Genomic DNA, 115,343 nt, shown 5'->3' with positions numbered 1-115,343 from the left:
TTTTTAGTGGGAACTTTTTGGTAAATGATATCTTCAAGTTGTCGCACATTAAGTTTTTCCTGAATGACTTTATGAGCTAAGGAAACTTGTTTTTCTTTATTTTCTTCAGCAAGAAGTGTCCGGGCGTGAGCCAAACTAATTTTTTTCTCTTCTAATAGATGAAGTATTTCTTGAGGAAGTTTTAAAATTCTCAAGAGATTTGAAATATATGAGCGAGATTTTCCGAGATGTTGAGCAACTTCATCATGAGTCAATGAGCTTTTTTCTAAAATTTTTTTGATGCTTTCAGCTTCGTCTAATGGACTCATGTCATCACGCTGCAAATTTTCCAAAATAGAGAGCACCATCATATCCTTATCAGAATAAGAACGAATAATTGCTGGTATCTTATCAAGCTTCGCCAGTTTCGATGCACGCAAACGCCGTTCTCCTGCTAGAAGTTCATAGCCAAAAAGATTACTCTTACGAACAATAATGGGTTGAAGAACACCATTAACTTCTATAGAATGTGATAACTCTTTTAACTTATCGTGATCAAAATGTTTGCGTGGTTGATAAGGATTTTTACTAATATCTTCTATATTTAGTAGATAAATTTTTTCTTCCATGAGCTAATAATACCACAAAATGCCAAAAACGAGAATAAAACACAAAAAAAATAAGTGATTAAACGTGACAACGGCGGGGTTTTCCGAACGAGTGTAAAAAAAAGGGAGAAAAAGCACAGTTTATTCTTGACAGAACAAATTGAGTTTGATAGAATATAATAGTTGTCGCGAGAGAGCGTATCTCTTACGAGAGCGATAGACCTTTGAAAACTGAATAAAGTAGAATGACTATATGCGAGAAGTTAACTTCTTGTATACCAACTGTCAATTCAATAATGAAAGACAAAACAACAGCCAGTTCATTTGATGAACTAAATTTAAATGAGAGTTTGATCCTGGCTCAGGACGAACGCTGGCGGCGTGCCTAATACATGCAAGTCGAGCGATGATTAAAGATAGCTTGCTATTTTTATGAAGAGCGGCGAACGGGTGAGTAACGCGTGGGAAATCTGCCGAGTAGCGGGGGACAACGTTTGGAAACGAACGCTAATACCGCATAACAATGAGAATCGCATGATTCTTATTTGAAAGAAGCAATTGCTTCACTACTTGATGATCCCGCGTTGTATTAGCTAGTTGGTAGTGTAAAGGACTACCAAGGCGATGATACATAGCCGACCTGAGAGGGTGATCGGCCACACTGGGACTGAGACACGGCCCAGACTCCTACGGGAGGCAGCAGTAGGGAATCTTCGGCAATGGGGGCAACCCTGACCGAGCAACGCCGCGTGAGTGAAGAAGGTTTTCGGATCGTAAAACTCTGTTGTTAGAGAAGAACGTTAAGTAGAGTGGAAAATTACTTAAGTGACGGTATCTAACCAGAAAGGGACGGCTAACTACGTGCCAGCAGCCGCGGTAATACGTAGGTCCCAAGCGTTGTCCGGATTTATTGGGCGTAAAGCGAGCGCAGGTGGTTTCTTAAGTCTGATGTAAAAGGCAGTGGCTCAACCATTGTGTGCATTGGAAACTGGGAGACTTGAGTGCAGGAGAGGAGAGTGGAATTCCATGTGTAGCGGTGAAATGCGTAGATATATGGAGGAACACCGGAGGCGAAAGCGGCTCTCTGGCCTGTAACTGACACTGAGGCTCGAAAGCGTGGGGAGCAAACAGGATTAGATACCCTGGTAGTCCACGCCGTAAACGATGAGTGCTAGCTGTAGGGAGCTATAAGTTCTCTGTAGCGCAGCTAACGCATTAAGCACTCCGCCTGGGGAGTACGACCGCAAGGTTGAAACTCAAAGGAATTGACGGGGGCCCGCACAAGCGGTGGAGCATGTGGTTTAATTCGAAGCAACGCGAAGAACCTTACCAGGTCTTGACATACTCGTGCTATCCTTAGAGATAAGGAGTTCCTTCGGGACACGGGATACAGGTGGTGCATGGTTGTCGTCAGCTCGTGTCGTGAGATGTTGGGTTAAGTCCCGCAACGAGCGCAACCCTTATTACTAGTTGCCATCATTAAGTTGGGCACTCTAGTGAGACTGCCGGTGATAAACCGGAGGAAGGTGGGGATGACGTCAAATCATCATGCCCCTTATGACCTGGGCTACACACGTGCTACAATGGATGGTACAACGAGTCGCCAACCCGCGAGGGTGCGCTAATCTCTTAAAACCATTCTCAGTTCGGATTGCAGGCTGCAACTCGCCTGCATGAAGTCGGAATCGCTAGTAATCGCGGATCAGCACGCCGCGGTGAATACGTTCCCGGGCCTTGTACACACCGCCCGTCACACCACGGAAGTTGGGAGTACCCAAAGTAGGTTGCCTAACCGCAAGGAGGGCGCTTCCTAAGGTAAGACCGATGACTGGGGTGAAGTCGTAACAAGGTAGCCGTATCGGAAGGTGCGGCTGGATCACCTCCTTTCTAAGGAATATAAAAAAAGATGTTGTTCTACTTTATTCAGTTTTGAGGGGTCTATAAAGACCAAACAAGCAGTCTTTTGATGCAAGATAGAGAAGATTGCGTTGAGAGAAGGGGCCTTAGCTCAGCTGGGAGAGCGCCTGCTTTGCACGCAGGAGGTCAGCGGTTCGATCCCGCTAGGCTCCATAAGATACGAAAGTGTCTTGTCAACGAAGACGTTAAAATAGGAATTGATCATTGAAAACTAAATAACAATATCTTATAACGATAAATAAACCGAGAAATGGTAAAACATTTCTGTAAAGCTGCGAATTATTTTAAATAGTTCGAAAAAACTTATACTTGTTTTAATGGCAAAGTTAATAAGGGCGCACGGTGGATGCCTTGGCATTAAGAGCCGAAGAAGGACGTGACTAACGACGATATTCTAGGGGGAGCAGTAAGTACGCATTGATCCCTAGGTCTCCGAATGGGGAAACCCACTATGTTATGCATAGTATCCGTAAGTGAATACATAGCTTACGAGAAGGTAACGCAGAGAACTGAAACATCTAAGTACCTGCAGGAAGAGAAAGTAAAAACGATTTCCTAAGTAGCGGCGAGCGAACGGGAAACAGGCCAAACCAAGAAGCTTGCTTCTTGGGGTTGTAGGACTGCAACGTGGACTTAAAGTCTATAGAAGAATTACCTGGGAAGGTAAGCCAAAGAGAGTAATAGCCTCGTATTTTAAATAGACTTTATACCTAGCAGTATCCTGAGTAGGGCTGGACACGCGAAATCCAGTTTGAATCCGGGAGGACCATCTCCCAAGCCTAAATACTCCTTAATGACCGATAGTGAACCAGTACCGTGAGGGAAAGGTGAAAAGAACCCCGGGAGGGGAGTGAAATAGCACCTGAAACCGTGTGCCTACAAGAAGTTCGAGCCCGTCAATGGGTGAGAGCGTGCCTTTTGTAGAATGAACCGGCGAGTTACGTTATGATGCGAGGTTAAGCTGAAGAGGCGGAGCCGTAGCGAAAGCGAGTCTGAATAGGGCGCTTTAGTATCATGATGTAGACCCGAAACCTAGTGACCTATCCATGAGCAGGTTGAAGGTGCGGTAAGACGCACTGGAGGACCGAACCAGGACACGTTGAAAAGTGTTTGGATGACTTGTGGATAGCGGAGAAATTCCAAACGAACTGGGAGATAGCTGGTTCTCTCCGAAATAGCTTTAGGGCTAGCGTCGCAATTTAAGTGTATTGGAGGTAGAGCACTGTTTGGATGAGGGGCCCATCTCGGGTTACCAATTTCAGATAAACTCCGAATGCTAATACACATGTGCGGCAGTCAGACTGCGAGTGCTAAGATCCGTAGTCGAAAGGGAAACAGCCCAGACCACCAGCTAAGGTCCCAAAATATATGTTAAGTGGAAAAGGATGTGGGGTTGCACAGACAACTAGGATGTTAGCTCAGAAGCAGCTATCATTCAAAGAGTGCGTAATAGCTCACTAGTCGAGTGACCCTGCGCCGAAAATGTACCGGGGCTAAACATATTACCGAAGCTGTGGATTTAATATTAATTAAATGGTAGGAGAGCGTTGTAATCAGCGATGAAGGTATACCGTGAGGGGTGCTGGAGCGATTACAAGTGAGAATGCCGGTATGAGTAGCGCAAGATAAGTGAGAATCTTATCCACCGTAAGACTAAGGTTTCCAGGGGAAGGCTCGTCCGCCCTGGGTTAGTCGGGACCTAAGGCGAGGCCGAAAGGCGTAGTCGATGGACAACAGGTTGATATTCCTGTACTAGTATTGTTAGTGATGGAGGGACGCAGTAGGCTAAAGGGAGCCAGTTAATGGATTCTGGTCTAAGCAGTGAGGTGTGGAATGTGTCAAATGCATTTTCCTTTAACATTGAGCTGTGATGGGGAAGCAACTACGGTTGCGAAGCCCTTGATGTCACACTGCCAAGAAAATCTTCTAGCGTTTAATTCAATACTACCCGTACCGCAAACCGACACAGGTAGTCGAGGCGAGTAGCCTCAGGTGATCGAGAGAACTCTCGTTAAGGAACTCGGCAAAATGACCCCGTAACTTCGGGAGAAGGGGTGCTGTAGAAATACAGCCGCAGTGAAAAGATCCAAGCAACTGTTTATCAAAAACACAGCTCTCTGCTAAACCGCAAGGTGATGTATAGGGGGTGACGCCTGCCCGGTGCTGGAAGGTTAAGAGGAGGGGTTAGCTTAGGCGAAGCTCTGAATTGAAGCCCCAGTAAACGGCGGCCGTAACTATAACGGTCCTAAGGTAGCGAAATTCCTTGTCGGGTAAGTTCCGACCCGCACGAAAGGCGTAATGATTTGGATACTGTCTCAACGAGAGACTCGGTGAAATTTTAGTACCTGTGAAGATGCAGGTTACCCGCGACAGGACGGAAAGACCCCATGGAGCTTTACTGCAGATTGATATTGAGTACCTGTGAAGCATGTACAGGATAGGTAGGAGACTTTGACCTTGGGACGCTAGTTTCAAGTGAGTCGCTGTTGGGATACTACCCTTGCTTCATGGTTGCTCTAACCCACACGCATAATCGGCGTGGGAGACAGTGTCTGTCGGGCAGTTTGACTGGGGCGGTCGCCTCCTAAAGAGTAACGGAGGCGCCCAAAGGTTCCCTCAACATGGTTGGAAATCATGTGTAGAGTGTAAAGGTATAAGGGAGCTTGACTGCGAGAGCTACAACTCGAGCAGGTAGGAAACTAGGGCTTAGTGATCCGGTGGTACCGCATGGAAGGGCCATCGCTCAACGGATAAAAGCTACCCTGGGGATAACAGGCTTATCTCCCCCAAGAGTTCACATCGACGGGGAGGTTTGGCACCTCGATGTCGGCTCGTCGCATCCTGGGGCTGTAGTCGGTCCCAAGGGTTGGGCTGTTCGCCCATTAAAGCGGCACGCGAGCTGGGTTCAGAACGTCGTGAGACAGTTCGGTCCCTATCCGTCGCGGGCGTAGGAAATTTGAGAGGATCTGCCCTTAGTACGAGAGGACCGGGGTGGACTTACCGCTGGTGTACCAGTTGTTCCGCCAGGAGCACCGCTGGGTAGCTATGTAGGGAAGGGATAAGCGCTGAAAGCATCTAAGTGCGAAGCCCACCTCAAGATGAGATTTCCCATTCTTTATGAATTAAGAGCCCTGAGAGATGATCAGGTTGATAGGCTGGAAGTGGAAGTCCTGCGAGGGATGGAGCGGACCAGTACTAATAGCTCGAGGACTTTACCAAGTAATAGAACATATGAGTTCAGCTTTACTTATTTATCAAGAGATTGTTATTTAGTTTTGAGTGTTCAATACATTCAACTTTAGGCTTTTAGAGCCTGACCTTATGAAAATAGATAAGTTGAGAACCTGCGTGTGACGCAGAACCACAACTTCCTAATTTTCTACAGGTCAAAACGTCTCTAAAAGCACTAGACCATGATTTGGTATTCATTGCATAGGAGATACACCTGTTCCCATGTCGAACACAGAAGTTAAGTCCTATTACGCCGGAAGTAGTTGGGGGTTGCCCCCTGCGAGATAGGGTAAATGCCAAGTTTATATGGTCCGTTGGTCAAGGGGTTAAGACACCGCCTTTTCACGGCGGTAACACGGGTTCGAATCCCGTACGGACTATATTCTCAAATCCCGATTTATGATCGGGTTTTGTTTTATGCGGATTAGCTCAGTTGGTAGAGCGCACGACTGTTAATCGTGTTGTCGTCGGTTCGAGCCCGACATCCGCAGTCAAGTAAATCAGCCTGTGGCTGTTTTTTTTTGTTGTGTTATAATAGTAGATATTGAAGGAAGTAAAATATTATGCAAAAACGCTATACCACATGGAACGAATATTTAAGAGGGACTTTTGGAGAAAAAATTTTTAAGGTTCCCATTGATGCTGGTTTTGATTGTCCCAATCGGGATGGGACTGTTGCACATGGCGGCTGTACATTTTGTACCGTATCTGGTTCTGGTGATTTGATATTAGAGCCTGATGCACCAATTGCTGAGCAATTTCGTGTGGAAGTTGAAGCTTTTCATAAAAAATGGCCTGGTGTAAAAAAATATATCGCCTACTTTCAAAACTTTACCAATACTCACGCTCCAGTTGAGGTTTTACGTGAACGTTTCGAAGAGGCTGTGAATCAGCCCGATGTTGTGGGTATATCTATCGGAACACGACCTGATTGTCTTCCGCCAGATGTGGTTGATTATCTGGCGGAACTTAATACGCGTATGGAAGTTTGGATTGACTTAGGTCTTCAAACAACATTTGAAAAGACAAGTGATTTAATTAACAGAGCACATGATTACCAAACTTATACGGATGCCGTAGCTCGTTTACGTGAGCATAATATTAATGTTTGTGTCCATTTGATCAATGGATTACCTGGTGAAAGCCATGAAATGATGTTAGAGAATGTACGCCGCATGATTTTAGATTCGGATATTCAGGGTGTCAAGCTTCATTTACTGCATTTAATGAAAAATACGCGAATGCAACGTGATTATCATGATGGACGTCTGCAACTTTTGTCTCAGGATGAATATGTAAAGATTATCTGTGATCAGTTAGAGATGATACCTAAAGAAATTGTTATTCATCGGCTCACTGGGGATGCACCCCGTGAGGCTTTGATTGGTCCGATGTGGTCTTTAAATAAGTGGGAAGTCTTGAATGCGATTGATCGTGAAATGGAGCGACGTGGCTCTGTTCAAGGCTGTAAAAATATTAGAAAAGTGGAGTCAATTACCTATGCTTAGACCAATTGAGATGGCACATCAGATGTTATCTAAAACAATTAAGTCTGGTGATGTGGTCGTTGATGCGACCATGGGGAATGGTTGGGATACAGCTTTTCTTGCAGGTTTGACGGATAAGGTATATGCCTTTGATGTGCAAAAGGAAGCCTTAGTTTCAACCCAAGCTTTATTGCAAGAAAAAAAACTAGAAGCCAAGTTAATCTTAGATGGCCATGAGAGTATTGATAAATATGTCAAGGATTCTGTAAAAGCTGCTATTTTTAACTTAGGTTATTTGCCTCGGGCAGATAAATCGGTTATTACACAGCCCAGTACGACTTTAAGAGCTTTAGACATCCTAAAAGAAAAACTTCTACCTCATGGGCAGATTATGCTTGTTGTTTATTACGGACACGAAGGTGGTCAAAGTGAAAAAAATGCTGTTCTTGCTTGGGCAAGTGAGCTTCCCCAAGCACAATGGCATGTGATGAAATATGAGCCTCTGAACCAGATCCATACACCACCTTTTTTGATTTGTATTGAAAAGCGATAAAACACGTATTTGCGTGTTTTATTTTTTTTCGATTCTTTATTTTGTTAGAATGAAAGTGTGATAAAAATGAGTCAAAAATAAACTTTTAAAAGAATGGAAGAGTAGTTAGAACTTTCCATCAATACTTTAAGGCTTAAAAGACTAGCTATTAATACTCATTTAAAATAGTAGGTTAAAAAGTGCATCAAATTAAAAAATAGATAAGAAGAATGCATTGATATTTATGTATAATAATGTTAAAATAAGAAGATTTTTAGTTAATATTTATTTTGGAGGCTGAAATGGAAGGAATTTTACTCGCTCTCGTCCCAATGTTCGCATGGGGATCCATTGGTTTTGTATCAAATAAAATCGGTGGAACAGCAAAACAACAAACTTTGGGGATGACTTTTGGAGCCTTTGTCTTTGCTCTGATAGTATTTCTTATCCGTCAACCTCAATTAAGTTTTCCTATTTTTCTTATTGGTTTTATTGGTGGCTTTATTTGGGCAATTGGTCAAAGTGGACAGTTTCACTCTATGAAATATCTCGGTGTATCCGTAGCTGGTCCTTTATCTGCGGGGTCCCAACTCGTTTTGGCAGCACTAATCGGTGTCTTCATTTTCCATGAGTGGACCCAAAATATTCAATATACATTAGGGTTTATTGCCATTTTAGCTTTAATCGTTGGTTTCTATTTTTCTGCAAAAAGAGATCCTGAAAATACCATTGCTGTAGAAAAACATCACTATGTTAGAGGTTTGATTTGTTTAGCTTACTCGACTTTAGCTTATGTATCTTATGTGATTTTGTTTAATAATTTATCCGCTCTGTGGTTCAATATTCATTTTGATACATTAACAATTATTTTTCCAATGTCAATCGGAATGGTTGTAGGTGCTTTTGTTCTTTCTGGTGGTGATATAAAAATGGAAGCAGTTGTTTTTAAAAATATTTCTGTTGGACTAATGTGGGGCGTGGGTAATGTTTTTATGTTACTCGCAGCTTCACTGGCAGGGAATGCTATTGCTTTTTCCTTCTCCCAATTAGGAGTAATCATTTCAACAATTGGAGGTATTCTCTTTTTAGGCGAGAAAAAAACAAAAAAGGAGTTAGCCTACATTACTATAGGTACAGTATTGTTTATTATTGGAGCAATCTTACTTGCTATTGTCAAAGCAAAAGGTATCAATAATTGATGTGCTGAAGAAATGTAAAAATATGATGATAGAGGAGTGATATGAACATTTTTCGTAAAAGAGTAGTTCAAGAAAAAAGTGAAATGAAACGTACTCTTAATTCGATGGACTTAACTTTATTAGGTCTAGGATCAATGGTGGGAGCAGGTATTTTTACTTTTACTGGTGTTGGTGTAGCCCTGATTGCTGGGCCTTCGCTTATTATATCCATTATTATTGCAGGGATTGCTGTAGGGTTGTCAGCTCTAATCTTTGCTGAGTTTGCTTCACGTGTACCAAGCCGAGGTGGGCCTTATGGCTACATTTATGCTGTTTTTGGAGAATTTCCTGCTTGGATCGTAGGCTGGCTTTTGGCAATTGAATTTTTTACAACAATTGCAATCGTTGCAAAGTCATGGAGTGGTTATTTCAAAGGCTTGCTGCATTTGCAACTTCCTTCCAGATTTGAAGGCTCATTTGGCCATACTTCAGGTTTTTCTATTGATTTAATTCCAATGTTGGTAGTGGCTGCCATAACGGTGATGATTTTCTTAAACACCCGAACAGTGTCACATTTGAATAATACTCTCGTTGTTTTAAAATTTTCAGCATTAATTGTTTTTGCTATTGTTGGTCTTTTTTATCTGGAACCTGCAAATTGGTCTAACTTTGCACCTTTTGGCTTGGGTTCCTTAATCGGTGGTCAATCGGGTATCTTACCAGGTGCTTCGATGCTCTTTATTGCCTTTATTGGTTACGAAACAGTGTCGACAGCGGTAGATGAGGCTGAAAATCCCCGTCGAAATATTCCTTATGGCGTAATTAGTTCACTTTTTGTTGCTGTAGTCTTTTATATTATTGTGACATTGGTGCTTACAGGAACAGTGCCTTATTATAAGCTAAATGTCACAAACTCTATTGCATTTGCTCTTGCTTATCTTGGAGTTGAGTGGGCAGCGACTTATATTTCTATTATAGCGGTGATTACTTTGCTCAGTGTTGCTCTCACCATGTCCTATGCCTTATCACGCTTACTTTACTCTATGAGTCGTGATGGGCTTTTACCTCCAAAGCTCAGTAAAATTTCAGCTAAGCACCAAACACCAATTAATGCTACACTCGTTATTGGAGGTACTTCAATGTTGATAGCTGGCTTTGTTCCTATGTCTTATCTCAGTCAGTTTTTGAGCTTATCTACATTGTTATATCTGATTGTATTAGCTCTTGGTTTGTTAAAGCTTCGTAAGGAACAAGGGTTGCCACAACCTCATGAGTTTAAAACTCCACTAGTACCTTTGATTCCTATCTTATCAATTATTGTCAATGGCTTTTTAATCGTCCACTATCATACCCAAATATGGCTTTTTCTTCTAATTTTACTTATGTTTGCAGCTGGTTTCTACTTTGTTTACAGTTATCGTCATTCTAAACTAGAAAATTCTATAAAATAAAAAACTTTCTTGTACAAGAAAGTTTTTTATTAGAGTTTTTCGTTTACAAAACGGACGAATTTATTCCACATCACGACAAAGACATTTGCACGTTCCACATCTGTCTTAGCTGTAAGAGGAAAATGATAACCTGAAAAACCTGGGAGATAGCCGAGCTTATCTTTTTGTGTAGCTGTAGCCTGAACTAACTCTTCTCCTTTTTTGATGGGAGCCTCGATATTTGTTTTAGGATCGCGATCAAAGGTAATTTCAATTGCATTTATGTCGGCTGTACCATTTTTTAAGGGGACTACAGCGGAGAAGTTATCTTTAGCTATAAGATCAATACTGTTTTTCTTTCCGTCTCGTACAGGAAGTCTAGCGAAATCGCTGAGTTGCTCATCCTTACTAATAATATCTGCATTTGTCCAAGAAGCATAAACTTGGTTCATAAGATCATTAGTGAGTGTAAAAGGTGTTGAATTATCTACAGAAGGGTCTTTAGCTTCTAAAATAACCGTAATAATACGGAACCCATTTTGAACTGTTGTAGCAGCAAAACAGTCGACATAAAATGAAGTTGAACCAGTTTTAAGGCCATCTACACCGGCACGTGTTGTTGTAAACCCAGGCAACATTTGATTAGTATTTGCTAAAGTAGTTTCAGATTGCCCCCCCTTATCAAATGGAAGTTCTGTTTTTTCGGTGATTTTCAATATTTCGGGATAATCTTTGAGGAGATGTGTACACATGATGGCAACATCTTGAGCACTCATTGTATTGGCATCATTTTCAGTAGATCCTGGATAAATATTTTCACCGAGCTCGCTGTTTGGGAGGCCAGAAGAAGTATAAAGCTTAGCATCTGTAATGCCCCACTCTTTCAATTGAGCCATCATCATATCAACAAATTTCGGTTCCGAACCAGCAATTTTTTCTGCCAAGGCTATAGCAGCGGAGTTAGCTGAGGGTAAAAGCAAGGCATTAAGTAAATCTTTAACCGTGACTTCAGTTCCCTCAGCAAGTGGGATATTACTTGCGTTGCTGTTCATTGTTAAATTATAAGCATAGTCAGAAATAGGTACTTTTGTATCCCAAGCAATTTTTTTCTCATCGACACTCTTATAAACCAAGTAGGCCGTTAAAAGTTTAGTGATTGAGGCGATGCGCGTGCTTGAATCCGTTGCATTTTGGCTATAAAGGATTTTACCACTGCTTGCATCTACGGCGATAGAAGATTTTGCTGCCACAGAAAAATCCTCAGCTTGAGCATTTATAGTAGCCAAAGGAGAGAATAAAAGCAGTAAGGAGAGGAAAGTGATTACGATTTTTTTCATGTTTCTATTTTATCATACCAGCGAAATAAGGTCTAATGTATTTCAAAAATAATATGTGTTAAACTCACACTAATAGATGCTTTAACAGCAAATCAATGGTTTCACGTAAAACATTTCTTCTCTTTTAGGAAAATCTATGCAAATATTTATTATTTTACAGAAGTAAATGAAGTTTACAGTATCGGTAAACTTCATTTACAATAGCTCTTTTTACCCTCTTAGATAGGCATGCAAGAAATATTTGCTAGACATTCTATTCTTTTTAATATATCATGATGGGGCATGAAAGGAGTAAAGATGAATTTAGCCACTATTTTAGTAGAGGAACGGAAGAAAAAAGGAGAAACGCAACAAAAAGTTGCTGATACACTCTATATCTCAAGACAATCCCTTTCCAACTGGGAGAACGGGAAAAACTTTCCAGATGTTCCGATGCTGATAGAACTAAGTAATTATTATGTTTTTTCACTTGATATTATTAAAGGAGACCCGCAGTTTATGAAGAAAGTTAAGAAGGATTATGAGTTAATCAATACGAAGAAAGCGAACAAGAAGTACTCAATACTATTGATTATATTGACCAGCCTTATCCTCCTCTTATCATTATTACTCATTCCTTTATCTCAGAACAACGTAACTTTACTAAATGGTATTACAATAATTATCTTCCTCTTCTGCATTCTCCTTTTACATGTGACTGTAAGCTTTAATAAACTTGCTTATCAGCATTATAAAGGAATAATGGATTCTCCCCTTTGGGTGCCAAAAGCATTCGGTTATGGCCTCAGTATTAATCCTTATAATAAGATAGGGCGCATACTGACTATTGTTCTCGTAATTTTTTTAGATTTTTTATTTGTTGCCCTAATTATCGCTATTTTATTTTTCGGTTATCCTGCTACATCATTTATTCATTAACCCAGATATGAGGCAATTAAGCGCGCGTGTCAGTATAGAAAATGCAAAAAAATTTGTAAAGAAATACTTTTCTCTAATAATATGCAAAATAAAGTTGACAGAGTGTTGAAATTTTGATAAGATATTAAACGGTACTTTTTATATTTGGTCCTAATAAGGAGAACTTGTATAAGTTGCCAAACTTCTTGTCAGAACTTGGATTAAGCGACCATATACTGACATTCCAACTTTATAAAAAAACAGAAAGGATTGTTTATTCGTTTTATTTCGCTTTGCGGTTCTCCGTAAATAAAAGGGATAAGCAGACAGAAAAATGCCTACTATTAACCAATTGGTGCGTAAAGGTCGTCACTCTAAAGTGGAAAAATCTAACTCACCTGCATTGAACATCGGCTATAACAGTCGTAAAAAACTCCAAACTAAAGTAGCAAGCCCACAAAAACGTGGTGTTGCAACTCGTGTTGGAACAATGACTCCGAAAAAACCTAACTCAGCGCTCCGTAAATTCGCTCGTGTACGTTTGTCTAACCTTATCGAGGTTACAGCATACATCCCAGGTATCGGTCACAACTTGCAAGAACACAGCGTTGTACTTCTTCGTGGTGGTCGTGTAAAAGACTTGCCAGGGGTACGTTACCACATCGTTCGTGGTGCACTCGATACAGCTGGTGTAACAGATCGTAAACAAAGCCGTTCTAAATACGGTACTAAAAAACCAAAAGCGTAATTGAAAGGAGATAAGAAGAATGCGTAAAAATCGTGCCCCAAAACGTGAAGTTTTGGCAGATCCAATGTACAACTCAGTAGTAGTAACACGTCTTATCAACCGCGTTATGCTTGATGGTAAACGTGGCGTTTCTACAAATATCGTTTACGGAGCTTTCAAACAAATTGAAGAAGCTACTGGAAACAACCCACTTGAAGTTTTCGAAACAGCTATGGAAAATATCATGCCTGTTCTTGAAGTTCGCGCTCGTCGTGTTGGTGGTTCTAACTATCAAGTCCCAGTTGAAGTTCGTCCAGAACGTCGTACAACTCTCGGACTCCGTTGGTTGGTAACAATCGCTCGTAACCGTGGTGAACACACTATGCAAGACCGTCTTGCAAAAGAAATTCTTGATGCTGCAAACAACACAGGTGCTGCAGTTAAGAAACGTGAAGACACACACAAAATGGCAGAAGCAAACCGTGCGTTCGCTCACTTCCGTTGGTAAGAAGATGACCCTTGGTCATTATTCTAGAAAAAGCTTGACTTTATGGTCAAGTTTTTTTATTTTCAAAGATAAGAAAATAAAAAAATATACACATTTACATAACAAAAATATGAGAAAAAAGCTACAAAAAACACTTAAACACCTTGCAGATTTGATGAATTTGTAGTAAAATAAGGCGAAAACACTTTCAAACTTAAGGAGTATATTACACAATATGAAAAAATTGTCTAAAACCGCCTATGGCGGTGTCGCAGGGAAAGATTACCTCCCTTATGAAGATGGACGCAAAAAGAGTGCTGGCAACCCAGTTGTAATTGTTATTGGTATTATTTTGGCCATTCTTTTTGCAGCATCTACTGCCTATTCAGGAATGCGTGCTGGTTTAACAGTAGCTGCAGGTATCCCAGGGGCTATTCTTGGTTCAGGACTCTTGTCAATTTTTATCCGTAAAAATAACTTCCTGATGAAGAATATCCTCCAGTCAATGGCAACTGGTGGTGAGTCAATTGCCTCAGGTCTTATCTTTGTCTTACCAGCAGTTATCCTTATCGGACAACAAGTCTCTTTCTTTGAAGGTGTAATTGTTGGTGTTTCTGCGGTTCTTGTATCTCTTGGTATTTTGTCATTTGTTCAAGACTATCTCTTAGTTGAAGAACATGGCACACTTGTTTATCCCGAAGCAATGGCAATTTCGGAAACGCTTGTTGCTTCTTCAACAGGTGGTAACTCACTTAAATACATGGGTATCGGTTTCGGTGTTGGTGGTCTTATTACTGCATTCACTTCAGCAGTTTTTGGTGTTGTGAACAACGTTGTAAGCTATACAAACGAAACATTCTATAAATGGAAACTTGAAATTGAAGTAAATCCAATGCTTGCTGCCATCGGCTTTATTGTTGGGCTTGAGGTTGCAGTAATGATGTTTGCTGGTTCAATCCTTGCTAACTTTGGTATCGCTCCATTGATTGGTTACTTCTCAGAAATGGCTGGAAACGGTCATCATGTTTGGAATGACCCATCTACTCCAATCCAAGCTATGAATTTTGCCGCAATCTCTGGATCATATGTTAAATACATTGGTGCGGGGATGATGATTTCAGGTGGTATGATTGGGGCAATTCGTCTTATCCCAACAATCATTAACTCTGTTAAAGCAACACTCGATGGACGTAAAAATGCCGAAGCTGGAGAACGTGATTCACTTGGTATCTTTGCTATCCTTATTGGTATTGTTGCAACATTTGTTGTTGGCTTCATTATCTCTGGTGGGAACATAGCCATGACTTTCCTTGCTGGTATTCTTTCAATCGTTCTTTCAATGTTATTCATCATCGTTGCAGGACGCTTGACAGGTACAATCGGTACATCTAACTTGCCAGTATCTGGTATGACAATTGCCTCACTTGTTATCCTGACTCTTGTTTTCTTGACAATGGGTTGGACATCAAGTGCAGACCTTAAATCACTCTTGCTCTTCGGTACCTTCATCGTTGTAGCGATTTCAGTAGCTGGTGGTTATACACAAGCTCAAAAAGTTACTTTCATCACTGGTGGTAATAAATATGAAGTACGTCGTTTCTTCCTTGTTGCTGCTGTTCTTGGTGTTGTAGTGGTAACAGGTGTTATCGTATTACTTCGTGATCAATTAGCTTTAACGGGTGATGCAGCTCAGTTCGCCTTACCACAAGCAAACTTGATGGCAACTTTGACTGATGGTATCATCGGTGGAGAACTTCCATGGCATATGATTATTGCTGGTATCGTGTTTGGTATTATCCTTTACATGATTAAAGTTCCAGTTATGACATTTGCGATTGGTTTCTACCTTCCAATTTCAACAACGTCAATTATTCTTATTGGTGCTTTAGTTCGTATTTTGGTGGAAGTTCTTGGTAAAAAAGATACAGAAGCTGTTCAAGAAGAACGTATGTCATCAGGTGTCTCTTTATCGTCAGGTTTAGTTGCCGGTGCATCAATTATTGGTTTGTTGGGTATTATCCTTCAAGTTTCAGGAGTCGTAACTCCAGGAACACCTACGGGATTTGTAGGTTCTAACGCCATGGCTTGGGTACTCATGGTTATCTTAATCATTGCGATTGTAGCACCATTGATGTCAATCAAGAAAGCTCCGGCTGCCGAGAAGTCAGATGAGTAATAAAAAGAAAAAAGATGATATTTCAGATGAAAATCTGAATATGATTTTCCGGAAAAAAGATAAAGTGTTATTTGAATGGCACGAAGGTCGGATTCGGATTTATAAAGATCAAAAACATTGGACACAAAATCTTATGCGTAAGATGGGGGCGAAAATACCTCAACGTACGTACATGTCTTTGGATGAATATGGTACACTTGTTTTTAGCATGATCGATGGTAAAACAACTGTAAAGGAAATAGGAGAAGCACTAAGTGCACAGCACGAGGAAGCCTCTCAACAACTCTATGAGCGTCTTTTCCTGTACCTTAATCATTTAGAATCTGTCGAAAGATGGATTGAGATTGTTGAAAAAGGGGAATAGTCTCCTTTTTCTTTTTTTGATAAAAATTTTTCATGAAGAAGAAGTAAGTCTTTTTGAAAAAAGCTTAAATTTTATTTAAAAATAGTTGAAAGATAAAAATAGAACTATAAAAACCTTTATTATTATGATATAATGGGGTGTAAAACTAAAAATTAATTAGGAGAAAACTATGGCTCGCGAATTTTCACTTGAAAATACTCGTAATATCGGTATCATGGCTCACGTCGATGCCGGTAAAACAACTACCACTGAACGTGTCCTTTACTATACTGGTAAAATTCACAAAATCGGTGAAACTCACGAAGGTGCATCACAAATGGACTGGATGGAGCAAGAACAAGAACGTGGTATCACTATCACTTCTGCTGCGACAACTGCCCAATGGAAAGGCAACCGTGTAAACATTATTGATACACCAGGTCACGTGGACTTCACAATCGAAGTACAACGTTCACTCCGTGTTCTTGACGGTGCAGTAACTGTACTTGATGCTCAATCAGGTGTTGAACCACAAACTGAAACAGTTTGGCGTCAAGCAACTGACTATGGAGTTCCACGTATCGTTTTTGCTAATAAAATGGATAAAATCGGTGCTGACTTCTTCTATTCACTTTCTACATTGCACGATCGTTTGGGCGCTAACGCTCATCCAATTCAAATCCCAATCGGAGCTGAAGAAGACTTCGTGGGTATCATTGACTTGGTAACTATGCGTGCTGAAATCTATACTAACGACCTTGGTACAGATATCCGTGACGAAGAAATCCCAGCAGAATACATGGAACAAGCTGAAGAATGGCGTACAAAACTCATCGAAGCTATCGCTGAAACAGACGAAGACTTGATGGAAAAATACTTTGCAGGTGAAGAAATCACTGAAGCAGAGTTGAAAGCTGCTATTCGTAAAGCAACAATCAACGTTGAATTCTACCCAATGCTTGCAGGTTCTGCCTTCAAGAACAAAGGTGTTCAAATGATGCTTGATGCGGTTATTGATTACCTCCCAAGCCCATTGGACATTCCTGCAATCAAAGGTGTTAACCCAGATACAGACGAAGAAGACGAACGCCCAGCATCTGATGATGCTCCATTTGCGGCTCTTGCCTTCAAGATCATGACTGACCCATTCGTTGGACGTCTTTCATTCTTCCGTGTTTACTCAGGTACATTGGATGCTGGTTCATACGTCTTGAATACTTCTAAAGGTAAACGTGAACGTATCGGACGTATCCTCCAAATGCACGCGAATACTCGTCAAGAAATCCAAACAGTTTATGCTGGTGATATCGCCGCTGCTGTTGGTTTGAAAAACACTACAACTGGTGACTCATTGACTGACGAAAAAGCACGTATCATCCTTGAGTCTATCGAAGTTCCAGAACCAGTTATTCAACTTTCTGTTGAACCTAAATCAAAAGCTGACCAAGATAAAATGGGTGTTGCCCTTACTAAATTGGCTGAAGAAGATCCAACATTCCGCGTTGAAACAAACGTTGAAACTGGTGAAACAGTTATCTCTGGTATGGGTGAGCTTCACCTTGATGTCCTTGTTGACCGTATGAAACGTGAATTCAAAGTTGAAGCTAACGTTGGTGCGCCTCAAGTATCATACCGTGAAACATTCCGTGCACCTACTCAAGCACGTGGATTCTTCAAACGTCAATCAGGTGGTAAAGGTCAATACGGTGACGTATGGATCGAATTCACACCGAACGAAGAAGGTGCTGGTTTCGAGTTTGAAAATGCTATCGTCGGTGGTGTGGTTCCACGTGAATTCGTACCAGCCGTTGAAAAAGGTTTGGTAGAAACTATGGCTAACGGTGTCCTTGCTGGATACCCAATGGTTGATATTAAAGCTAAGCTTTATGATGGTTCATATCACGATGTCGATTCATCAGAAACTGCCTTCAAGGTTGCGGCTTCACTCGCTATGAAAGAAGCTGCTAAGACTGCACAACCTGCAATCCTTGAACCAATGATGAAAGTTGTCATCACAGTTCCTGAAGAAAACCTCGGAGATGTTATGGGTCACGTAACAGCTCGTCGTGGACGTGTAAACAGCATGGAAGCACATGGTAAATCACAAATCGTTAATGCATTTGTACCACTTGCTGAAATGTTTGGTTATGCAACTACTCTTCGTTCATCTTCACAAGGTCGTGGTACATTCATGATGACATTTGACCACTACGAAGATGTACCTAAATCAGTACAAGAAGAAATTATCAAGAAAAACGGTCGCGGTGGCGATGCTGAATAATCTTTGATTATTTCAACTAATAAAAAGCAATATCTTTAAGGTGTTGCTTTTTTTTATTTTTAATTATTCGAGAATATATCCCAGATGCTGTAATTTTTATGATTAAATTTGAATGCTTTGCTTGATTGTTCGGTTTTTCTACGTTATAATTAAACCAACAAAAAGAAAAGGGTGATTAATATGAAAAGAAACGAACGTTTAGTGGACTTTACTAATTTTTTATTGAACAGACCCAATAGAATGTTGAATCTGAATGAAATTAGTAAACGCTATGAAGTAGCCAAATCCTCGATTTCTGAAGATCTTGTTTTTATTAAGCGTGTCTTTGAAGATCAAAATATTGGAATTGTCGAAACTTTTCCTGGAAGTTTAGGAGGCGTACGTTTCACACCCTATATATCTGATGAAGTTTCTCGGGATCGTGCGTTGGAACTTGCGGACCTTTTGCGTGAAGAAAACCGTATTTTACCTGGAGGTTATATATATCTTTCTGATATTTTAGGTCACCCTGCTAATCTAAAAAAAATTGGTCAAATTATTGCTCATGAGTATTGTGATAAACAAATTGATGTCGTGATGACAATTGCGACAAAAGGAATTCCGATTGCACAGTCTGTAGCGGAAATTTTAGATGTTCCTTTTGTTATTGTTCGACGTGATCCTAAAGTTACAGAAGGGGCAACTTTGAACGTGAATTATATGTCAGGTTCAAGCAGCCGTGTTGAAAATATGACACTTTCTAAGCGGAGTTTATCGATTGGCCAAAGTGTATTGATTGTAGACGACTTTATGAAAGGAGCTGGAACAATTAATGGCATGAAGAGTCTTGTTCACGAATTTGATTGTTTCTTATCTGGTGTGGCTGTCTTTCTGGAAGGGCCTTTCAAGGGAGAGCGGTTGGTAGATGATTATAAATCAATCCTCAAGGTAGATCAGATAGATGTTGCCCAGCGGACGATTGAAGTAGAGCTAGGTAATATATTTGAAGAGAAATAAAGCAAACAAGCAAGGTGTTATTGATTTAAGCTTTGATATCGTATTGTTACTAAAGTCACTATTTGCCTTAGGCGAAGTTCTTGGTGGTATTTTTCTTTTCTTTATTACACCTGAGCGCATGTCTGGTATTGTGGGCTGGTTTACTCGAGGAGAATTAAAAGAAGATCCAAGCGACTTTATAGCTCATCTCTTATTAAATTTGGGGCAGCATTTTACTGTTAGTACACAATACCTTGCTGCTGTTTATCTTCTAGTACATGGTTTAATCAAGCTTGTAACTTTGGTGCTTTTATGGAAAAAGATTCTTTGGGCGTATCCATTATCGATTTTGGTTTTTTTAGGCTTTATTGTTTACCAACTGGCGGAGTATTTGCAACATCATTCTAATTTTATGCTTTTTGTCTCAGTTTTTGATGTTTTGCTGATTCTCCTTACCTACCTAGAATATAAAAATATGAAAAAAACTTTGTCTATCTAGACAAAGTTTTTTTATTAGTTAAGGGTAGAAATTTTATTAATTGGCCACACACGGAACATGGTTCGCCCAACAATATCAGAACGTTTAAAGGTTCCTACTGCTCGACTGTCTCTCGACACAATACGGTTATCCCCTAAGAGAAGATACTCTCCCTCAGGTACTTTAATCGTAAAGGTTGGATTGCCTGTTGCATCTGTGGTAAAGGCTTGAGCTTGTTGCGCAAGTTGAACAAAGTAAGCGCGGTTGGCTTCAGAGAGTTCAGAAGTCAAAGCGTAATTTTGATAAGTCTTTTCGAGTTCATTATTAGAAAGCTGTTTTTTAAAGTCTGCCAAATAGGGCTCATCAGTTTTCTTTCCATTGATGTAAAGTTGATCTTTATCAAATTTAATCTCATCACCCGGCATACCAACCACACGCTTTACAACGTCTTTTGTTTCGGTTTGCCCATTTACTGTTTCTGTTTCTTTAGCAACTACGATATCAAAGCGGTTAATGCTTGCAGTTTTAATAAGAACCAGGCGTTGTTTATCAGCTAAGTTTGGATCCATTGAATGACCATCAACAACGACAAGTGACCAGATAAAGATACGTGAGAGGATTGCGATAGTGATAATTGCGAGAAAGATGCCCCATTCTTTGATGAATCGTGTGAAGGCATTGGGTTGTTTGTTTTGTGTGGTATTTTCCATATTTAACTTTCTATATTTGAGCTATGTTTATTGCTTTCTTAGTGTTAGCAAAATGTAATTTTGCATATCTTTTCAAGGATTCAGGACCGTTTTGACGTATTAGCTTTGCAGCTACTTGGTCAGAAGCTGCTCCGGCGCCGCTTGGTAACTTATACCCTGCTTCTAGAGAAAGAGCTTTGAGATTTTCTAGAAAGAGGTAGCGGGCAATAATAGAGCTGCAAGCAACGGCTAAGAATTGGTCTTCAGCCTTAGGTAAAAGGGTAACTTTACCGTTCACTTTATTTTGCTCGGTTAATAAATATTTTTGGTAATTTTTTTCAGTCGTAAAGGCATCAACAATTATATATTCAATACTTTCTGAAACACGTTTTTCGAGGAGATAAATAGCTTGGTTATGCAAGGCTACTTTGATACTTACAGCATTGTAACCTGAATCAATGACTTGGTTATATTTTGTGGGTTCAACAATCAAAGGCACATGTGTGATATTCTCCATTAATTGAGGAGCAATTTGATAGATTTTTTCATCGGTAACTTTTTTTGAATCGGCGACACCGAGCTTCTTTAATAAAAGTACATCTTCAGTATTGACAAAACTTGCCACAACGACTAAGGGACCAAAATATGAACCATTGCCGACTTCATCGGTACCGATTATGTTCTCTTGTTGCTGTGGACGTGATGAAGCAGTATGCCCAAATTGTTGAGCAATACGTTCAGCATCCTCTCCTTGAAAGACAACTTTTCCTGACGTATATACAGAAATAGTAGCTTTAGGTAGCTTTGCATAAAAAACAATATATTGGTTTTTTGATGCCGTCTTATATTTGTCGAACTTAAGAATAAGTCTATCTAACATTTTGGAGTCTAAAGTAAGAACTACATTCATGGTAATAGTTTAACATAAAAGCAAAAAAATTAAAAATGAATCTTGACAAGACTTGACATATGTGGTATTATGATAAACGGTATTGTTTACCCCATTTTTGTGGCCCCGGAAACCCAAAAATATTTGCAGGACTCTTACACCTGCCGTAAACAAATTCTAAGTAAAGGAAACTTAACCCAAATGATGAAAACAACATTCATGGCTAACGCTTCAAACGTTGACCGTAAATGGTACGTGGTTGACGCAACTGATGTACCTCTTGGTCGTTTGTCAGCTGTAGTTGCTAGCGTGCTTCGCGGTAAAAACAAACCAACTTTCACTCCTCACACAGATACAGGTGATTTCGTTATCGTTATCAATGCTGATAAAGTAAAACTTACTGGTAAAAAAGCAACTGATAAAGTTTACTACCGTCACAGCCTTCACCCAGGTGGATTGAAATCAATCACTGCTGGTGAACTCCGTGAGAAAAACGCTGTACGTTTGATTGAAAAATCAGTTAAAGGTATGCTTCCACACAACACTCTTGGACGTGCTCAAGGCATGAAACTTAAAGTGTTTGTTGGTGGTGAACACACACACGCAGCACAAAAACCTGAAGTTCTTGATATTTCAGGTCTTATCTAAGGAGGGAACGCACTAAATGGCACAAGTACAATACGCTGGCACAGGACGCCGTAAAAATTCAGTTGCTCGTGTACGTCTCGTACCCGGCACAGGTAAAATCGTAATTAACAAACGTGATGTAGAAGACTACATCCCACAAGCAGCACTTCGCCTTGTTATCAACCAACCATTTGCAGCTACACAAACTGAAGGTAGCTACGACACACTCGTAAACGTAAACGGTGGTGGTGTATCAGGTCAATCAGGAGCTATCCGTCACGGTATCGCTCGTGCATTGCTTGAAGTGGATCCAGACTTCCGTGGTGCTTTGAAACGCGCTGGCTTGCTTACACGTGATGCTCGTATGGTTGAACGTAAAAAAGCTGGTCTTAAGAAAGCCCGTAAAGCTTCACAATTCTCAAAACGTTAATCTGTTTCAGATATATCAACGTTTCGAACAATTATTTGGTGGAGATTGGTGTAACATTCAATCTCCCTCATATAAATATCAAAAAGACACCAGAAGAATTCTGGTGTCTTTTTGATATTTATTGTAGCAGCTCCATTTAAGAAATATTTATCATAAAGACCGTCTTAAATACGAATACTAAGAGCGGAGTAAGATTGTGAAAAGTAAAAATACCCCTAGGAAGGGGCTCTATCTTTAATATTAGTATTCAATTGATTTAATCTTTTCGTTTGACTCTAAAAGAGTTACCAGTGATGCAAGTTCATAAGTTTTGGGTAAGCTCAGATATAGATCAGTTTTCAAACAATTATTTGATTTTTTTTCAACTTTTATACTCAGAATTTTAATATGTTCATTTTTCATTTGTTTTTGCAACAGGCCAAGACCTTCAATATCTTCTAATTGAACGATAAGATGATTGCTTGTTGCTGTTTTTATCCACCGATAATTTTGATGTAAAATGATTTGAAAAAGTAAAATGAGTAAAGTAGCTACAATACCTATAAAATATAATCCAGAACCAATAGCCATCCCAATACCAGAAGTTGCCCAAATGCCAGCAGCGGTGGTTAAGCCTCGAACGGATTGATTGTGAACAAAAATCAGTCCTGCTCCTAAAAAACCAATTCCGCTTACAATTTGAGCAGCAATTCTGGAAGGATCAAGGTTGATCCCATGAGTGCTAATGATGTCCATAAAGCCGTATTTTGAGACGATAATCATCAAGGCAGCGCTCAAAGAAACAATTAAATGAGTACGTGTTCCAGCATTTTTATAACGGCTATTTCTTTCATAACCAATAGCATAGCCACAAATTCCTGCTAATATTAAACGAATCAACCAATCAATTTGTGTTAAGAAAGTAATTTGCATAAAAATTCCTCCTTGTCATTTAAAACCTACCTTACATTATATCGCTATTTTAATAAGAAAAACAGTAACTTTTATAAAAAAAGAATAAATTATATTGGACTAAATAATATATAATAGTATATTCTCTGTAGAGGCGGAAAGTTCAATCGTTTTTTACACAATAGTACATTAATGTCTAGCACACGTTCAATATTCAATCAATTTTGGTATAATTGGATGAACAATATTATTTTATAGAGGATTATTTTAGGGAGAAATATTTTATGTCACTTGCGACAATTTATAGCTTTATTGGAACACTGATAACGATTAACACGGTGCTTGCCCTTGTGACGATTTTTCGTAAACCGAGGTCTATTGCCAGTATTTTGGCCTGGTTTATGTTCTTAGTTTTTTTACCAGGTATTGGATTTCTTGGCTATCTTTTCCTAGGACGAGGGCTTGATCGAACAACAACACGTCGTTTTGAAGAAGAAAACAAATACAACCTGTCCATTCTTGGCCAAAGAGTTCATGAAAACAATGAAAAATTTGGTCCCAAAGATATGACACCCCACGAAAAATTACTTAAAAGGTATTTTAATAATATGGAACGAACACCGCTTTGTCGTGGGAATAATGTACAATTTTATCTAAATGGTGAAGATAAATTTTCAGCTTTGTTTGAAGATATAAAAAATGCCAAAGACAATATTCATGTAGAATACTATGCATTTTTTAATGACAAAATTGGAACTGCTTTTCGTGATCATTTGATTACGAAAGCTAAAGAAGGTGTTGAAGTAAGGGTGGTTTACGACCCATGGGGAGGAAAAACGAAAAAAGATTTCTTTAAACCATTAGAGGAAGTCGGTGGGAAAGTTACAGCCTTTATCACTTCGCGTAATGCACTAATGAAAACGCGGCTTAACTATCATTTACACCGTAAAATCGTAGTGATAGATGGTCAAATTGGCTGGACCGGTGGTTTTAATGTTGGTGATCAATATATTTACAATAGTAAAAAGTTTGGTTTCTGGCGTGATACACATGGCAGAATTGTTGGTACAGCAGCTTTCGGTCTTCAAGAAACGTTTATTCGAGATTGGAATGTTTCCGTTAAAGACCCTCGAGAGAAACTTGAACGAAAAGATACATATTTTGTGGTACCAGAAGAAGAGGGGAACATTGATATCCAGATTGTGGCTAACGGTCCAGAAAATGATAATAAAACCTTAAGAACAGGTTTTATTAAAATGATTATGGATGCAGAAGACTATATTTGGCTTCAATCACCTTATTTGATACCTGACGACTCTATGATAACGGCACTTATTGCAGCGGCGAATTCTGGTGTTGATGTAAGGATAATGATTCCCGATATGCCTGATCATCCGTTTATTTTTCGAGCAACGCAGTATTACGCAAATTATCTGCATAAACAAGGCGTAAAAATATACAATTATACAAATGGCTTTATACATTCTAAAACTCTTGTAATGGATGGAAAATTAGGTGTTTTTGGTACAACTAATCAAGATATACGCAGTTATGAATTAAATTTTGAGATAAGTGCTTTTTGCTATGATGAAGGAGTAGCAGAGGAGATGAGAAAGACTTTTGAGGCAGATTTGAGAGATTCAAGTCTACTTACAGATGAAGAAATTGCGCAACAATCCCTCTGGCTTAAAATCAAGCAAAACTTTTCACGATTATTGAGTCCAATATTATAGAATAAAAAAAACAGACACAATGGTGTCTGTTTTTTTATAGTCTTTAAACGTGACAACGGCGGGGTTTTCCGAACGAGTGTAAAAAAAAGGGAGAAAAAGCACAGTTTATTCTTGACAGAACAAATTGAGTTTGATAGAATATAATAGTTGTCGCGAGAGAGCGTATCTCTTACGAGAGCGATAGACCTTTGAAAACTGAATAAAGTAGAATGACTATATGCGAGAAGTTAACTTCTTGTATACCAACTGTCAATTCAATAATGAAAGACAAAACAACAGCCAGTTCATTTGATGAACTAAATTTAAATGAGAGTTTGATCCTGGCTCAGGACGAACGCTGGCGGCGTGCCTAATACATGCAAGTCGAGCGATGATTAAAGATAGCTTGCTATTTTTATGAAGAGCGGCGAACGGGTGAGTAACGCGTGGGAAATCTGCCGAGTAGCGGGGGACAACGTTTGGAAACGAACGCTAATACCGCATAACAATGAGAATCGCATGATTCTTATTTGAAAGAAGCAATTGCTTCACTACTTGATGATCCCGCGTTGTATTAGCTAGTTGGTAGTGTAAAGGACTACCAAGGCGATGATACATAGCCGACCTGAGAGGGTGATCGGCCACACTGGGACTGAGACACGGCCCAGACTCCTACGGGAGGCAGCAGTAGGGAATCTTCGGCAATGGGGGCAACCCTGACCGAGCAACGCCGCGTGAGTGAAGAAGGTTTTCGGATCGTAAAACTCTGTTGTTAGAGAAGAACGTTAAGTAGAGTGGAAAATTACTTAAGTGACGGTATCTAACCAGAAAGGGACGGCTAACTACGTGCCAGCAGCCGCGGTAATACGTAGGTCCCAAGCGTTGTCCGGATTTATTGGGCGTAAAGCGAGCGCAGGTGGTTTCTTAAGTCTGATGTAAAAGGCAGTGGCTCAACCATTGTGTGCATTGGAAACTGGGAGACTTGAGTGCAGGAGAGGAGAGTGGAATTCCATGTGTAGCGGTGAAATGCGTAGATATATGGAGGAACACCGGAGGCGAAAGCGGCTCTCTGGCCTGTAACTGACACTGAGGCTCGAAAGCGTGGGGAGCAAACAGGATTAGATACCCTGGTAGTCCACGCCGTAAACGATGAGTGCTAGCTGTAGGGAGCTATAAGTTCTCTGTAGCGCAGCTAACGCATTAAGCACTCCGCCTGGGGAGTACGACCGCAAGGTTGAAACTCAAAGGAATTGACGGGGGCCCGCACAAGCGGTGGAGCATGTGGTTTAATTCGAAGCAACGCGAAGAACCTTACCAGGTCTTGACATACTCGTGCTATCCTTAGAGATAAGGAGTTCCTTCGGGACACGGGATACAGGTGGTGCATGGTTGTCGTCAGCTCGTGTCGTGAGATGTTGGGTTAAGTCCCGCAACGAGCGCAACCCTTATTACTAGTTGCCATCATTAAGTTGGGCACTCTAGTGAGACTGCCGGTGATAAACCGGAGGAAGGTGGGGATGACGTCAAATCATCATGCCCCTTATGACCTGGGCTACACACGTGCTACAATGGATGGTACAACGAGTCGCCAACCCGCGAGGGTGCGCTAATCTCTTAAAACCATTCTCAGTTCGGATTGCAGGCTGCAACTCGCCTGCATGAAGTCGGAATCGCTAGTAATCGCGGATCAGCACGCCGCGGTGAATACGTTCCCGGGCCTTGTACACACCGCCCGTCACACCACGGAAGTTGGGAGTACCCAAAGTAGGTTGCCTAACCGCAAGGAGGGCGCTTCCTAAGGTAAGACCGATGACTGGGGTGAAGTCGTAACAAGGTAGCCGTATCGGAAGGTGCGGCTGGATCACCTCCTTTCTAAGGAATATAAAAAAAGATGTTGTTCTACTTTATTCAGTTTTGAGGGGTCTATAAAGACCAAACAAGCAGTCTTTTGATGCAAGATAGAGAAGATTGCGTTGAGAGAAGGGGCCTTAGCTCAGCTGGGAGAGCGCCTGCTTTGCACGCAGGAGGTCAGCGGTTCGATCCCGCTAGGCTCCATAAGATACGAAAGTGTCTTGTCAACGAAGACGTTAAAATAGGAATTGATCATTGAAAACTAAATAACAATATCTTATAACGATAAATAAACCGAGAAATGGTAAAACATTTCTGTAAAGCTGCGAATTATTTTAAATAGTTCGAAAAAACTTATACTTGTTTTAATGGCAAAGTTAATAAGGGCGCACGGTGGATGCCTTGGCATTAAGAGCCGAAGAAGGACGTGACTAACGACGATATTCTAGGGGGAGCAGTAAGTACGCATTGATCCCTAGGTCTCCGAATGGGGAAACCCACTATGTTATGCATAGTATCCGTAAGTGAATACATAGCTTACGAGAAGGTAACGCAGAGAACTGAAACATCTAAGTACCTGCAGGAAGAGAAAGTAAAAACGATTTCCTAAGTAGCGGCGAGCGAACGGGAAACAGGCCAAACCAAGAAGCTTGCTTCTTGGGGTTGTAGGACTGCAACGTGGACTTAAAGTCTATAGAAGAATTACCTGGGAAGGTAAGCCAAAGAGAGTAATAGCCTCGTATTTTAAATAGACTTTATACCTAGCAGTATCCTGAGTAGGGCTGGACACGCGAAATCCAGTTTGAATCCGGGAGGACCATCTCCCAAGCCTAAATACTCCTTAATGACCGATAGTGAACCAGTACCGTGAGGGAAAGGTGAAAAGAACCCCGGGAGGGGAGTGAAATAGCACCTGAAACCGTGTGCCTACAAGAAGTTCGAGCCCGTCAATGGGTGAGAGCGTGCCTTTTGTAGAATGAACCGGCGAGTTACGTTATGATGCGAGGTTAAGCTGAAGAGGCGGAGCCGTAGCGAAAGCGAGTCTGAATAGGGCGCTTTAGTATCATGATGTAGACCCGAAACCTAGTGACCTATCCATGAGCAGGTTGAAGGTGCGGTAAGACGCACTGGAGGACCGAACCAGGACACGTTGAAAAGTGTTTGGATGACTTGTGGATAGCGGAGAAATTCCAAACGAACTGGGAGATAGCTGGTTCTCTCCGAAATAGCTTTAGGGCTAGCGTCGCAATTTAAGTGTATTGGAGGTAGAGCACTGTTTGGATGAGGGGCCCATCTCGGGTTACCAATTTCAGATAAACTCCGAATGCTAATACACATGTGCGGCAGTCAGACTGCGAGTGCTAAGATCCGTAGTCGAAAGGGAAACAGCCCAGACCACCAGCTAAGGTCCCAAAATATATGTTAAGTGGAAAAGGATGTGGGGTTGCACAGACAACTAGGATGTTAGCTCAGAAGCAGCTATCATTCAAAGAGTGCGTAATAGCTCACTAGTCGAGTGACCCTGCGCCGAAAATGTACCGGGGCTAAACATATTACCGAAGCTGTGGATTTAATATTAATTAAATGGTAGGAGAGCGTTGTAATCAGCGATGAAGGTATACCGTGAGGGGTGCTGGAGCGATTACAAGTGAGAATGCCGGTATGAGTAGCGCAAGATAAGTGAGAATCTTATCCACCGTAAGACTAAGGTTTCCAGGGGAAGGCTCGTCCGCCCTGGGTTAGTCGGGACCTAAGGCGAGGCCGAAAGGCGTAGTCGATGGACAACAGGTTGATATTCCTGTACTAGTATTGTTAGTGATGGAGGGACGCAGTAGGCTAAAGGGAGCCAGTTAATGGATTCTGGTCTAAGCAGTGAGGTGTGGAATGTGTCAAATGCATTTTCCTTTAACATTGAGCTGTGATGGGGAAGCAACTACGGTTGCGAAGCCCTTGATGTCACACTGCCAAGAAAATCTTCTAGCGTTTAATTCAATACTACCCGTACCGCAAACCGACACAGGTAGTCGAGGCGAGTAGCCTCAGGTGATCGAGAGAACTCTCGTTAAGGAACTCGGCAAAATGACCCCGTAACTTCGGGAGAAGGGGTGCTGTAGAAATACAGCCGCAGTGAAAAGATCCAAGCAACTGTTTATCAAAAACACAGCTCTCTGCTAAACCGCAAGGTGATGTATAGGGGGTGACGCCTGCCCGGTGCTGGAAGGTTAAGAGGAGGGGTTAGCTTAGGCGAAGCTCTGAATTGAAGCCCCAGTAAACGGCGGCCGTAACTATAACGGTCCTAAGGTAGCGAAATTCCTTGTCGGGTAAGTTCCGACCCGCACGAAAGGCGTAATGATTTGGATACTGTCTCAACGAGAGACTCGGTGAAATTTTAGTACCTGTGAAGATGCAGGTTACCCGCGACAGGACGGAAAGACCCCATGGAGCTTTACTGCAGATTGATATTGAGTACCTGTGAAGCATGTACAGGATAGGTAGGAGACTTTGACCTTGGGACGCTAGTTTCAAGTGAGTCGCTGTTGGGATACTACCCTTGCTTCATGGTTGCTCTAACCCACACGCATAATCGGCGTGGGAGACAGTGTCTGTCGGGCAGTTTGACTGGGGCGGTCGCCTCCTAAAGAGTAACGGAGGCGCCCAAAGGTTCCCTCAACATGGTTGGAAATCATGTGTAGAGTGTAAAGGTATAAGGGAGCTTGACTGCGAGAGCTACAACTCGAGCAGGTAGGAAACTAGGGCTTAGTGATCCGGTGGTACCGCATGGAAGGGCCATCGCTCAACGGATAAAAGCTACCCTGGGGATAACAGGCTTATCTCCCCCAAGAGTTCACATCGACGGGGAGGTTTGGCACCTCGATGTCGGCTCGTCGCATCCTGGGGCTGTAGTCGGTCCCAAGGGTTGGGCTGTTCGCCCATTAAAGCGGCACGCGAGCTGGGTTCAGAACGTCGTGAGACAGTTCGGTCCCTATCCGTCGCGGGCGTAGGAAATTTGAGAGGATCTGCCCTTAGTACGAGAGGACCGGGGTGGACTTACCGCTGGTGTACCAGTTGTTCCGCCAGGAGCACCGCTGGGTAGCTATGTAGGGAAGGGATAAGCGCTGAAAGCATCTAAGTGCGAAGCCCACCTCAAGATGAGATTTCCCATTCTTTATGAATTAAGAGCCCTGAGAGATGATCAGGTTGATAGGCTGGAAGTGGAAGTCCTGCGAGGGATGGAGCGGACCAGTACTAATAGCTCGAGGACTTTACCAAGTAATAGAACATATGAGTTCAGCTTTACTTATTTATCAAGAGATTGTTATTTAGTTTTGAGTGTTCAATACATTCAACTTTAGGCTTTTAGAGCCTGACCTTATGAAAATAGATAAGTTGAGAACCTGCGTGTGACGCAGAACCACAACTTCCTAATTTTCTACAGGTCAAAACGTCTCTAAAAGCACTAGACCATGATTTGGTATTCATTGCATAGGAGATACACCTGTTCCCATGTCGAACACAGAAGTTAAGTCCTATTACGCCGGAAGTAGTTGGGGGTTGCCCCCTGCGAGATAGGGTAAATGCCAAGTGATTGGGAGTTTAGCTCAGCTGGGAGAGCATCTGCCTTACAAGCAGAGGGTCAGCGGTTCGATCCCGTTAACTCCCATTGAATATGTTATAATATATTCAATGACAATTAAATATCGGAAGGGTAGCGAAGAGGCTAAACGCGGCGGACTGTAAATCCGCTCCTTCGGGTTCGGGGGTTCGAATCCCTCCCCTTCCATAGTTTTACGGGCATAGTATAAAGGTAGTACAAAGGTCTCCAAAACCTTTGGTGTGGGTTCAATTCCTGCTGCCCGTGTTTGTATTATGGCGGATGTGGTGAAGTGGTTAACACACCAGCTTGTGGCGCTGGCACTCGCGGGTTCGATTCCCGTCATCCGCCCTTTTAATGGGGTATAGCCAAGCGGTAAGGCAAGGGACTTTGACTCCCTCATGCGTTGGTTCGAATCCAGCTACCCCAGTTCAAATATTTTATTTGAGAAAAGTCTGTTGCCGAAGTGGCGGAATAGGCAGACGCGCCAGACTCAAAATCTGGTTCCTTCACGGGAGTGCCGGTTCGACCCCGGCCTTCGGCATAACAAAAGTAACTAGTTCCTTATAGGTAGTTGCTTTTTTTTTGCTTTGTTTCCAATTTGTATCCATCAATCAGAATCTGAATAAATTTTCTTTGTAAAAAATACTTTCTTTATAAGTTGATAATTGAGGAGCAGTGATGTAAAATTAGTACAAGATAGGGGTCTTAATAAGTGATAAAGAAAAAAGAATGGGAAAAATCTTTTAAAAATGTAAATGGCCGAATGCCAACTATTGATGAATACAATGAAGCAGTTTCTGAGGGGATGGTTCAGAATGAGTCTTTAATTTTGAAAGACAGTAAGAAAGTTTTTTTTATCACAAGTGGAATTGTAGCTTCATTATTAATTATTGCAATTGCTATCTTGCTTTTTATATTCTTTTATCCAAAACCAGTTAATCAACAGTCAAGTTTTAATGATACGCATAGTCAAGATAGCTCATCAAGTATTGATAATTCGGATGAGGCTACGGAAGAAAGTACTAAAAATAATTTCTCAAGAAATATCGAAGAATCAGAAACCAAGGAAAATATTACTGAGTCGTCTGTCCAAGAAAACTATGGTATGATGGTGAAGGGTTACTATGTGGTTAAATATAGTGATATGCTTACTTTTTTAGAGGAGACAACGGGGAAAACATCAGAAGGACTTGTACCTAGGTATGTAGCAGATTTTTGGAACTCACATCATGCTCCTGATAAAAAAGTTGAAAGTCCAATTGATTTACGTTTAGATAAAGATAAATACATGTGGTCAAATGGTTTCATTATTTGTCCATTGACTATGACGGCAGGAGAACTAGTAAACCAAGTATCTAGTACACACTCTGATATTAAAGAATACGATTTGAATCAAACTAATATTGATAAAGCAATACAATATTGGAATAGTGAACATGAGAGTTATAACGCGGTAGCAATGGTACCAGGATCAAATGTTTACACTCCTAATTATGTTTCTTCATTTCCAGAGGTAACTGATGAAAAAGATTATCGTTACTTTAAACGTGGAATTAATGCTCCCGATATATATGGAATAAGTGGTACAGAAATACCGGAGAAATGAAAGGTTAGAGTGTATTAATATAATATGAATAAAAATGATTATAATAAAATAAAAAATTTTACATTTAAATCTGAATTTTATCCAAGAGAAGTAGCTTTATCTGAAGTCGCAACTTGGGCTATATGGGATGAGAATGATAAATATAATACAAAGATCATTGGGCAATCCCTAGAAAAATTAAAAACAAATACTGTTTTTGTGGCATTAAACTTTGCTGGAGATGATTCTAAACTTTATTTAGATGAACCATTCTGGAAGGAATGGCAGAATTTTCATGGAGATAGGACTCAAACGGATAAGAAACTGTTTGGAATGCTTCAAAATACTAAGTATGAAGGTTCTTATATTACAGACTTATTGAAATTAGTGCCAACTAAAAGTTCTCTAGAGCTTAGAGATAAAATTAAAAATAGTGAAATTGATTTAGAAGCTCAGGTTAATCTTTTCATACAAGAACTTGAACTTTTACAAACTGATGATATTGAATTATATTTGATGGGATATGAAACTGAAAGGATTTTTAAAAAATATTTTTATAAATCAGTAGAACAAAAGATAAAAAGCTATAAGCGAATTTTACATACATCTAACTATCATGGGTCTAATGAGGATTTTTATAAAAAAGTAAGAGAGCAGTTAGAGCTATAAGATATTTATATTATCTTAAGATATATGAGTATAGCTGCATTAGAATATTAAAAAAACAGCTAGTTTTTATAGGAAGCTGTTTTTTTATTTTGTATCCATGAGTTAGAAATCTTGAAGTACTTTTCTTATTTGTTCATTTTCTTCTTCGTGTAATTCTTTAAGAACATGGCCATAAGTATCTATAATACGTTGTATATTTTTATGCCCCATGTTTTTTGCAACAACCGCAATATCTACTTTTTTTGCCAGTAGCACACACGCATAAGTATGACGACATCCAGTAGCTACGATTGAGGGGCTTATATTTAATTCACTGAGGTATTTCTTTAGTGCCTTGTTAATACCATTATTTGTTGGTAAACCGTGCCTCCTATCAAAGAATATGAGACCTTGTGAGAGTTGAAGTATATGATAGTTCTTTTGCTGTTGTAAAAGCTCTTTAAGAATATCAATTACATCTCGACTTACTGGAATTTCACGAACAGAATAAGGAGTTTTAGGTTTACCTGTGTCCGTATGCCTAGCGCTATCAATTCTCTTATGGGTTTTAATTAAGTTTTGTGTAAAATCTATGTCTTCCCAAGTTAGAGCTAATGCTTCACCAACACGTAGACCAGTTTTGAACAAGATAAATATTAAATAGGGCATTATACTTTCTGGATAGTCTAGTATACTTTTCAGATATTTTATAATTTGTTGATAGTCTTCTAAACTACTGATATACTTTTCTTCTATTTTTTTAGGTTCTATTTTTGCATGTAGTTTAATTCCTTTTGTAAAGTCGTTTATATTTAAGTCATCTCGTTTTGCAAGTTGAATAGTCTCTCTAATACAAGAATTTAATCTTGATAAGTAATCTTGACCTACGCTTAATCCTATCTCATTCATTATTTTTTGATATTGACTATGTTTTATTTTACTAGCAATCATATCGTTAAAGAATGTTTCAATTTTTCTGGAGAATTGTAGATATTTCTTTTTTGTCTGATCAGATTTATTTGATGGTAAAATTTCTAAATTATACCATACCATGTATAAATCATAGAGGGTAGAAGAATTATCAAATTTTCTTCCTTTAAGGAAATCAAGTTCTGCTTTTTTTCCAGCTATTTCTGCCTCTTGTTTAGTAACAAAACCACCTTTTCCAGTTATATATTTTCCTTTATCTTTAAGGTTGTAATACCATTTTGGATGTATACTATAAAAGTAGACAGAACTTTATGTGTTATAATCTGTTTTAAAAGACATGAAAACGAAAGGACATCCTATGTCAAAATCTAAACGCTACGATGAAGAATTCAAACAATCCCTTGTCAATCTTTATCAAACTGGAAAAACTCAGTCTGAACTCTGTAAAGACTATGGTGTATCTCAAACAGCACTTTCTAAATGGATCAAACAGTATTCTCAAGTTAAACTCGAAGATAATTCTGTACTTACTGCCAAACAAATACAAGACCTACAAAAACGTAATGCACAGCTTGAAGAGGAGAACCTCATCTTAAAAAAAGCAAGTGCCATATTCATGCAAAACTTAAAGTAAGACTCCTCGCTGTCTATCGGTTACGCTTTGAACACGCCACAACAACCTTGTGTCGTGTTTTACATGTCAATCGTTCTACTTACTATAAATTTTTAAAACATAAGCCCTCAAAAAGAGAACTGGATAATCAAATTTATAGAAAACAAATACTTCAAATTTATACCAAAGCAAACAAAAGACTTGGTGTGAAGTCTATCAAGGTCATTCTTCAAAGAGACTATGATACAAAAATCTCTGAAGGAAGAATTTACCGTCTCATGAAGAATATGGCGCTCCCTAAAATGGCAACCGTTAAGCCAAAACGCTCACTTAAAGAAGTTCAAAAAACGTACCCTCAGAACTTACTCAAGCAAGAATTTAATCCTGACCAACCAAATCAAGTATGGACAACAGACTTCACCTATATTTCTATCGGATATAAGAAACATGTCTATCTCTGCGCTATACTTGATCTCTACTCTAGAAAATGTATTGCTTGGAAACTCAGTCATCGTATCGATGCAAAGTTAGCATGTGACACTCTAGAATTAGCACTTAATAAAAGAAAGATTGAAGGAACACTTCTCTTCCATTCTGACCAAGGTTCACAATTTAAGGCCATTGAATTTAGAAAAATAATTGATGACAATAATATCATGCATTCTTTTTCTAAGCCTGGATATCCTTATGATAATGCCGTTACTGAAGCATTTTTCAAGTATTTGAAGCATAGACAAATCAACCGAAAAAATTATCAAAATATGAAACAGGTTCAATTAGATTGCTTTGAATATATTGAGAATTTTTATAACAATTACAACCCACATTCGGCTAATCTTGGACTCACTCCTAATCAGAAAGAAGAAAATTACTTTAATTCAATCAATTAACACTTTTTTCTGTCTACAAATTTGACATTAGTCCATTTTCTACCTCTAGGATACACTCTTAAGGGCATTATAATCACTTCCTTTTAAATCTAAACCAAGCATCTCATTTACTACTGTTACAGGACAAAAGTTTAACCTTTTGTTGTCATAAAAAGGATATCCTTTTTTTACCATGATTTGTTTACCCTCTCTAATAATACGAGAAGCAACTGATTTTGTTATTCCTGTTTGTTCTATAATCTCATCTTTTGTAATAATATTCATGTGTTTTCCCTTTCCACTTTACTATAATATGGCTTTTATATCGCCGTTTTTACTCTTAACGACTTGATTTTCACATTTCCCCCAAGTTTTCTCTTTAGAAAATTTAGCCATTTTTTCTAAAAAGTCAAAAGCGTCAATAACTTGAATTTGTCCAGCATTTCCACCGCATGTATCATCTACCCAGTTTCCGAAAACTTCTTTATTTAATTCTAAATGTTGCCAGACATGAATATACCCTTTATTTACAGCCTCATCCGATATATTCTCTGCTATTTCTAAAGGCATAGATACCCACCCATTCTTAATAAATAAACAATCCGCAAGGGTTAAGACTTTGTTTTTATCAAATTTTTCTTGATTCATTTTTGTCCTCGATTTCTTTTTTATTCAATCCAAATTTTTGTAAAATTTCTAATGCAGCTTTTTTCATTGTGTCATCATCATCTATTTTTTCACAAATCACAGAACCTATAGAAAACATCTCTTGATTTTTGCTATCGTATATCCCTAAATAAAACTGAGTTCTCATATATCCTAGGGAAACGCAACGTATTTCATAAGGGACACGTCGTGCTATCTCATGTCTTTTTATCTGCCTATTCTCAAAGCTCTCTGCTTGTTCAAATTTTGGCATTAGATTATTAATAAATGTTTCTCTACTATCCGTACTCGTTAAGAATAGATACCTTGCCAGCCAATGCTTATCCTTACCACGTGAGTTAATCGGACTATAATTTTTAGGGTCAGCAAGTCCTAGAAATTCTTTATTATTGAACTCTTTACCAGAAATTTCATTAAATATAGAAACTTCCTCTCCTTGATATAAGCCTGAGGGGTCGAAGGTTTTATTTTTACCAGAAGCAGGTATCAAGTGCAATCTATCCGTGAGTAACAATCCCATTCTTTTAGCCAAGTGGCTCTTTCCACCTTCACTTATACCCCAAATATATACCGTTGATAAATCTCTCCCGTTAACCTTATATTCTTCGCCTTTATGCTGTAAGTACTCTTGGAAGTCTTTTTCAAATTCTCTACGGTATCTTTTATAAAGCTTATCAGCTAAAGCTCGATCAAATTCTTTAAAAAATAAGTCTCGAATTTTAGGTAAATATAACTCCCCATTCATAATTTGTTCGGAAATATCGGCTACAAACTCCTCTATTTCTTTTTGAGCATTTGATTTTTCTTTTCCTTTTATTAATTTAAGGTAATCACAATTAACTGTATGAACACTGGCTACTTCATACTGGTATTTTCCATCTATCATAGCCTGTTCTGTCCTATGGGTTAAATATCTTGCAGAATTAGCTATTTTCTTCGTGTTTTGGCAGTTTTCAGGTCTTGATATATTAAACATTTTCATAACTGCTGTCTGAGGTTTTGCATTTTCAAAGCTGACTAAGATATGAACATGCAAAGGTTTTGGTAATCCATCTGATAGTACGTCTTTATCATGGAAAGCATAAGCACACCAAGATTTATCTGAAATATTGAAATTTATCAACTTAACTATTTTTTCTTTCCATTGCTCTTGTGTGATATCTGACTTTATATTTCCTTGCTCATCATGAATTTCATAATCATAATTCAAAGTTATGTTGTAGCTTCTAAATCTTTTCGCTTGTGCCACATAATTTTCCTCCTTTCGTGAATTGTCAGAATATTCATTTTCACAAATTTTCATTTTGCACAAATCTATACCCTGTGCAATATTACATTAATTTTTCTTTTTAGCTTCGCAATCCCTTCGGGTACTCTATGACGGAGTTTTCGAGTACCCGTAATATTACAAAGTACATTTTATTATTGCACTTGCACAGTATACTTTTTGTAAAACATACTTTCTTTTTCTCATTTTTCTAGTCAAATCCTCGTCGGTCGTGGTCGCCTTATCTCTTAACGACAAAAGGGAGCTTAATGCCTTTAGGGCAACGCTCCCTTTTGTCTAAGATGTCGCCCACTGACAAGAATTAGCCTAGCTTTCTAAGTGTTCCATTGTACCAAAGCATAATACCTTTACGGTCTGTAATTGCCCCGTGGTTTGTAATCTCAACAGAAACTTTGTCATTCATGGCAACTTTTGGCTTTTCAGTTGAATTAATAAAGAAAGTTTGACGTAAGAAGTCGGAACCTGGTTCCATAATTTGAACTTCAGTTCTCCAGCCATTTGGTTCATTTACTTTTTTATCTGGATTCCATTTTGTACGTTCTACTGGGTCTGCATTTACATATAGTTCTTGAGCTTTTTGAATTTGTTTGACGATGTCGTCTGCGATTTTATTTACATTGATTGTGATTTGTGCCATTTTAGCACCTCCATTATTGTTTTTTGAATATATTTTTTAAGCCTTTATTTTCGAGTGCTTCAACTCGTTCTGTTAGAGCCATTACTTGATTATGCAGAGTAGTAATATTTCTCTGTAAGATTTGGTTTTTATCTTCCAAATTCTTAATTTTTCCTTTTGCAATGTTGAAATTACGTGTTAATCTTGATAATCTATCGTCTTGTTCGGCACGTTTTTCTTCAGCAAGATTACCCCATATTTCAGAAATAGCATATTCTTTGCTTTTACCGTCTGACAATAATTTTTCAAGTTCTAAGAAGTCCTGTAAGTCGTCTTTTGAAAAATCATAGGTTGTCCGATTTTTTCTCGCCCTGCCATTCTTAATTTTAATGCGCTTAAAATTATGACCAGAGAGTTTTTCAATTTCTCCTCTCCATTTACGAATGGTATTATAAGGCCGATTAAGCTTAACAGCTAATTCTCTATAGTTCATCCTACTTTACTTATAGACTGAATTTTTCTATATTGTTGTGCATCAACATTGTCTGCTCGCCAGTTAACTTCAATTTCATCTGTATCTTCAATAAGCTTTTGAGTATAAGTTTCAGTCATTTCACATAGGTCTTTGTAATTCACGACCATTTGTTCACTTGTTACTTCCTCACAATCTATTGGTAAAAGTCTACCGAGTAACATTACATTTGCGATAATACCAAGACCTTTTCTTAGGTCATCTAATTCAACTTTAGTTTCTTGCATGACTTTAAGTCCTTTCTAGAATTTGTTATAATTGTGTTAGATATTTTAATAAGTCTCTTTCTTCTTGGTTGTGGAAAGAGATTTTTTTATTTTATAAGCGCACCTCCCAAATAAAAATTTATAAACGTTATTTAAAGTTTATATTTACATTATATATTATTTATAATGTAAAATCAATAATTAAAATTGATAAAGCTTAAAAATATGATAGAATAGTCTTATAAATATAGATAGGAGCTAAAAATGATTGAGAACTTCGCTTCAAATTTAATGAATTTAAGAATTAAATCCAACCTTTCTCAGAAAGAGCTAGCAGAAAAGTTAGATATTAGTACACAAACTATTTCAAATATAGAAAAAGGAAAATCATATCCGACATTTACTAATTTAGAAAAGATAGCTAACTATTTTAATGCAACTCCCAACCAGTTATTTGGAACTTCAAAAGAAATTGAATTAGAAAATGCTGTATTACAAACGGATGAGTACAGTAAAGTGCTAAAAGATATTTTACAAAAATCAGATGAAATAAGTAGTGCCATTGAAACGTACTTTTATAAACCGGTAAAAATTACATATAGCCCACAGTATGGTGAAGTTTATACGTATAAATTGAGTAACGGAAAGACTTTAAACACATCTGCAGAGTATGGTGTGGGCGAAGCTATTGATTTTGACAATAACATCTATGTTGTTGAACAAGTAAAAGAGTTATCTATGTATGAAAAAATAATGAATATGTATAATGCTATTAAGGAAATTGATAAAAATAAAAACTGACAGCAAAAATCGTGCTATCAGTTAGAATCCGTCTCCGATTTCAGAACAAGTTCTTCATCTACACGGATTGATATCACGACTTAATTTAAAGTTACTTTTATATTATTTAATTAAGGAGAAAAATATGAAACCAATAAGTATATCAGAACAGATGATGTTTAATACTGTTAGATTGGAAACACAAGATGGCTCATCTGGTACAGGATTCTTTTTCCATTTCAAGTATAATGAACAGACGATTCCAATTTTAATCACAAATAAACATGTTGTGAATTTTAAAAACAGTGAAACCGTGAATTTTTTCTTACATCTAAAAGAAGAAGATGGGTCAACTAAAGAAAATTTTAATATAAGTCTTACAGCTGATTGGTATTTTCATCCAGATAAAGATTTATGTTTTACATTCATGGCTCCTATATTTGAACAAGTGGAACAAATAAAAGGTAAGCCAGTATTTTATATGGCCAATGATGAAGAAATTGTACCTAGTAATAAAGATTTGATGGAATTAAGTGCACTTGAGGAAATTGTAATGATTGGTTACCCAATAGGGTTATGGGATATGAATAATAATTTCCCGATTTTTAGAAAAGGATACACGGCTTCTCATCCTGCATATGATTTCAATACCAAAGGAATAGCTTTAGCAGATATTTCTGCATTTCCAGGATCTTCAGGCTCTCCAATTTATATTTTGAATGAAACAGGATACTCTGATAAGAAAGGAAATACTTATCTTGGACGAGGGAGACTTATATTTTTAGGGGTTTTATTTTCAGGGCCTGTTCAAAATATAAATGGTAATATTTCAGTTGTTAATACTCAAGTTCAACCACAATTTATTAGCGAGATGTCTGTGATGACAAATTTAGGTTATTACATTAAAGCAGAAGAGATATTAGAATTTAAAGCAATTATTCAAGAAAAGATAGATTCACAAAGTGAATAATGTATAATTTTTGTATCCATAGTTGTATCCGAAAAATAGTAATTTAAATAGACTTTAAAAAATATAAAAAGTGAAGTTGCTTTATCTAACGCTCTAATAAGAAATATGAGATAATAATTTTCTTTAAGAACGTAGGCCTTCGGCATAAAATAAAAGATCTAAGTATTCTTAGGTCTTTTTTGTTTTTATCTAAATGTAAAAACCACTTTCATAACAAGTAAAAGTGGTGTAATATGTTTAGGCAAGAAAAGTTTTGTTGAGTTTTTTGATAATGAACTTTTCAATTTCTATCACGATGAAAATCACAAGAGAGAGGAGTATAGCGATAAGCCAGTGTGTTGTTGTGAGAGGCACTACATCAATGAATGTTCGTAAGGGTGTAAGTGTGAAGACAAAGGTTATGATTAAGGATATAATGGTTGTCCAGAAAATTGTTTTATTTGAATATAAACCATCTTTAAATATAGAATCGTTACTCCGAGCATTAAAGATATGGTAGGTTGAAGCGAGGGCAAGAACGAGAAATGTCATCGATTGTCCGACTTGCATACTTGGAGTAGTTCCCGCTATCTCTACAAATCTACCAATATAGAATCCGATAAGTGAAATAATGATAAAGGTTGTGGAGGATGTGAGAATACGTTGTGAAACACCTCTAGAGAAGAGACTTTCGTTTACATCGATTGGTGGTTTTTTCATAATATACTTATCAGAGGTTTCTCGACTTAAGCCAAATCCAGGAATACCATCTGCGAGAACATTAATATAGAGAAGCTGCATACCTGTAAGTGGCAGACCCCAACCAATAATAGCTCCAAATAGCATAATAAGGATTTCGGCAACATTGGCAGAAAGAAGATAATAAATTGTTCTTTTAATATTAATGTAAACACGGCGGCCTTCAGCAATTGCACTAACAATAGTTGCAAAGTTATCGTCGGCTAAGATGATGTCAGAGGCATTTTTGGCCACTTCTGTTCCGGCGATTCCCATTGCGGTTCCGACATCTGCTGCTCGTAGAGAGGGAGCATCATTGACACCGTCACCGGTCATGGCAACTATATGTTTTTTATCTTGCCATGCTTTCACAATCCGGAGCTTGTCTTCAGGCGAGACACGTGCATAGACTGAAATTTTTTCAATCTTTTCCTTGAGCTCCTCATCCGTCATGTTTGCCAAGGTAATTCCGTCTACGACCAAGTCTCCTTCACGATAAATATCAAGTTCCTGTGCGATTGCTTTAGCAGTTAAGGCATGATCCCCTGTAATCATTACAGGAATAATTCCAGCAGTACGGGCTTCGGCTACAGCATGTTTACTTTCGGGTCTTGGAGGATCAATCATTCCAATTATTCCTAAGAATGTTTGGTCTTCTTCCAAACTTTGATGGTTTTCTGGAATCTCTTCAATTACTTTGTAGGAAAGAGCGAGGACACGCAAGGCATTTTCTGCAAAGGTGTCGTGAATATTATGTGCTTTGCTAAAGTGATTAGGGACAAGCCGATCAAAGGCTCCTTTTGTAATAACCAGGTAGCCCCCGCTTTCGTTAGATACAACAACCGTCATTTTTTTTCTGGTCGAATCAAAAGGAAGTTCTAAGAGACGCGGGGGATTTTTATCAGGATGATAAGAGTTATGTGCGATAAGGAAGTTGATGATGGCTGTTTCTGTTGGATCGCCGTGTGTGACCCATTTCCCCTCATCTTTTACGGCTGTTGCATTAGATACTAAACCAAACTTGTAAATTAAATCTTTTTCCTTATCAGAGAGTTGGTCCTTATGCCAAATCTCTTCTCCTTGTACCCAGAGTCTTTGAATAGTCATCTGGTTTTGAGTAAGTGTTCCTGTTTTATCGGAAGCAATGACCGAAGCATTTCCCAGGGTTTCAACTGCAGGAATGTTACGAATAATGGCTTTTTTATAAGCCATATTTTCTACACCATAAACGAGTGATAAGGTCACGATGACAGGAAGAGTTTCCGGCACGGCAGCAATACCAAGAATAACAGCCGTCATCATATTTTCACTGAAGGGAATGCCACCGTGCAATAAGTTGACAATAAAGATGATTGCCCCTGCACCAAAAGCAATTGCAGCAAGGCGTTTTGCCAGAGAATCAATACGTTTTTGTAAAGGTGTTTTCCCTTTAACCTGGTCTTCTAAAAGTTGGGCAATTTGTCCCATCTGACTTTTCATTCCTGTAGCTACAACAATGCCCTTAGCTGTACCATTAAGCACATTTGTTCCCGAGAAAACCATGTTCACTTGGTCTCCCAAAGGCACATCTTCGAGGATCTCACGTGAAGCATCTTTTTCTATTGGTTCAGACTCCCCTGTTAGGGAGGATTCATCGACTTGTAAGCTATTTGCTGAAAGGAGACGAACATCAGCACCAACCTGTTCTCCAGCGCTTAATTGAAGCAAATCACCGACAACCAATTGCTCAGAAGGAATTGTGCTGAGCTTCCCTTCACGTATAACCGTAGAATTTGGAGCCGATAATTTCTTGAGGGCGGATAAGGCGGTTTCGGCACGTTCCTCTTGCATGTGGGCAACGATGACATTGATGACCACGATTAACAGAATAACGATTGGTTTGGTGAAGTTTCCAGTATCCATCGATAGGTAAAAAGCAGGAACTGAGACAATGATTAAAACAAGATTCATTACCTCAAGTAGGTGTTTCAAAAGCTTTTGAAAAATACTTTTTTCTTTGGCTTCTTGAAAAACATTGCTCCCGTATTTGGCTCGGTGAGCAGTAACTTGTTTTTTATTTAAACCCTCTGAAGTGCTTGTTTTATAGTACTCTTTAATCTTTTTTATATTACTTTTCTTATAATTCATAAATCCTCTATTCTACTTTTGTCATATTTATAAAATGTTTTATAATAGAATTATAATATTTTTATCATTTATTACAAAACGATTTAGCATTCAGAAAAAGCTGTATAAATAGCTAAAAATGTGGTATTATGGTAGATATGGAAACGAAAACAGTAAGTGAACTTGCAGAACTTTTTGGTGTGACTCGCCAAGCGATGAATAAACGCATCAAGCAGCTAGACGAGCAATATGTAGAGAAAAATGAAAAAAATGTTACTGTAATTAACGAAGGCGGTATTCATGAACTTGAACGCCTTTATGGCAAAGTTGTGACAGCGCAGGCGGAAGTTGTTGATGGTAAAGATGAAACACAAGAACTTTCAACATCGCCAACGGACGCAGCTGTTTTTGAGTTGGTTTCAAACCTTATGAAAGACAAGAATGCAGAAATTGACCGTCTAAATCAGCAATTGATGGCCAAAGATGCACAAATTGCAGAAAAAGATAAGCAAATCAACCGTCAACAAGAACTGATGGAAAAATCTTTGAGTGATAATAATCAGTTTTTACTTGAAATGAAGGCTGAATCAGAAAAAGGCTTCTTTGCCAAACTTTTCGGAAAATAATAACAGTGGCAAAACTGTTATTTTTTTATTAGAAATATAAGGAAGTAGACAAATGTAAACGTTTTCCTCTTCGTTCCCACGGTTGTGCCTATTTTCCGGCTTTTATGTTTGCAAAATCTCAAAAAAGTGTTAAAATGTAAGAGTAAGTTAAATGATTAACTTAGTGATAGAGAATTTCTCTATAAACAAAATTTTAAACCTATAAGGAGACTTACTCATGGTAGTTAAAGTTGGTATTAACGGTTTCGGACGTATCGGTCGTCTTGCTTTCCGTCGTATTCAAAACGTTGAAGGTGTTGAAGTAGTAGCAATCAACGACCTTACAGATCCAGCAATGCTTGCTCACTTGTTGAAATATGACACAACTCAAGGTCGTTTCGACGGTGAAGTTGAAGTTAAAGATGGTGGTTTCGAAGTTAACGGTAAATTTGTAAAAGTTACTGCAGAAGCTAACCCAGCTAACATCAACTGGGCTGAAGATGGTGCAGAAATCGTTCTTGAAGCAACTGGTTTCTTCGCAACTAAAGAAAAAGCTGAACAACACTTGCACGCTAACGGTGCTAAAAAAGTTGTTATCACAGCACCTGGTGGAAACGATGTTAAAACTATCGTTTTCAACACTAACCACGAAATCTTGACTGGTGAAGAAACAGTTATCTCTGGTGCATCATGTACTACTAACTGTCTCGCACCAATGGCTGATGCTTTGAACAAAAACTTCGGTCTTAAAGTTGGTACAATGACAACTATCCACGGTTACACTGGTGACCAAATGACTCTTGATGGCCCACACCGTGGTGGTGACTTCCGTCGTGCACGTGCTGCAGCTGAAAACATCGTACCTAACTCAACAGGTGCTGCTAAAGCTATCGGTCTTGTATTGCCAGAATTGAATGGTAAACTTCAAGGTCACGCACAACGTGTACCAGTTCCAACTGGTTCATTGACAGAACTTGTATCAGTTCTTGATAAAGAAGTTACTGTTGAAGAAGTAAATGCAGCTATGAAAGCAGCATCTAACGAATCTTACGGTTACAACGAAGATGAAATCGTTTCATCTGATATCGTAGGTATCTCTAACTCTTCACTCTTTGACGCTACTCAAACTGAAGTTACTACAGCTGACGGCGTTCAATTGGTTAAAACAGTTGCTTGGTACGATAACGAAATGTCTTACACATCTAACCTCGTTCGTACACTTGAATACTTCGCTAAAATCGCTAAATAATTCTGTTATTTAACGTTAGAAACAGAGAAGCTTAGCTCCTCTGTTTTTTTTGTTGTCTTTATTTTTTAGAGCGTCTTTGAGATTTTTTTCATAATATAGTACACTATAGGGAGTAGTGGTTGAGAAAGCAGGAATTGGATTATGGATAAAAATTCGAAAAAGCGAAGAGTTATTTTAGGAAGTATTCTTACGGGTCTCTTACTTGTTGGAATAGTTATATTCCTGATTGTTGTTGTCTATTCAACACCTAAAAAAGATACCTCGCGGGCTTCAAATCATCATAAAACTTCAGAAAGTTCAATGATGAGGATGAGTTCAACTCAAGGGAGTAAATCAGATCCGATACAGACAGCTTTAACGGAATGGAAGGGTTTAGCTCTTAACCAACAAATTGCTTTATTGGCCCAATCCTATGCTAAATTGAACCCCCAAACCACGATTTTGTCATCGGACCATATGGCAATGACAGGGGATATTGATGATGGTACAATAGAGTGGTATGATTCAAACAAAATTATCCATAAGGTTAATGTGAAAATTAACCAAACGGTGATTAAATATAACTATATCAATGCTGAAACATGGGAAACAGAAGAACAAGTAACAAAGATAGATACAGTTCTTTCAGATTATTTTGAAACCCCCACAGCTAAACAAGCTACTGAAGAAATAGCTTCCAGGCTAATCGATTCTGCCAGATTGACAAGCTTAAATACTGAGATGAATTTAGAACAAATTGCTCAAGGAGATTATTCAAGTGTGCAAGGCAATTGGAAAACTTTGGCAGGCAGCACACTAACTTTTGAAAATAATCAGTGTTACATAGTGGAGGGTGAACAGAAAACCAGACTTATTCTGACTACTCTATCATCAGATAATCCGCAAAATCAAGGCTTCCTTATGGTAAATAGCAATCCTGAAGGCTCTCCTGCTGGAGCGGGACTCTCCTTTATTCCAACAGGTTATGATTGGGCAGATACAGACAAAGCGAAACCTCGTATTTGGTTGTCCAACACTTTTGGTCCTAGTGCACAAAGCCTACCAGAGAGACAAAAATTAGCAGTACAAAAAGCAATTTACTATAAAGTAGATTAAACACATAATAAACAATAAAAAAAACAGAAAATGGAGAAAAAATGGAAACACCTAAATGCCCAACTTGTTCAAGTGAATATACCTATGAACTCTCAGATACGACATTTGGATGCTCAGAATGTGGCAATGAGTTTACCCAAACAGATCTAGAAGCAGACAAATTTGTGGTGCTTGACAGTGTCGGACAACCTTTAACTGATGGGGATGCTGTAATTATCATACAAGATCTTCCAGTAAAAGGAATGCCAAAGCCCATTAAAAAAGGTACAAAAGTTAAAAACATACGTATCAATGAATTTGGGAAAAATGAGCACTATATTGATTCAAAAATTGATGGTTTTGGGGCCATTGGATTGAAGGGATCCGTTGTCAAGAAAGCATAAGCAATAGAAAAATGACCTTCTGGTCGTTTTTTTATTTGAGTATAAAGGAGAAGGTAGTAAAACAGCTTTTCTGCTATAATGAACTTATGAAACTAACAGACAGTATACAATACCTGAAAGGTGTTGGACCTAAATCTTTTGAAAATTATCAAAAGCTTGGCATTTCCACAATACAGGATTTATTGCTTTATTTTCCTTTCCGTTATGAAGATTTTGCTGGACGCTCCATTTTTGAATTAGTAGATGGAGAAAAAGCAACGGTGATTGGTGAAGTGGTAACACCCGCTAATGTCCAGTATTATGGATTTAAACGCAACAGACTTACTTTTAAACTCAAACAAGGGGAAGCTGTAGTTGCTGTGAGCTTTTTTAATCAGCCCTATTTAGCGGATAAGATTGAGGTTGGAAAAGAGGTTGCGGTTTATGGCAAATGGGAACAAAAAAAGCAGCAACTGCTGGGCATGAAAATATTAACACAAGCAGAAGATGGCTTTTCCCCCGTGTATCATCTTACCGCAGGGATGAAGCAATCCAGCTTGGTGAAAACAATTCAAATGGCTTTTGAGAGTGGGCTTTTATCGGAATTAAACGAGAATCTGCCAGACTATTTATTGAAAAAGTACCGATTGATGCCCCGGCAGGAAGCGGTACGTGCCATGCATTTTCCAGATGATATGGAGATGCACAAGCAAGCTTTAAGGCGCGTGAAGTTTGAAGAACTCTTTTACTTTCAACTGAAGTTGCAGGCTTTGAAACATAAAGAGAAAGCACAACGCTTTGGACGAAGGGTTATTTTTGACCAGCGGTTGATGGAAGAAAAAATTAAAAATCTTCCTTTTGAACTGACAGGAGCCCAACAAAAATCCTTAGACGAAATTTTAGCAGATATGTCTTCAGCTTACCATATGAACCGTCTTTTACAAGGTGATGTCGGTTCAGGTAAAACAGTTGTTGCTAGTTTAGCAATGTATGCAGCAGTTTTATCTGGACTTCAAGCTGCTATAATGGTTCCGACTGAAATTTTAGCGCGACAACATTTTGCTAACTTACAAAATCTTTTTCCTGAACTAAAAATTAGTCTTCTTGTTTCGGGATTAAAAGTTGCGGAGCGAAGAGCGATACTAGAAAGTTTAGCAAATGGTCAGACGCAAATGGTTGTGGGAACGCACGCTTTAATTCAGGAAGGGGTTGATTTTTATGATTTGGGGCTGGTCATTACCGATGAACAACATCGCTTTGGGGTTAACCAACGGAAAGTCTTACGCGAAAAGGGTCAAAATCCTGATGTACTTATGATGACTGCGACACCAATTCCTCGGACCTTGGCGATCACAACTTTTGGTGATATGGATGTCTCCATTATCGACGAATTACCTAAAGGGCGGCAACCGATTACGACCAGATGGGTAAAACACGAGCAACTTCCAGAGGTCTTGAAATGGATAAAAGAAGAACTGGAGCAGCAGGCACAAGTCTATTTTATTTCACCACTTATTGAAGAATCAGAAGCTTTAGATTTAAAGAATGCTGTAGCTCTTTATGAAGAACTAAACCAATACTTTGGCGAAGAAACAGGCATAGGTTTACTGCACGGGAAAATGAAAAATGAAGAAAAAGACCAGATCATGCAGACCTTTAAAGCAGGGGATTTGTCGGTTCTGGTTTCCACAACGGTTATTGAAGTTGGTGTGGATGTGCCAAATGCAACGATTATGGTGATTATGGATGCGGATCGTTTTGGTCTCTCTCAGTTGCATCAGTTAAGGGGCCGTGTAGGACGGGGGAGTAAGAAGTCCTATACGATTCTCGTTGCCAATCCCAAGACAGAATCAGGTAAAAACCGGATGAAGATAATGTGTCAAACGCAGAATGGTTTCCGTTTAGCTGAAGAAGACCTGAAGATGCGCGGCTCCGGAGAAATATTTGGCGTACGTCAATCAGGGTTACCAGAATTTCTAGCAGCTGATATAGTGAATGACTACAATATTTTAGAAGTGGCACGTCAAGAAGCGCAGGAAATTTTTAAAACACCTGACCGTCCAGAATATCAGATGATGCTTGCAGACTTGGATGTTGACGGTGGTTTTGATTAACGTTTCAATTATGAATTCAAGAAAGGATGATAAAATGGGACTTCTCTTAGCATTTCTAGGTGGTGGACTCTCTTTGCTAAACTTTTCTGCCGAATGGCGGTTTCTTTCCTTGCAGCTTATTTTCACTCTCCTTTCCTTAAGCAGTATGTTTGCCTATAAAGGAAAGCGCACAAGAAGATCCTATGAAGGAGATGGCACAAGTATCTTCACCTTTGGCTTTGCCTTGTGTTTCCTTTCATTTATCGGATCAGCATCGATTCTTCTGGCCTTATTCATGGGCTGGCAGTGAATAAAAAAACATAAGTAGAATATCTCCTACTTATGTTTTTTTATTTTCCTAAGCAGAACTGACTGAAAAGCTGAGTAATCAGTTCATCCGGTGCAGCTTCTCCAGTTATTTCACCAAGCAATTGCCAACAACGTGTGATATCTACTTGGATGAGGTCCACAGGAAGTCCCATCGCCAAACCTCTGTTTGCTTCCTTCAAAGCATCTAAAGCTTGTTCGACTAGGCCGATATGACGTGCATTGGAAAGAGTCGTTGCATCTTTTGCTTCAATTTCCCCAGAGAAAAATAGCGCGCGTATTTGTTTTTCGACGGCATCAAGATTTTCATTTTTTAAGGCAGAAATTCTGATAAAGTCTTTAGGGAGTTTTTCGAGCTCAATTTTTTCTGGTAGATCGGTCTTATTTAGCAAGACGATACGGTTTGTCGAAGAAGAAAGTTCCAACAATTCCAGATCTTTGGGAGTTAAAGGTGACGAAGCATCAAGCACAAGTAAGACCAAGTCGGCTTCTTCTAAGGCTTTTTGACTACGCTCAACACCGATCTTTTCGACGATATCCTCAGTTTCTCGTATACCAGCAGTATCAATTAACTCAAGGGGCACACCACCAATATTGGCAAACTCTGTGATAACATCACGTGTTGTTCCGGCTATGTCGGTAACAATGGCTTTTTCCTCACGTAAAAGTCGATTGAGCAAACTTGATTTACCAACATTTGGCCGGCCAATAATTGCTGTTCTCAAACCTTCACGCAGAATCTTACCGCGTTTAGCTGTGGCAAGAAGTGTTTCCAGAAGTTGTTCAAAATGGGCTGTTTTTTCCAGAAGCATTTGACTTGTCATCGTTTCAACGTCATCATATTCGGGATAATCAATATTGACTTCCACTTGCGCGAGCGATTCTAAAATTTCTTGACGAATGTTGTTAATCAAGTTAGAGAGGCTTCCATCGAGCTGTTTTACAGCAATATTGGCTGCCTGATCTGTTTTAGCACGAATCAAATCCATTACGGATTCGGCTTGCGCCAAGTCAATACGTCCATTTAAAAATGCACGTTTAGTAAATTCACCTGGTTCAGCGAGACGAGCGCCAGAGCGCAGCAGGAGTTGCAAAATTTCTTGGGTGACAGCAATTCCGCCGTGTGTGTTAATTTCCACAAGATCTTCACGCGTAAAGGTTTTTGGGGCTTTCATTACAGAGAGCATAACTTCATCAACGAGACGGTCCTCGTCAAAGATATGACCATAGTTGATGGTGTGTGAAGCAACTTTATCGAGATCTTTCCCTTGAAAGACCTTTTTAGCGATTGAGACAGCATCGCTACCAGACAATCGGACGATAGCAATTGCTCCTTCACCTAAAGGCGTGGAGATGGCTGCTATAGTATCAAATTCTTTTGTTATCATATTTTTATCCTAATTACTAATTTCAGTATGCCCTATTATATAACAAGTCGTCATAAAAATAAAGATTCGTCAACTCTTTCTTAAAGGTTTATCTTATCCATATTAAGCAAAATTCTAGTAAAATAAGAGTATGAGATTGGATAAATATTTGGCGGAAGCCGGGCTGGGATCACGTAAAGAAGTTAAGGTGATTCTCAAGACAGGAAAAGTGACAGTGAATGATCAGAAGGTGAAAGACGGCAAACTACATGTTGAGCCAGATAAAGATTGTATAAATTATGATGGGCAACCCATAGGCTATCAAGAATTTTATTATTACCTCCTTAATAAACCCGCTGGTGTTGTTTCGGCAACGAAGGATAATAAGGACAAAACAGTTGTCGAATTATTAAAGGGAAAAGATTTTCGCGAAGATCTTTTCCCTGTAGGGCGCTTAGATAAAGATACAGAAGGCCTTTTGTTGCTTACAAATGATGGGCCACTGAGCCATAATCTTCTGAGCCCTAAAAAACATGTAGAAAAAGAATACTTTGCTCAAATCCAAGGCCAGGTTACACAAGAGACTGTTCGAGAATTTGCAGCAGGTTTGACCTTGAAATCTGGAGAAAACGTCAAACCAGGTCAACTTTTTATTGAGAAATCAGAGGAGAATAAAAGTGAAATCCGCCTGATTATTCATGAAGGTAAATTTCATCAGGTCAAACGAATGTTTGAAGCTGTAGGGATGAAGGTAACTTATCTCAAACGGTTACGTATGGGAAGTTTAAGATTGGATCCGGAATTAACTAAGGGAGCATACCGTCCGCTCACAGAAGAGGAAATTTTAAAACTCAAGGAGTAGCTATGGAAGAAATAGTTTCTGTAAAAAATCTAAGTGTCCAATTTGAAAAAGAAGAGATTTTAAAAAAACTATCTTTAAGTCTCTTTGCAGGAGAAATTGTTGGACTCATCGGTCCTTCAGGTTCGGGAAAGTCAACTTTTATGAATGCATTACTCGGGATTGTTGCTCCTAATAGTGGAGAAATCAAACTACTTGATATCTCGATTCCTAACCGCAAAGTGATGCGCAAAATTGGCTATATGGCACAGTCGGATGCCTTGTTTACAGAACTTACAGGGAAACAAAATATGGAATTTTTTGGAGCCTTGCAAGGAAAAATAAGTGAAGAGGAGCTGCTCAAAGCTGCTCAAACCGTTGGGTTAACATCAGCTTTGTCCAAGGCTGTTTCGAAATATTCTGGCGGAATGAAGCGTCGCTTATCTTTAGCAATTGCTCTCCAGACGGGTGCTCCTCTCTTATGCCTAGATGAGCCCACAGTTGGTATTGATCCAGAACTTCGACAGGAAATATGGACAGAGCTTAAGCGACAAGCAGAGATGGGCAAAGCTATTCTATTGACGACACACGTAATGGAAGAGGCAGAGCGGTGTGATCGAGTTGTTTTATTAAGAGACGGGCACTTTGTGGCCCAAGGTAGTCCTGAAGCCCTTAAATCCCAGTTTCATGTTACTACTGTGGAAGAGGCCTTTATTCAAGCAGGTGATTATGATGAGAATTAAAGCGATTTTTAAACGTATACTGCTACAAAGGTTGAGAGATAAACGAAGCTTGGCTTTACTTTTCTTTGCTCCCCTTGGCATTATCAGTCTTTTATATTTTCTTCTTCAAGTTCCTTCGGATATAAAATATCGTGTAGGTCTACAAGAAAACCAACCTGTTTTAGCACAAGTTCTCAAGCAGAACGAAAAACTAAAAGTGATTGAAATAGGAGAAACGTTAAACACTCGAGAAATAGTAAATACTCACAATTTAGATGCTCTGATACAGCTGGTAGGAAATGAAATAGAAGTAACTTATGCAAATAGAGATACGTCAAAAACACAGGCACTTACTCAGATGATTGGACAAATTGCTCAAAAGATCCCAGCGAGTATGCGAGAAAACCAAGCAAAAAGTTCTGCAGAAAAAGTGCCGCAAGACTCGTTAGAAACACTAGCTCTGAATATAAAAAGTCATTATCTTTATGGTGACAGTTCCCTGAGTATGTTTGATAATCTAGCGCCACTGCTGGTAAGTTTCTTCGTTTTCTTCTTTGTCTTTTTAATATCAGGCATTTCACTTGTTAATGAACGAAGCAGTGGTACACTTATGCGAATGCTGGTTACACCTGTAAGACGTACTGAAATTGTGGCAGGTTATACTTTAGCCTACGGTTTCCTCGCACTACTTCAAACAAGCTTAATTGTACTTTGGACACGTTATGTTTTACAAATGCAGATTTTGGGGAACTTTATATTAGTCTTGTTGATTAATTTATTGATTGCTCTGATTGCGCTGTTGATTGGACTTTTGTTGTCTGCCCTTGCGAAAACTGAATTTCAATTTATTCAGTTTGTTCCGATAGCTGTCGTACCACAATTCCTTTTTTCAGGTATTATTAATGTCGACACAATGGCAGCGCCCTTACGCTGGATTGCACATCTTATGCCTCTGTATTATGGCGTTGATGCACTTCAAAAAGTAGTGAAACAAGGCGAAGGTTTCTCTCAAATTGGAAACAACCTGTTTATTTTAGGAATGCTTGCTCTTGTATTTTATGTAGCTAATGTAGTGGCTTTGAAAGGTTTAAGAAAAACTTAGATATTCAAATAAAAAGCGAGTTATTTTCGCTTTTTTGTTATAATGATTGAGAAGAGTATTTGAAGGGATTTTACAAATGGAAAATTTAAAAAAACAAGTAGGTATAAAAGCAGCTGAGTACGTGAAGTCTGGTATGATTGTTGGATTGGGAACAGGTTCAACGGCAGCTTTCTTTGTGGAAGAATTGGGGCGCCGTGTTAAAGAAGAAGGTTTAGATATTGTTGGAGTAACGACGTCAAATGTAACCAGTCAGCAAGCTGCAAGTCTTAATATCCCTTTAAAATCAATTGATGAAGTGGATTATGTTGATTTGACAGTAGACGGTGCAGATGAAATTGATACTGACCTTAATGGTATTAAAGGTGGTGGTGCGGCCTTGCTGATGGAAAAAATCGTTGCAACATATTCTAAAGATTATATTTGGATTGTTGATGAAAGTAAACTTTCAGAAAATCTTGGCAGTTTTAAAGTTCCTGTCGAAGTTATCCCTTACGGATCAGAGCAGTTGTTCCGAAAATTTGCAGCGGCTGGTTATGCACCAACATGGCGGATGAATGCTCAAGACAAGCTCATCACTGATATGCAACATTATATTATTGATTTGCATATTGAGAAGATTACTGAGCCAGAAAAGCTGGCTGAAGAGCTTGATTTAACAGTGGGAGTTGTCGAACATGGTTTGTTTAATAACATGGTCAAAAAAGTTATTGTTGCAGGACAAGGCGGAGTTAAACTTATAGAAAAATAAAAAGAAGGAGTGTGCTCCTTCTTTTTATTTGTTCTTAAGCCATTGTTCTACGCCCCACTTATGAGAACCGCGCTTGAGTTTAACCAAAGCAGTCGGAACGTCAAACCAGAAAATTTTATTGAAATCCTCAAGAGGAGCCTGATCAAAATGAACTTCCAAAGTCTCGTAGATATAAGCAGGATTGCAAAAATATTTATCCCGATGTGAGCTATAAAAATATTCGTCGGCCTGTCCGAAATAACGTCCTAAAGTCGCAGTCGCACCTAACTCTTCCAGAAGTTCTCTTTCTAAGGCGCGAGCATGGTTTTCATCTGCTTCAATTTCTCCACCAGGGAGAAAAAAGGCTCCGTTTGGTGCTTGCACAAGACAGATTTGGCTCTTGTTTTCACGTGAAACAATACCATACACTCCATAGCGGTATTGGTAATCAACTCCGGCAATTTTTTCACCGAAGACTGGAATTTCTTGTTGTGTCATATTTACGGACCTCCGATATAATTTTATAGAAGAAAATTTAATTATATTCTATCAAAAAGTTGACAATTTTGATAAAATAAAGAGGCTAAATAAAGCTCTTGCGAAGGGAAATATGAACAGTGAAAAAATTCAATCTTAGTAAAATGATTATTATCGCCTTAATTATTGTTATTTCAGCATTTACAGCAATCTTCATCTCGGCTGATAATTTTAAAAATAATAAAAATCCATCAACGATGACACAAATTATTAATGATGGTACAGGAACCATAGACAGAATCATTGGTGCACCGATCCGCTTTGTTCAAGACAAAGCCAATCAAGTGGGCAATCTTTTTGATACATACAAGCAAAATCAGTCCCTAAAAACGCAGGTGGCAGACTTAAGTAGTTCAAAAAATAACCAAGAAAGTCTAGAAGTTGAAAATAAAGAATTAAAAGAAGCATTGAAGCTTCAAGAAACATTAACAGACTATAAGAGTATTTCTGCAAATGTGATTACCCGTAATCCGGCCAGTTGGGCAGATACGCTCGTAATTGATAGCGGCAGTAAACAAGGCATCAAAAACCGTCAACTCGTCATGGCTAATGGGGGTGTTATTGGGCGTGTAAGTCAGGTAAACGAAAATTCCTCTAAAGTTTCCTTGTTGAGCTCCGATAAAGGTATTGACGCTAAAATCCCCGTTCGCCTTGGTAGCCCGAGTGATCCAGTAAATGGACTTCTTGCGAGTTATGATGATGATCAGAATGCTTATGTTGTCACTTCTTTAGTAGGGGAAGGTAATATCGAAAAGGGAAGCCAAGTTGTTACTAGCGGTCTTGGAGGTGATTCGCCGCGTGGTCTCTTGCTTGGAACCGTAATTGATGTTAAAGAAACAGATCAAGGCTTGAACCGTAAAGTATATGTGAAACCTGCCAGCAATTTGTATGATATCCGGTTTGTCTTTGTGATTCAAGGCATGATTGGAGGCAACTAAATATGAGTCGTTTTAGCTTCCAGTTTTTTAGTCCCTTATTTCTTTTTTTCCTACTCTTGCTTGATGGGCAGCTGACGCATTTCTTTACGGCTTTGTCTGGTGGAAGTATTATGCCTGTAAGCCACTTGTTGCTCATTTTTATGGTATATACTGTGACACAGCACCGTCATAGCTATGTTCTTATCGTAGGTGTTCTTTTGGGAATTATCTATGACAGCTACTTTTTGGGAATTTTTGGTATTGCAAGTTTGATTTTACCTCTTATTGCTCTTTTCGTTTATCAAATCCAAACGGTTGTCTTTACCAATCGTTGGACACGTTTATTTACAGTGATTATCATTGTTTTTGCTTTTCAAGTTTTAAGTACGCTTATTGTTAACTTAGTCGGTGTTGTCAATGTCAATTTTGTCTCATTTATCGTTAGGCAACTTGCACCAACGTTAGCCCTAAATATTGCCTTTGCAATACTGCTGCAATGGCCTTTAGAAAAGATGTATCGCCTTCGGTGAACATCTTTTTGTAATCAAAGGGTAAAAAAAGTATTCTTAAAGAAATTAAATTGACTTGATTAAGTTATAAAAGAGTGTTATACTTGGGACTATCTTGGCGTTATATTTATAAATTATAGAAAACGGGAAGAAAAGAAAACTATGAAAAAGAAACTTATCACAGCATTGATGTTGTCGACAGTCATTTTATCTTCGGGTGCAAGCCTTGGAGCGGTAAAAGCGGACAGCACAGACGATCAAATCGCAAAGCAAGATGCAGCAATCAGCGCTGCTAAAAGTTCTTCTGCTGAAGCGCAAGCAAAAGTAGATGCGATTCAATCACAAGTAAATAGCTTACAATCTAAAAAAACTTCAACAGCAAATGAAGTAAATAAATTGATGAAGGAGCAAAAAGAACAATCAGCAGAGATTGCTCGTTTGCACAAAGACATCAAAGAACGTAACACAGCTCTTGAAGCACAAGCACGTAGCGCTCAAACAAGCGGTTCAGCGACAGACTATATGTCTACTATCTTGGATTCAAAATCTTTGACTGATGCAATTCAAAAAATGACAGCGATGGCAACCGTTTCTGGTGCTAACAAAGCCATGCTTGAAAAGCAACAAGAAGATGAAAAAGCTATTCAAGCTAAGTTGAAAGATAATGAAGCAAAATACGCTAAAGCTACAAAACTTCAACAAGAGTTAGAAACACAAAGTAACGAGTTGGCAAGCCAAGAAGCCGCCCTCAAAGTTGCTCAGTTAAATTATCAAACAACAATTGCTAACTCTGAGAGTAAAAAACAAAGTTTGATTGATCAAAAAGCAGCTGCAGTAGCTGCCCAAGAAGCTGCAGCTAAAAAAGCTGCAGAAGTGGAAGCTGAACAAGCTAAAGCTGAACAAGCTGCTCAAGCTGCTCAAAAAGCACAAACAGAACAAGCTGCAGCATCTAAGAGCGAAAATAAATCAGATGCAAGTACAGTAAATACAGAAACAGTACCTGTTGTTACAGCACCTGTTGAGACTACTCCAGCGGCTTCTGCACCAGCAGCATCAACGCCAGCTGTAGAAGAAAGCAAACCAGCATCAAACAATAACACAACAACTACGAATACTGGTTCAAACTCAACTACAACTACTGATACTGGTTCAAATAATACTAACAATAATAATGTATCTGGTGGTTCAGGTTCATCAAGTACTCCAGGAACAAGCTTGAGCAATCCTTACCCTTGGGGACAATGTACTTGGGGTGTTTGGGAATACTTCGGTGGAAGTATTCCTACTTACGCTGGTAACGCCGGTGACTGGGTAGTTTACGCAAATAGTGGACCAGCAGTTGGTACAATTGCGGTATTCCCTCCAGGTAACCAAGGCGCAGGTGGCGTAGGTCACGTTGCTGTGGTCACAGCTGTAAATGGTGATAAACTTACTGTCTCAGAAACAAACTTCTCAGGTCCTAATGGTGGAGGCCTCGGTATCCGCACAACTCGTGAAGTTTCAGCTGCAGGTGTAAGTTTCATCCGCCCATAAGAAATAACTCAAAACAAGTAATGAAATATTGCTTGTTTTTTTGTGCATTGATAAAAAACAGAAACCGACAGAAACAAACTTAAACGTAACTGTAATTGTTTTGTTACAAAACAGGTGAAGGCACATGATACAATATACTATATTCACCGAACTAACCTAGGGAGGCAAATTTAAAATTTTATGAAGAAAAAACTTATTACAGCATTGATGCTCTCGACAGTCGTGCTTACGGCTGGCGCACCTTTTGCTGCCGTAAAGGCTGATTCAACAGATTCAAAAATTGCACAACAAGATTCAAAAATCGCTAATGCAAAGAATGAAGCTGCTAAAGCGCAATCACAAGTTGATTCAATTCAATCACAAGTAAGCACTTTAAAATCAAAGCAAACATCAATGACTAAAAAAGTTAATGAGTTGATGGCTCAACAAAAGGAACAATCACAACAGATTCAAAAGTTGAGTGAGAGTATCAAGGAGCGCAATACTGCCCTTGAAGCTCAAGCACGTAGTGCACAAACTGATGGTTCAGCAACAAACTATATGTCTGCTGTACTAGACTCAAAATCTTTAACAGATGCGATTCAAAAAATGACAGCAATGGCAACTGTTGCTGGCGCTAACAAGTCAATGATTGAGCAACAACAAGCTGACCAAAAAGCTATTCAAACGAAGTTAGCTGATAACCAAAAGAAATATGCTGAAGCAACAAAACTTCAACAAGAGTTAGACGCACAAGCTAATGAGTTGGCGACACAAGAAGCTGCTCTCAAAGTTGCTCAGTTAGACTACCAAGCTACAGTAACTACTGCAGAAGGCAAAAAACAAGATTTATTGAGCCAAAAAGCAGCAGCAGAAAAAGCAGCTCAAAAAGCAGCAGCAGCAGAAAAAGCAGCAGCAGCGAAGTCTGTAGTAGCTCAACAAGAAAAAGCTGTAGCTGCAGCACCTGCAGCTTCTAATCCAGCTCCAGCTGCTAATAATACTGCTGACAATAGCAATTCGTCTACACCATCTACTGGAAATAATACAGGTGGCAATGGTAATTCTTCTAAACCAACGCCAACACCAGATCCAACTCCGATACCAACACCAGATCCAGACCCAGGACACAGTGGTACTAACCCTTATCCAGCTGGTCAATGTACTGCATTTGTTTGGGACTACTTTGGTGGTAACATGCCAACATACATGGGAAATGCTGGTGACTGGGTGGCTTATGCAAACAGTGGACCTGCAGCAGGTACAATTGCTGTATTCCCTCCAGGTAATCAAGGCGCAGGCGGCGTAGGACACGTTGCAGTTGTTCTTTCTGTATCTGGTTCAAAAATGACAGTTATTGAAGGAAACTTCAACGGCGGTTGGGGAACAACACGTGAATGTTCAACAGCTGGTGTAAGTTTCATTCGACCATAATTAAATAAAATTTAAATACAAACTACGGTTTGTATTTTTTATCTCTAGGATTTAGCACTCTTTATATAAGAGTGCTAATTTTTTTGCCAAAAGTCATAAAAAATGCTAAAATAGATTATGGTAGAAGTGAATATAGTCTACTTTTAGAGAGTAAGTGGTTGAAAAACCAAGTAAATCTCTAAAAATTCCATGTCAAGAAGGTTTAAATCATATGAATAACACAGAATTTTACGAACGCCTAGGTGTGGATAAAAATGCCAGCCAAGACGAAATTAAAAAAGCTTATCGAAAGATGTCTAAAAAGTATCACCCAGATATTAATAAAGACCCGGGTGCAGAAGACAAGTACAAAGAGGTTCAAGAAGCTTATGAAACTTTAAGTGATGAACAAAAACGTGCCAGCTACGATCAATATGGTGCTGCAGGTGCTAATGGTGGTTTTGGCGGAGGTCAAGGTGGTTTCTCTGGCTTTGACGGTTTCCAAAGTGCAGGCGGCTTTGGCGGTTTTGAGGATATTTTCTCAAGCTTCTTTGGTGGAGGCGGTGGCCAAGCTGATCCAAATGCACCACGTCAAGGAGATGACCTACAATATCGTATCAATTTGACATTTGAAGAAGCTATTTTTGGTGTTGAGAAAGAAATCAAATACCATCGCGAAGAGCTTTGTCACACTTGTGCAGGTTCAGGTGCCAAACCAGGTACTCATGCTGAAACATGTCATAAATGTCATGGACGAGGACAAACACAAGTTATTCGCGACACTCCATTAGGGCGTATGTCAACAAATGTCGTCTGTGATGTTTGTCATGGTACAGGTAAGGAAATCAAATCTCCTTGTCCAACATGTCACGGTACAGGTCACGAAAAATTGGCACACACAGTTAAGGTAAAAGTACCGGCTGGTGTGGAATCAGGTCAACAAATGCGCCTCCAAGGTCAAGGTGATGCTGGGACAAATGGTGGCCCTTACGGTGATCTCTATGTCCGTTTCCAAGTTGCTGCAAGTGATAAGTTTGAACGTGATGGTAGCGAAATTTATTACAAGATGCCATTGAACTTTGTTCAGGCAGCCTTAGGGGATGAGATTGAAGTTCCAACTGTTCACGGTAATGTGAAGTTGAAGATTCCTGCTGGTACGCAAACAGGTACTAATTTCCGACTTAAAGGTAAAGGTGCACCTAAATTACGTGGTAGTGGTCAAGGTGATCAACACGTTGTGATTAATATTGTAACACCAGAAAAATTGAATGATGCTCAACGTGATGCTTTGCGTGAGTTTGCAAAAGCTAGCGGACAAAATGTATCAGAACAGAAAAAAGGATTTTTCGATAAATTTAAATAAAAAAGCTGTCGTTAGACAGTTTTTTTGTTTATCAATTAGGTAAATGCTGCTGTATTTGGTATAATGTTTTTATGAAACTTGTGAATTATAAACCAGACTATCTTCTAGAAGCTGTGTATAACTTGGATGTGGAAAACTTAAAAAAGCGAGATATTCGAGGAATTATGGTGGACTTAGATAATACACTTATTGCTTGGAATAATCCCGATGGAACACCCGAATTGCATCAATGGCTACAAACAATGCGTACAAATGGTATAAAGGTTATTGTTGTCTCAAATAATAAACATGACCGTGTCAAACGTGCGGTAGCTAAGTTTGATGTTGATTTTGTTTCGCGTGCGATGAAACCTTTTGCTTGGGGAATAAATAAAGCCTTAGTTAAACTTAACGAACGACCGGACCATGTCATTATGGTTGGTGACCAATTAATGACAGATATTCGAGCTGCACACCGTGCTGGGGTTCGCAGTATTCTTGTGAAACAATTGGTAGAGTCTGATGGTTGGAGTACCAAGTTTAACCGCTGGCGTGAACGCCGTGTGTGGAAAAAGTTGATTCGGAAATACGGCTATCCTAAATGGAATACAAGATTATAACTCTGCAGAGGCAGAGTTATTTTCTATTATTGGGCTTTTCCCGAGGTTTTCCACTGTATTTTTCTACTTATCCCAAGTTTTCCACAGTTTTACACACCTTATTCACAAAAATGTGGAAAACTGTGAATAAATGTGTGGAAAAAAAGAAACCTCAATGAAGTTTCTTTTTTTTTATTTATATTAAACCGCGTTCTTTATACCATTGATCAGGTTGCCAGATCCACTGTCTTCCATCTTTTTTGAGAAGTTCAAAGGCTTCCTGTGGTCCCATGCTTGCTGCAGGGTATTTCGGAAGGTCTTGATGCGCTTCATCCCATGCTTGGCGGATAACATCAATAAGTTCCCAAGAACGGGAAACTTCTTCCCAGTGGGAGAAGTTAGTGCCATCACCATGTAAAACGTCAAGCAAGAGTTTTTCATAAGCTTCAGGAGAATTTCCTAAAATTGCTGCATCATGACGGTAGCCCAATTTGATAGGCGCGATATTGAATCCTTGGCCAACTTCTTTCCCATTAATTGTAAGGGAGAAACCTTCAGTAGGTTGGATATAAATGGTAAGGATGTTTTCCCCAAGATCTGTATCAAAAATATTATTAGGGTCTTGTTTGAAAACAATGTTAATTCGTGTTCCTTTTTCTGTCAGACGTTTTCCACTACGTACGTAGAAAGGAACACCAGCCCAACGGTCATTATCAATAAGGAATTTTCCAGCGACAAAAGTTTCTGTGTTAGAATCTGGCGCTACAGAGGGTTCAGAACGATAATCTACAAAGTTCTTACCGTCAATCTTACCCTCAATATATTGTCCAGGGATGAAAGCTTCAAGCGCTTCTTGTTTGGAATATTTACGAATGCTATGAAGGGCCTTAACCTTTTCGTTCAAAATGTTTTTTTGTGTAAAAGTTTGAGGCTTTTCCATAGCCAGTAAAGCCAAAACTTGAAGCACATGATTTTGAATCATATCCTTGAGCGCGCCGCTCGTTTCGTAATAACCACCGCGATCTTCAACGCCAATACTTTCAGCAAAAGTAATCTGTATATTATCGATGTGGTCCTTGTCCCAGATGGATTCAAACATTTGGTTGGCAAAGCGGATAGCCGAAACGGATTGAATCATTTCTTTTCCGAGATAGTGGTCAATACGGAAGGTTTGATCTTCTGAAAAGACATCTTTAAGTGCAGTATTCAGTTCTTGAGCTGTTTCCAAATCACTTCCGAAAGGCTTTTCGATAATCACACGTTCAAAACCTTTACCTGTCAGAATCTTTTCTGATTTGAGGTGGTTAGCAATGATTGAGAAAAATTGTGGCGCCATAGCCAGATAGAAAACTTGGTTGCAAGCAGTATTATACTTTTCTCGGAGTTCATCTCCGAGCTCCTTGAGGGCATGATAGTGACTGCTGTCATTTACATCATGGCTTTGATAGTAGAAGTGGCTCGAGAAGTCATTGAGTTCTTCTTGGTCACTGCTTAAACCAGCTAAAGATTCCATAACGATTTGGCGATAATACTTATCGGTCCATGGGCGACGAGCAGTACCAATCACTGCAAAATTTTCTGCAATTTCGCCTTTTTTATAAAGTTGGAAAAGGGCGGGATAAAGTTTCCGTTTTGCGAGGTCACCAGTAGCCCCGAACATGGTAAAAAGTACTTGTTTACTCATAAGTCTCTTCTTTCTATTGATTATCAAACATCATTTTCAGCATAGTCGATATAAGTATCAACATAATCCAGATAGTCTTTATTTAACTGGGTCTTTATATCTTGATACTCAGCTTCAGTATAATCACGCTCAGCAATTTTAGCACGATAAAAAGGTAAGTTTAATTCTTTTTGAAGTCTCTCTTCAAGCTCTTTACGATTCATAATGATTTCCTTATATGAGAAAAATTTACTACTAAGAAAATTATATCACAAAAATATCTTTGCGCCCTCCAACTGAGATTCTTTCGAATGAAAGTGATAGAATAGGAATATGTCTTTATTAACTTTTACACTTTGCATGCTCATACTTGGCGTTGTTGCCGGTATTGTAGGAAGCATTTTAGGTCTCGGTGGTGGAATTATCATCACACCGATTATTACCTCTTTTTTTGGGGTTGATATAAAATATGCAATCGGTGCAAGTATTGTCGCTGTTATTGCAACGAGTTCAGGTGCTGCCATTTCTTATTTGAAAGATGATCTGGTCAATGTTCGGGTCGCCATGTTTTTAGAAATTTTTACCACAATTGGTGGATTACTAGGAGCGATTTTGGCCGGACTGTTTAATGCTGCGGTATTAAATATACTTTTTGCTTGTTTATTGATTTTTCAAGCCTATAATATGTGGCGTAAGCTACATCAAGGTGAAAAAGTCTTGCAAAATGTTACCTCAGACAAATGGGCAGAAAAGATGAAGCTTAATTCTTCTTACTTTGATAAGCAAACAGGAAAAGAGGTAGCTTATCAAGTGGAAAAAGTCCCAGCTGGTGCATCGATTATGTTTGGTGCAGGAATAGCTTCAGGACTTTTAGGAATAGGTTCGGGGGCATTTAAGGTTTTAGCTATGGATACAACGATGAAAATGCCATTAAAACCGTCAACTGCAACCTCAAATCTCATGATTGGGGTAACTGCAGCAGCTTCAGCGACGGTCTACTTCTTTAACGGCTATGTTGATCCGTCCTTAGCAGGACCTTTAGCGATAGGAATTGTAGCTGGCGCAGCTATTGGTTCGCGTATTATGCCACATTTGCCTGCTCGGACGATTCGCTTGATATTTATTCCTGTAATTGGTCTTATGGCTTTACAAATGATACTTAAAGGACTTGGTTTATGACGGAAGAAAAAGAAAAATTACTTGAAATTGAACTCAGAATAGGAAAAATTTTAAGAGCGGGTGTGTTTATTAGCTCGGCAATTATCATTATTGGTTTAATTATGTTTGTTTTCACGGGGCATTCTGGTTACCCCGGGACGACTTATCCTCGAGGCTTGTCGGAAATTGCAGAGGGGCTTGTCGCTTTTAAAGCCTTCGCTTGGCTTATGACTGGTCTGTTTCTTTTGATTTTAACACCTGTCCTTCGGGTAGTTGCTTCTATTTTTGCCTTTGCAAAAGAAGGTGATAAAATGTATGTCATTATTACGATGATGGTACTCGCTGTATTGATTATAGCTATCCTTTTAGGGCATACAGGTGCGTAAGCTATTTCTTGCAAAACACTATTGAAACTGGTATTATAGGTAGTGCTGGGGGAGTGGTGGAATGGCAGACACGCATGCTTCAGGTGCATGTGCTCGTAAGGGCGTGGGGGTTCAAATCCCCTCTCCCCCATAACCAGTTACAATCTCGCTTAGGCGGGATTTTTTATTTAAGAGGTGAATATATGGCAAGAAGATTGACAAAAGAAGAGCTACAGGAGCGTATAGATGAAAATCCCCTCCGTGCTCTAGCAAGTATAGGAGAGGAAGTAGGTTTAACACGTGTTGGGATTGAAAAATTGCTGAAAAGCTATAAATTAGAAGATTATCGTAATCAAAAGATTAAAGCCTTACGTCGAACAGTAGCAAGGCAAAGAAGATTGAACAAATAAAGGAGAAATCATGGCAAAAATCGGATTTATCGGTACAGGAGTAATGGGCGCAGCAATGGCAGGTCATCTACTTGATGCAGGTAATGAACTGTATGTTTATAATAGAACAAAAGCAAAAACTGAATCTTTAGTAGCGCGTGGAGCAACTTACTGCGCGACACCGCAAGAAATTGCAGAAGTAACGGATATTGTTTTTTCTATTGTAGGCTATCCCAAAGATGTTCGCGAAATTTATTTCGGCGAAAAAGGTGTATTTAAGGCAGATGTACACGACACGTTTTTGGTGGATATGACGACATCAGAGCCGGCTTTGGCTCAAGAGATTTATCATGCTGCAAAAGAAGCGGGAGCTTCGGCTTTAGATGCTCCGGTATCGGGAGGTGACATTGGGGCAAAGAATGCCAGCTTAACAATTATGGTAGGTGGTGAGGAAGAAGCCTATGAACATCTCTTGCCTTACTTTGAAGCTATCGGCAAAACGATTACACGTCAAGGAGCAGCAGGAGCGGGTCAACATACCAAAATGGCTAACCAAATTGCTATTGCAGGAACGATGACTGCAATGACAGAGCTGATGGTTTATGCAGATAAAGCTGGTTTAGATGTGGAAAAAGTTCTTCAAACAGTAGGAGGAGGCTCGGCAGCCACTTGGTCAATGACTAATTATGCACCGCGTATTTTACGTGAGGACTTTAGCGCGGGTTTCTTCGTTAAACATTTTATTAAAGATTTAGGAATTGCTTTAGCTGAGGCTGAAAAAATGGGGATTGAACTTCCTGCCACAGCAGGAGCGAAAAAACTTTATGATCGTTTAGCAGAAAAAGGATATGAAAATGATGGCACTCAGGCGCTGATTAAACTTTGGTGGCCAGAAGGCGTGAGACCGAATAAATAAAAAAATAGACCATGTGGTCTATTTTTTTTATTTGAAAACTTACATTTCCTCTGGTGCTTCCACACCAAGCAGACGCAATGCTTCTTTTAAGACAAGAGAAGTTGCATTAGCAAGTGCTAAACGTGCTTGAAGCCCTTCGTTGTCCTCAAGGATACGTACATGTGCATAATATTTGTTAAAAGCTTGTGCTAAGGAAATTGAGTATTTCGCAATGATAGAAGGTTCATACTTATCTGCAGCACGTTTAACAATGTTACCAAAGTCTTGGAGTAGCTTCACAATTTCCCAAGCTTCAGCTGGTGTTTCTTCAACATTGACTGGTTGCGGTACATAGTTTGCTTTACGTAAGATTGAACGGATACGTGCATACGCATATTGTACGTAAGGGCCAGTCTCACCTTCAAATGAAACCATCTCTTCAAGGTTGAAGTCATAACCATTGTTACGGTCGGTTTTTAAGTCGTAGAACTTCACGGCACCAACCCCAACTTGTTGTGCAACACGCTCTTTGTTTGGCAAGTCAGGATTTTTATCGTTGATTTGCTTCAGAGCACGTTCTACCGCTTCGTCAAGTGTTGTTTCTAACTTAACAACGTGACCTTTACGTGTTGAGAATTTTTTCCCGCCTTGCGTTACCATACCGAAGGACACGTGTGTCATGTTGTCTGACCAGTCATAACCGGCTTCCTTGAGTACTGCCTTTAATTGTTTGAAGTGGTTTTGTTGCTCGCCACCAACAACATAAAGTGATTTTACAAAATCAAAAGTTGCTTTACGGTACATTGCTGTTGCTAAGTCACGTGTAATGTATAATGTTGCACCGTCAGTTTTTTTAATCAAGGCTGGGTTGAGGTTGTATTTTTCGAGGTCTACAACCATCGCACCTTTAGATTCGTGCATTAAGCCTTTAGATTCTAGGTCTTCAACAACGGCATCCATCTTATCAGAGTAGAAAGATTCACCTGTAAAGTGATCAAACTCAATGCCTAATTTACCGTAAATACGGTTAAATTCAATCAAGCTGACATCAGAGAACCATTTCCAGATGCGAAGGGCTTCCTCGTCACCTTGTTCCATTTTAAGGAACCAAGCGCGACCTTCTTCGTCTACCGCGGGATCTTCTTTAGCTTCGGCATTGATTTGTACATAAAGCTTCAATAACTCATCGATTGGATTGGCAGTAATTGTCGCTTCATCACCGTATTTTTTATAAGCAGTGATCAAGAGACCAAACTGTTTGCCCCAATCTCCCAAGTGATTGATTTTGATTGTATTGTAACCAATCTTTTCATAAATTTTTGAAAGCGAGTCTCCGATAACAGTTGAGCGCAAATGACCAATAGAAAAAGGCTTGGCAATATTTGGAGCCGACATGTCAATAGGAACATTAGCACCATGACCGATATTTTGGTCGCCATAGTCTTCTTTTTCAGTGATAACTTCGTTGATAACTGCTGTGGCAACAGCTTTTTTGTCAAGGAAGAAATTCACGTAAGGACCAGTAGCAACTACTTTATCAAAGCCAGTAGCATCAATGTTCTCAGCGATTTCACCAGCGATGATTTGTGGGGCTTTGCGCAAAGTCTTGGCTAAACTGAAAGCTGGAAATGCGATATCGCCCATTTCTGATGATTTTGGTTTTTCAAGCAAATTTTCGATTTGTTCGAGTTCAAGCGCACCATCGAGTACGGCGAACAAAGATTTTGCTGCTAATAGTTTTTCATTCATGGAATAATTATACCATAATAGAAATAAAAAAGTATAGTGCTTATTGTGTTAAATTTTAAGCTTTATGAGTGAAGTGAGCCAAATAACTCATAGGATAAGGAGCGTTCTTTCTCAGATATGTTTTTTTGTGTGATGTGTTGAATTTACGGACTGAAAAAATTATAAAAGATATATTTTGTATTTTTATACACTTTTGATTAGAAAGTGGAATGGTTGAAGCAAGGAAGAGGTCTCTTTATTCATTGGTGTTATGAGGATAGGTGCATATATTTTTATCCTAAGAGTTAAAATATGTATAAATAATAATTTAAAATAATGACAAATGTACCTTCATTCCTGTATTTTGTTGAGTATTTTTATGCTATAATGAGACTATGAAAAGAGAAGAACGATTAAATTTAATTAAACAAATTATCTCTGAAAATAAGATTGCGACACAGGAAGAGCTTCAAAGTGTCCTAGAATCTAGAGGGGTAAAGATTACGCAGGCGAGTCTGTCACGTGATATTCGTGAGCTGCATATTATTAAAAAGCGTGAAGACGGCAAGAGCTTTTATGTTTTTTTGACAGAACTTAACTCGCCTTCACAATCTTTGCTGCAACAATATCTGACTAACTTTGTACTGAAAGTTGATGTTGCCAGTGTTAATGTAGTTGTACACACGCATCTGGGTGAGGCAGATCTTTTGGCGAATGCTTTTGATGATGAGCAACGCCCAGAAATTTTAGGGACTTTGGCTGGTGCAGATACTTTACTGCTCATTTGTAAGGATGAAGCGGCTGCAGAAAGCTTAGCCTTGGAGATTGAAGATGCCTTATAATGCAAGTAAAGAAAAATTGATTGCACATATTCTTGATTTGGATTATGTTAAGGCTTTTCAAAAAGCAGAAAACACCTTACAGGAAGAAAAAGAGCTGTTTGAGCAACAAAGTAAAATGAAGGAGCTGCAGAAGGAAGCCGTTCTCTATCAAAAAATAGGTAAAATACAGGCCTTTAAAGAAACATCTAATGCAGCACAAAAGATACACAAGTCTTTAAAAAACGATCCCTTAGTTGAGGATTATCTTTTAAAAATGCAGCCTGTTGATGCTCTTTTGAATCATGTAACAGGTGAAATTGAAAGTAAAGTTAATGAAGCTTTAGGACATTAGGTCGCTAGGAGAAGGATCTTGTGTCCTTTTTGTTTTTACCTACAAGCTTAAGCTGGCTTTTTGTATGTTATAATAGAAGCAAACAATTTTCAAAAGAAAGAAGAATTATATGTCTGAAAAAATTTCACCAGGAATGCAGCAATATCTTGATATCAAAGCTGATTATCCGGATGCTTTCTTGCTCTTTCGTATGGGAGATTTTTACGAGCTTTTTTATGAAGATGCGGTGAATGCAGCCCAAATTTTAGAATTGTCTCTGACTTCGCGCAATAAGAATGCAGAAAATCCGATTCCAATGGCAGGCGTTCCTCACCATTCAGCAGATCAATATATTGAGCAGCTTGTGAATCTGGGCCATAAAGTTGCCGTGGCAGAGCAAATGGAAGACCCTAAAACAGCTGTCGGTATTGTCAAACGTGCCGTCACTCAAGTTATCACACCAGGAACAGCTGTTGATGTGGGCTTAACAACGGGAAATAACTTTTTAGTGGCCCTGGATAAAGCTTCTGAAACATTTTCCCTAGCTTATATGGATCTATCGACAGGCGAATTTAAAGCAACACAGTTCTCCGATTTTTCAGCAGCCCTCAGTGAGATATCATCTCTAAAGGCACGTGAGATTGTCGTCGGTTATGAGCTATCAGATGATGACAGGCAAGTCTTTGAAAAACAGTTGAACGTGATGGTTTCAGAGCAATACGAGTATGAAGATATTGCCTCCATTCTTGCGCCTTTGGAAAATCAAGTGGCTTCAAAGCTCTTGGCCTATGTTAATCGCACTCAGTTACGGGATTTAAGTCACTTACAGGAAGTGGAACACTATGAAATAAAAGACTTTCTGCAAATGGACTTTGCAACGAAATCTTCTCTAGAGTTAACCGCAAATAAACGCGAAGGAAAAAAACATGGGACACTCTATTGGTTGCTTGATGAAACCAAAACAGCTATGGGCACACGTTTACTCCGTAACTGGGTAGATCGTCCGTTGATTTCTGCCAGCGCAATCAATAAACGTGCGGATATTGTACAACTTTTCGTGGACAATTTCTTTGAACGGGCAGATTTGATTGAGGCTCTAAAGGGAGTTTACGACCTTGAGCGCTTGGCTTCCCGTGTGTCCTTCGGTAAAGTTCTTCCCGTGGATTATTTACAGTTAGAAAATTCCTTATCTAATGTCCCAGGCATTAAAAATGTTTTACTGACCATGAACAATCCAGCCCTAGAACCCTTGATCTCTCAACTGGATGAAATTCCAGAGCTTATCTCCTTGATACGTCAGGCAATAGATGAATCGGCGCAACGTGTCATCACTGAAGGGGGTGTCATTAAGTCAGGTTATAATGAGCAGCTGGACAAGTATCGCGAAGCTTTAACAAATGGTACCTCGTGGATAGCAGAGTTGGAAGCGAAAGAAAAAGCCGACACCGGAATCTCGACATTAAGAATTGATTTTAACCGCAAAGATGGTTATTATTTCCATATTACGCAGAGTCAGCTTGGTAGTGTTCCTGACCACTTTTATCGTAAAGCCACGCTGAAAAATTCAGAGCGTTTTGGCTCAAAAGAGTTGGCTGAAATCGAAGAAATTATGCTTGAGGCACGTGAAAAATCAAGTATTTTAGAATATGATCTTTTTGCGCAAGTACGTACAGAAACTGAACAATATATCTCGCGCCTGCAGAAATTAGCAAAAGCAATTGCCAGCATCGACTGTTTGCAAAGCTTAGCGACTGTTGCCGAAAAATATCAGTATATCCGTCCAATTTTTACTCCAGAACGTAAGGTTAACATTATAAAAGGGCGTCATCCTGTGGTTGAGAGCGTTCTTGGGGCACAAGAATATGTCCCCAATGACATTAAGTTACCGGACCAAACCGCAATTCAACTCATCACTGGGCCAAATATGTCTGGTAAATCAACTTACATGCGTCAATTTGCGATGATTGTTATTATGGCACAGCTAGGTTCTTTCGTACCAGCTGAGGTTGCTGAACTTCCAATATTTGATGCGATTTTTACACGTATTGGTGCAAGTGATAATCTAATCTCAGGAGAGTCGACCTTTATGGTAGAAATGATGGAAGCCAATCATGCTATACAACATGCTACGCCGCATTCTTTAATTATTTTTGATGAACTTGGACGAGGCACTGCAACCTATGACGGAATGGCTTTGGCGCAGTCGATTATTGAGTATATTCATGATAATATTCATGCTAAAACACTCTTTGCGACGCATTATCATGAGTTGACGGAGTTGGCAGATAATCTTAAGGAGTTAGAAAATGTTCATGTTGCCACCTTAGAAAAAGGCGGTGATGTGACTTTCCTGCATAAGATTACGGAAGGTCCAGCAGACAAATCCTATGGTATTCATGTGGCTAAAATTGCAGGACTGCCAACAAAATTACTCGAACGTGCCGATATTATTTTACAAAAGTTGGAGAATAAGCCTGTGATGAGTAAGGCACCCGAAGTTGAAAAAGAGCAATTGAGCCTCTTCACTTTTGAAGATAACCATCAAGATTTGATTGAGATGCTAAAAGAAACGAATGTCGATAATATGACAGCACGCGAAGCTTTGAACTTTTTGTGGGATCTCAAAGACAGGCTGTAAGATTTGGTTTTTAATAGTAAAATTGTTAGAATAAAGTGAATAAATATAGAAGTGTTAAAAGGAGAGTGTATGGCGGAAGATAAAGATAAAATCGTAGAAACACCTGAAGTCCCCGAAGTTGAAACTATGGAAGAAGATGGTGTTGGCGTAACTCCTGCAGGTAAACAGGAAGAAACACTTATAGTATCAGAAACAGAGGGCTCTGTCTCGCCTGTTTCGGAGCCTGTGGAAATCGTGGAAACTACAACTGAAGAAGAGGTTGCAGCTCCCGATGTAGCATCCAAAGACGAGATTCTTTCTGAAAAAGAAGAAACTGAAGCACCTCAAGTTTCTCCATTTGATTATGCAGATGAGCCATTTTTGGCAGACAACCGTGTCAAATCAGGAATAACTCCAAAATGGAACTGGGGTGCAATGGCTATGCCCGTCTTCTTTGGTGTAGCTAATCGCTCTTATCTCGGTTTGCTCAGTTTACTTGTATGTATTCCTTGGCTTGGCTGGATTTTTGGTATTGTTTGGGCTATTGTTTTCGGTATTAATGGAGAACGTTGGGCTCTACAAAATCCAGACAATCGTTACCGTGATGAAGAAGAGTTTCGTAAGGTTATGGACGGTTGGAATCGTGCCGGATTAGTTGCCTTTATCATTGGTGCAGTAGTTATCGTACTTCTCTTGCTTTTCTTTATGATTCTTGGCGCAGCTATATTCAGTAACATGGATCAGCTTCAGTATTAAAATAGATTAATGAAGTGATAATATGAGAGACCTCTCCGGTGTATTTCAGGAGAGGTTCTCTTTGTTGTCAAGAAACTCTTCAGCTTTCAAATTTCTCTCTTTAAAATATGCTATAATAAGTACTGACTATGAAAAAGAGAAACAGTCGCTTGATGCGGAGGTCTGAATAAGTGGGAAAAATAATCGAACTTGATGAATCACTTGCTAATCAGATAGCAGCTGGTGAAGTGGTAGAACGGCCTGCTAGCGTTGTAAAAGAATTAGTAGAAAACTCAATTGATGCCGGTGCAACGCGTATCATTGTGAAAATTCAAGAGAGTGGTTTACGACTCATTGAAGTGATTGACAATGGAACGGGGATTGAAAAAGAAGATGTTGCTAAGTCTTTGAAGCGGCACGCAACCAGTAAAATCAAAAATAAAGCGGATTTGTTTAAAATCCGTACTCTTGGATTTCGGGGAGAAGCGATGCCTTCAATTGCTTCAGTCAGTGAATTTTCTATTGAGACAAGTGTGACAGATGAAGAGTCAGGCACACGCTTGATTAGTCATGGTGGAAAAGTGGACACATTAGAAGCAATTGCTCAAAGAGAAGGGACCAAGGTTACTGTACAAAATCTTTTCTACAATACGCCGGCACGCTTAAAATATATTCGTTCCTTGCAAGCAGAACTTAGCCACATTACGGATGTCATTAATCGTCAAAGTATGGCTCATCCCGAGATTTCTTTCACACTGATCAATGAAGGCAGAGAATTGATGAAAACGGCGGGAAATGGTGATCTACGTCAGGTTATTGCCAGTGTTTACGGCCTTTCAACTGCCAAAAAAATGTTAAAAGTAGAAGCGGAAGATTTAGATTTTACGATTTCGGGATACGTGAGTTTGCCTGAGCTAACACGTGCTAACCGTAATTACATTACCTTGATGATAAATGGCCGCTTCATCAAAAATTTCTTGCTAAACCGTGCAATCCTTGAAGGATACGGTAACCGTTTGATGGTGGGGCGTTTTCCTATTGTTGTGCTTTCTATTGAGATTGATCCGCAATTAGCCGATGTTAATGTGCACCCGACGAAACAAGAAGTACGCTTATCAAAAGAGCGTGAACTAATGCGTTTGATTACAGAAGCTATTCAAAGTGTTTTTGTAGAGCAAACTTTAATTCCTGATGCATTGGAAAACCTTAATTCACGGCGGGCGAAAGTAGAGGAACAACCAGAAGTTACAAGTGAGAGCAAAACAACAAACCTTTATTACGATAAGGTAAGTCAGGATTTCTTTGTGAATAAGACTCAGGTACATGAGGAGTACAGCATGCCTCAGGAGAAGGTTGTTCCTCCAGATGAAGCCCGCACACCTTCTATTTTCGAAGAAACTGTGATCGAAGAAAAACAACAGGCTGAAAGCCCAGAGAAAATAGAAGAAAAAACGGCCTTTCCTGATTTGGAATATCTGGCACAACTGCATGCTACTTACCTGCTTTGCCAAGCGCAAGATGGACTTTATATTATTGATCAACATGCCGCCCAAGAGCGGATAAAATATGAATATTGGCGCGATAAAATTGGTGAAGTAAGCATGGACCAACAAATTTTACTGGCCCCTTACATTTTTAGTCTACCTAAGAATGATTTTTTGATGTTTTTAGATCGAAAATCTATTTTGGAAGAAGCAGGATTGTTCCTTGAAGAATATGGAGAAAATCAATTAATTCTACGTGAGCATCCCACTTGGCTTCAAGAAAATGACTTAGAAGAAACAGTTTATGAGATGATTGATGAAATCCTTTTGACAAAAGAATTCTCAGTCAAAAAATATCGACATGATTTAGCAACAATGGTGGCATGTAAGAGTTCGATTAAGGCAAACCATCCGCTTGATGTTGAATCAGCGCGGGCATTAGTCAAAGAACTTGCTACTTGTGAGAACCCTTACTCTTGTGCGCATGGACGTCCAACAATTGTCCATTTTAATGGCGGAGACTTAGAAAAAATGTTCCGACGCCGTCAAGAAACACATCTTTCCAAAGCCGCAAGTTGGAAGAATATAAATTAAAAATAGGAAAAGAAGAAAAATGACAACTTTATACATGGTAGTCCCTTGTTACAACGAAGAATTGGTACTTGATGAAACATCACGCCGCCTTGAAGAGAAATATGCAGCTTTGAAGCAAGCTGGCAAGATTGATGAAAAAAGCCGTGTTGTTTATGTTAATGATGGTTCGCGAGACAGTACCTGGGAAAAAATTCAAGAAAAACATGCGGCCAATCCGATGTTTAGTGGTATCAATCTCTCACGCAACAGAGGGCATCAAAATGCGCTCTTGGCAGGTTTGATGCAAGTTAAAGACTTAGCAGATGCCGTTATTTCAATGGATGCGGACTTACAGGACGATATCAATGCGATTGATGCGATGCTTGAAGAGTACGAAAAAGGTTACGAAGTAGTTTATGGCGTACGTGATAATCGTGACACAGATACGGCATTTAAACGTCGTACAGCTATGGCTTTTTATGGCTTGATGAAGAAACTAGGCAGTGAATCTGTGCCCAATTCGGCAGACTTTCGCCTGATGAGCAGTCGCGCCTTAAATGGTTTAGCTGAGTATGAGGAAGTAAATCTCTTTTTACGTGGAATGGTCCCTCTTGTGGGATATAAATCAACAAATGTTTACTATAAACGTGGGGAACGTTTTGCGGGCGAAAGTAAGTACCCTCTCAAAAAGATGGTGAGTTTTGCGATTGATGGTATTACTTCAACTTCAGCAACACCGATGCGCTTTATTTTCTGGACTGGATTGACTATGTTCCTTCTTGCTTTTGTAGCTGGAATTTATGTTGTAGCGCGTCATTTCATCGGAGGCTTTCCAACGACTGGTTGGGCCTCAATCATGGTTGCTATTATTGGTCTGGGTGGAATTCAACTCTTGGCTCTTGGGATTATTGGTGAGTATATTGGTAAGATCTTCCTCGAAGTTAAAGCACGCCCACGTTTTATTATCCAAGACTTTATTAACACAGAAGGTGATGAGGACTAATGTACGAATACTTCCAAGGCAAGTTAGTTAAAATTACACCAACATATATCGTTGTTGATGTCGCAAGTATTGGCTATCTCATCAATGTAGCAAATCCTTATGCTTGGTCGCATATGATGAACCAAGAGATTAAAATATATGTGCACCAAGTGATTCGGGAAGATGCACATAGTTTATATGGCTTTATGGATGATGCAGAGAAAGCTTTGTTTTTACGTTTGATTAGTGTATCAGGCATTGGACCAAAATCTGCCTTAGCAATCATCGCTGCAGATGATAATGTGGGTCTTGTTCATGCGATCGACAACAGCGATATCAAGTATTTGACGAAATTTCCAGGTGTCGGTAAAAAGACAGCGATGCAGATGGTTCTGGATTTAGCTGGTAAGTTTGATGCTACGACTTCAGCTGAAATAGTCAAAACTACGGCTAAAAATGAAAATCTAGCTCTTATTGAAGCGATTGAAGCTTTGCAAGCCCTAGGCTATAAAGCAACCGAGCTTAAGAAAATTCAGAAGAAACTTGAAGTTGAATCTGGATTGACCAGTGAAGAGTATATCAAAGCCGCCCTTAAATTAATGATGAAATAAAATCCGTACAATACGGATTTTTGTTATAATAAAAACAATGAACGAAAACTTATCACCAACACCACTTGAAGATGAAATGATGGTTGAGAAGTCTTTAAGGCCTCAATTTTTCAATCAATACATCGGTCAAGACAAGGTTAAAGAACAACTTGAAATATTTATCAAAGCAGCAAGACTACGTGAAGAAGTACTGGATCACGTGCTTCTTTTTGGCCCCCCTGGATTAGGTAAAACAACCATGGCCTTTGTTATTTCGAATGAGCTGGGGGTGAATATCAAACAAACATCGGGACCAGCAATTGAAAAACCAGGTGACTTGGTCGCTATCTTAAACGAACTTGAGCCAGGAGATGTCCTTTTTATTGATGAAATCCACCGTATGCCTATGCAAGTAGAAGAGGTTCTTTACTCTGCCATGGAAGACTTCTATATTGATATCATGCTCGGATCTGGCGATGGCAGTCGCTCAGTTCACTTGGATTTGCCGCCTTTTACATTAGTGGGGGCAACAACGCGAGCTGGGATGCTTTCCAATCCTCTGCGTGCGCGTTTTGGAATTTCGGCACATATGGAATATTACACTGAACGTGACTTGGAGGAAATTGTCAAACGGACAGCGGATATATTTGAAGTGGAGATTGTGGACCAAGGTGCGCTTGAGATTGCATTGCGAAGCCGAGGCACACCACGTATCGCAAATCGCCTGCTGAAGCGCGTTCGAGATTTTGCACAAATTATGGGTGACGGTCGCGTAGATAAAGAAATCACAGATAAAGCACTTCAGATTTTAGATGTGGATAATGCGGGACTTGATTATATTGACCAAAAAATCTTACGCACAATGATCGAAATGTATAATGGAGGTCCTGTAGGTTTAGGAACGCTAGCGGTTAATATAGCAGAAGACCAAGAGACTGTTGAAGATATGTATGAGCCTTATCTGATTCAAAAAGGGTTTATCATGAGAACTAAGCAAGGACGTAAAGCGACACCCAAAGCTTATGAACATTTGGGCTACCCTTATCAAGAGAAATAAAAAATACTCCGTATGGAGTATTTTTTATATGTCTTACTTAAGTAAATTTCCATTATATGATATTTTTTATGCTCATAGCTGTGCTATAATGAAGATATGGAAAAAATAGTATTTGTCTGCTTAGGTAATATTTGTCGAAGTCCCATGGCTGAGTTTGTCATGAAGGACTTAGTTGAAAAAGAGGGGAAAAATTTCGAGGTGGAAAGTAGAGCCACATCGAGCTGGGAACACGGGAATCCCATCCATCCAGGGACACGTTCTCTTTTAACTACGTATGGCATCCCATTTGATGCTGCCAAAGGGAGCCAACAGATCTCACAGGAAGATTTTCAATATTTTGATCAAATTATTGCAATGGATGAATCTAATAAAGAAAATTTAGAGAAAATGGCTCCTGCAGACCAAAAACATAAAATAAAAATGCTTTTGAATAAATCAGTTCCAGATCCTTGGTATACGGGAGATTTTGAGGAAACTTACCGCTTGGTAAAAGAGGGTTGTTTAAATATTTTAGAAAATAATGGCAATTGATGTTATATGATGTGACATAAACCTTTGACAAGAGATAAAACTAGGTTTATAATATGGCCATAGAGTTGAAGTTGAGGAGATGACGGGTGAAAGAACGTGAATTGAGACACTCCCTAGCAGTGCTACCTATTGGTACTGTTATGAAACTAACAGGATTGAGTGCAAGACAAATTCGCTATTATGAGGAACAAGGTTTACTTTTTCCAGAGCGTAACGAAGGTAACCGTCGGATGTACTCTCTTAATGATATTGAGATTGTTTTTGATATTGCTGATTTACTGTCGGAAGGCAATAATATCGCTGATATTAAGCGTATCTATGCTCAAAGACAGAAAAAAGCTATGAAAAATCTCTCTATCAGTGAAGTACATCTTGCTTTAGAACGTGAATTTGCACAGCAAGGACGCTTCGGACATCCAACATCAACTCATTTTAACCAGCCGCGTATGTAAGAAAAACTTACATCAAAGAAATTGAAGCATCGTTTATTCTTAAAAGGAGCCGTATTATGGGAATCACAGCAGCAAACATCCGTCGCGATGTCAAAGAAAAAAATATTAAGTTTCTACGTCTAATGTTTACCGATATTTTAGGAACACTTAAAAACGTAGAAGTTCCAGCAACTGATGAACAGTTAGACAAACTTTTTGACAACAAGATGATGTTTGATGGCAGTTCAATTGAAGGCTTTGTCCGCATCAATGAATCAGATATGTACCTCTATCCAGATTGGGACACATGGATTATCTTCCCTTGGGGAGATGAGTACGGAAAAGTAGCTGGCGTTATCTGTGATGTTTATACAGCAGAAGGACAACCTTTCCCAGGAGATCCACGTGGCGTATTGAAACGTAATCTTAAAAATATGGAAAAATTAGGCTTTAAAAAATTCAATCTTGGTCCAGAACCTGAATTTTTCCTCTTCAAGCTTGATGAAAATCAAGAACCAACACTGGAAGTAAACGATAAAGGTGGATATTTTGATCTCGCACCGACCGACTTGGCAGGAAATACACGTCGCGAAATCGTAAATGTCCTTACTGACCTTGGTTTTGAAGTAGAAGCAAGCCACCATGAAGTAGCTGTTGGGCAACACGAGATTGACTTCAAGTATGCCGATGCATTGAAAGCTTGTGACAATATTCAAATCTTTAAACTTGTGGTAAAAACAATCGCACGTAAACATGGTTTACACGCAACCTTTATGGCCAAACCTAAGTTTGGTATTAATGGATCTGGTATGCACTGCAACATGTCGCTCTTCACAGAAGATGGGCAAAATGCTTTCTATGATGAAGCAGGTGATATGGGACTTTCGGAAGCTGCAAACTACTTTATTGGCGGTTTGCTCAAGCACGCTTATAACTATACAGCCATCACTAACCCAACAGTTAACAGCTACAAACGTTTAGTGCCCGGATATGAAGCACCAGTTTACATTGCCTGGGCTGGTCGTAACCGCTCACCGCTAATTCGCGTACCAGCATCCCGTGGTATGTCTACACGTGTCGAGCTTCGTTCAGTAGATCCATCAGCCAATCCTTACTTGACAATGGCTGTTCTCCTTGCCTCTGGTCTTGATGGGATTGAAAATAAAATCGCCGCACCAGAAGCTGTTGAAGCGAATATTTATGTAATGACCGAAAGTGAACGTAAAGCACATGGTATTACAGACTTGCCGTCGACTTTACACAATGCTGTGAAGGCACTACGTGAAGATGAAGTAGTAACAGCTGCCTTAGGTGAGCATGTTTTGGTTAACTTTGTGGAAGCTAAAAAAATCGAATGGGCGAGCTATGCACAATTTGTAAGTCAATGGGAAATCGATAACTATTTGGAACTTTACTAAAAGAGATAAGCATCTTTAAGATGCTTTTTTTGAATTTTTATACTAAAAAGACTAAACTATACATATGGATATAAAAGAAAATTTAAAAAATATTATAGATAAATTAGACTATGGACAGGTTGCAAAACTTGCAATGTTGGAGAGAGGAGCTTATGCAGTATCTGGACCGCAGGAAGCAGCTGCTGATGGTGACCTGTTTGAGGACTTTGCATCCAAATACTTGTCGGAGAATGAAGATTTGACGGTTGTTAATCGCAAAGACCCAGAAGTTGCACTTCAACCAGAAGATTTTGAGGTATTGCTTGGTCAACTGAAAGCTCCTCAACATATCATTTTCGTAGAATGTCTTGAATTAGGTACGACTGAAATTAAGGGCTTTTTGAATACTCTACTCTCGGCTGGTTTAATCGAAAGTAGCAAAGTAGTTCTCTTGGACTTGCCACAATTAGAATATATGGCATTACGTTCAAGTATGAAAGGAAAAATCGCTATTTAAAGCGATTTTTTTCTTGATATTCTCGGGAACGTTTCATAATTTCTTTGTAGATAGAGTGGATAGCTGGCTCGTATTGGAGTTTCTCTGTCCTTTTTTTTATCTTTTCGAGAATAAAGTATTCTCGATCCGCATCGTAGACATTTTTATTTTCTTCTGCCTTAGCTGTGATTACCTCGTCAACCAAGGACATGCGTCTTTCTAAAAGCGCAATAATTTGATCGTCTAGTGCATCAATTTCTTTACGGGTTTTTTCTAAAGTCATATTTTTATTATGACACAAAAGCTTCTGGAGGACAATTTTTAAATAAAAAAAGCAATCTACATTTATTAAAATGAAAAATTTTGCCTTTTTACTTCAATAATGTTAAGCTTTAATAAATAATATTAAGGTTGGAGAAATTATGGATTGGTTTTTTAATCTGGAAGATGAAGAACAAGAATTTATCAAACAATTTATTTTTGCATCGGGTTCTTTAAAAGAGTTGGCCAGGTATTATGGGGTGAGTTATCCTACAGTGCGGTTGCGTGTAGACCGTTTAATTGAGAAAATTGCTCTGAGTGATACTAAAAAGGATTCTTTTGAAGTGAGTATTATGCAAATGGTTATTGATGAAAAAGTGAGTCTGAGCAGTGCAAAAGAGATTATAAGAAAACATAGGGAGATTTGAGATGAATCATTTAATGGATATAGCAATAATTGGAGTCATTATCGCATTTCAGACATTTGCGGGCTATAGGGAAAATAAGTACCTGGGTGCCATACTTCCGCTTGCTTTCTTAGCCGCTATAGGTGTTTTCTTATACAGAGGTGCTCTTGGTTTTAATTTTAAAGATATTGTGATGCCCTTCATTGGACTCTTTGTCTTAATCATGCTGTATCAAGGAGGAAAAGAGTCAAGAAAAAGCAAGATAAATAAAGAGTTAGAGAAAATGAAAGCCAAAGATATTTCAAAAAGAAAATAAGGGATAATTTAATCGCAAGTATTGACTCTATTGTGGGTTAAGTTTATAATTATAAGATGAATAAAAGCGAAAAAATTGAAGGATATGAACTCCTTAACCTACAATTGAAAGGTCTACTTTCAACACAAAACTATACATTGTCAAATCTCTCCAACGCATCAGCTCTTCTTAATGACTTCTTGCCTAATCAAGTCTTTGCAGGGTTTTATTTGTACAACGGCGAACAACTTATTTTAGGCCCTTTTCAAGGTGGGGTTTCTTGTGTCGAAATAAAGTTAGGCGCTGGAGTATGTGGTGAAGCCGCAGAAAAACGCCAAACATTGATTGTTGACAATGTTAAAGAACATAAAAACTATATTTCTTGTGACAGCCGAGCACTGTCAGAAATTGTAGTACCGATTATTAAAGACGGCGAATTAAAAGGAGTTTTAGATTTGGATGCTTCAGAAACTTCCTTTTATGATGATGTCGATCAAAAATATCTTGAAGAATTTTGCCACATTTTGTCAGATATGACTGATTGGAAATTTTTTTGAGCGAGGTAAACAATGAAGGAAACAGTAAATAACTTTATAGCGGATAAATTTGGTACCAGTGAGGTGAAGGCTGTAGGTTTTAATGCTTTGGCTCAACCTAAAGCATTTGCTCAAGATTTGGGTAACTTTGTGTATCAGTTGCACCAATTAGAAGCAACGGGAGCCGAAAGCCCAGCCTTAATGTTGCCGGTCATCGAAGCTGAATTTTTGACACTGTTGGATCAAATGAAAAGAATTGCACCTGTAGAAGGTCTGCGCTTGTATTGGGATAAAGCTTCTAAAAATCCATGGACTAAGCCCGCGGTCGTGTTACATGGGGATTTGAACTTAGATACCGTGTGGAAGATGGCCGACAAATTTTCGGGAGTGGCTGAAACAACAGCTTCCATAGTTGGCGATCCAGCCTGTGATTTGACTATTGCATGGGAAATATTTGATGAGAAACAAAGAAAGATATTTTTCTCCGCTGCTGAAGCCGATAAGGCAACAGTCATCCGCGCTCGCGTTTGGGCTATTTACAAGGCAATGAAAAATTATAACGCTGCCGATATTGATCAGTCCATACTGGCGCGTGATGTTCTTTTCCGAATCAATGAAGAGCTCGGTCTTGGCGCAGAGCCAGACCTTTATTAGAAGGAATGAAAAATGGCTTACCAAGCTTTATATAGAAAATACCGTAGTCAAAGATTTGATGAGATGGTTGGCCAAGAAGTGGTGGCCACAACCTTAAAGAATGCTATCGTTAATGGGCAGATTTCCCACGCTTATCTTTTTAGTGGTCCACGTGGGACAGGAAAAACTTCCGCGGCAAAAATTTTTGCCAAAGCAATTAACTGCCCTAATCAGAAAGAGGGAGAGCCTTGTAACACTTGTGATATTTGTCAAGCTATTACCCAAGGCAGCCTTGAAGATGTGATTGAACTTGATGCTGCTTCGAATAATGGGGTTGACGAAATCCGTGAGATTCGAGATAAATCAACCTATGCAGCCAGTCGCGCAACTTATAAGGTTTATATTATCGATGAGGTTCATATGCTTTCAACGGGAGCATTCAACGCTTTACTGAAAACCTTGGAAGAGCCTACAGATAATGTTGTCTTTGTTTTAGCAACAACTGAGCTTCAAAAAATTCCGGCAACAATTATTAGTCGTGTGCAAAGATTTGCTTTTAAAGCTATCACAACAAATGATATTCGTCAGCACTTAGCAGAAGTTTTAGCTGATGAGAAGATTGAGTTTGAAGATGCGGCACTTGATGTCATTGCAAAATCTGCCGAGGGAGGAATGCGTGATGCCTTGAGTTTATTGGATCAGGCCTTAAGTTTTTCTGATGGCAAGCTTGCAGAGAAGGATGCTCTTTTAGTGACAGGCTCCATTGCCAATGAAGCGCTTGTCTCTTATGTTGCAGCATTGATCGCTTCAGATGGACCAACTGCACTTGATGCTTTGGAGAAAATCTTTCTTGAAGGTAAAAATATGTTGCGTTTTACGGAAGATCTCTTAACTTATTTCCGTGATTTGCTTTTGCGGGAAAATAATGAAATCCCACGACCTCGTCTTTACCAATGGATCAACATTGCGATTGAGTCTCTGAAAATTATTAAAGAAACAACACAGAGCAAAATTGCTGCTGATGTGATGACGATGCGTCTTGTAGATGCAGGTGCTTATTCTTCTGCGGAAGATAAGGAAGTTCCAGAAAGTTTGAGCCATGAGCTTCAGGCTTTAAAAGCAGAAGTTGCAGAGCTAAAAGCTAAATTGGCAGAAACGGGCAGCCAAACGGTGGTATCCACTGTCAGTCAAGAAGTTCAAATTAAGCAGCAAGTGAAAACGAAAACAGTCACCGAAAAGTACACTGTAAATCAAGATTTGGTTTTTAAAGCTTTAAAGGAAGCGACCAACGAAGCTCGTCAAGCAGTTTTTGGTGCATGGCCTGAAATTGTTTCCAGCTTTACCAAACCTTCAGACCGTGCCTTAATCAATAATACTGCCCCCGTGGCAGCCTCAAGTAATTTTGTGGTAGTTACTTTTCCTCATGGTAATTTAGCAAAGCGTGTTACGGAAAATGAAAACCTACAATTAACTTTTGGCAATTTAATGTCATCAATATTGGGATTCTCGCCTGAGATTATTGCTTTAGCAGAGCAAGATTGGCATTCTGTACGTCAAGAGTATGTCTTAAGCCTTAAAAAAGGGGAGCAGCATGTTACAAAAGATACGGAATCTGAGCCAGAAGCAGAAGAAGTTCTTGTAAGTAAGGCTAAAGAATTTTTTGGTGAAAAAGTGAAGATAATCAACGACTAAAAAAACGCCTTATGGCGTTTTTATATTCGTTTTAATCAATATCACGGCTTAAATCAACTTCTTCAAGCGGAATAAGTTTTGTTTTCTTCACGATTTTGTAAGAGAAATATAAAATCAAGAAGAGAGGTAAAGCAAGGTAGGTTGTAATGATGCTTTGCGCATTCATCGTTACGGTAGTAATTTGCCCGATAACGATAATGATTGAAAGAATAAGAGCGATGATTGGCCCAATAGGGAACCATTTAGCATGGTAGCCTAACTCAGAAAGTTTGTGACCTTGTTTAATAAAAGCACGGCGGAAGCGGAAATGACAGATAGCAATTCCAATCCAAGCCAAGAAACCAGATAAACCGGAAGCAGCGACCAAATAGAAATAAATCTCAGTTCCGAAGATACTTGTTAAGAAGGCCAAAAGACCGATGGCAACAGTCGCTAAAATTGCATAAATTGGTACCCCGTTGCTTGTATTTGTTTTAGCGAAGATTTTCGGTGCATGCCCCTCTTTTGCCATACCAAAAAGCATGCGAGAAGCAGCATATAACCAAGAATTGGCAGATGAAATAACCGAGGTTAAGATGACAGCATTCATAACGGATGCAGCAGCAGCTAAGCCAGCACGTTCAAATACCAAGGTAAATGGAGAAACGGTAATGTCGCTTTGGGTTGCTGCACGGAGAAGACTTGGGTCTTTATAGTAAACCAAGGCACCGATTACGAATATTGAGAGGAAATAGAAAATAATAATCCGCCAAAAGACTTGTTTAATCGCTGAGGGTACATTTTTCTCAGGGTTTTCTGACTCGCCGGCTGCGATACCAACGATTTCTGTACCTTGGAAAGAGAAGCCTGCAATCATGAAGACAGCAATCATACCTCCAATACCACCGACAAAACCATGATTTCCTCCAGCAGAAAGATTGCGTGCCACATCTGGCTTATAACTCATAACTCCAAAAATTGTTGCGAGACCAATCACGATAAAGGCGATAACAGCGATGACTTTAATTGTCGCCATCCAAAATTCTGCTTCACCATAAGCTTTAGCTGAAATGAGGTTAACCAAGAGGATGAGCGCAATCACAATAGTCGACCATATCCATGTGGGCACATGGGGCAACCAGAACTGCATAATAACACCAACTGTAGCTGCCTCAACCGCTACAGTAATTGCTGAGTTAAACCAATAGTTCCATCCCATAGCGAAGCCGAAAGCTTTATCTACATAACGGTCAGCGAAAGAAGCAAAAGAGCCTGATACTGGAAGATAGGAAGCCATTTCACCTAAAGACGTCATAAGGAAGAAAACCATGAGCCCAATGGCGACATAGGCAACTAACGCGCCTAAAGGTCCAGCTTGAGAAATCGTTGCGCCTGATGCAACAAATAGCCCGGTACCAATAGTTCCTCCTAAGGCAATCATTGTTAAGTGACGATGTTTAAGGCCACGTTTAACTTGCGTGGATGGCGTGGCCTCATTATTTGAAGTATTATCCATTACTTCTCTCCTAAATTTATAAATATTAATACAAAAAGCAATCCCTAGAGATTGCTAAACGTCAGAAAGATCTTTCATCCGAATAGCGCATCATGGTCATAGTTAGACCACGACAGTTTAACAGGTATTTCCCGCTAAACCAAGAAAAGTCGGTGAGCATAACTTTTCTTTCGGCAACCGCTCCTGGGCTAAACTTCTCAGCATGCTCTAGCTCTGCTTAGCTTATTATTGGTTGCGACCTCTATCGTTTATTAAGTATTTATGAATATTTTAGATTAATTTGAGAGGGATGTCAAGGACGAGCCTACTAGATTTGAATAATTATACATGTTGTTGTTTAAAATTACAGATTTTTTAATGTTTAGCCATTAAAAATCTAGACATTTGTTTTAGAGATTAAAAAGAGTTATAATATAAGAAGAGATGATTGCGTTTTCATCTCAATTATATCTGGAGGTGGTTTTCAATGACGTTTACCCCAAAATATGTATCTCCAACTTACGCGGGAGAAAAAATAGTATGCGTAACCCGTAGCCAGGAAGGGGAAATCTCCCACTTATACCAGCGCTTTGATAGCCGTTGCAAGTTGCATTTTATCGTGAAAAAGCTTGGCTATTATCAATCGAAAGAAGGTGAGTATCGCTACATTCCAGCTAATGTGCTTGATGTAGTCGCTTAATAATAAAAAATGATGAGAAATCTTCTGCAGAGGCAGAGGGTTATTTTTTATTTTATAATAGAATAAATAAGATAAATCAACTTGCAAAATGTAGCTAAATTTGATAGAATATATACTTGTGAGTAAAAACTCATAACTTACACAGGCTCCAACCTGTGTCATTAGTCCAAAAGGAGGAAAAATCAATGACAAAATACGAAATTCTTTATATTATTCGTCCAAACATTGAAGAAGAAGCAAAGAAAGCCCTCGTTGAACGTTTCGATAGTATCTTGAATGACAACGGTGCTGCTAATCTTGAGTCTAAAGACTGGGAAACACGCAAACTCGCTTACGAAATTCAAGACTTCCGCGAAGGTATCTACCACATCGTAACTCTTGAAGCTGCTACTGATTCAGAAGCTTTGAGCGAATTTGACCGTCTTGCTAAGATTAACGGCGACATTCTTCGTCACATGATCACTAAAGTAGAAGCTTAATTCTAGTTTAGCTGGACAAATTTAAAGGAGAAGCATCATGATTAATAATGTTGTTTTGGTCGGACGCGTTGTGCGTGACCCTGAACTGCGATACACACCGCAAAATACTGCGGTTGCTACATTTACGATTGCTGTTAACCGTCGTTTTAAAAACGCGCAAGGCGAACGTGAAGCTGATTTCATTAACTGTGTCATCTGGCGCCAATCTGCTGAAAACTTGGCAAATTGGGCTAAAAAAGGTGCCTTGATTGGTGTAACAGGTAGTATTCAAGTGCGAAATTATGAGAACAAAGAAGGTCAACGTGTTTACGTGACTGAAGTATTGGCTGATAACTTCCAAATGCTTGAAAGTCGTGCCGCACGTGAAGGTGGCTCTGGTTCATATTCTGCACCACAGCAACAACAATCACAAAATCGTCCTTTTGCTGGCTCTAACAGCTCAGCAGGAAATTCAACACCTGATTTTGGTCGTGATGCAGATCCATTTGGTGGCTCACCAATGGAAATCTCAGATGATGATCTTCCATTCTAATAAGTAAGGCAGCTGTATAAGGCAGTCTATCTGAGCCCTATTCGTTGAGTATAAAAGCGGTATCCGTATTGACTTTTCTACTCAACAACATCATACAATAATATAAGGAGAAACACACTATGGCTTTTCAAAAACGTGGTGGCTTCAAACGCCGTAAAAAAGTTGACTTTATCGCAGCTAACAAAATCGAAGTTGTTGATTATAAAGACACTGAACTCTTAAAACGTTTTATCTCAGAACGTGGTAAAATCTTGCCACGTCGCGTAACTGGTACTTCAGCTAAAAACCAACGTAAAGTGGTTACAGCTATCAAACGCGCACGTGTTATGGCTCTCTTGCCATTCGTAGCTTCTGACGAAAACTAAGAAATAACTAGGCACCTTCGGGTGTTTTTTTGTTACGTGCTTTGATACAATAAGGAGCGTGAATCTCATTATGAAGAATAAAAAATCTGAATATGGTAAAATAAAGCAATGACATGGATTATAATTTTACTTTTCTGCCTTTTGGCTTATGGTATTTTCGTTGAACCGCATTTAATGCGTGTGCGACAAGTGAAAATTTCAAACACAGCCGGGCTGAAAGTTGCACACTTTACCGATACACATTTTAATTGGCACACACATCCACGCCGCTTTTTTAAATTTTCAAAACACATAAATAAAACACAACCTGACTTGATCTTGTTCACAGGCGACTTATTTGATAAAGTCGATTGGGCGCAAGCGCATGATGTTGATAAGGTAAAAGAAATTTTAGCAGAACTTGAAGCACCCTTAGGAAAATTTGCGATTTTGGGTAATCATGATTTTTCGCATGAAGGGGATGCTAACTATATAAGAACTTTTCTAAAGGAAGCGGGTTTTACTGTACTTACCAACCAATCACTCATGTCAGGAACAGTAGTATTAACCGGACTTGATGATTTACGTGAAGGACAACCAAATTTTAGTATGGTCCCTGAGCAAGGAAAGTTTTCGATTTTAATGATTCATGAGCCGGATACGATTTTGCAAGTAGAATTTCCTGAAAAATATGATTTAGTCGTTGCAGGACATAGTCATGGTGGGCAAATTCGTCTTGGTAATTTGCGCTTACGTAATGATGGCTCAAAGGTGTATGATTCTGGTCTATACTTATTAGGGAAATATACAAAACTTTTTGTCAATGCCGGTATTGGCTTAACCTTTTTACCAATCAGATTTGGTGTTCCTCCAGAAATCGTCTATTATGAAATTTAAAAAGTCTCCAGAATTTTATCTGGAGACTTTTGTTTAACGTTCTTGTGAAGAGATAATGGTTTCTTTACCATTATTATCAACAGCATGGAAATGCCGAGGCCAAGAATTATTAAAAGGGTATTGGAAATCAACTGTAATGGTTAAAGGATTGTGCGGCTGTGAAAATTTCACAGAAAGAAGTCCTTTTTGGTTGAGTAATTCAAAATTGATAAGAGGCTCAAGCGGGATAACGCCTTTTAGCTGATTGTCAATGATGAACCAAAAACTGTCAATGATTTCACCAGGAATACTAGAGACAGTTCCATAGCTTGCATAGCGTCCTTTTGTTTCAGTAAATGCCATTTTGGTCCTCCTTTATCATTAACTTTCTAGTTTAATTTAAACGGGTTTGGCTGATCACTTCTCGAATGTTTTCCAAAGTATCTTCGATTGAATCCTGAGCTTTCATCCCGTACATCAAAAAGATGGCATCTAGAAGACTAATTTGAGAGACGGTTGAAGCGACAGCTTCAGGTCGAAAAGATATTTCTTCAGCGATTGAAATAAGTGCCAAGTCGCTTTTTTTCACCAAGGCTGAGTTGGCAAATGACGTAATGGCAATCACAGGAACGTGATTGCTCTTCAAAATATCAACGATTTTCAGTGTATCTTTGTTTTTACCAGTATGTGAAATAACAAAAGCACAGTCTTTTTCGGTCAGTTTAGAAGCCAACATTTGTTGATAATGAAAATCCTGATGATATACCGTTTGCAGTGGCATACGCAAAAATTTATGGTAAGCAATTAAAGCAACGGCATTAGAGCCACCCAGACCAAAAAAACCACATGTTTTGGCGGATAGGAGGATATTCATAACCTTATCCAAAGTTTCGCTCTCTATCAGCTGCAATGTTGCATTGAGAGAAGAAATATTACTTGTAAAATTCTTGGCAAGAATATCTTTATAGCTATCTTCTGGCGATAGTTCGCTGAAAAAGTTGTCGGATTTAAATTTTTCGGTGCTGTGGATAGCTAACTTTAAATCTTGAAATGAATCAAAACCGATTTTTTTGGCAAAACGCGAAATGGTTGCAGTAGATACTTTAGTATTTTTTGCGAATTCTTGAATGGACAAGCGGGCAGCTGTGTCCATATTTTCAATCAAGTAATTTGAAATGGCTTGATCAGATTTACTGAGATTATCGTAATAAGAGTTGATACGTGTGATGAGAGATTGTGTCATATGCTTTCCAGTCTTGCTTTTATTATATCATAACACAATTTTGAGGTGGAAAATGGGAAATGCTTTTAAAGAGAAAGTTGATTTATTCCTCTTCAAAATCATAGTCTCGTATTGCGCTAGAAATATCACTAAAGTCGAATCCTTTACGGGCTAAGGCTTGGGTGATGCGTTGCTTAAGCTCATAGCCTTCGTATTTTCTACTGTATTTACGGGCACTTTTGTCGAGTTCAGTGTAAAGGAGCTCTAACTCATTTTCTTCATCCACTTCAAGTTCTAGACTTTCAAGAGCTATAGCGCTAATGGCATAGGAAAAACCCTTAGCAGTGAGTCCTTGTATGATTTTTTGTTTAAGCTGCTGTAGAGTGTGACGACTTGCTTTTTGGTGGACTATCTTTTCTGCAAGAGCGACAGCCACGTCAATTTGTTTTTCTTCATTAAAAACTTGCGCTATACCCTCATCAATAAGTTGTAAATCTAGCCCCTTTAGGTGGAGTTTCTGTTTGATCTGATAAGGACCAGCACTTGCTGTGCGTACTTTTCCCTGGATATAACTTTCGATATAAGCTCGGTCGTTGAGGAGACCATTTTTAGTAAGGCTGTCAATGATCGCTTCGATTTGAATTGGCTGGATATTATGGTCAGAGAGATATTTTTTGACTTCTGATGATGTCCGAGCTTTGAAGGAAATAAAGTAAAGTGCTAAAGATTTACCTTGTGCAAAATTATCAAAAGCTAACAGTTGCTCCAGCTCAGCTGTAGAAAAGGCTTTATCCCTCGTCAGCATATATTTTACAACTGTATCCTCACAGACGTAAATTTTATCTTTAGCTTCCTCCCAGTCCTTATATGAAAAAGGCTCTGTTAGTATAACTTTATAAAGCTTTTTGAGTTTTGTGATTTCCTTGATTTTTATCATAACTTTATTATAACAGAGTACTGGATGAAGGGGAAATAGATTTTTTGGATCTAAGAAAAAAGCACTAGCGAATGAACTAGTAGCTTTTTCTAAAGTTGTCTTTGTTTTTTATCTTGGAGTGATTTATTTGATAGCAACTTTTTGTTTTTGAGCCCCAATAATGAGAAGCATAGCAAGGAGGACAATAACAATCCCTGCAAGTGGTGTATAGATAACACTACTTACTTTTGCCACCTCGCCCCCCGTAAATGAACCCAGTGTAATACCAATGTTGAAAGCTGAAATATTAAAAGCTGAAACAAGAGTGATGTCTTGGGGAGTAAATTTTTCAGCCAGTTGGACAACATAGAGTTGTAAACCAGGCACGTTCATGAAGGCAAATAAACCCAGCAAGAGCGTTGCAAGTAATCCAAGCCACTGAGAAGCCATTAGTGCTGCTATAAAAAGGATAAGCAAACTTGCAGTTAAAGCACCAAACATTTTGAGTAATACAGGTAAAATATTTTTATTTGAGTAATGTCCACCGATAGTATTACCGATTGCTACCATTATACCGTAAGCGACCAGAACGACAACAACAGTACTTGAGCTGAAATTAAAGGTATCTTCTAATAAAGGAGCTAAATAAGTATAAGCAGCAAAGGTACCACCGTAACCAAAAGCAGTAATAAAGAAAGAAGTCATAATGTATTTATTGCGGAAAATTCTCGCAAAACCACTTAAGTTTACTTTGCCTGGTATAGGGAGGTTTGTCGGAATTAAAAAGATGCTCGCTAATAATCCAATCAATCCAATTGCAGCAATGAAGATAAAGGACATATGCCATGTAGAATGTTGTCCGATAAAAGTTCCCAAAGGCACACCGATAACAGTTGCTACAGTAAGTCCTGTAAACATCAAAGCAATAGCAGAAGCACGTTTTTCAGGACGAACTACATTTGCAGCAATAAGTGTTGACACCGACATAAAGATACCATGTGCTAATGATGCTAAAATACGTCCAACTAAGAGCAGGAGGAAAGTTGGAGCAAAAGCAGATAAGAGATTACCGCTGATAAAGAGTAGCATAATAGCTAACATTAATGAGCGTCGATTCCATGTGCCTGTAACAATCGTAAGAAGAGGTGCTCCAATAGTCACACCTAAGGCATATAAAGAGACGGTAAGTCCTGCTTGAGATAAATTGATATTAAAAGTGTTCACAATCATCGGCATAAGACCAACACTGATGAATTCTGTTGAACCTATGGCAAAGGCATTAATGGCTAAAGCCAATAAGGTTAGGTTTGGTGAAATTTTTTTCATGAAGGTTTCCTATTTTTTAAAAATTAAATGTTTCTGGATCTGGTCCCACGCGAAGATTTTCATCAAGATTATTGAGGAGTTCCATATCATCTTGATCCAGAGAGAAATCAAAGATATCACGGTTGGCACGCATACGTTCTATTTTGACAGATTTCACGTTAACCAAAATACCTTGCTCTAAATGCCAACGAAGGATAACTTGTGCTGTTGATTTATTGTGTTTCTGAGCAATTGTTTTAATTGTTTCATTGTCTAACAGTTGTCCTTGCATCAATGGTGACCAAGCTTGTACTTTAATATCGTGTGCTTCTAAAAAGTGACGCAGTTCTTTTTGAGCAAGTTTAGGGTGAAGCTCGATTTGATTTACTGCAGGGATAATTTGTGCATAGCTAAAGAGACGCTCTAAGTGATGTTTTTGGAAGTTACTTACACCAATAGCTTTGATACGTCCGTCTTTGTAGAGGTCTTCCATAGCTTTCCAAGAAGCTTCAAACCCATAATCAGTACCTGGCCAGTGAATGAGATAAAGATCAAGGTAATCCAGACCTAATTTTTCTAAACTTGTTTCAAAGCTTTGAATGGTTTCCTTATAAGAAAGGTTGCTGCCCCATAGTTTTGATGTGATGAAGAGATCTTCGCGTGTAAGATTTGTGTCTTCAAGGCCAGCCTTGATCCCTTGTCCTGTGCCTTCTTCGTTACCATAAATTTGGGCGGTATCGATCAAACGATAGCCATTGATGATTCCGTTTTTTACGACTTCAGCAGTTTCCTCATTTGAGATTTGGAAAACGCCTAATCCTAATTCGGGGATATGTGTTGTATTGTTAAGTTTCATTGTCTTTTCTCCTTAGGTTTTCTTTTGACAAAAAATAGTATATAATAAAAATAACTTGTTGAATAGTACCTACTTTTTTGTCATATACATACAAAAAAGTAAGTTTTGTTTGAAATAAAGGATTTAGAAAGGAAATTTTTTTGGAAAAAACTTATAACATAGGTGTAGAAGCCACAATGGACGTCATTGGTGGAAAATGGAAATCTATCATTTTGTGTAACCTCAGACACCAACCCCGCCGTCCAGGGGAACTTAAACGAAGTATTCCAGGGATCAGTCAAAAAATGCTTACACAACAATTACGTGAATTAGAGCTGGATAATATCATTGTCCGCACCGTTTACAATCAAGTGCCGCCAAAAGTTGAATATTCGCTTAGCCCATATGGTGAAAGCTTGAATAACATTTTAGATAATCTTTGTTCTTGGGGGGAAGATCACGTCCGTAATCTCAAAGCTCAAGGAGAAGAAGTCTGCATCTTGGAAGAAGATGAGCTTAAGGCTTAAGAGTTAGAAGATAAGATAGAGGGAAACATGTATACACCAAATTTTAAGAGCATACATCATATCGCTATTATAGGGAGTGATTACGAAAAATCACGACACTTTTATGTAGATATTCTGGGATTTCCAGTAATCAGAGAAAGCCATCGTCCGGATAAAGGGGATGTGAAAATCGATCTTCAAATGAATGACAGTACGGAAATAGAGCTCTTCATTAAAATTGATGCGCCTGAGCGTGTCTCCTATCCAGAGGCGAAAGGTTTACGCCATTTGGCAATACAGACCGATGATATTGAAGCAGACATGGCTTATTTATCGGATCAAGGAATTAAAGTTGAAGAACTGCGCGTGGATGAGATTACCAATAAAAAGATGGTTTTCTTCTATGATCCTGATGAATTGCCAATAGAATTACATGAATAGAAAAAAATTCCAGTGAAGGTACTGGGATTTTTCTTTACAATTAGGAGAATCCTTGGATTTTAGTGGTCCAATTATAGGGAAATTATGTTAAAATTGGGATATGATTAATCTGAAAATTGGACAAAAAATCCCACTCAATATCGAGCGTATGGGTATCAATGGCGAAGGAATCGCCTCTTACCATGGGCGCTTGGTATTTGTGCCTTATGCACTGCCTACAGAAGAAATTTTGGCAGAAATTACAGAAAATGCCCGCAATTTTTCACGCGCAAAAGTTGTCAAGATAAATAAAAAGTCAAAATACCGTGTTAAGCCTGAAGATCGTGTTTACCATGAGCTGAGCGGCTCACACATCATGCATCTTGCTTATCCGCAACAATTAGAGTTTAAGCGTGATTTGCTCCGTCAAGCACTTGAAAAATACCGTCCAACAGGTTGGAAGAAGTACGAACTTCTGCCAACACTTGGTATGGAAAATCCTTTGCGTTACCGTAATAAGTTGCAATTTCAAGTGCGTCGTCTAAACAATGGCGATGTCATTGCTGGATTGTACAAAGAAGGCACACACCATTTGGTGAATTTAGAGAATTGCTTGGTTCAAGACGAAGTCATTCAAAATATCGCTAATCGTATCTGCCGTTTGATTGAAAAATACAATTTACCTGTTTATGATGAGCGTAAAGTCATGGGGATTCGCACCATCGTTGCGCGACGCAGCCAAAAAACAGGTGAAGTCCAAATTATTTTCGTGACATCTGCACGCATTAGTCTAGATGGACAGGTTTGGCCTGCCCCACGTGAAGAGCTCTCAAAACGTCAACGCAAAGACTTGGTGAAGATGGATAATATTTTATCTGACTTGACGGAAGAGTTCCAAGAGATTGTTTCTGTATCAGCCAACTTCCATCCGAAGAAAACCAGCGAAATTTATGGTGACCGTACACAGATGCTTTTTGCGGAAAAAGAAACGATTACCGAAGGCGTTTTGGATTATGACTTTGAGTTGTCACCACGTGCTTTTTATCAACTCAATTCAGAACAAGCTAATGTGCTCTATGGTGAAGCTGTACGTGCGCTAAATCCGAAAAAAGATGACCGTGTGATTGATGCCTACTGTGGCGTTGGGACAATCGGTTTTGGTGTGGCCAAGAAAGTAAAATCTGTCCACGGAATGGATATTACGCCAGAATCTATCGCAGATGCTAAAATCAATGCAAAACGTCTTGGCTTTAAAAACTGTCACTATGAAGTAGGTAAGGCGGAGCGTATCATTCCTAACTGGTATAAGTCAGGCCATAGAGCCACAGCCCTTATCGTTGATCCACCTCGTACAGGATTGGATGATGCTTTGTTGGAAACAATCACCACTTATACACCAGAAAAACTGGTTTACGTGTCTTGTAATGTTTCAACATTGGCAAAAGACTTAGTGATTCTTTCGCAATTTTACAGCATCGAATATATCCAATCTGTCGACATGTTCCCACATACAGCGCGTACTGAAGCGGTAGTGAAAATGCGTAAACTTGCCCAACCTTTGGCAGCACCTTTCCGTGCGGAAAAACCAAAGCAACAATATGACAAGCCACGTAGAAAAAGAAAATAAAATAGGGCTTTTAGTTTGAGCGGGGAGAAAAAACATGATTTATTTAAGAAAGGCAACCACAGCAGATATCGTAGCTATTATGCCGATTATTGCTCAGGCGCGTGAATTTCTGGGCAAATCAGGCAGCGATCAATGGCAAGCAGAGTACCCCGCACAAAGTGATATTGAAAATTTTCTTCACAAAGCTGTAGGTTACGTTCTGATTGTAGATGAGAAAGTTGCAGGTTTTTGTGCGGTTATTACTGGAGAAGATACACAATATACGAAAATTTATAATGGCAAGTGGTTGAATGATAGCTTGGACTATGTCACTGTCCATTGTTTAGCACTATCCGACCAATATCGTGGTTTGGGTCTGACAAAATATCTTTTTTCAAATATCTTTACTTTGATGCAGGCACGCGGTTATAATGATTTCCGCGTGGATACGCATCCAGCTAATGCAGTGATGCAGGCCGTCTTTGAACGTGAGGGCTTTGAAAAGCGCGGCATGGTTTTCTACGAAGGAGATCGCTTCGCTTATCAACTCCTTTTAGGAGAATGAGATGGATAAAGAAAACTGGCTAGAGTTTTGCTTAGCGCTTGGTCCAACTTTTGCAGATACACCTTTTGCAAAGATGGAAAAAGGGCCAGCGACGATTGTAGTGAAGCATCTAAAAAATAAAAAATCTTTTGTCTACATCTCGGAGCGTGAAGGCGAGCTTGTTTTGGCTGTCAAAGGTTTACCTTCAGTCAATGAGGAACTGCGTGAATCTTTTGTCTCAATACGACCAGCTTGGCACATGAATAAAACGCACTGGAATGATATACATTTTGGTGGTGACGTTTCAGAGAAGCAAGCGAAACAGATGATTGAGAACAGTTATCATTTAATCAAACCAAAAAGAGAATAAAAATGGAATATAAAGAAAAATTTTTAAAAGATTTTAGTGAGTGGGTGGACCAACAGGTTCAACTTTCAGAAATTGCAATGAAAGCCGCAGAAAAAATTGCGCATGAAGATAAAAAAATTGAAGCAAAAGAAGCAGCTATTCGTTATGAAAGTCGTCTCGATGCCTACCAATTTATTCAAGGGAAATTTGAAAACTATAAAGCAGGTAAAGATTTCCACGACGTACCAGACTTAGGTACAAAAACTTTTTAAGTAATAAGGAGGGTTTTATGAAATTAAATCCTATGGTTGGTAAACAAGTGCGAGTAACTGCTCTCGCATAAGTTTACCGCTAAGTTAACAATATTCTCACTTAGCGGATAGTTAAGGAGAAAAAATGAAAGCATATGAATACAACAGAATAAAATACCTTACCTTTGACCTCATCAATGTCTACCATTCGGTTAATGATAAAGCCACGGTAGAAGCAGTTTATGCTCAAACTGTAGCTGAAATAGAAGAGCTCTCGAAAGCAAAAGAAGTCGGGGACTTTTTAGAGAGAATTGCTGACAGTAAAACAACTAAAGAGCAAGCAGAACGAGATTTGCTCCATTTAAAGAATTTAGTTGAACCTTTTGCCTTACCATCTGAAAGTCAGATTAAAAAGATTTTTAAGAAGGTCAAAAAGCTTAAAGTTCCAGCGCAAGCATCTTGGGACATGAAAGAACTCACCTATTTTGCTTGGAATGAAATTTCCAGTCAGCGAAAATATATCGTGACGAGTGACGGACGAGGTTTTTATGGGACGACTTCTGGAAGTATAAAAAATATTTGTGCGATTTGTCAAAAAACAAGCCAAGTGACACAATTTTTAGCAACCACTAAAAGAGGTTCTGATGGTACCTATACTAAGAACGGAACATATATCTGTGTTGATAGTGTGAACTGTAATCGACAAATGCAAAAAATAGAAGGTTTAGAGCATTTCTTAGAAATAATCAAAGAACGCTGAGCGACCTTGCAAAAAACTGACAAATCTGATAGAATAAAAACACTAAATGAGGAGTAACAAGTCTAGTCTTTGAGAGAGAAATCGGTCGCTGTGAGATTTCAGATGAAGCTTGTGAAGGTTGCATTGTGGTCAGTTAAATAAAATTAAGTGTCTGCTTTAAAAAAGGCAGGAATTTAGGTGGTACCGCGCGTGAGCGTCCTATTTTGGATGTTTAGGTGCGGTATTTTTTTATTGACATACTCTTGAACTTCTCCCTCGACATTATTAACTGTTTTCATACCGAAAGGAAAAATAAATGACAGAAGAATTATCAACAAAATTTAATCCTGCTGAAGTCGAAGCAGGGCGCTATGAAAAATGGCTCGAACAAGGTGTTTTTGCCCCTTCAGGTGACAAAAAAGCAAAACCCTATAGTATCGTTATCCCACCACCAAACGTAACAGGGAAGCTCCATTTAGGACATGCTTGGGATACAACCTTGCAAGATATTATCATCCGTCAAAAACGTATGCAAGGTTTCGATACCCTCTGGTTGCCAGGTATGGACCATGCAGGAATTGCAACGCAAGCCAAAGTGGAAGCGCGTTTAGCTGAAGATGGTATTTCCCGTTATGATTTAGGCCGTGAGAAATTCTTAGACAAGGTTTGGGAATGGAAAGACGAATATGCCTCAACCATCAAAGAACAATGGGGTAAAATGGGTATCTCTGTTGATTATAACCGTGAACGTTTTACTCTAGACGAAGGTTTGTCTGCTGCAGTCCGCAAAGTTTTTGTTCAACTTTACAAAAAGGGCTGGATTTACCGTGGTGAGTTTATCATTAACTGGGATCCAAAGGCCATGACTGCGCTCTCTGATATTGAAGTTATCCATAAGGATGTCGAAGGTGCCTTCTATCACATAACTTATCCTTTGGCGGATGGTTCAGGTGCACTTGAAGTAGCGACAACGCGTCCAGAAACTTTCTTTGGAGACACTGCTGTTGCTGTTAACCCAGCAGATGAACGTTATGCCAAATACATTGGTCAAAGTGTTATTCTCCCTATCATTAACAAAGAAATTCCTATTGTTGGTGACGAACACGCAGATATGGAAAAAGGGACAGGTGTAGTTAAAATTACCCCTGCCCATGATCCTAACGACTTCTTGGTTGGTCAACGTCATAACTTGCCACAAGTTAATGTAATGAATGCTGACGGTACAATGAACGAACTCACAGGCGAATTTAATGGTATGGATCGTTTTGAGGCCCGCGAAGCTATCATTAAAAAATTAGATGAGCTCGGCAACTTAGTTAAAGTTGAGAAAATGATGCACTCCGTTGGGCACTCAGAACGTACAGGCGTGATGGTTGAGCCTCGCTTATCGACACAATGGTTCGTTAAGATGGAAGAACTAGCTAAAAATGCAATCGCAAATCAAAAAACAGAAGATGCGGTTGAGTTTTATCCTCCACGTTTTAACGACACTTTCCTCCAATGGATGGAAAATGTACACGACTGGGTTATTTCACGCCAACTTTGGTGGGGACATCAAATTCCTGCATGGTACAACGAAGCTGGCGAAATGTATGTTGGCGAGGAAGCCCCAGAAGGTGAAGGTTGGGTTCAAGATGAAGACGTACTTGATACATGGTTCTCTTCAGCCTTATGGCCTTTCTCAACTATGGGCTGGCCGGATGAAAAGGCAGAAGACTTCCAACGTTACTTCCCTACATCGACCTTGGTTACGGGCTATGACATCATCTTCTTCTGGGTTTCGCGTATGATTTTCCAATCACTTGAGTTTACAGGAAAAGCACCATTTAATAATGTACTTATCCACGGTTTGATTCGTGATGAAGAGGGACGCAAGATGTCCAAATCTTTGGGGAATGGTATTGACCCAATGGATGTGATTGAAAAATATGGTGCCGATGCTTTGCGTTGGTTCTTGTCCAATGGTTCAGCTCCTGGACAAGATGTGCGTTTCAGCTACGACAAAATGGATGCAGCTTGGAATTTCATCAATAAGATATGGAATGTTTCACGCTATATCCTGATGAATGCAGGAGATATCACAGCAGAAGAAATTTCTACTCATCTTGACCAAGTGGCAGCGAAAACAGCAGGTAATGTTACCGATCGCTGGATTCTCACACGTTTGAACGATACAATTGCGCGTGTTACGGAACAAATGGATAAATTTGAGTTTGGTGTTGCAGGTCATATTCTGTATAATTTCATTTGGGATGAGTTTGCCAACTGGTATCTTGAGTTGACTAAAGAAGTAATGTTTGGCGATGATGAAGCAGAAAAAGACGTCACACGTTCAGTACTTGTGCATGTCCTTGATCAAGTGCTTCGTCTGCTACACCCAATCATGCCTTTCTTCACAGAAGAAATCTTCGAAAAACTTCCGACAGCTGAAGGCAAATCTATTGTGGTGACTGAATATCCAGAAGTACGTCCAGAATTTGATGATGCAGAAGCTGGAGATGGTGTTGCAATGCTTATTGAAATTATTACAGCTGTACGTAATATTCGTGCGGAAGTGAATACGCCTTTATCAAAAGCCGTGCCAATGATGATCAAATCAGACAAAGAAGCCTTCCTGAACAAGGTGGCGCCTTATATCAGACGTTTCACTAATCCAAGCGAGTTAACTATTGCAGCGGATGTGGCAGCACCAGAACAAGCCATGTCAGCAGTTGTTACTGGTGCGGAAATCTACCTTCCATTAGCAGGCTTGATTAATATCGAGGAAGAAATTGCTCGTCTCAATAAAGAACTAGACAAATGGCAGAAAGAACTCGATATGGTTAACCGTAAGCTTTCTAATGAAAAATTTGTGGCAAATGCCAAAGCAGAAGTTGTAGATAAAGAACGTGCTAAATTAGCAGACTATCAAGAGAAGTTTGAAAGCACACAAGCCCGTATTGAAGAGTTACAAAAATAGTTTATGAGACGTGGAAAAGTTCCTAATTGTGGGAACTTTTTCTTTTTGGTATAGATAGGTTTACAATATCTTAAATTTTCATTTCTTGTTAAACCTATGGAAAAGTGATAAAATAAACAAAGAAAAAAACTCTAAGGAGAGATATAAGATGGCACATATTAAATTTGACTATTCTAAATTGAAACCATTTGTAGCTGATAAAGAACTTGACGAAATTCAATGGCAAGTTGATGGCGCAGATAAACTTCTTCGTGAAGGAACCGGTGCTGGTTCTGACTTCATCGGTTGGTTAGATCTTCCAGAAGACTATGATAAAGAAGAATTTGCACGCATTCAAAAAGCAGCAAGCAAAATTCAATCTGACTCAGAAGTTCTTATTGTTATCGGTATCGGTGGTTCATACCTTGGTGCCCGCGCTGCAATTGACTTCTTGAACAACAGCTTTGTTAATCTTCAATCAAAAGAAGAACGTAAAGCACCACAAATTCTTTATGCAGGAAATTCAATTTCTTCAAGCTATCTTTCAGACTTGGTAGAATATGTGGCAGATAAAGATTTCTCTGTTAATGTTATCTCTAAATCAGGAACAACAACTGAACCAGCAATTGCTTTCCGTGTCTTTGAAGAACTTTTGGTTAAAAAATATGGCCGTGAAGAAGCAAATAAACGTATCTATGCAACAACAGATAAAGAAAAAGGTGCCGTTAAAGTTAATGCTGATGCAAACAACTGGGATACTTTTGTTGTGCCGGATTCAGTTGGCGGACGTTTTTCAGTTTTGACAGCTGTTGGTCTCTTGCCTATCGCAGCATCAGGTGCTGATATTACAGCTCTTATGGAAGGTGCTAACGCAGCGCGCAAAGAATATACAGCCACAGACGTACGTGAAAATGATGCTTATGCTTATGCAGCGCTTCGTAATATCCTTTACCGCAAAGGTAAACTTTCAGAAATCTTGATTAACTATGAGCCATCATTGCAATACTTCTCAGAATGGTGGAAACAGTTGGCAGGTGAATCTGAAGGCAAAGATCAAAAAGGTATTTATCCAACATCAGCAAACTTCTCAACAGACTTACACTCATTGGGTCAATTTATCCAAGAAGGTACACGTTCTGTATTTGAAACAGCTATTCGTGTTGAAAAACCACGTAAGAACATTAACATTCCTGAACTTGAAGCAGATCTTGATGGTCTTGGCTACTTGCAAGGTAAAGATGTTGACTTTGTCAACAAAAAAGCAGCTGACGGTGTTCTCCTTGCACACACAGATGGTGACGTTCCAAATATGATCGTTACTTTGCCTGAGCAAGATGAATTCACTTTAGGTTACACTATCTACTTCTTTGAGCTTGCAATTGCGATCTCAGGCTACTTGAATGGTATCAATCCATTTGACCAACCAGGTGTTGAAGCTTACAAACGTAACATGTTTGCACTTCTTGGCAAACCAGGATTTGAAGAATTGAGTGCTGAATTGAACGCACGTCTTTAATCAAAAATGAGATAAAAACAAAAACCACAGTACATCATTGAACTGTGGTTTTTTTGATGCTTGTGGGCGAAGAAGACACAGTGTGCTATAATAGAACAATGAGAGTTGTAGCAGGAAATTATGGTGGTAGACCACTGAAAACATTGGCAGGAAAAACAACACGTCCAACGACAGACAAAGTTAAAGGAGCAATTTTTAATATGATTGGTCCATATTTTGAAGGTGGACGAGTTCTGGATTTATTCTCAGGTTCGGGTTCGCTTGCTATAGAAGCTGTATCACGTGGGATGGACAATGCTGTAATGGTTGAAAAAGACCGTTCAGCACAGCTGGTGATTGCAGAAAATATTAAGATGACCAAGGAAGAGAAAAAGTTTCAACTTCTTAAAATTCCAGCAGAACGTGCTTTGGCTAATCTTTCTGGACAGTTCAACTTAGTTTTATTAGACCCACCTTATGCGAAAGAAAGTATTGTTGCTAACCTAGAAGAAATGCAGAAAAAAAACTTGTTGGCAGATGATGCTGTCGTGGTTTGTGAGACGGATAAGGAGGTCACGCTTCCGGAAAATATCGGTCACTTGTCGTTAAGTAAAGAAAAAGTATATGGAATTTCAAAGGTAACCATCTATGAAAGATAAAATCGGTTTATTTACGGGCACTTTTGACCCGGTCACAAAAGGCCATCTTGATATCATTGAACGTGCCAGTAAGCTTTTTGATAAGCTTTATATCGGTATTTTTAAAAATGAAGCTAAAAATCCTTTGTTCAGTCTAGAAGAACGTGTAGCTCTAATCGAAACAGCCTTAGCAGATTTACAATTAACCAATGTGTCAGTCATTGCACATGCGAGTGATCTGACAGTAAATATTGCGGAGAAACTTGAGGTAACAGCGCTTGTTCGGTCCGTTCGCAATGCGGCTGATTTAGACTATGAGAAAAATATGATTTACTTTAACCGTGAAATGACAGGGATCGAAACCATCTTACTGACTGCAAAACCAGAACTCGAAAATATTAGTTCTACCCGAATGCGTGAACTTTATCATTTTGGTCAAGACCTAAGTCGATGGTTACCTGCAAATGTTATTGAAACATTGAATGAGAAAAAAGCACATGAAAAATGAAAAAATAAAAAAGCATAAAAAACTAAAGCTATTCTTTGCCATCGCGCTACCGCTTCTTATTGTAGTGGGTTTATTCTTCCCCTTACCTTACTATATCGAGCAGCCAGGAGGAACCATTCCAGTTAACCAAATGGTTGATGTTGCAGGGAAAAAAGACGAACATAAAGGCAACTTTTATTTAACGACAGTTGAAATGGTTCGCGCCAATGCAGCAAGTATGCTTTATTCCAAGTCGAACTCTTTTGCCACTGTTGTGAGTAGTGAAGAGATGACGGGTGGAATGACCAATCAGCAATTTGACTTGGTCAACCAGTTTTATATGCAGACAGCGCAAAACACGGCTATTTATCAGGCCTTTAAGTTGGCAGGGAAACCTTATGAGATGAAGTATCAAGGTGTTTATGTTTTGAGCATCACTGAGGATTCAACCTTTAAAAATGACTTACAACTTTCAGATACGATAACGGCAGTTAATGGACATACTTTCAAATCTTCAACTGAGATGATTGATTATGTATCGCAACAAAAAGTTGGGGATAGCGTTACCATCAAATATACACGTGTGGATGGCAGTAATCATGAAGCCACAGGTAAGTACATTAAGTTGAGTAATGGTAAAACAGGGATTGGTATTGGTTTAGTAGATCATACCCAGGTTGTGACAGACCCTAAAGTTAAAATCGATGCTGGAAGTATTGGCGGGCCAAGTGCTGGTATGATGTTTACCTTGGAAATATATAGCCAAATCACAGGCAAAGATTTACGTCAAGGACGCGAAATTGCAGGTACTGGAACGATCAATGAGGATGGCAGCATCGGGCAAATAGGTGGCGTTGATAAAAAAGTTGCTACAGCAAGTAATGCGGGCGCAAAAATTTTCCTTTGCCCAGATGAAACGGAAGAACAGACAAAGGCTTCTGGTACAACAAATAACTACACAGATGCGCTTGCGGCAGCTAAAAAGTTGAATACAGATATGAAAATTGTACCTGTAAAGACGATTCAAGATGCGCTAGATTATCTCGAAAAATAAAAAAAGCTGTAATTTACAGCTTTTTTTATGCTTAATATTGATCTTGTAAGAGTGTTTTAAGCTCTGAAATACTTGGCTGGCGTGGATTTCCAGGTGTGCATTGATCATCATAAACAAGGTTTGCAAGCTTATCGAGTTCACGCTCCAAGTGGTTTTTATCAACACCATTTCCTGATAGAGTGACATCGATATCGATGCTGTCCGTCAATTTTTTAATTTCCTTAATAAGTTTGTCTACGAGTTCCGCATCATCTTTACCTGTAAGACCAATATAACGCGCAATTTCAGCGTAATCTTCTTGGGCACGGTAAATCTCATAACGTGGGTATGGTGTACGTTTAACGTTTCCTGTTACAGCGTTAAATTTAATGACGTGAGGCATAGCGATAGCGATAGCTAAACCATGTGGTAATTCAAACTCACCACCCACTTTGTGGGCTAGGGAGTGATTAATACCGAGAAATGCATTGGCAAAGGCCATACCAGCTAAGGTTGCTGCATTGTGCATATTGGCGCGTGCGACTTGTCCTTCTTTAGAAGGCTTTGATGGGTCGTAGTGATATGAGGTTGTCAAATTATCAAAGATTAACTTAATGGCACGAAGTGATAATGGTTTAGTATAATCCGAAGCCATGACTGAAACATAGGATTCAAGCGCGTGACTGAGGGCATCAATACCTGACCAAGCCACAGTACGTTTTGGCACGGTCATAACAAATTCAGGGTCAACAATAGCTACTTGAGGTGTAAGTTGATAATCAGCTAAAGGATATTTAACATGGGTTTCATCATCGGTGATAACAGCAAAGGGCGTTACTTCAGAACCTGTACCAGAAGTGGTCGGAATACATACCAATTGCGTTTGATCTTGATGCGGGAATTTGACGATACGTTTACGAATATCGATGAATTTTTGCGCCAACTGCTCAAATAGAGCTTTTAGTGCAACGTCATCATTGAGGTCAACCTCTCCACGAACAGAGTATTCATAAATCAAGCGGCCAATTTTTGCTGCATCAAGTGGAGAACCACCGCCGAGTGCGATAACTGTGTCAGGTTTAAAATCAGCCATTTGTCGAGCAATTTCAATCGCTTGTGAAAGTGTTGGGTCAGGTTTTACAGAACCATATATTGAAGTTTGAACTTGTGTTTCACGAACGGCCAATTGCTCAAGCATGTGGTCGACAAAGCCAAATTGCAACATGCCGTGGTCTGTGACGACAAAAGCACGCTCGATATTAGGCATTTCTTGTAGGTAAGAAATAGAGTTGTTTTCGTAGTAAATTTCTTTTGGCAGACGAACCCATTGTGGGCGATTACGACGACGTGCCACTGTTTTGATATTCAATAGATCATATGTACTCAAATTGTGTGAGATTGAATTTTTCCCCCATGAACCAGTTCCTAAAGTCAGCGATGGACGCATTGCATCAGTATAGATATCACCAACGCCTCCAATAGAATCTGGTTGGTTAACTAAGATACGTGCAGCACCAATAGCATCAGCATATTCTTTCACAAAAGGATCGTCTTGTGCACCTATCTGGATAGCCGCATTATGCCCAGCGCCTTGATAAGCCAAAAGTTTTTGAACGATGGCGGTACCATTTTCGCGTGAGGTAGATTTGTAAATTGACAAAAGCGGGCTAAGCTTTTCAGAAGAGAGAGCTTCACCAATGTTTTTTTCTTCCAATTCAAAGAGAAGAACATCTTTTCCTTCAGGTACTTTTACGCCTGCTTGTTCAGCAATCCATGGGCCAGGACGGCCGGCAACTGGACCAGTTACTCCGAAGCCCTCACCCGCACGCTCAACAAAAACAAATTTTTCGATGGCTGAATAATCTTCCTTTGGAACATTGTAAGCACCGTGAGCTTGAAGTTTTTCGAGGAATTCATCGTAAATTTCTGCAGCAACTACAGCAGAGTTTTCGGTAGCGCAAATCATGCCGTTATCAAAACGTTTAGAAAGTAGCAGGTCTTCAACTGCACGATCCACATTTGCAGTAGCATCAACGAAGACGGCACCATTACCTGCTCCCACTCCTAGTGAAGGGTTGCCTGACTTGAGTGCTGCATTAACCATTCCGGGTCCACCTGTAGCTAGAATAGAAGCAATACCGTGGTTTTGGATAAGTGCAGTAGTGTTGTAAAGACTTGGATCTTCGACCCATTGGATAAAGTTCTCAGGTGCCCCAGCTTTTAGGGCAGCTTCGTAGACAATACGTGCGGCATGAGAGGAACAATTTTGGGCTTGAGGATGAAAGGCGAATACGATAGCATTTCGTGTTTTTGCTGTTAAAAGTGATTTGAAAATTGTTGTAGAAGTAGGGTTGGTTGTTGGTACAATTCCTGCAAGCACACCCAAAGGGGCTGCAATTTCTACTGAGCCAGCAACTTTGTTCTCGCTGATTACTCCTACTGTTTTATCATTTTTAATTGAATTATAAACAGATTCTGAAGCAAAGCGGTTTTTAGTATCCTTATCCTCAACGATTCCTCGCCCTGTTTCATTATGAGCCTCGTGCGCAAGTTCAAGGGAATGTTCGCTTGCCGCTAAGGCCATTGCTGCGACAATTTTATCTACTTGCACTTGTGTGTAGCCTTCAAATTGTAAAGCGGCTTGATGTGCTTTTTTGACAAGACCGTCTGTATATTGCTCTGCTTTTTCCGCAAGTACAGCTTTATCAGCGGTTGTTAGTTCTTTTTTGGTATTCTTGCTTGACATATTTAAATTTCTCCTTTGTGAAATTTATCACGTTATTATTTTAACAAACTTTGAAAGTGCTGTCAAATAATATTGTGTAAAACCACACAAACTTTTTTTGATAAAATACTATCTGCATTTTAATGATAAAAAAACCGCCTTAAGGGCGGTTTTCATTAGAGTGTTGGTAAAATACATGTGCCCTCTGGGCTATAAAAATCTTTTTGCTTAAGTGTGAGCATTCCTGTTTTCCTATTACGGCGGAAAAGACTAATATTATCGCTATCTTGATGTGCTACGATAATAAAATCTTCTGTACTGTTGAAATTGAAATCGCGGGGCGTTTCCCCTTCAGTTTTTACAATATCTTCTAAAGTTATCTTTGTCCCTAAGGGGCTAACACTGTAGATGGCGATAGAATTATGTCCACGATTTGAAGCATAAAGAAATGCACCATCGGAAGAAAGGCGGAGAGCAGATGCGCTCTTTGTGCCTTCAAAATCTACTGGAAGAGTACTGATTGTTTCCAGTGCAGCAAAGCGTCCTTTTTCTTCATTATAGCTGAGAACAGTTACAGTAGAAGAAAACTCACCAATAGCATAAGCAATCTTACCATTGGGATGGAAAGTAAGATGACGTACTCCAGTACCTGCAGGCATACGATATAGGCTTACAAGAGAGAGCTTGCCTTCTTCACCAACAACATCGTAAACTGTAATCTCATCTGTACCCAAATCACAAGTGACTAATCGTCCGTCAGGTGTAAGATCTGTGTAATGCACGTGAGGGCGTTCTTGGCCAGGGTGTACTTTTGATCCCTCGCCTTCATGTTTTACAGTGTCTGTTAAGGTAAGCGACCCATCTTTTTGAATTTTGTAGACACGGATTTCCCCTAAGTGATAATTGGCACCGTAAACAAAACCACGTTTATTATCAACGGCTACATAGCACAGAGGTGCGCCAACACTAGTAACATAGTTGAGAAGCTCTGTTTTACCTCTTTTATAGCTGAGAGCAGCAATACCGCCACCATTTTCATCTGCAGCACAAGTGTAAAGGTGCTGTTTTGTTTTGTCCAAAGCAAAATAAGTAGCATTTTGAACATGAGCAACTTCAGTTAGATTAGAAAGTTCTTCCTTTGCAATATCTAGGTCAAAACTATAAATCCCCTTTGATTCACGCTTAGTGTAACCGCCAACTAGAATTTTTTCACGCATATCTTGGCTCCTTTAACATTTAATATTCGTATAATTATTTTATCATAAATGAGCGTTTTCAGGAAACTAAATCTCTTGGAATTTGCGAAGACAGGACAGCCAACAAAATGACACAACAAGCTCTTGCAATAAGGGAGTGTTTAGTGTATAATAGTACTGTTGTCTATGGGCAATAATTTCACATTTTGACTTGACAGTGTCGTAGTGCACTTGTGTAGCGGCATTGGCTGACAGTTAAAAGAGGAAAAACTATTTTAAAAGGAGACATTAATATGTCAGTTATTTCAATGAAACAACTTCTTGAAGCTGGTGTTCACTTCGGTCACCAAACTCGTCGTTGGAACCCAAAAATGAAACCATACATCTTCACAGAACGTAATGGTATCCACGTTATCGACCTTCAAAAAACAGTTAAACTTGTTGACGATGCTTACAACTATGTACGTAACGCTTCATCTGAAGGTGCTGTAGTACTTTTTGTTGGTACTAAAAAACAAGCTTCAGAAGCTGTTAAAGAAGAAGCACTTCGTGCTGGTCAATACTATGTAAACCACCGTTGGCTTGGTGGTATGCTCACTAACTGGAATACTATCCAAAAACGTGTAGCACGCCTTAAATCAATCAACAAAATGGAAGAAGACGGAACTTTCGAAGTATTGCCTAAGAAAGAAGTTGTTCTTTTGAACAAAGAACGCGAACGTCTTGAAAAATTCATCGGTGGTATCGCTGACATGCCTCGCATCCCAGATGTGATGTACGTTGTTGACCCACACAATGAACAAATCGCTATCCAAGAAGCTCAAAAATTGGGAATCCCAGTTGTAGCAATGGTTGATACAAATGCTGACCCAGATCCAATCGACGTTATTATCCCAGCAAACGATGATGCTATCCGTGCAGTTAAATTGATCACTGCTAAAATGGCTGACGCTATCATCGAAGGTCGTCAAGGCGAAGATTCAGTAGAAGCTGAACTTGCGGTTAAAGATACTGCTGCTTCAGAAGAATCACTTGAAGAACTTGCTGAAATCGTTGAAGGCAAATAATTTGTAATGAATAATACAGGCGAGGCCCTACGCCTCCCTGTTTTTTTATAAAATATAATAATAGGAGAATTATACAATGGCAGTAACAGCAGCTCAAGTAAAAGAATTGCGTGAAAAAACTGGTGCAGGTATCATGGATGCTAAACGTGCACTTGTTGAAACTGATGGAAATATGGAAGCAGCCGCTGAGCTCCTTCGTGAAAAAGGTATTGCGAAAGCTGAGAAAAAAGCTGACCGTATCGCCGCTGAAGGTTTGACAGGTATCGCTGTAAATGGTAATACTGCAGCACTTATCGAATTGAACTCAGAAACAGACTTCGTTGCTAAAAATGAACAATTCGTTGCTATCGTTAAAGAAACAGCTGAACTTATTGCAGAGAAAAAACCTGCAACTAATGAAGAAGCTTTGGCTTTGACAACTGCAGAAGGTATCAGCCTTGAAGATTCTTACACACAAGCTACAGCGACAATTGGTGAAAAAATTTCATTCCGTCGTTTCCAACTTATCGAAAAAACAGATGAGCAAACCTTTGGTGTTTACCAACACAACCAAGGTCGTATCGGTGTAGTTACAGTTGTTGAAGGTGGAGATGCTGAGCTGGCTAAAGCAGTTGCAATGCATATCGCTGCGATGAACCCAACTGTTCTCTCTTACAAAGAGTTGGATGCTGAGTTTGTTCATGATGAGTTAGCTAAATTAAACCACACAATCGATGAAGATAACGAAAGCCGCAAATTGGTAAACAAACCAATGCTTCCACATCTTGCCTACGGATCACGTAGCCAATTGACTGAAGAAGTTCTTGCAAATGCTGAAGCAGAAATGAAAGAAGAACTTTTGGCTGAAGGTAAACCAGAAGCGATCTTGGGTAAAATCATCCCTGGTAAAGTTGCAAAATTCATCATTGATAACACTAAAGTCGACCAAGCCTACACACTTCTTGGACAACTTTATGTTATGGATGACAGCAAAACAGTAGAAGCTTTCCTTGAGTCTAAAGGTGCTAAAGTTGTAGCATTCACACGTTACGAAGTGGGTGAAGGTATCGAGAAAGCAGAAAATAACTTCGCGGCTGAAGTTGCTGAAGCAGCAGGTCTTGCTTAATTATAAAAAAACAGTTCATTAGAGCTGTTTTTTTTATGACTATTTGTGTGAAGCGCTTCTTTTTCATGGTTTTAAACTTATAGTGTGTGTAATCTAAAAAATGTAGAAAAGTGATGTAAAATCAAATATAATGTGCTATAATAAAGAGTGAAACTTTGTATTTAAAAATAAGTTTAAATAAAAAGATAAAATTACCTAAAGTTTTGGAGAGAAGATGTCAAGTACAATAATTATTCTTTTGGGCGTTCTCATAGTGATTGTCGTTGGATTCTATGTATTTTCAATGGTAATGCGTAAGAAAACAGAAAATCGTATTCTTGAGTTGGAAGAGCGCAAAGAGCTGCTTTTTGATTTACCTGTGCAAGAAGAATTAGATGCCGTCAAGAAGATGCATCTCGTTGGACAGTCACAGACCATTTTCCGTGAGTGGAACCAAAAATGGATTGATTTGTCATCAGATTCATTTGCTGATTTAGAAAACCATATTTTTGAAGCTGAGCAATTGAATGACTCCTTCCATTTTTTCCGTGCACGTGAGTCTGCTGATGATAGCGAAGCACAAATCGAAGTTATGGAATCTGAAGTCGAAGCGATTCGTGCAGGTGTTGCAGAGTTGGTCGAACAAGAAAAACGTAATTCGACAAAAATTCAAGAATCTCTTGACCTTTATGAAACACTCCGCGATGAAATTACTGATAACCAAGAAAAATATGGTACAGTTATTGACGAAATTAACCGTCACTTAGCAAACATAGAAACAGAATTTTCACAGTTTGTTACGCTTAACTCAACAGGGGATCCGATTGAAGCAGCCGAAGTGTTAGAAACTGCGGAAGAACATACGATTGCTCTGCGTGCAATTACAGAGCAAATCCCAGACTTGCTTGTTGTTGTCGATAAAGAGTTGCCAAAACAAATTGAAGAGTTAGAAGAAACAGTTCATAAGTTCGAAGAGGAAGATTACGTACTTCCTGCAAGTGTTAACCTTGAGAATGAAATGAAAGCTATCCAAGATGATTTGGAAGAAGCTAAAGCCCTTCTTGACAGTTTTGAACTTGAAGCAACGGAAGCCCGTATTTCTTCAATTAATGACCGTATTAACGGTATTTATGACATTTTTGAGCGTGAATATAAAGCACGTCGTAGCGTAGAAAAACGCGTCAATATTCTCCGAAGCTATATCGAACACACACGTGCAAACAACAAAAATCTCTTGTTAGAAATCGACCACACGATGCAGTCATATTTGCTGTCTGACAATGAAAAAGCAGCAGTACGTAGCTACTCTGAACATCTTGATATCCTCGAAGGGGAAGTTGATAGTGTGCTTGAAGCAGTTAAAGAAAAACAAAAACCTTACTCTGCTTTAGGTGGAAATGTAAATTCAATCATTGAAGCTTTGGAAGATATCGAAAAGAATCAAATTAGTATTAGTGAAGGACTTGCTAACTTACGTGAGCAAGAAAAAGTTGCACAAGAAGCTGCTGATCGCTTTGACTCAGAATTACGCATTATCAAGCGTTATGTGGAAAAACGTAACCTTCCAGGTTTACCGAAAGATTATTTAGATCTCTTCTTTGCGACAAGTGAGCGCTTAGAAGCCCTCTTTAAAGAATTAGGTAAAGTACGTATTAATATTGATGTAGTGAACCATCAACTTGACACATCTACTCAAGATATGGAAGCCTTGAAAGATGCAACAGATGATTTAGTAGATCATGCCGTTCTTGCAGAACAGTTGATGCAATATGCTAATCGTTATAAAGCAAGTGATGAACGTATTGCTGGAGCCATTGCTCGAAGCTTACAACTCTTTGATCGTGCGCGCAACTATGATGGAGCTTTTAACGAAATTTCAAACGCTCTAGAAATGGTTGAACCAGGAGCAGCAGAACGTATTGCAAATGTATACAATAATCACAAAGAAAAACCAGATTATCGTTAATAAAAAGACGTAAGGAAACTTACGTCTTTTTATTTTATATCATTTTAAAATGTCCTTTCCTAACAAGCTCAAGTCTCGAATAAAAGGACAAATGGTTATTGTATGAAATATGTTATAATAGGCCTATGAATGAAACTGAAAATATTATGGAAGAATTGCATTGCATTGGCTGCGGTGCATTGATTCAAACAAAAGATAAAAATGCCTTGGGTTTCCTGCCTGCAGGAGCGCTAGCGAAAAGAGGAGAAGATGACGCACTGTACTGTCAACGTTGCTTCCGCCTTCGTCACTATAATGAAATCGCTGATGTCAGCTTGACAGACGATGATTTTTTGCGCCTTTTGAGCGAAATCGGTGAGCATGATGCGTTAATCGTGAATGTTGTTGACATCTTTGATTTTAATGGCTCCTTAATCCCAAGCTTGCATCGTTTTACGGGCAATAATGACCTTCTCTTAGTAGCCAATAAGAAAGACATTCTGCCGCACTCATTAAAAGTTGGTAAAATGAGCGCTTGGCTCAAGGAGCAAGCAAAGAAAGCTGGTCTCCGTCCTCTTGATGTTCTTGTAACTTCAGTTAAAAATCAAGATGATGTTCGAGAACTCATGGAAAAAATTGAGAAAATGCGTAAAGGTCGTGATGTTTACGTAGTTGGTGTAACGAATGTAGGTAAATCTACATTAATTAATGCCATTATCAAACTTGTCACAGGGGATGACAATGTCATTACCACTAGCCGTTTTCCAGGGACGACTTTAGATAAGATTGAGATTCCTCTTGATGATGATAGCTTGCTTATTGATACACCGGGGATTATTCATCGTGGACAAATGGCGCACTATCTTGAAGCAAAAGACCTGAAACTCGTTTCACCTAAAAAAGAAATCAAGCCTAAAACTTATCAACTTAATGCAGGGCAAACTCTATTTTTAGGGGGGCTTGCACGTTTTGACTATATACAAGGTGAAAAACAAGGGCTTACTGTTTTTTGTGATAATGAGTTAGATATTCATCGTACAAAATTAGAAGGAGCTACTGAATTTTATGAAAAACATGTGGGTGGTTTACTTCAACCGCCACGTGCGAAAAATCTTTCGGACTTTCCAAAACTCATCCGTAAAGAATTTTCTATCAAAGAAAAATCAGATATTGTCTTCTCTGGTCTAGGATGGATTCGGGTTGCGGAACGTGGCGTTGTGGCAGCATGGGTACCAGAAGGTGTAGACGTAGTTCTGCGTAAGGCATTGGTATAAGTATGATAAATCTAGAAGAAAAACAAGAACGTGTCTTACTCGTTGGCGTAGAGACCTTTGAAAATAGCGAAAATTTTGAAAGCTCGATGCTTGAACTAGCTGAACTCACAAAAACAGCAGGGGGGATTGTGATTGATGCCTTTACACAAAAGCGGGACAAATACGATACTAAATTTCTGATTGGAACCGGCAAGCTTGAACAAATGAGGTGGGCAATTGAAGTCGGAGAAATAGACACGGTCATTTTCAATGACCGTCTGACACCTCGCCAAAATATTAATCTGGAAGAAGCTTTAGGAATCAAAGTTATTGATCGGATGCAATTGATATTGGATATTTTTGCATTGCGGGCGCGGTCTCATGAAGGGATGCTTCAAGTCGAACAAGCTCAGCTTAGCTATTTGTTACCACGCTTGGTCGGCCAAGGTATCATGCTCAGTCGTCAAGGAGGAGGTATCGGCTCCAAAGGTCCTGGTGAAAGCAAACTTGAAACAGACCGTCGTTATATTCGAACACGTATTGAAAATATAGATAAACAGCTCCAAAAAGTTGAAAAAACCCGTGAAACGATTCGGAAAAAGCGTAAAGAAAGCTCTATCTTTAAGATCGGATTGATTGGCTATACGAATGCCGGGAAGTCAAGCATAATGAATGCTTTGACTGAAAAAACGCAATATGAAAAAGATGAACTTTTTGCTACACTAGATGCAACAACCAAGTTGGTAAAAATAAAAGAGGATTTTACAGTCAGTCTTACAGATACAGTTGGTTTTATTCAAGATTTGCCAACGGAGCTGATTAAAGCATTCAAGTCGACTTTAGAAGAGTCGACTCATGTGGACTTACTCATCCATGTCATTGACGCGAGTAATCCCCATCATGAAGTTCATGAAAAAACAGTCCAAAAATTGATGGAAGAAATGGATATTCAAGGTATTCCTGTGTTAAATGTCTATAATAAGATGGATATTGCTAAGGATTTTGTACCTACTTTGACACCAGCAGTACAGCTTTCGATTAAGTCAGACGAAGGTGTCCAGTGGTTGCGTACGGCAATTTTAGAAAAATTGCATGAGCTCTTTGTTGCTTTTGAGTTAGATTTGCCTTATGCAATGGCTTATAAACTACCTGAACTGAAAAAAATAGCCATGGTCAACGAAGTTGTTGAAGGTGAAACAGCTTATAAAGTTAAAGGGATCATTGCTCCCAGCATGACCTGGAAGCTGGATAATTATTAGAAAAGAGAATTAAAATGGAATTAACTGGAAAACAAAAGCGTTACCTGCGAAGCCTCGCAGTAAATATTCGCCCCATAGTTCAAATCGGAAAATCTGGACTGTCGAACGAAATTCTTACAAGTATTCGCCACGCTGCAGATGCGCGTGAATTAATTAAAGTTAACATCTTACAAAACTCTGATGAAACTGCCAAAGATGTTGCAGCGATGATTGATGAAATGGGGCTCAACGTTGTCCAAATTATCGGACGTAATGTAGTAGTCTTTAAGGTTAGTGATCGTAAAGAAAATCGTAAAATTTCAGAAGATGTAAAAAAGGTATAAGTTATGTCGCTTGAACTTCTAACACCTTTTACTAAGGTGGATCTACAAGAGGAAAATGCTCGTGTTCGCCGTGCCATCGGTCTTTTTTGGGGAAGTTTCAATCCTGTACACATCGCACATTTAACAATCGCTGATCAAGTGCGTCAGCAGCTGAATTTAGAACAAGTTGTGTTTCTTCCGGAACATAATACCGATGGGCATGTTACCCGCATGTTAGAGCTAGCACTGGAAGGAAAAGAAGGTCTTGTATTGAACAAATGCCGCTGCCAAGCAGATGAAGGCATATATGAAACAGTAAAGGCCCTCAAGGAAGAACATCCCGATACAGATTTTTACTTTATCATTGGGGGAGATTTAATCAATAGTTTACCAAGTTGGAAAAATATTGAGCAACTTTTAGAATTAGTACAGCTGGTTGGCGTACGTCGACCACGCTTCCGCGCGGGGACAAGTTATCCTATTTTGTGGGTGGATGTACCGGGAATGGATATCTCTGGTAATATGATACGTGAACAATTTAGCCGAGGGCTTGTTCCAAATTTCTTGTTAGCACCCAAAGTACTTGCTTATATTAAGAAAGAGGGACTTTATGTTTGATTTTTATCCAGAAGTAAACTTGTCAAGAGAAGAACTACTTGCGAAGATAAAAGCTCAAATGTCTGAAAAACGTTTCCAACATATCCTAGGAGTAGAGAAAGCAGCAGTTGCACTTGCTGAAAAATATGATGTAAATGTGCATAAAGCAAGTCTTGCTGCTCTGTTGCATGATTACGCAAAAGAAACAGCAGATGACATCTTTTTAGAACTGATTGAAAAGTATAACTTGAATCCTGATTTGAAAAATTGGGGCAATAACATATGGCATGGTACAGTGGGCATCTATAAAATGCAAGAAGATTTAGGTTTGAAAGATCCCGAAATTCTACATGCAATCGAGGTGCACACTGTAGGGGATGCAGCGATGTCTGACTTAGCAAAAGTACTTTATGTGGCGGACTATATTGAAGAGGGACGTGATTTCCCGGGTGTTATTGAAGCGCGAGCTATCGCGGATTACTCTCTGAATATGGCAGTTGCCTTTGAGACAATGCGACTTATTGATTATCTGGCTGAACTTCGTGTAAAAATTTACCCCCAAAGTATCGAAACATATAACGCATTTATCAAATATCTTAAAAAATAATAATAAAAATAGAAAATAGGAATAAAATGAATTCAAAACAATTACTCGAAACAGTTGTAAAAGCAGCCGATGATAAAAAAGCTTTAGATATTGTAGCACTTGATGTCGCTGCTGTGTCAGGCGTTGCAGATTATTTCGTTGTCCTTGAAGCAATGAATACACGTCAGATTGATGCGATTGTTGATAATGTCGCTGAAGAAGCAGATAAGCTTGGTGTTCAAGCAGCAGGTCATATTGAAGGAGATGCGCGTACAGGATGGGTTTTAGTTGACTTAGGTGACGTGATTGTCAATGTTTTTGACCATGATTCACGCTTGCGTTTTAACTTAGAGAAACTATGGTCAGATGCACCACTTGTTGATATTAATGAATGGATTTCTGAATAAATGACGGCTTCTTATGAGGAATTTGCCCGGGTCTATGATTCCGTAATGGATGAGGAGCTCTATGACTTGTGGTTTGAGTTTAGTCAAAGACATTTTCCAGCAAAAACGCAAAATATCATGGAATTGGCATGTGGTACAGGGATTCTCTCGATAAGATTTAGTCAAGCAGGCTATGAAGTAACCGGTGTTGATTTGTCAGAGGAAATGCTGACCATTGCAGATAAACGTGCACGTCAGATGGGGGCAAAAATTACTTTTGCTGCCGGAGATATGCGTGAATTATCAGGAGAAACCACATTTGATGTTGTGACTTGCTATTCGGATTCGCTTTGTTACATGTCGAATGCTTCTGAAGTTCAACGCGTTTTTGATGGTGTTTATAATTCTTTAAATGCGGAAGGTGTGTTTATCTTTGATGTCCATTCGACATATCAAGTGGATTCGGTCTTTCCAGGTTACTCTTATCACGAAAACGATGAAGATTTTGCTTTTCTCTGGGATTCTTTTGTAGGGGATTACCCTCATTCAGTCGTCCATGAATTGACTTTCTTTGTTAAAGATTCCGATGGAAAATTTGTGC

The 115,343-nt window shown here is 39.2% G+C and carries 111 protein-coding genes, 11 tRNA genes, 6 rRNA genes, 1 riboswitch and 1 other annotated feature (2 of these 130 running past the window's edge); of the genes, 101 read left to right on the top strand and 27 right to left on the bottom strand.

Features of this window, described 5'->3' with window-relative positions; genetic code table 11:
• Window positions 1-608 carry the 5' portion of a ParB/RepB/Spo0J family partition protein gene (locus tag J0J33_RS02350; RefSeq protein ID WP_173816977.1) on the bottom strand. Its footprint begins 181 nt before the window's first position, so only the first 608 of its 789 coding nucleotides appear in the window; the start codon lies at window positions 606-608; the stop codon falls past the left edge of the window.
• A gap of 317 nt (window positions 609-925) precedes the next feature.
• On the opposite strand from J0J33_RS02350, the gene J0J33_RS02345 reads away from it, so the two are divergent.
• From J0J33_RS02345 to J0J33_RS02300, 10 genes are all read left to right on the top strand, one after another.
• A 16S ribosomal RNA gene (locus J0J33_RS02345) occupies window positions 926-2,474 on the top strand.
• A gap of 110 nt (window positions 2,475-2,584) precedes the next feature.
• Window positions 2,585-2,657 (top strand) — tRNA-Ala (locus J0J33_RS02340).
• Between the two features lie 166 nt (window positions 2,658-2,823).
• Window positions 2,824-5,723, top strand: a 23S ribosomal RNA gene (locus J0J33_RS02335).
• Window positions 5,724-5,921: 198 nt separating this feature from the next.
• A 5S ribosomal RNA gene (gene rrf, locus J0J33_RS02330) occupies window positions 5,922-6,037 on the top strand.
• Together the 16S, 23S and 5S rRNA genes with 3 tRNA genes alongside form the textbook arrangement of a ribosomal RNA operon.
• A 6-nt stretch (window positions 6,038-6,043) precedes the next feature.
• Window positions 6,044-6,115, top strand: a tRNA-Glu gene (locus tag J0J33_RS02325).
• Between the two features lie 38 nt (window positions 6,116-6,153).
• Window positions 6,154-6,226: transfer RNA gene (locus J0J33_RS02320), tRNA-Asn, on the top strand.
• 72 nt (window positions 6,227-6,298) lie between these two features.
• Window positions 6,299-7,243, top strand: a complete 945-nt coding sequence (locus J0J33_RS02315; RefSeq protein ID WP_061415309.1) for a TIGR01212 family radical SAM protein — start codon at window positions 6,299-6,301, stop codon at window positions 7,241-7,243.
• Complete coding sequence (locus tag J0J33_RS02310) at window positions 7,236-7,775, top strand: class I SAM-dependent methyltransferase (RefSeq protein ID WP_019292787.1); 540 nt, start codon at window positions 7,236-7,238, stop codon at window positions 7,773-7,775. The genes J0J33_RS02315 and J0J33_RS02310 overlap by 8 nt, the downstream gene beginning before the upstream one ends.
• Before the next feature lie 281 nt (window positions 7,776-8,056).
• A complete protein-coding gene (locus J0J33_RS02305; protein WP_019335267.1) occupies window positions 8,057-8,953 on the top strand; it encodes a GRP family sugar transporter in 897 nt (298 codons plus the stop codon).
• A gap of 41 nt (window positions 8,954-8,994) precedes the next feature.
• Window positions 8,995-10,383, top strand: a complete 1,389-nt coding sequence (locus tag J0J33_RS02300) for an APC family permease (protein ID WP_019292789.1) — start codon at window positions 8,995-8,997, stop codon at window positions 10,381-10,383.
• Window positions 10,384-10,412: 29 nt separating this feature from the next.
• Here J0J33_RS02300 and J0J33_RS02295 read toward each other — a convergent pair whose 3' ends face one another.
• Window positions 10,413-11,699, bottom strand: coding sequence for a serine hydrolase (locus tag J0J33_RS02295; RefSeq protein WP_019294135.1), 1,287 nt, complete (start codon window positions 11,697-11,699; stop codon window positions 10,413-10,415).
• Window positions 11,700-11,996: 297 nt separating this feature from the next.
• Here J0J33_RS02295 and J0J33_RS02290 point away from each other — a divergent pair, with 297 nt between their 5' ends.
• The 8 genes from J0J33_RS02290 to J0J33_RS02255 all read left to right on the top strand — a co-directional run bounded on the left by J0J33_RS02290 (window position 11,997) and on the right by J0J33_RS02255 (window position 20,084).
• Entirely contained in the window at window positions 11,997-12,617 is a 621-nt protein-coding gene (locus tag J0J33_RS02290; protein WP_173817290.1) for a helix-turn-helix domain-containing protein, read from the top strand.
• Window positions 12,618-12,930: 313 nt separating this feature from the next.
• Complete coding sequence (rpsL, locus tag J0J33_RS02285) at window positions 12,931-13,344, top strand: 30S ribosomal protein S12 (protein ID WP_003133552.1); 414 nt, start codon at window positions 12,931-12,933, stop codon at window positions 13,342-13,344.
• A 19-nt stretch (window positions 13,345-13,363) separates the two neighbouring features.
• Window positions 13,364-13,831 carry a 30S ribosomal protein S7 gene (gene rpsG / locus J0J33_RS02280; RefSeq protein ID WP_003133550.1) on the top strand — a complete coding sequence of 156 codons (468 nt, stop codon included), beginning with the start codon at window positions 13,364-13,366 and terminating at the stop codon, window positions 13,829-13,831.
• 214 nt (window positions 13,832-14,045) lie between these two features.
• Window positions 14,046-15,986, top strand: coding sequence for an OPT/YSL family transporter (locus J0J33_RS02275; RefSeq protein WP_003133548.1), 1,941 nt, complete (start codon window positions 14,046-14,048; stop codon window positions 15,984-15,986).
• On the top strand, window positions 15,979-16,350 hold the full coding sequence (locus J0J33_RS02270; RefSeq protein ID WP_003133546.1) for a PqqD family protein: 372 nt from the start codon (window positions 15,979-15,981) through the stop codon (window positions 16,348-16,350). The genes J0J33_RS02275 and J0J33_RS02270 overlap by 8 nt, the downstream gene beginning before the upstream one ends.
• Before the next feature lie 169 nt (window positions 16,351-16,519).
• Window positions 16,520-18,610, top strand: a complete 2,091-nt coding sequence (fusA, locus tag J0J33_RS02265; RefSeq protein WP_019294137.1) for an elongation factor G — start codon at window positions 16,520-16,522, stop codon at window positions 18,608-18,610.
• Window positions 18,611-18,790: 180 nt separating this feature from the next.
• Window positions 18,791-19,606: a pur operon repressor gene (gene purR / locus J0J33_RS02260; protein WP_019292793.1), complete on the top strand. Its 816-nt coding sequence runs from the start codon at window positions 18,791-18,793 to the stop codon at window positions 19,604-19,606.
• Window positions 19,593-20,084, top strand: a complete 492-nt coding sequence (locus J0J33_RS02255; RefSeq protein ID WP_061415332.1) for a DUF2127 domain-containing protein — start codon at window positions 19,593-19,595, stop codon at window positions 20,082-20,084. Before purR ends, J0J33_RS02255 begins: the two co-directional genes overlap by 14 nt.
• A 14-nt stretch (window positions 20,085-20,098) precedes the next feature.
• On the opposite strand, the gene lepB is transcribed toward J0J33_RS02255, so the two are convergent.
• Together lepB and rnhC are read right to left on the bottom strand one after the other, a co-directional pair.
• Entirely contained in the window at window positions 20,099-20,773 is a 675-nt protein-coding gene (gene lepB, locus J0J33_RS02250) for a signal peptidase I (protein WP_019294132.1), read from the bottom strand.
• Window positions 20,774-20,783: 10 nt separating this feature from the next.
• Window positions 20,784-21,662, bottom strand: coding sequence for a ribonuclease HIII (gene rnhC, locus J0J33_RS02245; protein WP_173817289.1), 879 nt, complete (start codon window positions 21,660-21,662; stop codon window positions 20,784-20,786).
• A gap of 180 nt (window positions 21,663-21,842) precedes the next feature.
• Between rnhC and rplM the strand changes: the two genes are divergently transcribed.
• On the top strand, window positions 21,843-22,289 hold the full coding sequence (gene rplM / locus J0J33_RS02240) for a 50S ribosomal protein L13 (RefSeq protein ID WP_003133539.1): 447 nt from the start codon (window positions 21,843-21,845) through the stop codon (window positions 22,287-22,289).
• 16 nt (window positions 22,290-22,305) lie between these two features.
• Window positions 22,306-22,698 carry a 30S ribosomal protein S9 gene (rpsI, locus tag J0J33_RS02235; protein ID WP_003133537.1) on the top strand — a complete coding sequence of 131 codons (393 nt, stop codon included), beginning with the start codon at window positions 22,306-22,308 and terminating at the stop codon, window positions 22,696-22,698.
• Window positions 22,699-22,938: 240 nt separating this feature from the next.
• On the opposite strand, the gene J0J33_RS02230 is transcribed toward rpsI, so the two are convergent.
• The gene (locus J0J33_RS02230; RefSeq protein ID WP_206921763.1) at window positions 22,939-23,610 is read right to left on the bottom strand and encodes an MgtC/SapB family protein; all 672 of its coding nucleotides are present in this window, start codon (window positions 23,608-23,610) and stop codon (window positions 22,939-22,941) included.
• 263 nt (window positions 23,611-23,873) lie between these two features.
• Here J0J33_RS02230 and cls point away from each other — a divergent pair, with 263 nt between their 5' ends.
• The 13 genes from cls to J0J33_RS02165 all read left to right on the top strand — a co-directional run bounded on the left by cls (window position 23,874) and on the right by J0J33_RS02165 (window position 33,001).
• The gene (gene cls / locus J0J33_RS02225; protein WP_019294129.1) at window positions 23,874-25,322 is read left to right on the top strand and encodes a cardiolipin synthase; all 1,449 of its coding nucleotides are present in this window, start codon (window positions 23,874-23,876) and stop codon (window positions 25,320-25,322) included.
• 302 nt (window positions 25,323-25,624) lie between these two features.
• A 16S ribosomal RNA gene (locus tag J0J33_RS02220) occupies window positions 25,625-27,173 on the top strand.
• 110 nt (window positions 27,174-27,283) lie between these two features.
• Window positions 27,284-27,356, top strand: a tRNA-Ala gene (locus tag J0J33_RS02215).
• A gap of 166 nt (window positions 27,357-27,522) precedes the next feature.
• Window positions 27,523-30,422, top strand: a 23S ribosomal RNA gene (locus J0J33_RS02210).
• A 198-nt stretch (window positions 30,423-30,620) separates the two neighbouring features.
• A 5S ribosomal RNA gene (rrf, locus tag J0J33_RS02205) occupies window positions 30,621-30,736 on the top strand.
• A 4-nt stretch (window positions 30,737-30,740) separates the two neighbouring features.
• Window positions 30,741-30,813 (top strand) — tRNA-Val (locus J0J33_RS02200).
• A 39-nt stretch (window positions 30,814-30,852) separates the two neighbouring features.
• Window positions 30,853-30,933, top strand: a tRNA-Tyr gene (locus tag J0J33_RS02195).
• 7 nt (window positions 30,934-30,940) lie between these two features.
• Window positions 30,941-31,011, top strand: a tRNA-Trp gene (locus J0J33_RS02190).
• A gap of 11 nt (window positions 31,012-31,022) precedes the next feature.
• Window positions 31,023-31,095, top strand: a tRNA-His gene (locus tag J0J33_RS02185).
• 7 nt (window positions 31,096-31,102) lie between these two features.
• A tRNA-Gln gene (locus J0J33_RS02180) sits at window positions 31,103-31,174 on the top strand.
• 30 nt (window positions 31,175-31,204) lie between these two features.
• Window positions 31,205-31,288, top strand: a tRNA-Leu gene (locus tag J0J33_RS02175).
• A 222-nt stretch (window positions 31,289-31,510) separates the two neighbouring features.
• Complete coding sequence (locus J0J33_RS02170; protein WP_206921762.1) at window positions 31,511-32,353, top strand: hypothetical protein; 843 nt, start codon at window positions 31,511-31,513, stop codon at window positions 32,351-32,353.
• 24 nt (window positions 32,354-32,377) lie between these two features.
• Entirely contained in the window at window positions 32,378-33,001 is a 624-nt protein-coding gene (locus J0J33_RS02165) for a hypothetical protein (protein WP_206921761.1), read from the top strand.
• Between the two features lie 102 nt (window positions 33,002-33,103).
• Here the strand turns inward: J0J33_RS02165 and J0J33_RS02160 are convergent, their stop codons facing one another.
• On the bottom strand, window positions 33,104-34,033 hold the full coding sequence (locus tag J0J33_RS02160) for a site-specific integrase (RefSeq protein ID WP_242526935.1): 930 nt from the start codon (window positions 34,031-34,033) through the stop codon (window positions 33,104-33,106).
• 235 nt (window positions 34,034-34,268) lie between these two features.
• Here J0J33_RS02160 and J0J33_RS02155 point away from each other — a divergent pair.
• Window positions 34,269-35,413, top strand: a protein-coding gene (locus J0J33_RS02155; protein ID WP_206889150.1) for an IS3 family transposase whose coding sequence is annotated in 2 segments (ribosomal slippage) — window positions 34,269-34,500 and window positions 34,500-35,413 — 1,146 coding nt in all. Because the reading frame shifts where the segments join, the coding sequence is not laid out codon by codon here.
• Window positions 35,414-35,458: 45 nt separating this feature from the next.
• On the opposite strand, the gene J0J33_RS02150 is transcribed toward J0J33_RS02155, so the two are convergent.
• The 6 genes from J0J33_RS02150 to J0J33_RS02125 form a co-directional block, all read right to left on the bottom strand.
• Window positions 35,459-35,677 (bottom strand): DUF3173 family protein, encoded by a 219-nt coding sequence (locus J0J33_RS02150; protein WP_206921760.1) that lies wholly within the window; start codon window positions 35,675-35,677, stop codon window positions 35,459-35,461.
• 21 nt (window positions 35,678-35,698) lie between these two features.
• On the bottom strand, window positions 35,699-36,040 hold the full coding sequence (locus J0J33_RS02145; protein ID WP_206921759.1) for a hypothetical protein: 342 nt from the start codon (window positions 36,038-36,040) through the stop codon (window positions 35,699-35,701).
• A complete protein-coding gene (locus J0J33_RS02140; protein WP_206921758.1) occupies window positions 36,021-37,307 on the bottom strand; it encodes a Rep family protein in 1,287 nt (428 codons plus the stop codon). The genes J0J33_RS02145 and J0J33_RS02140 overlap by 20 nt, the downstream gene beginning before the upstream one ends.
• Window positions 37,308-37,647: 340 nt before the next feature.
• Entirely contained in the window at window positions 37,648-37,983 is a 336-nt protein-coding gene (locus J0J33_RS02135) for a hypothetical protein (RefSeq protein ID WP_195917434.1), read from the bottom strand.
• Window positions 37,984-37,996: 13 nt separating this feature from the next.
• Window positions 37,997-38,455: a hypothetical protein gene (locus J0J33_RS02130; RefSeq protein ID WP_206921757.1), complete on the bottom strand. Its 459-nt coding sequence runs from the start codon at window positions 38,453-38,455 to the stop codon at window positions 37,997-37,999.
• Window positions 38,452-38,721: a hypothetical protein gene (locus J0J33_RS02125; RefSeq protein WP_206921756.1), complete on the bottom strand. Its 270-nt coding sequence runs from the start codon at window positions 38,719-38,721 to the stop codon at window positions 38,452-38,454. Before J0J33_RS02125 ends, J0J33_RS02130 begins: the two co-directional genes overlap by 4 nt.
• A 243-nt stretch (window positions 38,722-38,964) precedes the next feature.
• On the opposite strand from J0J33_RS02125, the gene J0J33_RS02120 reads away from it, so the two are divergent.
• Window positions 38,965-39,501 (top strand): helix-turn-helix domain-containing protein, encoded by a 537-nt coding sequence (locus tag J0J33_RS02120; RefSeq protein WP_206921755.1) that lies wholly within the window; start codon window positions 38,965-38,967, stop codon window positions 39,499-39,501.
• Between the two features lie 124 nt (window positions 39,502-39,625).
• The gene (locus tag J0J33_RS02115) at window positions 39,626-40,450 is read left to right on the top strand and encodes a serine protease (RefSeq protein WP_206921754.1); all 825 of its coding nucleotides are present in this window, start codon (window positions 39,626-39,628) and stop codon (window positions 40,448-40,450) included.
• Between the two features lie 237 nt (window positions 40,451-40,687).
• On the opposite strand, the gene J0J33_RS02110 is transcribed toward J0J33_RS02115, so the two are convergent.
• On the bottom strand, window positions 40,688-43,294 hold the full coding sequence (locus tag J0J33_RS02110; protein WP_165717223.1) for a cation-translocating P-type ATPase: 2,607 nt from the start codon (window positions 43,292-43,294) through the stop codon (window positions 40,688-40,690).
• Window positions 43,295-43,422: 128 nt separating this feature from the next.
• On the opposite strand from J0J33_RS02110, the gene J0J33_RS02105 reads away from it, so the two are divergent.
• The 6 genes from J0J33_RS02105 to J0J33_RS02080 all read left to right on the top strand — a co-directional run bounded on the left by J0J33_RS02105 (window position 43,423) and on the right by J0J33_RS02080 (window position 48,987).
• Complete coding sequence (locus J0J33_RS02105; protein ID WP_046401047.1) at window positions 43,423-43,899, top strand: DUF536 domain-containing protein; 477 nt, start codon at window positions 43,423-43,425, stop codon at window positions 43,897-43,899.
• Between the two features lie 217 nt (window positions 43,900-44,116).
• A complete protein-coding gene (gene gap / locus J0J33_RS02100; protein WP_003133076.1) occupies window positions 44,117-45,127 on the top strand; it encodes a type I glyceraldehyde-3-phosphate dehydrogenase in 1,011 nt (336 codons plus the stop codon).
• A 141-nt stretch (window positions 45,128-45,268) separates the two neighbouring features.
• Window positions 45,269-46,222, top strand: coding sequence for a DUF6287 domain-containing protein (locus tag J0J33_RS02095; protein ID WP_046401046.1), 954 nt, complete (start codon window positions 45,269-45,271; stop codon window positions 46,220-46,222).
• A gap of 41 nt (window positions 46,223-46,263) precedes the next feature.
• Entirely contained in the window at window positions 46,264-46,605 is a 342-nt protein-coding gene (locus J0J33_RS02090) for a zinc ribbon domain-containing protein YjdM (protein WP_019294257.1), read from the top strand.
• A gap of 86 nt (window positions 46,606-46,691) precedes the next feature.
• Window positions 46,692-48,698, top strand: coding sequence for an ATP-dependent DNA helicase RecG (gene recG / locus J0J33_RS02085; RefSeq protein ID WP_019294258.1), 2,007 nt, complete (start codon window positions 46,692-46,694; stop codon window positions 48,696-48,698).
• A 34-nt stretch (window positions 48,699-48,732) separates the two neighbouring features.
• Window positions 48,733-48,987, top strand: coding sequence for a hypothetical protein (locus J0J33_RS02080; RefSeq protein ID WP_019335734.1), 255 nt, complete (start codon window positions 48,733-48,735; stop codon window positions 48,985-48,987).
• A gap of 40 nt (window positions 48,988-49,027) precedes the next feature.
• Here the strand turns inward: J0J33_RS02080 and mnmE are convergent, their stop codons facing one another.
• Window positions 49,028-50,392, bottom strand: coding sequence for a tRNA uridine-5-carboxymethylaminomethyl(34) synthesis GTPase MnmE (gene mnmE, locus J0J33_RS02075; protein WP_046401045.1), 1,365 nt, complete (start codon window positions 50,390-50,392; stop codon window positions 49,028-49,030).
• A 130-nt stretch (window positions 50,393-50,522) separates the two neighbouring features.
• Here mnmE and J0J33_RS02070 point away from each other — a divergent pair, with 130 nt between their 5' ends.
• The 4 genes from J0J33_RS02070 (at window position 50,523) to rpiA (ending at window position 53,781) form a co-directional block, all read left to right on the top strand.
• On the top strand, window positions 50,523-51,233 hold the full coding sequence (locus tag J0J33_RS02070; protein ID WP_046401044.1) for a pseudouridine synthase: 711 nt from the start codon (window positions 50,523-50,525) through the stop codon (window positions 51,231-51,233).
• Between the two features lie 2 nt (window positions 51,234-51,235).
• Window positions 51,236-51,952: an ABC transporter ATP-binding protein gene (locus J0J33_RS02065; RefSeq protein WP_046401043.1), complete on the top strand. Its 717-nt coding sequence runs from the start codon at window positions 51,236-51,238 to the stop codon at window positions 51,950-51,952.
• Complete coding sequence (locus J0J33_RS02060; RefSeq protein WP_029346083.1) at window positions 51,942-53,033, top strand: ABC transporter permease; 1,092 nt, start codon at window positions 51,942-51,944, stop codon at window positions 53,031-53,033. Before J0J33_RS02065 ends, J0J33_RS02060 begins: the two co-directional genes overlap by 11 nt.
• Window positions 53,034-53,109: 76 nt before the next feature.
• Complete coding sequence (gene rpiA, locus J0J33_RS02055) at window positions 53,110-53,781, top strand: ribose-5-phosphate isomerase RpiA (protein WP_019291473.1); 672 nt, start codon at window positions 53,110-53,112, stop codon at window positions 53,779-53,781.
• Between the two features lie 24 nt (window positions 53,782-53,805).
• Here rpiA and J0J33_RS02050 read toward each other — a convergent pair whose 3' ends face one another.
• Window positions 53,806-54,258 carry an NUDIX domain-containing protein gene (locus tag J0J33_RS02050; RefSeq protein ID WP_019291474.1) on the bottom strand — a complete coding sequence of 151 codons (453 nt, stop codon included), beginning with the start codon at window positions 54,256-54,258 and terminating at the stop codon, window positions 53,806-53,808.
• Window positions 54,259-54,377: 119 nt separating this feature from the next.
• Between J0J33_RS02050 and mreC the strand changes: the two genes are divergently transcribed.
• From mreC to J0J33_RS02020, 6 genes are all read left to right on the top strand, one after another.
• Window positions 54,378-55,235 carry a rod shape-determining protein MreC gene (mreC, locus tag J0J33_RS02045; RefSeq protein WP_019291475.1) on the top strand — a complete coding sequence of 286 codons (858 nt, stop codon included), beginning with the start codon at window positions 54,378-54,380 and terminating at the stop codon, window positions 55,233-55,235.
• A gap of 2 nt (window positions 55,236-55,237) precedes the next feature.
• Window positions 55,238-55,744 carry a rod shape-determining protein MreD gene (mreD, locus tag J0J33_RS02040; RefSeq protein WP_019291476.1) on the top strand — a complete coding sequence of 169 codons (507 nt, stop codon included), beginning with the start codon at window positions 55,238-55,240 and terminating at the stop codon, window positions 55,742-55,744.
• Window positions 55,745-55,885: 141 nt separating this feature from the next.
• Window positions 55,886-57,256 (top strand): CHAP domain-containing protein, encoded by a 1,371-nt coding sequence (locus tag J0J33_RS02035; protein ID WP_046401041.1) that lies wholly within the window; start codon window positions 55,886-55,888, stop codon window positions 57,254-57,256.
• A gap of 180 nt (window positions 57,257-57,436) precedes the next feature.
• On the top strand, window positions 57,437-58,666 hold the full coding sequence (locus J0J33_RS02030; RefSeq protein ID WP_173817237.1) for a CHAP domain-containing protein: 1,230 nt from the start codon (window positions 57,437-57,439) through the stop codon (window positions 58,664-58,666).
• A gap of 211 nt (window positions 58,667-58,877) precedes the next feature.
• On the top strand, window positions 58,878-60,008 hold the full coding sequence (gene dnaJ / locus J0J33_RS02025) for a molecular chaperone DnaJ (RefSeq protein WP_029343495.1): 1,131 nt from the start codon (window positions 58,878-58,880) through the stop codon (window positions 60,006-60,008).
• 71 nt (window positions 60,009-60,079) lie between these two features.
• Entirely contained in the window at window positions 60,080-60,607 is a 528-nt protein-coding gene (locus J0J33_RS02020; protein ID WP_019291480.1) for a YqeG family HAD IIIA-type phosphatase, read from the top strand.
• 175 nt (window positions 60,608-60,782) lie between these two features.
• Here the strand turns inward: J0J33_RS02020 and zwf are convergent, their stop codons facing one another.
• Window positions 60,783-62,270, bottom strand: a complete 1,488-nt coding sequence (gene zwf, locus J0J33_RS02015) for a glucose-6-phosphate dehydrogenase (protein WP_173817236.1) — start codon at window positions 62,268-62,270, stop codon at window positions 60,783-60,785.
• Between the two features lie 23 nt (window positions 62,271-62,293).
• Window positions 62,294-62,473, bottom strand: coding sequence for a hypothetical protein (locus J0J33_RS02010; protein WP_019291482.1), 180 nt, complete (start codon window positions 62,471-62,473; stop codon window positions 62,294-62,296).
• Between the two features lie 109 nt (window positions 62,474-62,582).
• On the opposite strand from J0J33_RS02010, the gene J0J33_RS02005 reads away from it, so the two are divergent.
• The 5 genes from J0J33_RS02005 to J0J33_RS01985 all read left to right on the top strand — a co-directional run bounded on the left by J0J33_RS02005 (window position 62,583) and on the right by J0J33_RS01985 (window position 65,077).
• Window positions 62,583-63,428 (top strand): sulfite exporter TauE/SafE family protein, encoded by an 846-nt coding sequence (locus J0J33_RS02005; RefSeq protein WP_019291483.1) that lies wholly within the window; start codon window positions 62,583-62,585, stop codon window positions 63,426-63,428.
• Window positions 63,425-63,793 (top strand): DUF1634 domain-containing protein, encoded by a 369-nt coding sequence (locus J0J33_RS02000; protein WP_019291484.1) that lies wholly within the window; start codon window positions 63,425-63,427, stop codon window positions 63,791-63,793. The genes J0J33_RS02005 and J0J33_RS02000 overlap by 4 nt, the downstream gene beginning before the upstream one ends.
• Before the next feature lie 47 nt (window positions 63,794-63,840).
• Window positions 63,841-63,923, top strand: a tRNA-Leu gene (locus J0J33_RS01995).
• Between the two features lie 52 nt (window positions 63,924-63,975).
• Window positions 63,976-64,182 (top strand): hypothetical protein, encoded by a 207-nt coding sequence (locus J0J33_RS01990; protein WP_019291485.1) that lies wholly within the window; start codon window positions 63,976-63,978, stop codon window positions 64,180-64,182.
• A gap of 10 nt (window positions 64,183-64,192) precedes the next feature.
• Window positions 64,193-65,077: an NAD(P)-dependent oxidoreductase gene (locus J0J33_RS01985; protein WP_173817234.1), complete on the top strand. Its 885-nt coding sequence runs from the start codon at window positions 64,193-64,195 to the stop codon at window positions 65,075-65,077.
• 39 nt (window positions 65,078-65,116) lie between these two features.
• Here J0J33_RS01985 and argS read toward each other — a convergent pair whose 3' ends face one another.
• Window positions 65,117-66,805, bottom strand: coding sequence for an arginine--tRNA ligase (gene argS, locus J0J33_RS01980; RefSeq protein ID WP_019291972.1), 1,689 nt, complete (start codon window positions 66,803-66,805; stop codon window positions 65,117-65,119).
• 374 nt (window positions 66,806-67,179) lie between these two features.
• On the opposite strand from argS, the gene argR reads away from it, so the two are divergent.
• From argR to J0J33_RS01920, 12 genes are all read left to right on the top strand, one after another.
• Complete coding sequence (gene argR / locus J0J33_RS01975; RefSeq protein WP_019291971.1) at window positions 67,180-67,626, top strand: arginine repressor; 447 nt, start codon at window positions 67,180-67,182, stop codon at window positions 67,624-67,626.
• Window positions 67,616-67,957 (top strand): YlbF family regulator, encoded by a 342-nt coding sequence (locus J0J33_RS01970; protein WP_019293298.1) that lies wholly within the window; start codon window positions 67,616-67,618, stop codon window positions 67,955-67,957. Before argR ends, J0J33_RS01970 begins: the two co-directional genes overlap by 11 nt.
• Before the next feature lie 109 nt (window positions 67,958-68,066).
• Window positions 68,067-70,574, top strand: coding sequence for a DNA mismatch repair protein MutS (gene mutS, locus J0J33_RS01965; protein ID WP_206921753.1), 2,508 nt, complete (start codon window positions 68,067-68,069; stop codon window positions 70,572-70,574).
• Between the two features lie 69 nt (window positions 70,575-70,643).
• Entirely contained in the window at window positions 70,644-71,309 is a 666-nt protein-coding gene (locus tag J0J33_RS01960) for a hypothetical protein (protein ID WP_019335751.1), read from the top strand.
• A 170-nt stretch (window positions 71,310-71,479) separates the two neighbouring features.
• Entirely contained in the window at window positions 71,480-73,366 is a 1,887-nt protein-coding gene (mutL, locus tag J0J33_RS01955; RefSeq protein WP_019291967.1) for a DNA mismatch repair endonuclease MutL, read from the top strand.
• A gap of 19 nt (window positions 73,367-73,385) precedes the next feature.
• On the top strand, window positions 73,386-74,348 hold the full coding sequence (locus J0J33_RS01950; protein WP_019291966.1) for a glycosyltransferase: 963 nt from the start codon (window positions 73,386-73,388) through the stop codon (window positions 74,346-74,348).
• Window positions 74,348-74,938 carry a Holliday junction branch migration protein RuvA gene (ruvA, locus tag J0J33_RS01945; protein WP_019291965.1) on the top strand — a complete coding sequence of 197 codons (591 nt, stop codon included), beginning with the start codon at window positions 74,348-74,350 and terminating at the stop codon, window positions 74,936-74,938. The genes J0J33_RS01950 and ruvA overlap by 1 nt, the downstream gene beginning before the upstream one ends.
• A 37-nt stretch (window positions 74,939-74,975) precedes the next feature.
• Window positions 74,976-75,974, top strand: coding sequence for a Holliday junction branch migration DNA helicase RuvB (gene ruvB, locus J0J33_RS01940; RefSeq protein WP_019291964.1), 999 nt, complete (start codon window positions 74,976-74,978; stop codon window positions 75,972-75,974).
• A gap of 96 nt (window positions 75,975-76,070) precedes the next feature.
• Entirely contained in the window at window positions 76,071-76,505 is a 435-nt protein-coding gene (locus tag J0J33_RS01935) for a low molecular weight protein-tyrosine-phosphatase (protein ID WP_173817233.1), read from the top strand.
• An 86-nt stretch (window positions 76,506-76,591) separates the two neighbouring features.
• Window positions 76,592-76,957, top strand: coding sequence for a MerR family transcriptional regulator (locus tag J0J33_RS01930; protein ID WP_003133119.1), 366 nt, complete (start codon window positions 76,592-76,594; stop codon window positions 76,955-76,957).
• A 56-nt stretch (window positions 76,958-77,013) separates the two neighbouring features.
• Window positions 77,014-78,354, top strand: a complete 1,341-nt coding sequence (gene glnA / locus J0J33_RS01925) for a type I glutamate--ammonia ligase (RefSeq protein WP_019291962.1) — start codon at window positions 77,014-77,016, stop codon at window positions 78,352-78,354.
• A gap of 64 nt (window positions 78,355-78,418) precedes the next feature.
• Complete coding sequence (locus J0J33_RS01920) at window positions 78,419-78,850, top strand: hypothetical protein (protein ID WP_165720134.1); 432 nt, start codon at window positions 78,419-78,421, stop codon at window positions 78,848-78,850.
• Here J0J33_RS01920 and J0J33_RS01915 read toward each other — a convergent pair.
• On the bottom strand, window positions 78,843-79,112 hold the full coding sequence (locus J0J33_RS01915; RefSeq protein ID WP_019293319.1) for a chorismate mutase: 270 nt from the start codon (window positions 79,110-79,112) through the stop codon (window positions 78,843-78,845). The two genes, J0J33_RS01920 and J0J33_RS01915, sit on opposite strands and share 8 nt — an antisense overlap.
• Before the next feature lie 139 nt (window positions 79,113-79,251).
• Between J0J33_RS01915 and J0J33_RS01910 the strand changes: the two genes are divergently transcribed.
• Genes J0J33_RS01910 through dnaX form a run of 5 tightly spaced genes read left to right on the top strand, consistent with a single transcriptional unit; the run spans window position 79,252 to window position 82,653 of the window.
• Entirely contained in the window at window positions 79,252-79,518 is a 267-nt protein-coding gene (locus J0J33_RS01910) for a DUF2089 family protein (RefSeq protein WP_019293318.1), read from the top strand.
• A gap of 1 nt (window position 79,519) precedes the next feature.
• Window positions 79,520-79,813 carry a hypothetical protein gene (locus J0J33_RS01905; RefSeq protein ID WP_173817232.1) on the top strand — a complete coding sequence of 98 codons (294 nt, stop codon included), beginning with the start codon at window positions 79,520-79,522 and terminating at the stop codon, window positions 79,811-79,813.
• 56 nt (window positions 79,814-79,869) lie between these two features.
• Window positions 79,870-80,349 (top strand): GAF domain-containing protein, encoded by a 480-nt coding sequence (locus J0J33_RS01900; RefSeq protein WP_003133125.1) that lies wholly within the window; start codon window positions 79,870-79,872, stop codon window positions 80,347-80,349.
• 12 nt (window positions 80,350-80,361) lie between these two features.
• Window positions 80,362-80,982: a hypothetical protein gene (locus J0J33_RS01895; RefSeq protein ID WP_173817231.1), complete on the top strand. Its 621-nt coding sequence runs from the start codon at window positions 80,362-80,364 to the stop codon at window positions 80,980-80,982.
• Between the two features lie 12 nt (window positions 80,983-80,994).
• Entirely contained in the window at window positions 80,995-82,653 is a 1,659-nt protein-coding gene (gene dnaX, locus J0J33_RS01890; protein WP_173817230.1) for a DNA polymerase III subunit gamma/tau, read from the top strand.
• A 31-nt stretch (window positions 82,654-82,684) separates the two neighbouring features.
• On the opposite strand, the gene J0J33_RS01885 is transcribed toward dnaX, so the two are convergent.
• The gene (locus tag J0J33_RS01885; protein ID WP_019291956.1) at window positions 82,685-84,148 is read right to left on the bottom strand and encodes an amino acid permease; all 1,464 of its coding nucleotides are present in this window, start codon (window positions 84,146-84,148) and stop codon (window positions 82,685-82,687) included.
• 75 nt (window positions 84,149-84,223) lie between these two features.
• Window positions 84,224-84,400, bottom strand: a riboswitch (Lysine riboswitch).
• Between the two features lie 214 nt (window positions 84,401-84,614).
• Between J0J33_RS01885 and J0J33_RS01880 the strand changes: the two genes are divergently transcribed.
• The 5 genes from J0J33_RS01880 to J0J33_RS01860 all read left to right on the top strand — a co-directional run bounded on the left by J0J33_RS01880 (window position 84,615) and on the right by J0J33_RS01860 (window position 87,079).
• Window positions 84,615-84,827, top strand: coding sequence for a hypothetical protein (locus J0J33_RS01880; protein ID WP_019291955.1), 213 nt, complete (start codon window positions 84,615-84,617; stop codon window positions 84,825-84,827).
• A gap of 185 nt (window positions 84,828-85,012) precedes the next feature.
• Window positions 85,013-85,306: a 30S ribosomal protein S6 gene (rpsF, locus tag J0J33_RS01875; protein WP_173817229.1), complete on the top strand. Its 294-nt coding sequence runs from the start codon at window positions 85,013-85,015 to the stop codon at window positions 85,304-85,306.
• A gap of 37 nt (window positions 85,307-85,343) precedes the next feature.
• A complete protein-coding gene (ssb, locus tag J0J33_RS01870) occupies window positions 85,344-85,838 on the top strand; it encodes a single-stranded DNA-binding protein (RefSeq protein WP_017369521.1) in 495 nt (164 codons plus the stop codon).
• 119 nt (window positions 85,839-85,957) lie between these two features.
• Window positions 85,958-86,203, top strand: coding sequence for a 30S ribosomal protein S18 (gene rpsR, locus J0J33_RS01865; protein ID WP_003133134.1), 246 nt, complete (start codon window positions 85,958-85,960; stop codon window positions 86,201-86,203).
• Between the two features lie 108 nt (window positions 86,204-86,311).
• Entirely contained in the window at window positions 86,312-87,079 is a 768-nt protein-coding gene (locus J0J33_RS01860; protein ID WP_040087034.1) for a metallophosphoesterase, read from the top strand.
• Window positions 87,080-87,112: 33 nt separating this feature from the next.
• Here the strand turns inward: J0J33_RS01860 and J0J33_RS01855 are convergent, their stop codons facing one another.
• The 5 genes from J0J33_RS01855 to J0J33_RS01835 all read right to left on the bottom strand — a co-directional run bounded on the left by J0J33_RS01855 (window position 87,113) and on the right by J0J33_RS01835 (window position 91,357).
• Complete coding sequence (locus J0J33_RS01855; RefSeq protein ID WP_019291953.1) at window positions 87,113-87,421, bottom strand: DUF960 domain-containing protein; 309 nt, start codon at window positions 87,419-87,421, stop codon at window positions 87,113-87,115.
• Between the two features lie 31 nt (window positions 87,422-87,452).
• On the bottom strand, window positions 87,453-88,301 hold the full coding sequence (locus J0J33_RS01850; protein WP_019291952.1) for a MurR/RpiR family transcriptional regulator: 849 nt from the start codon (window positions 88,299-88,301) through the stop codon (window positions 87,453-87,455).
• Window positions 88,302-88,383: 82 nt separating this feature from the next.
• Entirely contained in the window at window positions 88,384-89,217 is an 834-nt protein-coding gene (gene recX, locus J0J33_RS01845) for a recombination regulator RecX (protein WP_019293313.1), read from the bottom strand.
• Window positions 89,218-89,340: 123 nt separating this feature from the next.
• On the bottom strand, window positions 89,341-90,522 hold the full coding sequence (locus J0J33_RS01840; RefSeq protein ID WP_019291950.1) for an MFS transporter: 1,182 nt from the start codon (window positions 90,520-90,522) through the stop codon (window positions 89,341-89,343).
• 16 nt (window positions 90,523-90,538) lie between these two features.
• Complete coding sequence (locus tag J0J33_RS01835; RefSeq protein ID WP_173817228.1) at window positions 90,539-91,357, bottom strand: aldo/keto reductase; 819 nt, start codon at window positions 91,355-91,357, stop codon at window positions 90,539-90,541.
• Window positions 91,358-91,497: 140 nt separating this feature from the next.
• Between J0J33_RS01835 and J0J33_RS01830 the strand changes: the two genes are divergently transcribed.
• From J0J33_RS01830 to J0J33_RS01775, 12 genes are all read left to right on the top strand, one after another.
• Window positions 91,498-91,863, top strand: a complete 366-nt coding sequence (locus tag J0J33_RS01830) for a helix-turn-helix domain-containing protein (protein ID WP_019293310.1) — start codon at window positions 91,498-91,500, stop codon at window positions 91,861-91,863.
• Window positions 91,864-91,890: 27 nt separating this feature from the next.
• Window positions 91,891-92,283 (top strand): VOC family protein, encoded by a 393-nt coding sequence (locus tag J0J33_RS01825; protein WP_019293309.1) that lies wholly within the window; start codon window positions 91,891-91,893, stop codon window positions 92,281-92,283.
• Window positions 92,284-92,383: 100 nt separating this feature from the next.
• Window positions 92,384-93,889, top strand: a complete 1,506-nt coding sequence (rlmD, locus tag J0J33_RS01820; protein ID WP_019293308.1) for a 23S rRNA (uracil(1939)-C(5))-methyltransferase RlmD — start codon at window positions 92,384-92,386, stop codon at window positions 93,887-93,889.
• Window positions 93,890-93,923: 34 nt separating this feature from the next.
• Entirely contained in the window at window positions 93,924-94,433 is a 510-nt protein-coding gene (locus J0J33_RS01815) for a GNAT family N-acetyltransferase (protein ID WP_019293307.1), read from the top strand.
• A gap of 1 nt (window position 94,434) precedes the next feature.
• Entirely contained in the window at window positions 94,435-94,782 is a 348-nt protein-coding gene (locus J0J33_RS01810; protein WP_086583238.1) for an MmcQ/YjbR family DNA-binding protein, read from the top strand.
• Window positions 94,783-94,784: 2 nt separating this feature from the next.
• Window positions 94,785-95,033, top strand: a complete 249-nt coding sequence (locus J0J33_RS01805; RefSeq protein WP_003133144.1) for a DUF1912 family protein — start codon at window positions 94,785-94,787, stop codon at window positions 95,031-95,033.
• Window positions 95,034-95,157: 124 nt separating this feature from the next.
• On the top strand, window positions 95,158-95,772 hold the full coding sequence (locus J0J33_RS01800) for a FusB/FusC family EF-G-binding protein (protein WP_086583239.1): 615 nt from the start codon (window positions 95,158-95,160) through the stop codon (window positions 95,770-95,772).
• A 33-nt stretch (window positions 95,773-95,805) separates the two neighbouring features.
• Window positions 95,806-95,976 (top strand) — a binding site (T-box leader).
• Window positions 95,977-96,067: 91 nt separating this feature from the next.
• Entirely contained in the window at window positions 96,068-98,710 is a 2,643-nt protein-coding gene (locus J0J33_RS01795; RefSeq protein ID WP_173817227.1) for a valine--tRNA ligase, read from the top strand.
• Window positions 98,711-98,858: 148 nt separating this feature from the next.
• Window positions 98,859-100,205 (top strand): glucose-6-phosphate isomerase, encoded by a 1,347-nt coding sequence (locus tag J0J33_RS01790; protein ID WP_003133148.1) that lies wholly within the window; start codon window positions 98,859-98,861, stop codon window positions 100,203-100,205.
• A gap of 98 nt (window positions 100,206-100,303) precedes the next feature.
• Entirely contained in the window at window positions 100,304-100,843 is a 540-nt protein-coding gene (rsmD, locus tag J0J33_RS01785) for a 16S rRNA (guanine(966)-N(2))-methyltransferase RsmD (RefSeq protein ID WP_061414970.1), read from the top strand.
• On the top strand, window positions 100,833-101,330 hold the full coding sequence (coaD, locus tag J0J33_RS01780) for a pantetheine-phosphate adenylyltransferase (protein ID WP_019291941.1): 498 nt from the start codon (window positions 100,833-100,835) through the stop codon (window positions 101,328-101,330). Before rsmD ends, coaD begins: the two co-directional genes overlap by 11 nt.
• The gene (locus tag J0J33_RS01775; protein ID WP_019293303.1) at window positions 101,320-102,363 is read left to right on the top strand and encodes a SepM family pheromone-processing serine protease; all 1,044 of its coding nucleotides are present in this window, start codon (window positions 101,320-101,322) and stop codon (window positions 102,361-102,363) included. Before coaD ends, J0J33_RS01775 begins: the two co-directional genes overlap by 11 nt.
• 31 nt (window positions 102,364-102,394) lie before the next feature.
• Here J0J33_RS01775 and adhE read toward each other — a convergent pair whose 3' ends face one another.
• Together adhE and J0J33_RS01765 are read right to left on the bottom strand one after the other, a co-directional pair.
• Window positions 102,395-105,088, bottom strand: coding sequence for a bifunctional acetaldehyde-CoA/alcohol dehydrogenase (gene adhE, locus J0J33_RS01770; RefSeq protein ID WP_019335773.1), 2,694 nt, complete (start codon window positions 105,086-105,088; stop codon window positions 102,395-102,397).
• 155 nt (window positions 105,089-105,243) lie between these two features.
• A complete protein-coding gene (locus tag J0J33_RS01765) occupies window positions 105,244-106,284 on the bottom strand; it encodes a lactonase family protein (RefSeq protein WP_019291938.1) in 1,041 nt (346 codons plus the stop codon).
• Between the two features lie 272 nt (window positions 106,285-106,556).
• Here J0J33_RS01765 and rpsB point away from each other — a divergent pair, with 272 nt between their 5' ends.
• The 10 genes from rpsB to J0J33_RS01715 all read left to right on the top strand — a co-directional run.
• Window positions 106,557-107,330, top strand: a complete 774-nt coding sequence (gene rpsB / locus J0J33_RS01760; RefSeq protein ID WP_003133158.1) for a 30S ribosomal protein S2 — start codon at window positions 106,557-106,559, stop codon at window positions 107,328-107,330.
• Window positions 107,331-107,406: 76 nt separating this feature from the next.
• Window positions 107,407-108,435, top strand: coding sequence for a translation elongation factor Ts (gene tsf, locus J0J33_RS01755; RefSeq protein WP_165717201.1), 1,029 nt, complete (start codon window positions 107,407-107,409; stop codon window positions 108,433-108,435).
• Between the two features lie 214 nt (window positions 108,436-108,649).
• Entirely contained in the window at window positions 108,650-110,380 is a 1,731-nt protein-coding gene (gene ezrA, locus J0J33_RS01750; protein WP_017369501.1) for a septation ring formation regulator EzrA, read from the top strand.
• A 146-nt stretch (window positions 110,381-110,526) separates the two neighbouring features.
• The gene (gene yqeH, locus J0J33_RS01745; protein ID WP_173817240.1) at window positions 110,527-111,633 is read left to right on the top strand and encodes a ribosome biogenesis GTPase YqeH; all 1,107 of its coding nucleotides are present in this window, start codon (window positions 110,527-110,529) and stop codon (window positions 111,631-111,633) included.
• 2 nt (window positions 111,634-111,635) lie between these two features.
• The gene (hflX, locus tag J0J33_RS01740) at window positions 111,636-112,871 is read left to right on the top strand and encodes a GTPase HflX (RefSeq protein ID WP_173817226.1); all 1,236 of its coding nucleotides are present in this window, start codon (window positions 111,636-111,638) and stop codon (window positions 112,869-112,871) included.
• A gap of 14 nt (window positions 112,872-112,885) precedes the next feature.
• Window positions 112,886-113,194, top strand: a complete 309-nt coding sequence (gene yhbY, locus J0J33_RS01735) for a ribosome assembly RNA-binding protein YhbY (protein WP_017369498.1) — start codon at window positions 112,886-112,888, stop codon at window positions 113,192-113,194.
• Window positions 113,195-113,197: 3 nt separating this feature from the next.
• The gene (locus tag J0J33_RS01730) at window positions 113,198-113,791 is read left to right on the top strand and encodes a nicotinate-nicotinamide nucleotide adenylyltransferase (protein ID WP_003133170.1); all 594 of its coding nucleotides are present in this window, start codon (window positions 113,198-113,200) and stop codon (window positions 113,789-113,791) included.
• The gene (gene yqeK, locus J0J33_RS01725; protein WP_019335775.1) at window positions 113,784-114,377 is read left to right on the top strand and encodes a bis(5'-nucleosyl)-tetraphosphatase (symmetrical) YqeK; all 594 of its coding nucleotides are present in this window, start codon (window positions 113,784-113,786) and stop codon (window positions 114,375-114,377) included. Before J0J33_RS01730 ends, yqeK begins: the two co-directional genes overlap by 8 nt.
• A 26-nt stretch (window positions 114,378-114,403) precedes the next feature.
• The gene (gene rsfS, locus J0J33_RS01720) at window positions 114,404-114,763 is read left to right on the top strand and encodes a ribosome silencing factor (protein ID WP_003133173.1); all 360 of its coding nucleotides are present in this window, start codon (window positions 114,404-114,406) and stop codon (window positions 114,761-114,763) included.
• A protein-coding gene (locus J0J33_RS01715; RefSeq protein ID WP_019291521.1) for a class I SAM-dependent methyltransferase crosses the window boundary here: on the top strand, window positions 114,764-115,343 show its 5' portion. 152 nt of this gene lie beyond the right edge of the window; 580 of the gene's 732 nt are visible here — the first part of the coding sequence; it begins with the start codon at window positions 114,764-114,766; the stop codon falls past the right edge of the window.

Source organism: Lactococcus sp. LG1267 (genome assembly GCF_017309545.1).
Lineage (GTDB): Bacteria > Bacillota > Bacilli > Lactobacillales > Streptococcaceae > Lactococcus > Lactococcus petauri.
The sequence above is the reverse complement of the archived record's forward strand: the minus strand, read 5'-3'. Positions and strand labels throughout refer to the sequence as shown.

Excerpts from the sequence above, each read along its gene's own strand:
- J0J33_RS02000 (WP_019291484.1), top strand. The coding sequence starts at position 63,425 with ATGACGGAAGAAAAAGAAAAATTACTTGAAATTGAACTCAGAATAGGA.
- ruvA (WP_019291965.1), top strand. The coding sequence starts at position 74,348 with ATGTACGAATACTTCCAAGGCAAGTTAGTTAAAATTACACCAACATAT.
- J0J33_RS01905 (WP_173817232.1), top strand. The coding sequence starts at position 79,520 with ATGAATCATTTAATGGATATAGCAATAATTGGAGTCATTATCGCATTT.
- rplM (WP_003133539.1), top strand. The coding sequence starts at position 21,843 with ATGATGAAAACAACATTCATGGCTAACGCTTCAAACGTTGACCGTAAA.
- J0J33_RS01885 (WP_019291956.1), bottom strand. The coding sequence starts at position 84,148 with ATGGATAATACTTCAAATAATGAGGCCACGCCATCCACGCAAGTTAAA.
- J0J33_RS02050 (WP_019291474.1), bottom strand. The coding sequence starts at position 54,258 with ATGACACAACAAGAAATTCCAGTCTTCGGTGAAAAAATTGCCGGAGTT.
- J0J33_RS02060 (WP_029346083.1), top strand. The coding sequence starts at position 51,942 with ATGAGAATTAAAGCGATTTTTAAACGTATACTGCTACAAAGGTTGAGA.
- gap (WP_003133076.1), top strand. The coding sequence starts at position 44,117 with ATGGTAGTTAAAGTTGGTATTAACGGTTTCGGACGTATCGGTCGTCTT.
- J0J33_RS01915 (WP_019293319.1), bottom strand. The coding sequence starts at position 79,112 with ATGACTTTAGAAAAAACCCGTAAAGAAATTGATGCACTAGACGATCAA.
- J0J33_RS01775 (WP_019293303.1), top strand. The coding sequence starts at position 101,320 with ATGAAAAATGAAAAAATAAAAAAGCATAAAAAACTAAAGCTATTCTTT.
- J0J33_RS01800 (WP_086583239.1), top strand. The coding sequence starts at position 95,158 with ATGAAAGCATATGAATACAACAGAATAAAATACCTTACCTTTGACCTC.
- J0J33_RS01795 (WP_173817227.1), top strand. The coding sequence starts at position 96,068 with ATGACAGAAGAATTATCAACAAAATTTAATCCTGCTGAAGTCGAAGCA.
- J0J33_RS01900 (WP_003133125.1), top strand. The coding sequence starts at position 79,870 with ATGAATAAAAGCGAAAAAATTGAAGGATATGAACTCCTTAACCTACAA.
- rpsL (WP_003133552.1), top strand. The coding sequence starts at position 12,931 with ATGCCTACTATTAACCAATTGGTGCGTAAAGGTCGTCACTCTAAAGTG.
- rpsR (WP_003133134.1), top strand. The coding sequence starts at position 85,958 with ATGGCTTTTCAAAAACGTGGTGGCTTCAAACGCCGTAAAAAAGTTGAC.
- J0J33_RS02020 (WP_019291480.1), top strand. The coding sequence starts at position 60,080 with ATGAAACTTGTGAATTATAAACCAGACTATCTTCTAGAAGCTGTGTAT.
- J0J33_RS02065 (WP_046401043.1), top strand. The coding sequence starts at position 51,236 with ATGGAAGAAATAGTTTCTGTAAAAAATCTAAGTGTCCAATTTGAAAAA.
- recG (WP_019294258.1), top strand. The coding sequence starts at position 46,692 with ATGAAACTAACAGACAGTATACAATACCTGAAAGGTGTTGGACCTAAA.
- dnaJ (WP_029343495.1), top strand. The coding sequence starts at position 58,878 with ATGAATAACACAGAATTTTACGAACGCCTAGGTGTGGATAAAAATGCC.
- recX (WP_019293313.1), bottom strand. The coding sequence starts at position 89,217 with ATGATAAAAATCAAGGAAATCACAAAACTCAAAAAGCTTTATAAAGTT.
- J0J33_RS01840 (WP_019291950.1), bottom strand. The coding sequence starts at position 90,522 with ATGAAAAAAATTTCACCAAACCTAACCTTATTGGCTTTAGCCATTAAT.
- J0J33_RS02135 (WP_195917434.1), bottom strand. The coding sequence starts at position 37,983 with ATGGCACAAATCACAATCAATGTAAATAAAATCGCAGACGACATCGTC.
- mutS (WP_206921753.1), top strand. The coding sequence starts at position 68,067 with ATGTCTGAAAAAATTTCACCAGGAATGCAGCAATATCTTGATATCAAA.
- hflX (WP_173817226.1), top strand. The coding sequence starts at position 111,636 with ATGATAAATCTAGAAGAAAAACAAGAACGTGTCTTACTCGTTGGCGTA.
- J0J33_RS01855 (WP_019291953.1), bottom strand. The coding sequence starts at position 87,421 with ATGGCATTTACTGAAACAAAAGGACGCTATGCAAGCTATGGAACTGTC.
- J0J33_RS01920 (WP_165720134.1), top strand. The coding sequence starts at position 78,419 with ATGGATATAAAAGAAAATTTAAAAAATATTATAGATAAATTAGACTAT.
- purR (WP_019292793.1), top strand. The coding sequence starts at position 18,791 with ATGAAAAGAAACGAACGTTTAGTGGACTTTACTAATTTTTTATTGAAC.
- rsfS (WP_003133173.1), top strand. The coding sequence starts at position 114,404 with ATGAATTCAAAACAATTACTCGAAACAGTTGTAAAAGCAGCCGATGAT.
- J0J33_RS02105 (WP_046401047.1), top strand. The coding sequence starts at position 43,423 with ATGGTAGATATGGAAACGAAAACAGTAAGTGAACTTGCAGAACTTTTT.
- J0J33_RS02315 (WP_061415309.1), top strand. The coding sequence starts at position 6,299 with ATGCAAAAACGCTATACCACATGGAACGAATATTTAAGAGGGACTTTT.
- argS (WP_019291972.1), bottom strand. The coding sequence starts at position 66,805 with ATGAATGAAAAACTATTAGCAGCAAAATCTTTGTTCGCCGTACTCGAT.
- J0J33_RS02030 (WP_173817237.1), top strand. The coding sequence starts at position 57,437 with ATGAAGAAAAAACTTATTACAGCATTGATGCTCTCGACAGTCGTGCTT.
- J0J33_RS02150 (WP_206921760.1), bottom strand. The coding sequence starts at position 35,677 with ATGAATATTATTACAAAAGATGAGATTATAGAACAAACAGGAATAACA.
- adhE (WP_019335773.1), bottom strand. The coding sequence starts at position 105,088 with ATGTCAAGCAAGAATACCAAAAAAGAACTAACAACCGCTGATAAAGCT.
- mreD (WP_019291476.1), top strand. The coding sequence starts at position 55,238 with ATGAGTCGTTTTAGCTTCCAGTTTTTTAGTCCCTTATTTCTTTTTTTC.
- rpsI (WP_003133537.1), top strand. The coding sequence starts at position 22,306 with ATGGCACAAGTACAATACGCTGGCACAGGACGCCGTAAAAATTCAGTT.
- J0J33_RS01810 (WP_086583238.1), top strand. The coding sequence starts at position 94,435 with ATGGATAAAGAAAACTGGCTAGAGTTTTGCTTAGCGCTTGGTCCAACT.
- J0J33_RS01790 (WP_003133148.1), top strand. The coding sequence starts at position 98,859 with ATGGCACATATTAAATTTGACTATTCTAAATTGAAACCATTTGTAGCT.
- rpsG (WP_003133550.1), top strand. The coding sequence starts at position 13,364 with ATGCGTAAAAATCGTGCCCCAAAACGTGAAGTTTTGGCAGATCCAATG.
- ezrA (WP_017369501.1), top strand. The coding sequence starts at position 108,650 with ATGTCAAGTACAATAATTATTCTTTTGGGCGTTCTCATAGTGATTGTC.
- J0J33_RS01765 (WP_019291938.1), bottom strand. The coding sequence starts at position 106,284 with ATGCGTGAAAAAATTCTAGTTGGCGGTTACACTAAGCGTGAATCAAAG.
- J0J33_RS01950 (WP_019291966.1), top strand. The coding sequence starts at position 73,386 with ATGACAACTTTATACATGGTAGTCCCTTGTTACAACGAAGAATTGGTA.
- J0J33_RS01960 (WP_019335751.1), top strand. The coding sequence starts at position 70,644 with ATGGCGGAAGATAAAGATAAAATCGTAGAAACACCTGAAGTCCCCGAA.
- J0J33_RS02305 (WP_019335267.1), top strand. The coding sequence starts at position 8,057 with ATGGAAGGAATTTTACTCGCTCTCGTCCCAATGTTCGCATGGGGATCC.
- J0J33_RS02110 (WP_165717223.1), bottom strand. The coding sequence starts at position 43,294 with ATGAATTATAAGAAAAGTAATATAAAAAAGATTAAAGAGTACTATAAA.
- rpiA (WP_019291473.1), top strand. The coding sequence starts at position 53,110 with ATGGAAAATTTAAAAAAACAAGTAGGTATAAAAGCAGCTGAGTACGTG.
- J0J33_RS01730 (WP_003133170.1), top strand. The coding sequence starts at position 113,198 with ATGTCGCTTGAACTTCTAACACCTTTTACTAAGGTGGATCTACAAGAG.
- J0J33_RS01880 (WP_019291955.1), top strand. The coding sequence starts at position 84,615 with ATGACGTTTACCCCAAAATATGTATCTCCAACTTACGCGGGAGAAAAA.
- J0J33_RS01825 (WP_019293309.1), top strand. The coding sequence starts at position 91,891 with ATGTATACACCAAATTTTAAGAGCATACATCATATCGCTATTATAGGG.
- dnaX (WP_173817230.1), top strand. The coding sequence starts at position 80,995 with ATGGCTTACCAAGCTTTATATAGAAAATACCGTAGTCAAAGATTTGAT.
- J0J33_RS01860 (WP_040087034.1), top strand. The coding sequence starts at position 86,312 with ATGACATGGATTATAATTTTACTTTTCTGCCTTTTGGCTTATGGTATT.
- J0J33_RS02145 (WP_206921759.1), bottom strand. The coding sequence starts at position 36,040 with ATGAATCAAGAAAAATTTGATAAAAACAAAGTCTTAACCCTTGCGGAT.
- J0J33_RS02115 (WP_206921754.1), top strand. The coding sequence starts at position 39,626 with ATGAAACCAATAAGTATATCAGAACAGATGATGTTTAATACTGTTAGA.
- J0J33_RS01990 (WP_019291485.1), top strand. The coding sequence starts at position 63,976 with ATGGCAAGAAGATTGACAAAAGAAGAGCTACAGGAGCGTATAGATGAA.
- J0J33_RS02310 (WP_019292787.1), top strand. The coding sequence starts at position 7,236 with ATGCTTAGACCAATTGAGATGGCACATCAGATGTTATCTAAAACAATT.
- J0J33_RS01895 (WP_173817231.1), top strand. The coding sequence starts at position 80,362 with ATGAAGGAAACAGTAAATAACTTTATAGCGGATAAATTTGGTACCAGT.
- coaD (WP_019291941.1), top strand. The coding sequence starts at position 100,833 with ATGAAAGATAAAATCGGTTTATTTACGGGCACTTTTGACCCGGTCACA.
- J0J33_RS01850 (WP_019291952.1), bottom strand. The coding sequence starts at position 88,301 with ATGACACAATCTCTCATCACACGTATCAACTCTTATTACGATAATCTC.
- J0J33_RS02090 (WP_019294257.1), top strand. The coding sequence starts at position 46,264 with ATGGAAACACCTAAATGCCCAACTTGTTCAAGTGAATATACCTATGAA.
- J0J33_RS02230 (WP_206921763.1), bottom strand. The coding sequence starts at position 23,610 with ATGCAAATTACTTTCTTAACACAAATTGATTGGTTGATTCGTTTAATA.
- J0J33_RS02290 (WP_173817290.1), top strand. The coding sequence starts at position 11,997 with ATGAATTTAGCCACTATTTTAGTAGAGGAACGGAAGAAAAAAGGAGAA.
- yhbY (WP_017369498.1), top strand. The coding sequence starts at position 112,886 with ATGGAATTAACTGGAAAACAAAAGCGTTACCTGCGAAGCCTCGCAGTA.
- ruvB (WP_019291964.1), top strand. The coding sequence starts at position 74,976 with ATGAACGAAAACTTATCACCAACACCACTTGAAGATGAAATGATGGTT.
- J0J33_RS01910 (WP_019293318.1), top strand. The coding sequence starts at position 79,252 with ATGGATTGGTTTTTTAATCTGGAAGATGAAGAACAAGAATTTATCAAA.
- J0J33_RS02125 (WP_206921756.1), bottom strand. The coding sequence starts at position 38,721 with ATGCAAGAAACTAAAGTTGAATTAGATGACCTAAGAAAAGGTCTTGGT.
- yqeK (WP_019335775.1), top strand. The coding sequence starts at position 113,784 with ATGTTTGATTTTTATCCAGAAGTAAACTTGTCAAGAGAAGAACTACTT.
- J0J33_RS02275 (WP_003133548.1), top strand. The coding sequence starts at position 14,046 with ATGAAAAAATTGTCTAAAACCGCCTATGGCGGTGTCGCAGGGAAAGAT.
- J0J33_RS02270 (WP_003133546.1), top strand. The coding sequence starts at position 15,979 with ATGAGTAATAAAAAGAAAAAAGATGATATTTCAGATGAAAATCTGAAT.
- J0J33_RS01935 (WP_173817233.1), top strand. The coding sequence starts at position 76,071 with ATGGAAAAAATAGTATTTGTCTGCTTAGGTAATATTTGTCGAAGTCCC.
- J0J33_RS02120 (WP_206921755.1), top strand. The coding sequence starts at position 38,965 with ATGATTGAGAACTTCGCTTCAAATTTAATGAATTTAAGAATTAAATCC.
- J0J33_RS02295 (WP_019294135.1), bottom strand. The coding sequence starts at position 11,699 with ATGAAAAAAATCGTAATCACTTTCCTCTCCTTACTGCTTTTATTCTCT.
- tsf (WP_165717201.1), top strand. The coding sequence starts at position 107,407 with ATGGCAGTAACAGCAGCTCAAGTAAAAGAATTGCGTGAAAAAACTGGT.
- J0J33_RS02035 (WP_046401041.1), top strand. The coding sequence starts at position 55,886 with ATGAAAAAGAAACTTATCACAGCATTGATGTTGTCGACAGTCATTTTA.
- rnhC (WP_173817289.1), bottom strand. The coding sequence starts at position 21,662 with ATGAATGTAGTTCTTACTTTAGACTCCAAAATGTTAGATAGACTTATT.
- J0J33_RS01835 (WP_173817228.1), bottom strand. The coding sequence starts at position 91,357 with ATGAAACTTAACAATACAACACATATCCCCGAATTAGGATTAGGCGTT.
- fusA (WP_019294137.1), top strand. The coding sequence starts at position 16,520 with ATGGCTCGCGAATTTTCACTTGAAAATACTCGTAATATCGGTATCATG.
- rlmD (WP_019293308.1), top strand. The coding sequence starts at position 92,384 with ATGATTAATCTGAAAATTGGACAAAAAATCCCACTCAATATCGAGCGT.
- J0J33_RS01815 (WP_019293307.1), top strand. The coding sequence starts at position 93,924 with ATGATTTATTTAAGAAAGGCAACCACAGCAGATATCGTAGCTATTATG.
- cls (WP_019294129.1), top strand. The coding sequence starts at position 23,874 with ATGTCACTTGCGACAATTTATAGCTTTATTGGAACACTGATAACGATT.
- argR (WP_019291971.1), top strand. The coding sequence starts at position 67,180 with ATGAAAAGAGAAGAACGATTAAATTTAATTAAACAAATTATCTCTGAA.
- yqeH (WP_173817240.1), top strand. The coding sequence starts at position 110,527 with ATGGAAGAATTGCATTGCATTGGCTGCGGTGCATTGATTCAAACAAAA.
- J0J33_RS01970 (WP_019293298.1), top strand. The coding sequence starts at position 67,616 with ATGCCTTATAATGCAAGTAAAGAAAAATTGATTGCACATATTCTTGAT.
- J0J33_RS01985 (WP_173817234.1), top strand. The coding sequence starts at position 64,193 with ATGGCAAAAATCGGATTTATCGGTACAGGAGTAATGGGCGCAGCAATG.
- ssb (WP_017369521.1), top strand. The coding sequence starts at position 85,344 with ATGATTAATAATGTTGTTTTGGTCGGACGCGTTGTGCGTGACCCTGAA.
- rpsB (WP_003133158.1), top strand. The coding sequence starts at position 106,557 with ATGTCAGTTATTTCAATGAAACAACTTCTTGAAGCTGGTGTTCACTTC.
- zwf (WP_173817236.1), bottom strand. The coding sequence starts at position 62,270 with ATGAGTAAACAAGTACTTTTTACCATGTTCGGGGCTACTGGTGACCTC.
- J0J33_RS02095 (WP_046401046.1), top strand. The coding sequence starts at position 45,269 with ATGGATAAAAATTCGAAAAAGCGAAGAGTTATTTTAGGAAGTATTCTT.
- J0J33_RS01805 (WP_003133144.1), top strand. The coding sequence starts at position 94,785 with ATGGAATATAAAGAAAAATTTTTAAAAGATTTTAGTGAGTGGGTGGAC.
- rsmD (WP_061414970.1), top strand. The coding sequence starts at position 100,304 with ATGAGAGTTGTAGCAGGAAATTATGGTGGTAGACCACTGAAAACATTG.
- mnmE (WP_046401045.1), bottom strand. The coding sequence starts at position 50,392 with ATGATAACAAAAGAATTTGATACTATAGCAGCCATCTCCACGCCTTTA.
- J0J33_RS02160 (WP_242526935.1), bottom strand. The coding sequence starts at position 34,033 with ATGGTATGGTATAATTTAGAAATTTTACCATCAAATAAATCTGATCAG.
- glnA (WP_019291962.1), top strand. The coding sequence starts at position 77,014 with ATGGGAATCACAGCAGCAAACATCCGTCGCGATGTCAAAGAAAAAAAT.
- J0J33_RS02010 (WP_019291482.1), bottom strand. The coding sequence starts at position 62,473 with ATGAATCGTAAAGAGCTTGAAGAGAGACTTCAAAAAGAATTAAACTTA.
- J0J33_RS02070 (WP_046401044.1), top strand. The coding sequence starts at position 50,523 with ATGAGATTGGATAAATATTTGGCGGAAGCCGGGCTGGGATCACGTAAA.
- J0J33_RS02170 (WP_206921762.1), top strand. The coding sequence starts at position 31,511 with ATGCCAACTATTGATGAATACAATGAAGCAGTTTCTGAGGGGATGGTT.
- rpsF (WP_173817229.1), top strand. The coding sequence starts at position 85,013 with ATGACAAAATACGAAATTCTTTATATTATTCGTCCAAACATTGAAGAA.
- J0J33_RS02165 (WP_206921761.1), top strand. The coding sequence starts at position 32,378 with ATGAATAAAAATGATTATAATAAAATAAAAAATTTTACATTTAAATCT.
- lepB (WP_019294132.1), bottom strand. The coding sequence starts at position 20,773 with ATGGAAAATACCACACAAAACAAACAACCCAATGCCTTCACACGATTC.
- J0J33_RS02300 (WP_019292789.1), top strand. The coding sequence starts at position 8,995 with ATGAACATTTTTCGTAAAAGAGTAGTTCAAGAAAAAAGTGAAATGAAA.
- J0J33_RS02130 (WP_206921757.1), bottom strand. The coding sequence starts at position 38,455 with ATGAACTATAGAGAATTAGCTGTTAAGCTTAATCGGCCTTATAATACC.
- J0J33_RS02005 (WP_019291483.1), top strand. The coding sequence starts at position 62,583 with ATGTCTTTATTAACTTTTACACTTTGCATGCTCATACTTGGCGTTGTT.
- J0J33_RS02080 (WP_019335734.1), top strand. The coding sequence starts at position 48,733 with ATGGGACTTCTCTTAGCATTTCTAGGTGGTGGACTCTCTTTGCTAAAC.